Source organism: Streptomyces sp. SCPE 10, assembly GCF_051980735.1.
GTDB classification, from domain to species: Bacteria; Actinomycetota; Actinomycetes; order Streptomycetales; family Streptomycetaceae; genus Streptomyces; species Streptomyces misionensis.
Genome location: NZ_CP197069.1, coordinates 6993305 through 7108647, shown reverse-complemented (window position 1 = coordinate 7108647; position 115343 = coordinate 6993305). Strand labels below are relative to the sequence as shown.

Below are 115343 nucleotides of genomic sequence, written 5' to 3'. Positions count from 1 at the left end.
CTGGGCCAGGGCGGAACCGGTGCCGCCGGCGCGTCCGCCGTCCTCGACGGTGACGACCAGTCCGTGGTCGAGTCCCAGGGTGACGAGGGCGGTGGGCACGGGGGCGATCCAGTGCGGGTCGACCACGGTGACGCCGAATCCGTGCTCTTCGAGCCGGTCGGCCGCCTCCAGGCAGACCCCGGCCATGGTGCCGACGGACACCAGCAGGACATCGCGGGCCGCGGTCGCGGGGCGGCGCAGCACGTCCGTTCCGGCAATGGTGTCGACCGCCGCGACGGCGGCCGGGGCGGTGCCCTTGGGGAAGCGCAGCGCGGTGGGTCCGTCGGTGACGGCGACGGCCTCGCGCAGGGCGCGGCGCAGGGTGGCGGCGTCGCGCGGCGCCGCCACCCGCAGCCCGGGCACCAGCTGGACCAGGGAGAGGTCCCACATGCCGTTGTGGGAGGCGCCGTCGTCGCCGGTCACCCCGGCCCGGTCCAGGACGAAGGTGACCGGGGCGCGGTGCAGGGCGACGTCGAGCAGCAGCTGGTCGAAGGCGCGGTTGAGGAAGGTGGCGTAGAGGGCCACCACGGGGTGCAGGCCGCCCAGGGCGAGGCCGGCCGCCGAGGTGACGGCGTGCTGTTCGGCGATGCCGACGTCGAAGGTGCGCTCGGGGAAGCGGTCGGCGAAGCGGGACAGGCCGGTGGGCGCGAGCATCGCGGCCGTGACGGCGACGAGGTCGGGACGCCGGGCGCCGAGTTGCTCGAGTTCGGCGGCGAACACATCGGTCCAGGCGGGGCCCTCGGCAGGGGCAGCCGGGGTGGCGGGCCGGGGACGTACGGCGTGGAAGCGGTCGGTCTCGTCCTGTTCGGCGGGGGCGTGGCCGCGGCCCTTCTCGGTCAGGCAGTGCACGACGACCGGGCGGCCGAGGTCCGCCGCCCGGCGCAGGGAGCGCTCCAGGGCGGCGATGTCGTGCCCGTCGACCGGGCCCAGGTAGGCCAGCCCCATGTTCTCGAACACGCTGGGCGCGGTGTGCTTGCCGGTGCGCAGCCCGGCCAGGTGCTCGGCGAGGCCGCCGACGGTGGGGGCATAGGAGCGGGTGTTGTCGTTGAGCACCACGATCACCGGGCGGTGCGGGGCCGCCCCGAGGTTGTTCAGGCCCTCCCAGGCCATGCCGCCGGTCAGGGCGCCGTCCCCGATGACGGCCACCACCGCGCGGTCGGTGACACCCTGGAGTTCGTGCGCCTTGGCCAGTCCGTCGGCGTAGGACAGGACGGTCGAGGCGTGCGAGTTCTCGATGACGTCGTGCTCGGACTCGGTCCGGGAGGGGTAGCCGGACAGTCCGCCGGGCTGCCGGAGCGTCCCGAAGGCCCCGGCGCGGCCGGTGAGGATCTTGTGGACGTAGGTCTGGTGCCCGGTGTCCCACAGGAGCCGGTCGCGCGGGGAGTCGAAGACCCGGTGCAGGGCGATGGTCAGCTCGACCACGCCGAGGCCCGGTCCGAGGTGCCCCCCGGTGCGGGTCACCTCCTCGATGAGCAACCGCCTGATACGGGCGGCGAGTTGGTCCGTCTGCTCAGGGGTGAGGGCGCGCAGGTCGTCCGCTGCGGGGACCGGATCGATCGACGTCATGACGGTTCCTGTTCTGGTCACAGCGCTTCATCGGCCAGTGGGGTGCTCGGGGTGCGACCGGTGCCCGGGTCGGCGAGCCGGCCGGGCAGGGCGAAGACGACGTCCTCGGGGGCTCCCCGGTCGACCTCGACGTGGGTGTAGCCGAGGCCGGCCAGCCGGTCGAGGAGCCCGCGGACGAGGGACTCGGGGGCGCTGGCGCCGGAGCTGACGCCGATGCGGGTGGCGGAGGCGAGCCAGGAGACGTCCAGGTGACCGGCGTCGGGCACCAGGTGGGCGGCGCTGCCCTGTTCCCGGGCGACCTCCACCATGCGGGCGGAGTTGCTGGAGTTGCGCGAGCCGACGACGAGGACGAGGTCGTTGCGGTGGGCCAGTGCCTTGACCGCGTTCTGCCGGTTCTGGCTGGCGTAGCAGATGTCGCTGCCGGCCGGTCCGACGATGTCGGTGAACCTGCGGTGCAGGGCCGCCACGACCCGCGCGGTGTCGTCGAAGGAGAGGGTGGTCTGGGTGAGGTAGGCCACCGGCGCGTCGTCGGGGAGGGCGAGCGCTTCGACGTCGGCTTCGCTCTCCACGACGAGGGTGCGTTCGGGGGCCTCGCCGCGGACGCCCTCGACCTCCTCGTGGTCGGCGTGGCCGACCAGCAGGATGGCCCGTCCGTCGCGGGCGTAGCGCAGGGCCTCCTGGTGCACCTTGGCGACCAGCGGGCAGGTCGCGTCGATCACGTCGAGCCGGCGCCGCGCGGCCCCGGTCCGTACCGCCGGGGACACCCCGTGGGCGGAGAAGACGCACACCGCGCCCTCGGGCACCTCCTCCTCGCTGTCCACGAACCGGGCGCCGCGCTTTTCCAGTTCGGCGACCACGTGGTGGTTGTGCACGATCTCCTTGCGGACGTACACGGGCGCGCCGTGCAGGTCGAGGGCGCGTTCCACGATGCCGATGGCGCGGCGCACGCCCGCGCAGAAGCCACGCGGTTCGGCCAGCGCGACGCTCTTGACGGGCTGTCGGGGCGCGGCGGTGCCGGCTGCTCCGGGGGTCGGCAGGCTGGTGGTGCTCATGGCGCGCTCCGTTCGGGGAGGTGGGAGAGGGGTCGGGCCGCGAGGGGCCGGCGTGTCCGCCGACGGGGGGACGGGCGTGCTCATCGCCGTCCCCCCGTGCGGGCCGCGGTCAGGCGGCCATCTGGCGGACGAGGCTCTTGGGCCGCATGTCGGTCCAGTTGGCCTCGATGTAGTCGAGGCAGGACTGGCGGTCGTTCACCGTGTACACGACCTCCCAGCCGGCCGGGACCTCGGCGAAGTCGGGCCACAGGGAGTGCTGGCCCTCGTCGTTGACCAGGACGACGTAGCGGCCATCGGCGTTCTCGAACGGGTTCGTCATTTCTTTTCCCTTTCTTTTTGGAAGAGGTTCCGGCGACGTCAGGGAATATCCCTGAGCCCCGGTTCCGGAGAATTCACGAGGACCGCCACATTGCCCGGTGGCTGCTTTCCCTCGTAGACGATCTGATGGGCCCGGCCGATATCCGTGAACGGCAGGGTCAGACTCAGGCAGGGGTCGACGTGGCCCGCCGCGACGAGGTCGATGATCGCCGCCGTCTGCCGGACGTTCGCGGCGTGCGAGCCTTGCAGGCGCTTCTGGAACATCCAGAGGAAGCGCAGGTCGATGGTGCCGTCGTAGCCGCTGGTGCCGGCGCAGGTGACGACCATCCCGGCCCGGTCGCAGACATAGACCGAGGTCGGCAGGGTGGCGCGGCCCGGGTGTTCCAGGACGATGCTCGGGGAACGGCGCTCCCCCAGCGCGTCCCAGCAGGCACGGCCGAATTCGCGGACTCCGGACAGCCATTCCCGGTAGGCGACGGAATCGTCCGGGTCGGGCAGCCGGCCCCAGTGGTCGAAATCGTTCCGGTTGATGACTCCCTGGGCTCCCAGACGCTTACAGTAGTCGAATTTGTCGTCGTCCGAAACCACGGCGACGGGAATTCCGCCGAAATATCTGGTGAGCTGGATCGCCATGGAGCCCAGACCGCCGGCGCCGCCCCAGACGAGCACCGGGTCGCCCGGCCGCACGGTGTTCGGGTACCAGCCCGTCAGCATGCGGTAGGAGGTGGAGCCGCCGCCGAGGAAGCAGCCGGCCTCCTCCCAGGTCAGGTGCGGGGGCTTGCGGTGGCACTGGTACTCGTCGGCCACGGTGAACTGCGCGAACGAGCCGAAGTTCAGCTCGTAGCCCCAGGCCCGCTGGGAGCGGGAGGCGGTGGGGTCGACGCCGAGCCGGATGTCCGGGGCCGACTCGTCCCAGGCGACCCCGCCGACGATGACGTGGTCGCCCACCCGCAGCTGTTTGACGCCCTCACCGACGGCCCAGACGACGCCCGCGCCCTCGGAGCCGGCGATGTGGAAGTCGTGCGGATCACCGGCCCGCTGCCGGTCCGCGATGACGTCGGCGGGGGTGCCGAGCCCGGCCCAGACGCCGTTGTAGTTGATGCCTGCCGCCATCACCATGACGAGCACCTGGCCGCGCCCGACCTCGGGCACCTCGACGGTCTCGACCCGCATCGACCGCTCGGGCGGGCCGTAGCGCTCGCGCCGGATCACCCCGGCGTACATGCGCCGCGGCACCTCGCCCAGCGGGGGCATCTCCCCCAGTTCGTACAACTCCCGGGCCATCAGTCGTCCTTCCGTGTGTCATCAGCCGTCAGACGCGCCGCGATCGCGGTGCCGATCTGCTGGAGCGGGGCGGGCCGCAGCATGTCCTCGTGGCGGCAGTCGACCGCGCGCGCCTCGATCTCGCCGTCCACGTACGGGTCCCAGCGCCGCGCCTTGCCGTCGGCGGCGTCGCCCGCCACGAACAGCAGCAGGTCGCTCCTCAGGCGGCGGGGCCGGTACCGGGAGCGCAGTTCGATCCCCGACCGGTAGGAGTCCACGATCGTGTCCACCCGGTCGGCCAGCAGCGCGGCGAGCGGTCCGCCACGGCCGCGCAACAGTGCCGCGCCCTCCTGCGGGGTCAGTTCGGTGCCGTCCGGGCCGGGGGCGACGCCGGCCGCGTCCAGCAGGCCGGCCAGCACCTGCGCGGCCGGGGGCACCACGATCTCCTCGTCCGCTGCGGCGGGGTAGGAGTCGAGGACCGCCACCAGGGCGACCTCCTCACCGGCCGCCTCCAGCAGCACGGCGGCCGCGTGCGCGATCAGTCCGCCGAAGGACCAGCCGACCAGGTGGTAGGGGCCGGACGGCTGCACGCCGCGGATCCGCTCGACGTAGTCGGCGGCCATCTCCTCGACGCTCGCCGGGCGGTGGCCCGGTTCGGAGAAGGCGCGGGCCTGTAGTCCGTAGACCGGGTGGCCGGGCGGCAGATGCCGCAGCAGGCCCGCGTACCGCCAGCTCAGACCGCCCGCGGCGTGGACGCAGAACACCGGGGGCAGTGTGCCGTTGCGGCGCAGCGGCACCAGCACGTCCAGTCCGTTGTCGGCGTCCGGGCCGCCGTCCTCCCCGGCCGCGGCGACGAGTCCGGCGACCGTCGGGGCCAGGAACAGGGCCTGGATGCCGAGTTCGATGCCGAGGACCTTGCGCAGCCGGCTGACCAGCCCGGCGGCGAGCAGTGAATTGCCGCCCAGCGTGAAGAAGTCGTCGTCGATGCCGACCTCGGGGACGCCGAGGGTCTCCGCGAACAGCGCGCAGACCAGTTCCTCCTGCGGGGTGCGCGGGCCCCGGGAGGAGGCGGCCGCGGCGGCCGGGGCGGGCAGGGCCGAGCGGTCCACCTTGCCGTTCGCGGTGAGCGGCAGGGCGTCCAGGAGCACCAGCGCGGAGGGCACGAGGTAGTCCGGGAGCGTGGCGGCGAGCAGACCGCGCATCTCCTGGACGTCGGGCAGCGGGTGCCCGGGGGCCGGTACCGCGTAGCCCACGAGCCGCTTGTCGCCGGGCCGGTCCTCCCGGATCAGGGAGAGGGCGTGGGCCACGCCGGGCAGCCGCAGCAGCGCGGCGTCGACCTCGCTGAGCTCGATCCGGAAGCCGCGCAGCTTCACCTGGTCGTCCACCCGTCCGGCGAACTCCAGGGAGCCGTCGGGGAGTCGGCGGGCGAGGTCGCCGGTGCGGTACATCCGCGAGCCGGCCGGTCCGAAGGGGTCGGCGACGAAGGCGGCGGCGGTGGTGCCGGGCGCGTTCTCGTAGCCGCGGGCCAGCCCCGAGCCCGCCAGGTACAGCTCGCCGACGACGCCGGGGGCCACGGGCTCCAGCCAGGGCGACAGGACGTAGGCGGTGCTGCCCGCGAGGGGGACGCCGATCGGCACGTTGTCCGGCACGGTGTCGCCCGCCCGCAGCATGTTGTGCACGGCGAACACGGTGGCCTCGGTGGGGCCGTACCCGTTGGTGACCCGGGTGCCGGGGCAGGCCGCCAACACCTTGCGCACGGCCTCGGCCGGGACCACGTCACCGCCGGTGCGCACCTCGCGCAGCCCCGCGAAGCAGCCGGGCTCCTCCTCGGCCAGCCAGCGGAACAGGCCCGCCGACAGCCACAGCCCGGTGATGCGCTCGGCCACCAGCAGCCGGGCCATGGCCTTGAGGTCCACCTCGCCGGGCGGTGCGACGACCACCGTGCCGTGGTTGAGCAGCGGCACCCACAGCTCCAGCGTCGAGGCGTCCCAGGCGTGCGGCGAGTGGAACAGCACCCGCTCCTGGCTGCCGTCGGCCCAGCAGGGCTCGGCCGCCAGCTCGACCACGTCGCGGTGGGTCACCGCGACGCCCTTGGGCAGTCCGGTGGAGCCCGAGGTGAACATGACGTACGCCAGCCGGTCCGGCTGTACGGCCACGGCGGGCGCCGTGGGCTGCTGCCGGGCCAGGCGCGAGTCGGTGTCCACGGTCACGGTCCGCCACGCCTGTCCCGGCCGGGCCGGCCAGCCGGCGGCCCGCGCCGCGTCGGTGAGCAGCACGGTGGCGCCCGCGAGCCCGAGGACGGTCCGCTGCCGCTGCTCGGGGTGGGCGGGGTCCAGTGGCACGTACACCGCGCCGGCCTTCAGTACGGCCAGGAAGGCCACGGCAAGTTCGAAGGACCGGTCGAAGTACAGGCCCACCCGATCCTCGGGGCGCACCCCGAGTTCGAGCAGCAGCCGGGCCAGCCGGTTCGCCCGTTCGTCCAGTTCCCGCCAGGTCAGCCGCTCGTCCGCGAGGCGCAGCGCCACCGCGTCCGGGGTGCGGGCGGCCAGGTCCGCGACGCGGCCGTGCACCGTGCCCCGGACCGGCGCGCCGTCCGGGAAGACGGCGGGCAGCGCCGTCCGCGGCCCGGCTTCGGCCGGTCGCCGTGCCGGGGCGACGCGGGCCAGCGGCCGGTCCGGGTCGGCGACGACCGACTCCAGGATGCTGATCAGGCGTTCCAGCAGTTCGGGACCGAGCGGGCCGCCGAGCCGGTCGGGCTGGTGGTCGAGGCGCAGGCGCAGTCCCCGGTCGCGCAGCGAGGCGACGAGGACCAGCGGGTAGTGCGCCGCGTCCCGGCCGTGCACCGCCGTGGCCCGCAGCCGGGAGCCGGAGTCCCCGGTGTGCTCGGGCAGCGGGTAGTTCTCGTACACGAAGGCGGTGTCGAACAGCGTCCGGTGGCCGGCGATCCGCTGGAGGTCCGCCAGGCCCAGGTGCTGGTGGCCCTGGAGGGCGGCTTGTTCGTCCTGGACGCGGGCAAGGGCGGCGCGCCAGCCCTGCGCGGGATCGAGCCGCACCCGCACCGGCAGGGTGTTGATGAACAGGCCGATCATGTGCTCCGCGCCCGGCAGCTCCGGGGGCCGCCCGGAGACGGTGGTCCCGAACAGGACGTCGTCGCGGCCGAGGTGACGGCCCAGCACCAGTGCCCAGGCGGTCTGGAGCACGGTGTTCAGGGTGACTCCGGCGCGTCCCGCGTGCCGCCGCAGGGCCGTGGTGAGGTCGGGCGACAGCTCTCGCACGGTCTGTTCCGGCAGGGCCGGTGCGGCCGGCGCCCGGCCCGGGGCCAGCAGGGTGGGCTCCGTCACCCCGGCGAGCGCCGCCCGCCAGACCGTCTCGCTCGCCTCGCGGTCCTGCTCGGCCAGCCAGGAGACGTAGGAGCGGAACGGGGCAGGGGCGGGCAGCGCCGAGGCGTCGCCGCCGTTCTCGTACAGGGTCACCAGTTCGCGCAGGAAGAGCGGCATGGACCAGCCGTCGAGCAGGAGGTGGTGCTGGGTGACGACGAGCCGGTGGCGCTGTCCGCCCTGGCGCAGCAGCAGGAACCGGACCAGCGGGGGCCGGTCCAGGTCGAAGCGCCGCAGCCGGGCCTCCTCGGTGAGCGCGGTCAGACGCTCCTGCCGGGCGCCGTCGGGCAGTCCGGACAGGTCGATCTCCTCCCAGGGGAGCCGCACGGCGCGCGGGACGATCTGGACCGGCTGCCCGGCGCCCCGGTGATGGAAGCCCGCCCGCAGGTTGGGGTGGCGCTCCAGCAGGGCCTGGCCGGCGCCGCGCAGGGCCTCGGCGTCCAGGGGGCCCTCCAGGTCGAGGACGGTCTGGACGGTGTACACGTCGGTCCCGGCGTCGGCCTGGAGCGCGTGGAAGAACAGCCCTTCCTGGAGCGGGGTCAGCGCGTAGGCGTCCTCCAGGCCCTGCTCGGTCGCCGCCAGTTCGTCGATCTCGGGCTGGGTCAGCCCCGAGGACGGCAGGTCGCCCGGTGTGAGCGCGGTGCCCGGGCCGCCGCCGTCGCCGGGGTCGGCCAGGGCGCGCAGCGCCTCGAACCACAGGTCCGCGAGTTCCCGCACGGCGTCGCGGTCGAGGACGCCGCCGGGCCAGGAGTACGTCACGTGCAGCCGCGGTCCGTCGGCCTGTTCCCGGGTGACGGCGTTCATCTCCAGGCTGTGCCCGAAGGGCATGCCGGGGTCGGTGGGCAGCAGCGGGACGCGCAGCCCCGCGGCGCTCGACCAGCCCGGGTCGGTGTCGCCGGCGCCGAGTTCACCGGCGCCCGCGCCCACCCGGCCCAGGTAGTTGAAGCAGATCTGCGGGGTGGCCCCGCCGGCCAGCGCCACGGCGGTGTCGGCGTTGAGGTGGCGCAGCAGGCCGTAGCCGAGGCCGTTGTCGGGCAGGGCGCGCAGCTGCTCCTTGATCCGGCCGAGGACGACGGCGGTCGCGGCGCCCCCGCCGAACGCGTCGTCCAGGTCGACCGGTCCGGGGTCGAGCCGTACCGGGAAGCGGGTGGTGAACCAGCCGACGGTCCGGGACAGGTCGACGGTCGGGTCGAACTCCTCCCGGCCGTGGCCCTCCAGTTCGACCAGGAGGGCCCCCGGGCCGTCGTGGGCCCTGCGCTCGCGCCACCGGGCGGCGGCCAGGGCCAGGCCGGTGAGCAGCACGTCGTTGATCCCCGCGCGGTGGCGGGCGGGGACGGCGGTGAGCAGGGCGGTGGTCAGGTCCGCCGGGAGCGTCGCGGTCAGGTGCTCCGCGGTCGCCCAGGTGTCGACCTCCGCATCGAGCGGGCGGGCGCCGAGCGGCGGGTCGGCCTGCCGGGTCTGGGCGCGCCAGAGCGGGAGTTCGGCGATACGGGCGGGGTTCTGCGCCTCCATGACGAGGGTCTGGGCCCAGCGGCGGAAGGAGGTGCCGACCGGTGCGAGGGCCGGCTCGCGGCCCGCGCGCAGCGCCTGCCAGGCGCCGACCAGGTCGGGCAGCAGGATCCGCCAGGACACGCCGTCCACCACGAGGTGGTGGCAGACGAGCAGCAGGAGTCCCCGCTCGTCCGGTCCGGCGTCGAACCAGACGACCTGGAGCATCACGCCGTTTCGCGGGTCGAGGCGGCGCCTGGCCGCCTCGCCGTGCTCGGCGACGAACTCCCGGACCGCGTCCCGCGGTCCCTGCGGGAGCCGGACGCGGGTGACCCGGTCGGCCGCGGCCACGCTGCCGCGCGGGCCGGTCTCCAGGTTCCAGGGCAGTCCGAGGTCGACGCCGGTCAGCCGGGAGCGCAGCACGTCGTGGTGGTCCAGTACGGACTGGACGGCGCGGGTCAGTGTCTCCAGGCCGAGGCCGCCGGGCACGCGCAGCAGGACCGACTGGTTGAACCCCTCGTAGGGGCCGCCCAGTTGGTGCAGCCGGCGCAGCACCGGGGTGCCGGGGACGGCTCCCACGCCGTCCTCCGCCACGGCCGCGGGCGCGGGCTCCTGCGGCCGGATCGCCGAGGCCAGCTCCGCGACCGTCTGGTGGCGGAAGATGTCGCGGGGGGTGAGCGGCAGACCGGCCTGGCGGGCGCGGCTGGACACCTGGATGGCGTTGATGCTGTCGCCGCCCAGGTCGAAGAAGTTGGCGTCGGCGGCGACCCCGGCCGCGCCGAGCCCGAGCACCTCGGCGACGATCCGGCACAGCGTCGCCTCGGCCGCCCGGTCCCGTTCCTCGGCCGGCCGTGGCGCGGACTCGCTCCGCTCGCCGGGCACGGGCAGCTCGCCGGTCACGGGCCGCGACCGCGCGCGGTCGCCGGTGTCCGGGACGTCCAGCTCCCCGATCCGCCGGTCCGGGTCGGCGATCATGGCCCGCAGCACCGCGATGAACCCCTCGGTCATCGACTCGACGGTCCCCCGGTCGAACAGCTCGGTGGCGTAGGCCGCCGTCGCGGTGATCCCGGCCGGGCTGCCGTCCTCGGCGAACCGTTCGGCAAGCAGCAGCGAGAGGTCGTACTTGGCGTGGCCGGAGCCCTCCGCGGCGGGCTCGGTCACCTCGGCGCCGGACAGGCCGGGCAGCCGTACGTCGGCCCGGGTGACGTTGTCGAGGGACAGCATCACCTGGAACAGCGGGTGGTGGTCGGCCGAGCGGTGCCGGCCGACCGCGTCCACGACCCGCTCGAAGGGGACGTCCTGGTGGGCGTAGGCGTCGAGGTCGGTCTCCCGGACGCGCTCCAGCAGCTCGCGGACGGTCGGGTCGCCGGAGGTGTCGGTGCGCAGCACGAGCATGTTGACGAAGAAGCCCACCAGGTCGTCCAGGGCCTCGTCGCGGCGCCCGGCGACCGGGGTGCCGACGGGGATGTCGGTGCCGGCCCCCAGCCGGGTCAGCAAGGCGGCCAGGGCCGCGTGCAGCACCATGAAGACGGTGGTGCCACGGGCGCGGGCCAGGGCGAGCAGACCGCGGTGCGTCTCGGTGTCCAGCGTGAACGGCACCCGGCCGCCCCGCTGTCCGGCCTCCGGCGCCCGCGGGCGGTCCGTGGGCAGGTCGAGCCGGTCGGGCAGGCCGGCCAGGGTGGTGCGCCAGTGGTCGAGCTGCCGGGAGAGGGTGCTGTCCGGGTCGGACTCGTCGCCGAGCGCCTCGCGCTGCCAGAGGGTGTAGTCGGCGTACTGGACGGGCAGCGGGCTCCACTGCGGGGCCGTACCCGCGCGGCGGGCGGTGTAGGCCGTCGACAGGTCCCGCACGAGGGGCCGCATCGACCAGGCGTCGCCCGCGATGTGGTGCAGCACCAGGACCAGGACGTGGTCGTCCGGGGCGACCGTCAGCAGCCGCGCGTGCAGCGGCGGTTCGGTGTCCAGCGCGAAGCCGGTGCGGGTGGCCTCGGCCACGGCCCGTCCGATCCCGTCCTCGGCGCACGGGACGATGTGCAGGCGGATCCGCGCGTCGGTCGGGTCGAGGACCGACTGGCGGGGGCGGCCGTCCGTGGCGGGGAAGACGGTGCGCAGGCTCTCGTGGCGGGCCACGAGGTCCTGGAGCGCGGCCTCGAGCGCCGGCACGTCGAGGGCGCCGCGGAGCCTGCCCACCAGGGGGATGTTGTACGTCCCCGCCGCCACTCCCAGCTGGTCCAGGGCCCACAGCCGGCGTTGCGCGAAGGACAGCGGGATCTCGGCCGGCCGTTCCCTGGCGGTCAGCGCCACCGGGGCGGGCGTGTGCCCGTCGTCGAGGCGCGCGGCCAGCCGGGCGACGGTCGGGGTCTCGAACAGCGCCCGGAGCGGAAGTTCCGCGCCCAGGGCGGCGCGTACCCGGGAGACCAGTCGGGTGGCGAGCAGCGAGTGCCCGCCGAGTTCGAAGAAGCTGTCGTCGGGCCCCGCCTGGTCCACTCCGAGGACCTCGGCGAACAACTGGCACAGCACGGCTTCCCGTGTCGTGCGCGGCTCGCGGCGCACGCGCGGGGCGAGGCCGGGGGCGGGCAGTGCCTTGCGGTCGGTCTTGCCGCTGGGGGTCAGTGGCAGGGCCTCCAGGACGACCACCGAGGAGGGCACCATGTAGTCGGGCAGTGCCTCGGCCAGCCGGTGGCGCACCGCCCGGGGGTCCACGGACTCGCCGGGGACCGGGACGACGTAGCCGACCAGCCGGTGGTGGCCGGGGGTGTCCTCGCGTACGGTCGCCACCGCGCGGGCGACGCCGGGCGCCTGGGCCAGCGCTGCCTCGACCTCGCCCAGTTCGATGCGGAAGCCGCGCAGCTTCACCTGGTCGTCGGCCCGGCCCAGGAACTCCAGCTCGCCCGCGCCGGTCCAGCGCGCCAGGTCGCCGGTGCGGTACATGCGGCTGCCCGCGGGGCCGTACGGGTCGGCGACGAAGCGGGCGGCGGTGAGGGGCGCGCGTCCCAGGTAGCCGGTGGCCAGCTGGACGCCGGAGAGGTACAGCTCGCCGGCGACACCGGCCGGGCAGGGTCGCAGCCCGGCGTCCAGGACGTGGGCGCGGGTGTTCCACACGGGCCTGCCGATGGGGACGGGACCGGTGGCGTCCGGCACACAGGCGTGGTGGGTGACGTCGACGGCGGCCTCGGTCGGCCCGTACAGGTTGTGCAGCGCGGTGCCGGGCAGGGCGCGGTGGAACCGGCCGGCGGTCTCCCGGGACAGCGCCTCCCCGCTGCAGAAGACGTACTTCAGGGTGGTCGCCCGGTCCGTCGCGGGCGACTCGGCGAGGAAGATGTCCAGCATCGACGGCACGAAGTGGCAGACGGTGACGCGTGCCTCGCGGATCAGCCGGGCCAGGTAGACCGGGTCCCGGTGTCCGCCGGGCTCGGCCAGCACCAGCGTGGCGCCCTCCCGCAGCGTCCAGAAGAACTCCCAGACGGACACGTCGAAGCTGAACGGGGTCTTCTGGAGCACCCGGTCGCCGGGGCCGATCGGATAGGTGTGCTGCATCCAGCGCAGCCGGTTGTCGATCGCCTCGTGGGGGACGACGACGCCCTTGGGCAGGCCGGTCGAGCCGGAGGTGTAGATGATGTAGGCGGCGTCGCGTACGGTCGCCGAACGGGGCGGGTCCTGCGGGGACCAGGGGGTCAGGTCCAGGGTGCCGAGTTCGACGGTGGGCGCGTCGGTGCCCGCCGGCCGGCCGTGGTCGGTGAGCACGCAGCCGGGTGCCGCGTCCCGCAGCATGTGGGCGAGCCGGTTCGCCGGGTAGTCCGAGTCGAGCGGCAGGTAGGCCCCGCCGGCCTTGAGTACGGCGAGCAGGGCGACCACCAGGTCCGGCGAGCGGGGCAGCGCGACCGCGACTGCGGTGCCCGGGCCCACTCCCCGGTCGATGAGGTGGTGGGCGAGCCGGTTGGCGCGGGCGTTCAGCTGGGCGTACGTCATCTCCTGGTCGCCGAGGACGACCGCGGTGGCCTCCGGGGTGCGTGCGGCCTGCTCCTCGAAGGGCTGGACCAGGGTGGTCACCGGGACCGGGACGGCCGTGGCGTTCCAGTCGCGCAGGACGGTGTCCCGCTCGGCGGCGGCCAGGATCTCGAAGGCGCCGATCCGCCGGTCGGGTTCGGCGACCGCCTGCCGCAGCAGCCGCTCCAGGCGGGCGACGATCGCCGCCACCGTCCGGTGGTCGAAGAGGTCCGCGGCGTACTCGGCGATGCCTTCGAGGCCCTCGCCGTCCTGCCGCTCCCCCAGTGCCAGGGAGAGGTCGAACTTCGCCCAGCCGGCCTCGCTCTCCTCGGCCCGCACCGCGAGGCCGGGCAGCTCGAACGGCGCGGCGGCGGTGTTCTGCACGGTCAGGGCCACCTGGAAGAGCGGATGGCGGGTCAGCGACCGTTCCGGGTTGAGCGCCTCGACCAGCCGCTCGAAAGGCAGTTCCTGGTTGGCGTAGGCCGCCAGGTCGGTCTCGCGTGCCCGCGCCAGCAGTTCCCGGAAGGTGGGATCGCCCGAGGTGTCGGTGCGCAGCACCAGGGTGTTGAGGAAGAAGCCGACCATGTCGTCCAGGGCGTCGTCGGTGCGGCCCGCGATGGGGGCGCCGATCGGGACGTCGGTGCCGGCACCGAGCCGGGTGAGGACGGCGGCGAGACCGGCCTGGACCACCATGAACAGGCTGCTGCCGGTGGCGGTGGCCAGGTCCAGCAGTCGGCGGTGCAGGTCCGCGTCGAAGGAGAAGCGGTACTTGGCCCCGCGCTGGGCGCCGGTCAGCGGCCTCGGCCGGTCCGCGGGCAGCGCCAGCTCCTCGGGCAGTCCGGCCAACGCATCCGTCCAGTAGGCGAGTTGGCGGGACATCTCGCTCTCCGGGTCGTTCTCGTCGCCCAGCAGCTCGCGCTGCCACAGCGTGTAGTCGGCGTACTGCACCGGCAGCGGCGCCCACTGCGGCGCCCCGCCCTCACGGCGTGCGGTGTAGGCCGCCGCGAGGTCCGCGGCCAGCGGGCGCAGGGACCAGGCGTCACCCGCGATGTGGTGCAGCACCAGGACCAGCACGTGCTCGCCGTCTTCCGTCGCCAGGAGCGCGGCCCGCAGCGGGATCTCCTCGGTCAGGTCGAAGCCGCGGCCGGTGAACTCCTCGATCCAGGCGAGGGTTTGGGTTTCGTCCGTCATGGTGGCCCGGGGCAGGGTGACCGCCCGGGGTGCGCGCACGGCCTGGCGGGGTTCGCCGTCGGTGGCGGGGAAGACGGTACGCAGGCTTTCGTGGCGGGACACCACGTCGCCGAGCGCCGCCTCCAGCGCGGCCACGTCCAGCTCGCCGCCCAGCCGCAGCACCATGGGGATGTTGTAGAGCGGGCTGGCCGCGTCCAACTGGTTGACGAACCACAGGCGGCGCTGCGCGAAGGACAGCGGGACCGCCTCGGGCCGGACGGCGGGGGCGGGTGCCCGGCGGGCGGTCCCGGCCCGGCCGAGGCGCTCGGCGAGTCCGGCGACGGTGGGGTTCTCGAACAGGGCGCGGATGCCGAGTTCGGCGGAGAGTGCCGAGCGGACCCGGCTGAGCAGCCGGGTGGCGAGCAGGGAGTGGCCGCCCAGCTCGAAGAAGTTGTCGTCGGTCCCGACCCGGGGGACACCCAGCACCTGCGCGAACAGGGCGCAGAGGACGGCCTCCTGGGGGGTGCGGGGCTCGCGGCCGCGCGGAGGCTCGGTGTAGACCGGTGCGGGCAGGGCGGCCCGGTCGGTCTTCCCGTTCGGCGTCAGCGGCACCGACTCCAGCACCACGACCACCGACGGCACCATGTACTCCGGCAGCACCTCCGCCACCCGCGCCCGGACCACCCCCACATCCAGCACCACACCCGCGTCCGGCACCACATAACCGACCAGCCGACGATCCCCCGCACCCTCCTCACGCACCGCCGCCACCGCACGCACCACACCCGGCACCCCCACCAGCGCCGACTCCACCTCACCCAGCTCGATCCGATACCCCCGCACCTTCACCTGATCATCGACACGCCCCACAAACTCCAGCACACCCGCATCCGACCAACGCACCAGATCACCCGTGCGATACACCCGCGCACCCGCCACACCGAACGGATCCGCCACAAACCGCTCCGCCGTCAGACCCGACCGACCCAGATAACCCCGCGCCAGCCCCTCACCACCGATATACAACTCACCCACCACACCCGGCGGCACCAACCGCAACCGGCCATCCAGCACATACACCCGCGTGTTGCGCAGCGGCCGGCCGATGGGGACGGCTCCGTGCGGCAGGTCCTCGCCGGGTCCGACACGGTGCTGGACGGCGCTCACCGTGGTCTCGGTGGGGCCGTAGACGTTGAACAGCGTGGTGTCCGGGTGGCGCCAGGGCTCGACGGCGGACGAGACGAGGGCTTCGCCGGCGACGAGCAGTTCCCCGGCCGCGGTGCCGTCCGCCGGCATGCCGAGGTGGCTGGGGGTCACTTTGAGCAGGTCGAAGCGCCGGCCGACGCCGCTGGGCGGGAAGTCGGTCAGCCACAGGTGGCCGCCCACGGTGAGCGGCACGTGCAGCGAGGTCACGGTGGTGTCGAAGGAGACCGAGGAGTGCAGCGGGACCTCGCCGCGCACGCCCTGGTAGTCCTCGGCGGCGCCCGCGACGTAGTCGGCCAGGCCCGCGTGCCGTACGACGACGCCCTTCGGCGTGCCGGTGGATCCCGAGGTGTGGATCACATAGGCGGGGTGCTCGGGCAGCAGCGCGGCGGTGCGGTCGGAATCGGCCGGGTCGGTGTGCTCCTGCCGGGCGAGTTCCGCCACCGTGGCGGCGTCGTCCAGGGCGAGCAACCGGTGTCCGAGGCCCTGCGGCAGGGCGCTCAGGGCGGTGACGAGCACCAGGGCCGGCGCGGCGTCGGCCAGCATGTGGGCGATGCGGTCGGCGGGGTAGGCGGTGTCGACGGGCAGGTAGGCGGCGCCGGACTTCAGCGCCGCGAGGACCGCGACGACCAGCTCCGGGGAGCGCGGCACGGCGACGGCCACGATCGTCTCGGGGCCGATGCCCCGGGCGGCCAGCAGCCGGGCCAGCCGGTTGGCGCGCTCGTTCAGCTCCCGGTACGACAGGGTCGCATCGCCGTCGGACACGGCGGGCGCGTCCGGGGTGCGCGTCACCTGCGCCTCGATCATGGCCGGCACCAGCAGCGCCGGGCGCTCCCGTGCCGTGTCGTTCCACCGGGACAGCATCCGCTCGCGCTCGGCCGGGGTGAGGATCTCCAGGTCGGCCACCCGGCGGTCGGCGTCCGCGGTCACGGTCCGCAGCACCGTGACGAACCGGTCCACCATGGACTGGACGGTCGTCCTCTCGAAGAGGTCCGTGGCGAACTCGGCCAGAGCGTCCAGGCCGTCCGGTGAACCGTCCGCGGCGAGGCGTTCGTTGAGGCCGAGGGAGAGGTCGAAGCGGGACACTCCGGCGCCGCCGGGTTCGGCGCCGACCGTCAGTCCGGGCAGGTCCAGAACGGGCCGCGGGGTGTTCTGGAGCGACAGCATGACCTGGAAGAGCGGGTGGCGGCCGAGCGAGCGGGGCGGGTTGACGGCCTCCACGATGCGCTCGAACGGCACGTCCTGGTGGGCGTAGGCGGCCAGGTCGATCTCCCTGACCCGGCCCAGGAGTTCACGGAAGGTGGGGTTGCCCGAGGTGTCGGTGCGCAGCACCAGATCGTTGACGAAGAAGCCGACCAGTTCCTCCGTGGCGGCGTCGGTGCGGCCCGCGACGGGGGTGCCGATCGGGATGTCGGTGCCCGCGCCCAGCCGGGTCAGCAGGGTGGCCAGCGCCGCCTGGAGGACCATGAACAGGCTGGTGCCGGACTCCCGGGCGACGGCGAGCAGCCGCCGGTGCAGCCCGGCGTCGATCTCGAAGCGGATGCGCTCGCCCCGGTGCGAGGCGGCGTCCGGGCGCGGCCGGTCCGCGGGCAGCGCCAGCTCCTCGGGCAGCCCGGCCAACGCGTCGGTCCAGTAGGCCAGTTGGTGAGATATCGCGCTGTCCGGGTCGCTTTCGTCGCCCAGCAGCTCGCGCTGCCACAGCGTGTAGTCGGCGTACTGCACCGGCAGCGGCGCCCACTGCGGCGCCGTACCCGCGAGGCGTGCGGTGTAGGCCGCCGCGAGGTCCGCGGCCAGCGGGCGCAGGGACCAGGCGTCACCCGCGATGTGGTGCAGCACCAGGACCAGCACGTGTTCCCGCTCCCCGACGGCGAGCAGGGCCGCGCGCAGCGGGATCTCCTCGGTGAGGTCGAAGCCCCGGCGCACGGTGCCGGCGATCCAGTCGGCGACGTCGGTCCCGTCCGCCGCGGTGGCCCGGGTCAGGGTGACCGCCCGGGGTGCGCGCACGGCCTGGCGGGGTTCGCCGTCGGTGGCGGGGAAGACGGTACGCAGGCTTTCGTGGCGGGACACCACGTCGCCGAGCGCCGCCTCCAGCGCGGCCACGTCCAGCTCGCCGGCCAGCCGCAGGGCCAGGGATATGTTGTAGAGCGGGCTCGTCGTGTCGAGCTGGTTGACGAACCACTGGCGGCGCTGCGCGAAGGACAGCGGCACGGTCCGCGGGCGCGGGCGCGGCACCAGCGCGGTGCGCGCCGCGGCGCCGCCGTCCAGGCGGCGGGCCAGGCCGGCCACGGTCGGCGTCTCGAACAGCGCGCGGATCGGCAGCTCCACGCCGAGCACGGAGCGCACCCGCGAGACCAGCCGCGTCGCCAGCAGGGAGTGGCCGCCCAGCTCGAAGAAGTTGTCGTCGACGCCGGCCCGGGCGATGCCCAGCACCTCGGCGAACAGCCCGCACAGGAGGTCCTCCTGCGCCGTCCTCGGCGCGCGCCGCTCGCCCTGCACGGCGACCGGTGCGGGCAGGGCGGCCCGGTCGGTCTTCCCGTTCGGCGTCAGCGGCACCGACTCCAGCACCACGACCACCGACGGCACCATGTACTCCGGCAGCACCTCCGCCACCCGCGCCCGGACCACCCCCACATCCAGCACCACACCCGCGTCCGGCACCACATAACCGACCAGCCGACGATCCCCCGCACCCTCCTCACGCACCGCCGCCACCGCACGCACCACACCCGGCACCCCCACCAGCGCCGACTCCACCTCACCCAGCTCGATCCGATACCCCCGCACCTTCACCTGATCATCGACACGCCCCACAAACTCCAGCACACCCGCATCCGACCAACGCACCAGATCACCCGTGCGATACACCCGCGCACCCGCCACACCGAACGGATCCGCCACAAACCGCTCCGCCGTCAGACCCGACCGACCCAGATAACCCCGCGCCAGCCCCTCACCACCGATATACAACTCACCCACCACACCCGGCGGCACCAACCGCAACCGGCCATCCAGCACATACACCCGCGTGTTGGCGATCGGGGCGCCGATCGGCGCGCGTCCGTCGCCCGCCAGCAGGGCGCTGGTGGACCAGATGGTGGTCTCCGTCGGGCCGTACATGTTCCACACCGCCGCGCCCGCGCCGGCCAGCGCGGATGCGAGGGCGCCGTCCAGCGCCTCGCCGCCGACCAGGATCCGCAGGCCCTCGGCCGCGGCCGGGTCGGCCTCCACGAGCGCGCGCCATAGTCCGGGCGTGGCCTGGAGGACCGAGACGCCCTCGGCGCGGATCAGCCGGCCCAGCCGGGCCGGGTCGCGCACCGCGTCGCGGTCGGCGACGACCACCGTGGCCCCCGAGACCAGCGGCAGGAACACCTCCAGCAGGGAGATGTCGAACCCGAACGTCGTCACGGCCAGCCACCGGTCGTCCCGGGCCAGGGCGACCTGTGAGCCCATCGACCACAGGAAGTTGCGCAGCGCGCCGTGCGGCACCATCACGCCCTTGGGGCGGCCCGTGGAGCCGGAGGTGTACAGGACGTAGGCGAGGTCGTCGGGCGTCACCTCGCGCACGGCGGACAGTTCGGCGGCCGGGCCCAGCTCGTCGAGGAGGGCCACCGGCGCGGCGAGGCCCGGAGGGAGCGCGTCCGCGCCCGCACCCGTCGACAGCACGACCGCCGGGGCCGCGTCGGACAGGATGTGGCCGATCCGGTCGGCCGGGAAGTCGAGGTCCACCGGCAGGAAGGCGCCGCCGGCGAGCGTCACGCCGAGCATGGCCACCACGGCGTCCGCCGAGCGCGGCACCGCCAGCGCGACCACCGAGCCGCGGCCCACGCCGCGCCCGGTCAGCTCGTTCGCCACCCCGGCCGCGCGCGCCCAGAGCCGCGCGTAGGACAGCGACTCGCCCCCGCAGACCACGGCCGTGGCGTCGGGGGTCGCGGCCGCCCGCCGCGTGAACCAGGCCGGCAGCGGGGCCACCGGCACCTCGGCGTCCGTCGCGTTCCATCCGCCGAGCAGCCGCTCGCGCTCGGCGTCTTCCAATACGTCGATGGCGCCCACCGGCCGGTCCGGGTCGAGGACGGCGGTGCGCAGCACCCGCTCCCAGCGGCTCAGGACGCGTTCCGCCGCCGCGCGGTCGAACAGGTCCGGGCGGTAGTCGAGGCGCGCGTGCACACCGGCCGCCGTGCGGGAGACGACCAGGGTCAGCGGGTAGTGGGTGGCGTCCCGTCCCTTGGCGCCGGTCAGGCGCAGTCCGGAGGCGGAGCGGGCACCGGCGGCGGACGGGTCCACCGGGTAGTTCTCCACGAGCACGGTGGTGTCGAAGAGTTCGCCGAGGCCCGCGGCCGACTGGATCTCCGCGAGGCCGAGGTGCTGGTGCGGGCCCAGGTCGGCCTGCTCGTTCTGCACCCGGGCGAGCGCCTTGGACCAGGGCTCCTCGGCGTCGAGGACGACGCGCACGGGCACCGTGTTGATGAACAGGCCGACCATGGTCTCGACTCCGGGCACATCGGCCGGGCGGCCGGAGACGGTCGTCCCGAAGACCACGTCGTCGCGTCCGGTCAGCCGGCCGAGGACGACCGCCCAGGCGAGCTGGGTGACCGTGTTGAGGGTGACCGATCCGGCCGCGGCCAGCTCGGCGAGGCCGTCGCCCAGCTCGGCCGGGAGCAGCCGCTCGACCCGCTCCGGCAGCAGCGCGGCGGGCCGCGCGTCGGCCGGGGCGAGGCGAGTGGCCTCCGCCACGCCGGACAGCGCGCGGCGCCAGGCGTCCCGGGAGGCGTCGCGGTCCTGGGCGGCCAGCCACCGGAGGTAGTCGCGGTACGGCGTGACCGGTGCGAGCGCGCCCTCGCCGTGCTCGTACACGGTGAACAGTTCCCGCAGCAGGACCGGCATGGACCAGCCGTCGAGCAGGATGTGGTGGTTGGTGACGACCAGCCGGTGCAGGTCCGGCTCGCGGCGGATCAGCAGGCCCCGGATCAGTGGCGGCTGGGCCGGGTCGAAGCGTTCGGCGCGCTCGCGGTCGGCCAGCCGGGCCAGTTCGGTCTCGCGGTCGGCGGGGGCGAGGGCCGTCAGGTCGGCCTCGCGCCAGGGCAGCGCGGTGTGCCGGGGGACGAACTGCACGGGCTTGCCGGAGCGCACGGAACGGAAGCCGGCCCGGAGGTTGGCGTGCCGCCGCAGCAGACCGGCCATGGCCTGCCTGAGGCGCTCGGCGTCGAGCGGTCCTTCGAGGTCGACGGCGAGCTGCACCGCGTAGACGTCGGGGCCTTCCCCGTCGTCGAGGAGGGAGTGGAAGAACAGGCCTTCCTGCAAGGGGGACAGGGGCAGGACGCCCTCGAGTCCGGACGGCTTCGGCGCCGGTCGCCCGTTTCGTGTCACGTCAGGTCCTCCAGGTCGGCTTCGAGCTCGTCGATCTCGTCCTGGCCGAGGTCCACCAGGAAGAGGTCGGATGTCGTCGGGTCCTCGGCGCCGCCCGGGGCGGCGTGGTGCGCGGCGGCGTACCGCGCGAGGGCGTCCAGGGCCTCGAACCACAGGCCGGTCAGCGCCCCGATGTCCGGCTCCTCGAAGAGGCCTCCGGGCCAGGTCCAGGTCACGCTCAGCTCCGGTCCGCCGGGCCGGTCGTGGGTGACCGCGTTGACCTCCAGGCAGTGCGCGAACGGCAGCCGGGGGTCGGTCGGGGCGATCCGGACGTCCTCGGGTGCGGCACCCCAGTCGGCGGGGTCGCCGGTTCCGGCGCGGACGCGGCCCAGGTAGTTGAAGCCGATCTGCGGCTGCGCCCCGGCGGCGAGGATGCCCGAGGTGGCGGGGTTGAGGTGGCGCAGCAGGCCGTAGCCGAGGCCCTTGCCGGGGATCGCGCGCAGCTGGTCCTGGACGCGGCGCAGCGCGGTGCCGGCGGCCGGTGCGCCGTCGCGGATCTCGTGCCACTTGACGCCCGGGTCCAGGCGCAGCGGGTGCATGGCGGTGAACCAGCCGACCGTGCGGGAGAGTTCGGCGTCGCCGCCGTCGCCGCGGCCGTGGCCCTCCAGGTTCAGCAGGACCGGTCCGCCGCCGCCCGCGCCGTGCCCGCGGGTGCGCCGCCACTCGGTGACGGCGAGCGCGAACGCGGTGAGCAGGATCTCGTCGGGTCCGGCGCCGGTGGCGGCGGGCACGGTGGTCAGCAGTTCGTCCGTGCGCCCGGCCGGCAGGGTGGCCGTGTGCCGCCGGACGGTGGCCCGGGTGTCCACGGCGGGGTCGAGCGGGCGGGTGCCGAGCGGCGCGTCGGCCTCGGCGGTCATCCGTTCCCACAGCGGGAGTTCGGCCTCGGCGGCGGTGACCGCCTGGACGGCCAGTCGGTCGGCCCAGGTGCGGAAGGAGGTGCGGACCGGTTCGAGGGTGACCGGGCGGCCCGCCTCGGCGGCGGCCCAGCCGTTCATCAGGTCGGGCACCAGGATCCGCCAGGACACACCGTCGACCACGAGGTGGTGCGCGAGGATCAGCAGCCGGCCCGGGCGGTCGGCGCCCGCGTCGCACCACACCACGCGGAGCATCGCCCCGTCGTCCGGGGCCAGTTCGCGCCGGGCCGTCTCGGCCTGCGCGGTCAGCAACCGCGCGAGGGCGCCGTCCGGTACGTCGGCGATGTCGACCCGGCGCACGGCGTCGGCGGCGACGGCCTTGCCGGCCGGCGGGACGTGCAGCCGCCACGCGCCGGGGCCGGTCCGGTCGAGGCGCGCCCGGAGCATGTCGTGGCCGTCGAGGACCGCCTGCACGGCGGTGAGCAGCGCCGCCTCGCCCAGGCCCGGCGGGGTGCGCAGGGCGACGGACTGGTTGAAGCCCTCGACGGGGCCGCCGAGCCCGCGCAGCCACTCCATGATCGGGGTGGCCGTGACGGTGCCGGTGCCGTCGTCCGGGGCGGTGTCGCCGTCCGTGTCGGCGGCGCTCGCCACGACGGCGAGGGCCTCGACGGTCTGGCACTGGAAGACGTCGCGCGGGGTCAGTTTCAGACCCGCCTGGCGGGCCCGGCTGACCAGCTGGATGGAGACGATGCTGTCGCCGCCCATGGCGAAGAAGTTGTCGTCGATGGCCACGTCGGCCATCCCGAGCAGCTCGGCGAAGAGCGCGCAGAGCAGCTGTTCCCGCTCGTTGCGCGGGGCGCGGCCGCCGCCGCCCGCGTAGTCGGGCGCGGGCAGCGCCCGGCGGTCCAGCTTCCCGGTCCCGGTCAGCGGCAGCGCGTCGAGCGGGACGAAGGCGGCGGGGACCATGTAGTCCGGCAGGCGCTGCGCGACGTGGGCGCGCAGCGCCTCGGGGTCGGCCTCGGCGCCGGGCACGGGCACGACGTAGGCGACCAGGCGGCGGTCCCCCGGCCGGTCCTCGCGTACCACGACCACGGTCTGGGCGGTGTCCGGGTGGGCCGCGACCGCGGACTCCACCTCGCCCAGCTCGATCCGGAAGCCGCGCACCTTCACCTGGGTGTCGGCGCGCCCGGCGAACTCCAGTGTGCCGTCCGCGCGCCACCGGGCCCGGTCGCCGGTGCGGTACATCCGGGAGGCCGCGGGTCCGAAGGGGTCGGCGACGAAGCGTTCCGCGGTCGTCGCGGGCCGACCGTGGTAGCCGCGGGCCAGGCCCTCGCCCGCGATGTACAGCTCGCCGGTGACCCCGTCCGGGACCGGTCGCAGGCGCTCGTCCAGGACGTAGACGCGGGTGTTGTCCATCGGGCGGCCGATCGGGAAGGAGTTGCGGGCGACGTCGCCCGCGCCGATGGCGTGGTGGACCGCGCACAGCGTCGTCTCGGTGGGGCCGTAGCTGTTGGTCAGCCGCAGGCCGGGGGCCTGCTCCAGGACCTTGCGGACCGCGGCCGCCGAGGTGGTGTCGCCGCCGACGTAGACGTCCCGCAGCTCGCGGAACGCCTCCGGGTGGTTCTCGGCGAGCAGCCGGAAGACGCCCTCGCTGAACAGGCCGACGGTGACCCGGTGCCGGGTCATGGTGGCGGCCAGGGCGGCGATGTCGGTGGCGTCGGCGGTCGAGGCGACGATCCGCGCGCCGCCGAGCAGCGGGCCCCACAGCTCGTACGTCGAGGCGTCGAAGGAGGGCGGTGAGTGCATCAGCACCCGGTCGTCCGGGCCGTGTCCCCAGTAGCCGTCGCGGACCAGGCCGGCGACGCCGCGGTGGGTGACCGCGACCCCCTTGGGCTCGCCCGTGGACCCGGAGGTGTACATGATGTACGCCAGCTGGTCGGGGTGCGGGAGCGTCCAGGTGCGGTCCGGCCGCTCGGCGGGCGCGGTCCGCTCCCCGTCCACGAGGACGACGGCGGCCGGTCCCTGCGGCACCCGCTCGGCGGTGGTGCGGTCGGCGAGGACGACGACCGTGCCGGTGTCCTCCAGGACGCGCCGCGTCCGGGCCTCGGGGCTGCGGGCGTCCAGCGGCACGTAGACGGCCCCGGCCTTGGCGACGGCGAGGGTCGCCGTCACGTGGTGGGCGCGGTCGGCGAGCAGCAGGGCCACCCGGTCCTCGGGGCGTACGCCCCGGTCGAGCAGGGCCAGCGCGAGCCGGTCGGAGCGCTCGTCCAGCTCGGCGTAGGTCAGCTCCACCGCGCCGCTCACCAGGGCGACTGCGTCGGGGGTGCGGGCCGCCCGGCGCCGGAACAGCTCGGGCAGCGAGGCCTCCGGGCGCGCCACGGCGGTGTCGTTGCGGGTCACCAGGAGTTCGTCCAGTTCCGCGCCGGACAGCACGGGGAGCAGGCTGATCGGGAGGTCCGCGTCGGTCGCGGCGGCCGTCAGCAGGCGTTCCAGGCGGGCCGCGACGGCCTCGGCGGTGGACCGGTCGAACAGGTCGACGGCGTACTCCAGTTGCCCGAGGATCCCGTCGGCCGCGCCGGCCTCGGTGTGCCGCTCCCACAGGCTGACGGAGAGGTCGAACTTGGCGACGGGGGCGTCCGCGCCCTCGGCGCTCGCCCGCAGTCCGGGCAGCTCGATGGCGGGGCGGTCGGTGTTGTGCAGGATGAGCATGACCTGGAAGAGCGGGTGCCGGGCGAGCGAGCGCACCGGGTTCAGCTCCTCCACCAGCCTTTCGAAGGGCAGCTCCTGGTGGGTGTAGGCGGCCAGGTCCGTTTCCCGTACCCGGGCGAGCAGTTCGCGGAAGGTGGGGTCGCCCGAGGTGTCGGTGCGCAGCACCAGGGTGTTGACGAAGAACCCGACGAGGTCGTCCAGGGCGGCGTCGGTGCGGCCCGCGACGGGGGTGCCGATCGGAACGTCGGTGCCGGCGCCGAGCCGGGTCAGCAGTGCGGCGAGTCCGGCCTGCAGCACCATGAAGACGCTGACGCCGTTGGCCCTGGCCAGCGCGGCGAGACCGGCGTGCGCCCGCGCGCTCAGCTCCAGCGGCACATGGTCGCCGCGGTAGGTGGCCACCTCGGGCCGCGGCCGGTCGACGGGCAGGTCCAGTTCCTCGGGCAGCCCGTCCAGGGCCGTCTTCCAGTGGTCGAGCTGCTCGGTCAGCAGGCTGTCCGGGTCGTTCTCGTCGCCCATGACCGTGCGCTGCCACAGCGTGTAGTCGGCGTACTGGACGGGCAGCGGCCGCCGGTTCGGCGCGGTGCCGCCGCGGCGGGCCGCGTACGCCTCGGACAGGTCGCGCAGCAGGGGGCCGAGCGACCAGCCGTCGGCGGCGATGTGGTGCATCACCAGGACCAGGACGGCCTCGCCGGTGGTGCCGGCCGGGGTGAGCAGCCGGGCCCGCAGCGGGGGCTGGCAGGTCAGGTCGAAGCCGCGGAGCACGGTCTCGCTGACGGCGGCCTCCAGCGCGTCGGCGGCGACCTCGCTCTCCTCCAGGGACGGAGCGCCCTCGACCGGGCCGAGGACGTGCTGGCCGGCCACGCCGCCGGTCTCGGGGAAGACCGTGCGCAGGCTCTCGTGGCGGTCCGCGACGTCGCGCAGCGCGGCGCGCAGCGCGGCCCGGTCGAGATCGCCGGTCAGGCGCAGCACGAGCGGGATGTTGTAGGTGGCGTTGGGGCCTTCGAGCCGGTTGAGGAACCACAGCCGGGTCTGGGCGTAGGACAGCGGGACGCGTTCGCCGCGCTCGGCCGGGACCAGGGCGGGGCGGTCGTCGCCGGCGGTGGTGAGCCGGGCGGCGACACCGGCGACCGTCGGGGCGTCGAAGAGCGCCTTGACGCCCACCCGGGCGCCGAGGGTGCCGGCGATCCGGCTGAGCAGGCGCATGGCGAGCAGCGAGTGGCCGCCCAGTGCGAAGAAGTCGTCGTCCACGCCCACGCGTTCGACGCCGAGCACATCGGCGAACAGTCCGCAGAGGATCTCCTCCTCCGGGGTGCGGGCGGCGCGGGCCGGCGCGGCGTTCGCGGGGGTGTGCGGGGCGGGCAGGGCGGCGCGGTCGACCTTGCCGTTGGCCGTGAGCGGAAGTTCGTCCAGGACGACCACGGCGGCGGGGGTCAGGTACTCCGGCAGCGTCCGCGCCACATGGGCGCGCACCTCGTCGGCCGTGACGCTCTCGCCGGGGGCGGGGACGACGTAGGCCGTGAGCCGTTTGTCGTCGCGCCGGTCCTCGCGGACCAGGGCCAGCGCCCGGCGCACGCCCGGCGCGGTCAGCAGGGCGGCCTCCACCTCGCCGAGTTCGATCCGGAAGCCGCGCACCTTGACCTGGTGGTCGACGCGGCCCACGTACTCCAGGACCCCGGCGGGGTTCCAGCGAACGCGGTCACCGGTGCGGTACATCCGGGTGCCGGGCGGCCCGTAGGGGTCGGCCACGAACCGCTCGGCGGTTTTGGCGGGCCGGCCGAGGTAGCCGCGGGCGAGGCCGGTGCCGGCGAGGTACAGCTCGCCCACGACGCCGTCGGGCACCGGCTGGAGGGCCGCGTCCAGGACGTACACCCGGGTGTTCCACATGGGGCGGCCGAGCGGGACGGGTCCGGCCGCCGGTGCGGTGCCGGCCTCGATCCGGTGGTCGAGGACGCCGACGGTGGCCTCGGTGGGGCCGTAGTGGTTCACCACGGTGGCCCGCGGGTGCCGGGCGCGCCAGGCGGTGAGCTGTTCGGCGTGCAGGGCCTCGCCGCCGGTCATCAGCTCGGCGTCCGGCGCGCAGGCGTCGGGCAGGGTGTCCAGGAGGGGCAGGTGGCTGGGGGTGACCTTGAGGAAGGTCAGTCCGCCGGGCACGTCGAGGTGTTCGTCCAGGTCGGCGACGTACAGGCAGCCGCCGGCCAGCAGGGTGCCGTAGAGGGTGGTCAGGCCCAGGTCGAAGGAGAGCGGCGAGTGCAGCAGGGTGCGTCCGGCGAGGCCGGGGTACTCGGCGGCGCAGCGCACCACGTAGTCCACGAGGGCGCGTTGGTCCACGACGACGCCCTTGGGGGTGCCGGTGGAGCCGGAGGTGTAGACGACATAGGCGGCGTCGCCCGGCCCGACGGGTGCGCCGCGGTCGGTGTCGCGGGGGTCGGTGTCCGGGAGGGCGGCCAGTTCGGCGGTCACCTCGGGGTCGTCGAGGACCAGCAGCGGGGCCGGCTGGTCGGCCAGGTGCGGGGCGTCGCGCAGGGTTTCGGCGGTGGTCAGCAGCAGTCCGGGGCGGGCGTCGGACAGGAGCTGGGCGACGCGTTCGCCGGGGTGCCCGGGGTCCAGCGGGAGGTAGGCCGCGCCGGACTTGCCGACGGCGAGCATCGCCTCGACGGCCGTCGCGGACCGGGGCAGGGCGAGCGCGATCAGGGTGGTGGGGTCGGCGCCGCGCGCCAGCAGCAGGTGGGCGAGCCGGTTGGCGCGGGCGTTGAGCTGCGCGTAGTCGAGCCGGACCGGGCCGTGGACGAGGGCCGGGGCGTGGGGGGTGCGGGCGGCCTGGGCCTCGAAGAGCTGGACGAGGGTGGCGTCGGGGGTGGCGTGCCCGGTGTCGTTGCGGGTGACCAGCAGGTCGTGGCGTTCGGTGCCGTCCAGCACGGCGAGGCGGCTGATCGGCCGGTCGGGGTGGGCGAGGGCGGATTCGAGGAGCCGGACGAACCGGGTGGCGAGGGCCTCCACGGTGGGGCGGTCGAACAGGTCGGCCGAGTAGCCGGCCGCCGCCTCGACACCCTGGGGCCGGCGCTGCTCGTCGTAGCGTTCGGCGACGCTGAACAGCAGGTCGAACTTGGCCATGTCCGGGTCGAGTCGGGCGACCTCGGCGCGCAGCCCGGGGAAGTCGAGCAGCGGGCGGTCCAGGTTCTGCAGGACCAGCTTGATCTGGAACAGCGGGTGGCGTCCCAGCGAGCGGCTCGGGTTGACCGCCTCCACCAGTCGTTCGAACGGCAGGTCCTGGTGGGCGAAGGCGGCGATGTCGGTGGCGCGGGTGCGCGCCAGGAGTTCGCCGAAGGTCGGGTCGCCGCCGGTGTCGGTGCGCAGCACGAGCGAGTTGACGAAGAACCCGACCAGGTCGTCCAGGGATTCGTCGGCGCGGCCCACCACGGAGCCGCCGATGGGGAGGTCGGTGCCGGCGCCGAGCCGGGTCAGCAGGGCCGCGAGGGCGGCGTGCAGCACCATGAAGGTGGTCGCGCCGTGGGCGCGGGCCAGGCGCAGCAGCGCGTCGTGGGTCTCGGGTCCGAGGGCGAAGGGGACGAGTCCGCCCCGGCCGCTGGGCAGCGCGGGCCGCGGCCGGTCCACGGGCAGCGCCAGCTCCTCGGGGAGGTCGGCCAAGGTCCGTTTCCAGTAGGCGATCTGACGTGCTATCAGGCTTTCGGGATCGGTCTCCTCGCCGAGCCGCTCGCGCTGCCACAGGGCGTGGTCGGCGTACTGCACCGGCAGCGGTGTCCAGTCGGGTGCCCGGCCGTCGAGGGCCGCGGCGTACGCCCGGCCGAGGTCGCGGGCCAGCGGCGCGGTGGACCAGCCGTCGCTCGCGATGTGGTGGACGACGACGACCAGGACGTGGGTCCGCGGGTCGAGCACCAGCAGCCGGGCGCGCAGCGGTGTCTGGCGGGTGAGGTCGAAGCCGCGCCCGGCCGCCTCGGCGATCAGCGCGTCCGGGTCCCGGTCGGCGGCGTCCACCACGTCCAGTGCGGGCCGGGCCGCGCCGGGCTCGCGGACGACCTGCCGGGGCACGCCGTCGGCCTCGGGGAACACGGTGCGCAGGATCTCGTGCCGCTCCGCCACCCGGGCGAGCGCCGTCTCGAGGGCGGGGATGTCGAGGGGGCCGGAGAGTCGCAGCACCAGCGGGATGTTGTAGGTGCCGTCGGCCGGGTCCATCCGGTTGAGGAACCACAGGCCGCGCTGGGCGTAGGACAGCGGCAGCACCTCGGGCCGCTTGCGGTGTGCCGTCAGGCCCCGGGCGGGCCCGGCGGCGGTGAGCCGGGCGGCCAGGCCCGCGACGGTGGGCGTCTCGAACAGGGCGGCCACGTCCAGGTCCACGACGAGGACGGCACGGACGCGGGCCACGACCCGGGTGGCCAGCAGGGAGTGGCCGCCCAGCATGAAGAAGTCGTCGTCGGCGCCGACCCGGTCGAGGCCCAGCAGCTCCGCGAAGATGCCGCAGAGCAGTTCCTCCTCGGGGGTGCGGGGCGGGCGGCTGTCCGTCGGCGCGAAGTCCGGCACGGGCAGGGCCTTGCGGTCGATCTTGCCGTTCGGGGTGAGCGGCAGCGCGGGCAGCGGCACCAGCACGGCGGGGACCAGGTGTTCGGGCAGTGCGGCGGCCAGCGCCTCGCGGACGCCGCGGACGTCGTCGGTGCCGACGAGGTAGCCGACGAGCTGGTGGTGTCCGCCGGGCCCGGGGACCACGGCGGCCACGGCGTCGCTCACTCCGTGCCGGGCGCGCAGGTGGGCCTCGACCTCGCCCAGCTCGATGCGCTGCCCGCGGATCTTCACCTGGGCGTCGCGGCGGCCGATGAACTCCAGCTGTCCGTCGGGGCGGTGGCGGACCCGGTCGCCGGTGCGGTACATGAGGCCGCCGTCGGCGGCGAACGGGTCGGGGACGAAGGCGGCCGCCGTGCGGCCGGGGTCGCCCAGGTAGCCGCGGCCGACGCCGGCGCCCGCCACGTACAGGTCGCCCGCGGTGCCGGGCGGGACCGGCGCGAGTTGGTCGCCGAGGACGTACAGCCGGGTGTTGCGGACGGCCCGGCCGATCGGGGCGGTGATCCGGTCCTCGTCCAGGTTGTCCGGGGTGATGACGGCGTGGGTGACGTCGTCGGAGCACTCGGTGGGGCCGTAGGCGTTCATCATGGCGATGCCGGGAAAGCGCGCGAACCAGCGCCGGCACAGTTCGGTGGGCAGTTCCTCGCCGGTGACGACCAGCCATCGCAGGGCGGGCGGCTCGGGCACCTCGGCGCCCTCGTCCCAGGTGTCCAGCGCCGCGCGCAGCAGGGACGGCACGACCTCCAGGACGCCGACCCGCTCGTCGGCGACCAGCCGGAACAGGCCCTGCGGGTCGGCGGCGAGGAGCTGTCCCACGGCGCGGACCCGGCCGCCGGTGAGCAGCGGGGCGACCATCTGCCACACCGAGACGTCGAAGGTCAGGGGGGCGTTCAGGACGACCGTGTCGGCGGCGGTCAGACCGAGGTCGGCGACCTTGGCGAGCAGGTGGTTGTTCATGCCGCGGTGGTGCACCATCGCGCCCTTGGGGCGGCCGGTGGAGCCGGAGGTGAAGATGACGTAGGCGAGCCGGGCCGCGTCCGGGGTGCGGGGCGCGGCGGGCGCGGTGGTGTCGTCGGGGTCGTGCACGGGCAGCGCCTCGGCGTGCGCGCCGCCCGCGGCGACGATCCGGTCCGCCGCCGCTTCCTGGCCGGGGCCGGCCAGCAGCCAGCCGGCCTGCGCGTCGGCGAGCAGGGCGGCCGAGCGCTCGACGGGGGCCCGAGTGTCCAGCGGGAGGTAGGCGGCGCCGGCCGCCTGGATGCCGAGGAAGCCGGTGACGGCGGCGGCGCCGCGCTCGGCGAGTACGGCGACCACCGCGTCCGGTCCGGCGCCGCGGGCGCGCAGCCGGGCCGCCAGCCGGTCGACGCGGGCCACGAGGTCCCGGTAGGTGAGGTCCCCGTGGTCGTCGGTGACGGCCACGGCGTCGGGGCGTTCGGCGGCGACCTCGCGGACGCGGGCCACGACGTCCGTCAGGGACTCGGGGGCGGCGGTGTCGTTCCACTCGACCAGCAGCCGGTGCGTCTCGTCGGCGGTGAGCAGCGGGGCGCTGCCGATCCGGGTGCCGGGGGCGTTCGCGGCGGTCTCGGCGAGCCGGGCGAAGCGGGCCAGGAACGTCTGCGCGGTGCCGCGCTCGAACAGGTCGGTGCGGTACTCCAGGGCGACGAGGATGCCGTTCTCGTCGCCGGCCGGGGTGCGGTGCTCGCGGATGTTGAAGGACAGGTCGAACTTGGCGGTCCCGGTGGGCACGTCGAGCAGGCCGAGGGTGAGACCGTCGGCGGCGGGCAGGGTGCGCTGCGAGCTGTCCATCGCGATCATGACCTGGAACAGCGGGTGCCGGGACGTCGAGCGGGCCGGGTTGAGCACCTCGACCAGCCGCTCGAAGGGCAGCTCCTGGTGGGCGTAGGCGCCGAGGTTGCCCGCACGGACGCGGGCGAGCAGTTCGCGGAAGGTGGGGTCGCCCGAGGTGTCGGTGCGCAGCACCAGGGTGTTGGTGAAGAAGCCGACGAGGTCGTCCAGGGCGTCGTCGGGGCGGCCGGTGACGGGGGTGCCGAGGGGGATGTCGGTGCCGGCGCCGAGCCGGGTCAGCAGGGCCGCCACGACGGCCTGGACGACCATGAAGGTGCTGGTGCCGCCGGCGCGGGCCAGCTCGCCGAGCCGGCGGTGCGTGGCCGCGTCGAGGTCCAGGGTGACCAGGTCCGCGGCGGCTGCCGAGTGTGCCGTGCGGGTGCGGTCGGCGGGCAGTTCCAGGTGGTCGGGCAGGCCGGCCAGCCGCTCGGTCCAGAAGGCGAGGTGGCGGGCGGCCGGGCTGTCCGGGTCGTTCTCGTCGCCCAGTGCAAGGCGCTGCCAGACGGCGTAGTCGGCGTACTGCACGGCGAGCGGAGGCAGTTGGGGCGCGCCCCCGGCGCGGCGGGCGTCGTAGGCGGCCGTGAGGTCGCGCAGCAGCGGGGCGAGCGATCCGGCGTCGGCGGCGATGTGGTGCAGCAGGAGCAGCAGGACGTGGCGCTCGGGAGCGAGGGCGAACAGGGTGGCGCGCAGCGGGGCTTGGGCGGCGAGGTCGAAGGGGCGGGCGATGGCGGCGGACAGCTCGCCGGGGAGGGCGGCGTCGGTCACCGCCCGCACGGGGGCCGGGACGGTACCGGCGGCGGGCAGCACGTGCTGGGTGGCCACGCCGTCGCGCTGGCGGTAGACGGTGCGCAGGATCTCGTGCCGTCCGGTGAGGTCGCCGAGGGCGGACTCCAGGGCGTGGTGGTCGAGTTCGCCGTCGAGGGTGAGGACGAGCGGGATGTGGTAGGCGGCGCTGGGCCCTTCGAGCTGGTCCAGGAACCACAGGCGCTGCTGGGCGTGGGAGAGTTCGAGGTCGCCGGTGCGCGGGACGGGGGCCGGCGCGGGCCGGCCGGTCGCGGGTGCGCCCAGGCGATCGGCGAGCCGGCGGACCGAGGGAGCGGCGAAGACGGTCTCCACGCCGCAGTCGACGCCGAGTTCGGCACTGATCCGCCGGGCCAGCCGGGCGGCCATCAGGGAGTGGCCGCCGAGCATGAAGAAGTCGTCGTCGGTGCCCACGTCCGCGAGGCCGAGCGCGTCCGCGAACAGTGCGCACAGCGCCTGCTCGCGCGGGGTGGCCGGGGCCCTGCGGGTGCGCGCCTGGGGGGCGCCGGGGTCGGGCAGCGCCCGGTGGTCGACCTTGCCGTTGGGCGTGAGCGGGATCGCGGCGAGGACGGTCAGGGTGGCGGGCACCAGGTAGCCGGGCAGCGCCTCGGTCAGGGCGTCGCGTACGGCGTCGAGGTCGAGGTCGTCGCCGGGCTCGGCGGGGACGACGTAGCCGGCCAGGGCGTACGCCCCGGTGGTGTCGCGGCGCACCGTCACCGCGGCCTGGCCGACGGCCGGCAGCCGCAGCAGGGCGGCCTCCGTCTCACCGGGCTCGACGCGGTAGCCGCGGATCTTGACCTGGTCGTCGGCGCGGCCGACGAACTCCAGGGTGCGGTCGGGCAGCCGGCGGACCAGGTCGCCGGTGCGGTACATGCGCTCGCCGGGCCGCCCGAAGGGGTTGGCGACGAACCGCTCGCCGGTCAGCGCGGCGCGGCCCAGATAGCCGCGGGCGAGGCTCGGCCCGGCGACGTACAGCTCGCCGGTGATGCCGGGCGGCACCGGCAGCAGGGCGCTGTCGAGCACGTAGACCCGGGTCTCGGCGAAGGGGTCGCCGATGGGGGGTGTGCGGGTGCCGTCGAGCGCCTCGCTCATCGTGGCGCACACCGTGGTCTCGGTGGGCCCGTAGCCGTTGACCAGGACCCGGCCGGGCGCCCAGCGGGCCACCAGTTCCTCGGAGCTGGCCTCGCCGGCCACCAGGACGGTCATGCCGGGCGGCAGGTCGCCCTCGGGGTTCAGCACGGCGAGCGAGGACGGCGGCAGGATGGCGTGGGTGATGCCGGCCTCGCGGGTGAACGCGGCCAGCGGGTCGCCGGGCAGCAGCCGCTCCCTCGGTGCCAGGACGAAGGTGGCGCCGGCGAGCAGGCCCATGCACAGTTCGGGCACCATCGCGTCGAAGCCCATCGACGCGAACTGCAGCACCCTGCTGCCCGGTCGCACGCCCAGGCGTGCGATGAACGTCTCGGCCAGGGCGGGGATGCCGGTGTGGGTGACGAGGACGCCCTTGGGGCGGCCCGTGGACCCGGAGGTGTAGATGACGTAGGCGGGGTGCCCGGCGGTCAGCGCGGTGGTGCGGTCCTCGTCGGCCGGGTCGGTGTCCGCGGCGGCGGCCAGTTCGTCCAGGGTGGCCGGGTCGTCCAGCGCGAGGGCGGTCGCGCCCGCCTCGCGGGCCGCGTCGGCGGTGGTGGCGTCGGTGAGCACGCACACGGGGTGCGCGTCGCCGAGGATGTACGCGATCCGGGCCGCGGGGTAGTCGGGGTCGACGGGCACGTAGGCGGCGCCCGCCTTGACCACGGCCAGCAGCGCGACGACGAACTCGGCCGAGCGGGGCAGCAGCAGGGCGACCCGGTCCTCGGGGCCGACGCCGCGGGCGATGAGGAGCCGGGCGAGCCGGTTGGCGCGCCGGTTCAGCTCGGCGTAGTCGAGGACCGTGTCCTCGTAGCGGACCGCGGGGGCGTCGGGCGTCCGGCGGACCTGCCGTTCGAAGAGGCCGGCCAGGGTGGGTGCGGGTCCGGCCGCCGCGGGGGCGGGCGGGGCGAGGACGTTCGCGAGTTCGTCCGCGCCGAGCAGGCCGAGCCTGCCGAGGGGGGTGCCGGGTTCGGCGAGCGCATCGGCCAGCCGGCCGATGAAGGCCACGTAGCGGTCCTGGTGGGCGGCGAGTTCGGCGGCGCCGTACAGCTCGGGGTGGATGTCGAAGTCGACCCGGACGGGGGTGCCGTTGCCGCGGTCGTAGACCGAGATGGCCAGGTCCTCGATGAGCCGCAGCGACATGTTGTGGGCGTCCGCCCGACTGCCCGCGAAGCGCAGGTCGTAGTCGAAGGGCACGACGTTGATCAGCGGCCCGAAGAACCGGCGGTGGTCGTTGGGCAGACCCAGGTCGCGGCGCAGGTCCTCGCCGCGGTAGCGCTGGTGGGCCGAGACGCCGCGCAGGGCGACGCGGGTGCGCTCCAGCAGCTCGGCGACGGTGGTGGCGTCGTCCACGGCCACGCGCAGCGGCACCACGTTGGCGGCCATGCCCGGGGCGCGGCGCGAGCGCGGGCCCGGCCGCGCGGTCACCGGCAGTCCGAGCACCACGTCGGTGCAGCCGGTCATGCGGTGCAGATAGGCGACGGTGGCGGCGATGACGATCCGTGAGCGCGCGGTGCCGGCCCGCTCCGCCGCCCGCACCAGCGCGTCCTGGACGTCCGCGGGAAGGTGCGCGCTGCGGCGCACGAAGTCCGCGGAGGGCACCAGGGGACGGGCCGACAGGGCGATCGGTTCCGGCTGGTCGGCGAACCGCCCCCGCCAGAAGGCGCGGTCGGCGGTGAACTCCTCGGAGGCGCGGTAGGCGGCGTCCTCGGCGAGCAGGGTGCGCACGGAGGCGAACGGGCCGGGCTCGGGCTCGGTACCGGCGACGAGCGCGGTGTAGAGGTCCGCGACCCGGCGCACCAGCAGGGCGGCGCCCACCCCGTCCAGCAGGATGTGGTGGTAGGCGTGGTACCAGAACCAGCGGTCCGGGGCGACGCGGAAGAGCGCGTAGGTGAACAGCTCGGTGCCGGTCAGGTCGATGCGCCGGCGCAGGTCCGCCCGCATCCACTCCTCGGCCGCGCGCCGCGGGTCGGACTCACCGGACACGTCCACGATCCGCAGCCGCCAGTCCGGTTCGGCGCCGATGCGCTGGCGCGGGCCGTCCTCGGTGTCCACGAAGGTGATGTGCAGGGCGTCTGCCTCGGCGGTCATCCGGCGCAGTGCCCGCTCGAACAGCGCGGGATCCACGGGGCCGTGGATCTCCAGGTACTCGGCCGCCCGGAAGATCGGGCTGTCGGGCTCGACGGCCTGTGCGAACCACACCCCTGCCTGTGCGCCCGTCAGCGGAAGCAGCTGCTCGCCCTCGGTAAAGGACAGAGACAGATCCATAATTCCTCGCCATTCACCTACGGTTGCGCGGGAGGGGAATTCCTGCTCGCACAAGACACGGAAAAGAATGCGGTTCCCGGCGGACGGGGTCCGCGCGCTTCGAGGAGATTAGCCCGCCCCCGTCATACCGGCCTGGACAGCGGCTATACGTCAAGCTGCCCCTTTCCAGAGCGGCTTGGGTGTGCGAGAAAGGGCAGGTTGAGGTCGGCCCGGCAACAGGAGATCAACCATGTCCACAGCCCTTCCTACGAGCCGTCGAATCACCGGTGACACCGCCCGCGACACCCTCGATTTCCTCGTGGCCCGAGTGGAGCGGCGCATTCAGGAATTCCTCGCCGAGGAGCGCCGCGTCTGGGCGGAGCGCAACCCGGATTCCACGGAACTGATCGACTGCGTGGCCCGCATGGTGGGCAGTGGCGGCAAGCGATTGCGCCCGGCCTTCTGCGTCGCCGGATATCTGGCGGGCGGCGGCGATCCCGACGACGATGCCGTCGTGGACGTGGCCGCGGCCCTGGAGCTGCTGCACACCTTCGCGCTGTTGCACGACGACGTCATGGACGACTCGGAGCTGCGCCGGGGCGAGCCGACCGCGCACCGGGCGCACTCCGCGCTGCACCGGGAGCGCGGCTGGCGGGGCGAGCCCCGCCGGTACGGCGAGGGCGTCGCCGTCCTCGCCGGCGACCTCGCCCTGGTCTACGCGGAACGGCTGCTCGCCGACTGCCCGCCCCGGGCCCGCCGGGTCTGGGGCGAGCTGTGCACGGAACTGATGATCGGTCAGTTCCTGGATGTGCGGGCCGCCGCCCGGTTCGTGCCCGATCCCGAACTCGCCCGCTGGATCGCGCTGTTCAAGTCGGGCCGGTACACCGTCTACCGTCCGCTGGCGATGGGCGCCGAACTCGCCGGGGCCGGCGAGCTGCTGGGCCCGTTCGAGGAGTACGGGCTGGCCGTCGGCGAGGCGTTCCAGCTGCGCGACGACCTGCTGGACGCCTTCGGCAGCCCCGAGCTGACCGGCAAGCCGGTCCGACTCGACTTCCGGCAGCACAAGATGACGCTGCTGATGTCGTACGCGCTGCGCGACGACGCGGAGATCGCGGCCCTGGTCGGCGACGACCTGGCGGGCGCCGACCAGGAGCGCCTGCACGACCTGCTGCTGGCGAACGGCTTTCGCGACACCGTCGAGTCGGCCATCGCCGAGCGGCTGCGCAGTGCCGAGGAGGTCGCCCGGCGGGCCCTCGACCCCGACTGGTCGGCGCAGCTGTGCGCCCTGGCCCGGCAGGCCGTCCACCGGACCGGCTGACCGGCCGGCGCCCGCTCCCCCACCTTCCACCTGCCCCCACAACCACGTCCCCACCCCCGCATCGGAGGAAGAACCGTCATGCGCATCCTGTGCACCGTCACCGGTAAGCCCTCGCACGCGCGCGCCATGCTCCCACTGGCCCGGGCCTGCGCCGAGGCCGGTCACGAGGTGCTCGTCGTCGTCCCGCCGGAGCTGACCCATGTGTTCGCGCACGAGCCGGTCTCGGTCCTCGGCGCCCTGCCCGCCCCGGGCTCCTCGTCCCGGGTCGGCCCCAAGCTCGCCGACACCTTCCGGGCGCTGCTCCCGATCGCCCGTGACTTCGGGCCCGCGCTGATCCTGCGTGACGGCACGGAGTTCGCGGCGTCGTTCGTCGGCGAGGAGCTGGGCGTGCCGCATCTGCCGGTGCCCTCCGGCAGCGGCAACGTGTTCGACCCGGCCCTCGTCCTGGCGCCACTGAACGAACGCCGCGCGGAGGTGGGGCTGCCCACCACCGACGACCCGCACGCGATCTTCCGCTACGGGCGGCTGGACTGCATGCCCCCCGACCACAGCTTCATCGCCAATCCGACCCCGCACACCTTCGCCTACCGGCAGCCCGCCACGGTCGACCGGGACGAGCGCCTGCCCGAGTGGGTGGCCCAGCTGCCCACGGACAAGCCGCTGGTGGTGGCCGCGATCGGCACCGCGCTCCCGCAGTTCAAGGACCTGCGCCCGGAGGAGCACAACATCCCGCTGGACCGGTGGGCGAAGTACAACCCGACCACGCTCCTGAACACCATGGTCGCCGGCCTGTCGCGGGTCGACTGCGTCGCCGTGGTCGCGACCGGCGGCGTCCCGGTGGAGCGGGAGCGTGTCGCCGGCAACGTCCACCTGGTCGAGTCGTTCGCCCAGCCGCTGCTGTTGCAGTGCGCGCAGCTGATGCTCACGCACGGCGGGTACAACAGCATCCGTGAGTGTGTCGGGGCCGGGGTGCCGATGGCGGTGCTGCCCGTCTTCGGCGACCAGCCGCAGAACGCGGACCGGGTGGAGGAGCTGGGCCTGGGCGCCCGCATCCGGGACGTCGACGCCGCCGAGATCGCCAAGGGCTGCGAGCAGGTGCTCCAGGACCCGGGGTTCACCCGGCGGGCGCGGGGTGCGCAGCGCCGGATGCTGGCCCTGCCGAGCGTCGCGGGCGCGGTGGCGGAGCTGGAGCGGGTCGCGGCGGAGCGCTCACCGCTGCGCGGCGCGTAGCGCGCCCCGGTCCGCTGTGACGAAGCCCGCCGGTCGCACCGACCGGCGGGCTTCGTCGGGTGGTGCGCCGCGGCTACGACATGGCCACCAGGATCCGGCGCGCCCCCGTGAACGCCCGGCGGCCGTGCGCCACCGCGACGTTGTCCACGAGCAGCAGATCGCCCTCCTCCCAGGGCACGTCCACCGCCGAGCGCATGCCGACCTCCTGGATGTGCGTGATGTACGCGGCCGGGATGGGACTCCCGTCCGCGAAGGAGGCGTTCTGCGGCAGCTCCTCCTCGGGCAGGATCGCGGCGAGCGCGGCCGCGTCCTCGCCGAGGCCCGCGATGTGCCACTGGTCGGCCTGGTTGAACCACACCTCGGTGCCGGTGACCGGGTGTTCCAGGGTCGCCCGGCGCAGCTGCGTCACCCGCAGCGTGCCGTCCGGCCGCCAGCTCCACTCGGCCCCGGCTCGCGCCAGGAAGGCCTCGACCTCCGCGCGGTCCTCGGTCTCGAAGGTGGCCTGCCAGCTCTTGCCGAAGCCCACGCCGTCGTGCAGGTTCTGGGTGTAGCGGACACCGCCGGCGAAGGCCTCGCGCACCTCGGGGTCGAGGGAGTCGAGCCAGAGCCGGCCGTCGACCAGCGGGGTGGACCCGCCGGTCTCGGGCGCCACCTCGCAGTGGAAGAGGATCCGGGCGGGCCACGCGTGGGCGTACGACATCTCGTTGTGCATGGAGATGTCGTACTCGGCCGGGTACTCGGTCGACGTGTAGAGATTGCGGCCGACCTTGGTGCGCGGCGAGTTGCCGTGGACGTACGCCAGCCGCTCGGGCAGCAGGAGGTCGGCCACCGCGTCGTAGCCGTCGGTGCCGATGCCGAACCCGCGGAAGAAGACGGCGCGTTCGGCCACCAGGAGCCCGGCGACGTCGGCGTCGGCCAGGAACTCCCGCAGTCCTTCGGGGCTCGCGGCCACGCCGAGGTCGGCCGGGCGGATGATCCGGGGCCGCCAGGTGCCGGTGGCGGCGGTGGCGGGTGAGGTGTCGAGACGGGTCATGGTGCGTCCTTCCGTTGCAGCGGTACCCGGTTGCCCGCTTCGTTGGCGTGGCCCTCAGCCGCGAGAGCGCCGTCGAAGCGGGGCGGCCGACGGGAGCGGAACGCCGCCACGGCCTCGCGGACGTCCGGCGAGCGGGCGGCGACGACCTGTGCGGGCGCCTCCCGTTCCAGGGCGACCGCCAGCGAGGGGGCGTCGGTGTTGCTCTGCAGCACCTGCTTGGTGAGGCAGAGCGAGACGGGGCTGTTGGCCGCGATCTCCGCGGCCAGGTCCAGGGCGGCCCGCCGTGCCCCGCCGGGCTCGGTGACCCGGTTGGCCAGCCCTCGTTCGACGGCCTCGGGCGCCTCCACCCAGCGGCCGGTGAGCATCATCTCGGAGGCGAAGCCCAGGCCGGTGATCCTCGGCAGCAGCCAGGAGGCGCCCATGTCGCCACCGGACAGGCCCATCTTCACGAAGGCGGCACGGAACCGGGCCGCCGGGTCCGCCAGCCGGATGTCGGCGGCGAGCGCGAGCGAGAGCCCGGCGCCGATCGCGGTGCCGTCGACCGCGGCGATCACCGTCTGCGGCAGCTCCCGCAGCCCGGTGACCGCCGCCGCCTGGCGGTGCAGCAGGGCGAGCAGTTCCAGGGGCGGCAGGCCGGCGATCCGGTCCACCTCGCCGATGTCGTACCCGGCGCAGAACGTGCCGCCCGCTCCGGCCAGCACGAGGACGCGCGCCGACCGGTCCGCGCGCAGCTCGGCGCAGAGCGTGGTCAGCCGCGCGAACAGCTCCTCGTCGAGGGCGTTGCGGCGGGCCGGCCGGTTCAGCGTGGCGACCACGATCCCGGGGGCCGGCCGGTCCACCAGCAAGGTGGCCGGGGATTCAGCCGCGGCCATGCCCGACGGCGCCCCTTTCCTTATTGCGCACCGGAAAGACTCCTCTGACACAATTCACCAGACTCCTCGGGCGATGGTCCGGACGCCGTCCGTCCGGAAGAAATCACTCAACGCACGGCGGCGAGCCGTCCGGCGATATCCGCGACGACCTCCGCCTCCCGGTCCACGAGATAGAAGTGCCCGCCGGGAAAGACCCGGACGTCGAATTCGGTCGCGGCCAGGTCGGCCCACGCGGCGGCGTCCGCGACGGGTACGTCGGGGTCCGCGTCGCCGACACAGGCCGTCACCGGGGCCCGTACCGGCGCCGTGAGGCGCGGCCGGTAGGTCTCGATCAGCCGCAGGTCGGCGCGGAAGGAGGGCAGCAGCAGGGGCAGCAGCTCCGGGTCGGCGAGCACCGCCTCGTCCATGCCGCCCAGTTCCAGGAGGCCGGCCAGCAGCGCGTCGTCATCCCGAAGGTGGAGGTCCCTCTCGCGCCGCGGGCGGGTCGGCGAGGACTGGCCCGAGACGAACAGCCGGCTCGGCACGGCCCGGTGGAGGGTCTCCAGACGCAGGGTGACCTCGTAGGCGAGGGCCGCGCCCATGCTGTGCCCGAACAGCGCGACCGGCGCGTCGAACAGCGGCAGCAGGGCGCCCGCGAGGGTGTCGGCCAGCTCGCCCACGTCCTGCGGGCAGGGTTCGGCGAACCGGTCCTGCCGGCCCGGGTACTGCACCGCGACCAGCTCCACGTCGTCCGGCAGCGCGGCCGCCCAGCCGTGGAAGGCGCCGGCGGTGCCGCCCGCGTGCGGCAGGCAGACCAGCCGCAGCCGGGGGCCGGACACCGGACGGAACCGGCGCAGCCAGCGGTCGGCGGGGTGCACGGCGCGTACGGAGGGTGCGGGCGTCACGGGTGGCCATCTCCCGGGTCTTTTCGGCGTCATGACATTTCGAGGACCGCACTTTAATCACTTTTCCGCGGCCCGTCACCACCCTTTATGGGCGGCAGTTCTCCCGTACAGAATTCATCAAGCCGGCCCGGCGGAACCGTCCCTAGAGTGGACCGCAATCACTTCCGGAATTCCCCCCCATGGTCATGCCGCCGAAAGGGACTTTCACACCATGAGTTCACTGCCCCTGCGGTCGGTCTATCTCGGTGGCCGGTGGACCGCGCCGCGCGCCGCCGGGACCATCACCGTCGAGAACCCGGCGACCGGCGAGACGGTCGGCGAGGTGCCCGACTGCGGGAACGAGGACGTCCGGCGCGCGGTCGACGCGGCCCGCTCCGCCCTGCCCGACTGGTCCACGACCGGTCCGGCGGAACGGATCGCGGCGCTGTCCTCGCTGCGCGACGCCCTGACCAAGCACCACGAGGAGCTGGCCCGCACGGTCACCCGCGAGATGGGCTCACCGATCACCTTCTCCCGGCGCGTCCAGGCCGGGCTGCCCCTCAAGGTGCTCGACGGGTTCATCGACGCGCTGGGCGCCGCGCACGCGGAGGAGCGCATCGGGCACTCCCTCGTGGTGCGCGAAGCGGTCGGGGTGGTCGCCGCCATCACGCCCTGGAACTACCCGCTGCACCAGGCCGTCGCCAAGATCGGCGCGGCGCTCGCGGCCGGCTGCACCCTGGTGTTCAAGCCGAGCGAACTCGCCCCGCTCTCCGCGTATCTGCTGACCGAACTGATCGACGGCATCGGCCTGCCGCCCGGCGTCTTCAACCTGGTGCCCGGCCGGGGCGCGTCGGCGGGAGCCGCGCTGGCCGCCGACGACGGCGTCGACCTGGTGTCCTTCACCGGCTCGCTCGCGGCCGGCCGGGCGATCGGCGCGGCCGCGGCCGGCACCGTCAAGCGGACCTGCCTGGAGCTGGGCGGCAAGTCCGCCACCCTCGTCCTGTCCGACGCCGACCTCGCGGTCGCGGTCGAGGACGGCGTGCACAGCGCCCTGCACAACGCCGGCCAGACCTGCTCCGCCCGCACCCGGCTGCTCGTGCCGCGCCACCGGCTGGACGAGGCCCTCGACGTGGCCCGCTCGGTCGTCGCCGGCTATGTGCCGGGTGATCCGCAGGACCCGGCCTGCCGGCTGGGGCCGCTGGTGTCCGCCGGGCAGCGCGAGCGCGTCCTCGGCCATCTGGCCCGGGCCGCCGCCGACGGCGCGCGCCGGGTGACCGAGCCCGACCCGGCGATCCGCCCGTCAGGCGCCGGGCACTTCGTGGCCCCGAGCGTGTGGACCGAGGTGTCCCCCTCCTCCGCCCTGGCCCGGGAGGAGATCTTCGGCCCGGTCCTCGCCGTCCTGCCGTACGACGACGACGCGGACGGCGTCGAGCTGGCCAACCGGTCCGCGTACGGCCTCGCGGCGACCGTCTGGTCCGCCGACGTCGAGCGGGCCGTCTCGGTGGCCCGCCGCCTCCAGGCCGGCCAGGTCGACGTCAACGGGGCGAAATTCAACGCCGCCGCGCCCTTCGGCGGCTACAAGCAGTCCGGTCACGGCCGGGAGCTGGGCCACCACGGCATCCAGGAGTTCCAGGAGGTCAAGTCCCTCCAACTGCCCGCGTGACGCCCCTTCCAGCCTGCCCCCGCCAACCTTCCGCCACCGACGACGGGTGACAACGTGCCCCTGCGCATGCCCCACATCCATGTGGAATTCCCTGCCGAACTCAGCCCGTACGCCGACGACGCCGAAGCGGGCACCCGCGCCTTCGTGGCCCGCTACGGCCTGGTGCCCGACGAGGCGGCGCGCCGCCACCACGAACGCTCCCTGCTCGGCACGCTGATGGGCCGCGCCTATCCGCACGCCGGTGCCTTCGAGCTGCAGCTGGTCACCGACTGGATCAGCACCATGCTGGTGCTGGACGACCAGTTCGACGAAACGTCGCTCGGCACCGACCCGGCGCGGTTGCGCGAGGTGTGCGCGGAGGTGCTGGGCTGGTTCACCGCCGACGGCTCCGTTGACGAGTCCGTCACCCCCCACCACTCGATCACCAAGGTGTTCCGGCCGGCCTACGCGGACCTGTGGCGCCGTACCGTCCCCCTCACCTCCCCGGCCTGGCGCACCCGGCTCGCGGGTCATGTCGCGGACTTCTTCGAGACCTGCGCCTGGGAGTCGGAGAACCGGCTCACCGGGCGGGTGCCGGAGCTGGACGAGTACATCGCCAGGCGCGGCCGGGCCCTGATGCCCTATCTGGACCTCATCGAGGTCACCACGCACTCCGAGGTGCCCGAGGAGATCTACCGCCTCCCGGAGTTCGCCGAGATGAACGCGGCCCTGTCCGACGCCGACCTGTGGACCAACGACCTCTTCTCCTGCGAGAAGGAGGCGCTGCTGGGCGACCCGCACAATCTCGTCCTGGTCCACCAGCACGCGCACGGCACCGATCTGCAGACCTCCGCCGACGCGGTGGGCGCGATGATCCAGGGCCGCTTCGACCGGTTCACCGAGCTGAGCGCGCACTTCGCGGACGGGCTCACCGCCGGGCAGCGTGCCCTGTTCCCGGCGGACCGGCTGGCGCGGCACGTCGCCGGGCTGCGCAGCTGGCTCACCGGCCAGCTCAAGTGGCGTTTCGAGACGCTCCGCTTCGACCCCACCCGGCCCGAGGTGGCCGGCGCCACCGGGTCCACACCGCTGTAGCCGCCCTCCCACCGTGAACGGGGTACGGATGCGAGACCGCTTCGCGACACTCAGACACCTGGAAAGCCTCGATCCGAAGGCGGACCACGAGGAGATCCACCGCATATCCTCCGACCGCGAGTTCCCCTGGGACTACGGCCGGGGGCTCGAAGTCGCCATCTGGCGCACCTGCTGCGTGCCCGCCATCTCCGAAGTCCTCGACGGCTCCGGAGAGTTCGCGCTGCGGGCACAGAAACGCTACGACGACACCCGCATCCTCCTCGGCGAGATGGTCCGCGGCGGGTACGACTCCGCGCGCGGCCGCCAGGCGCTGCGGCAGATCAACAACGCGCACCGCAGGTTCGACATCGCGAACGAGGACATGCTCTACGTCCTGTCCACGTTCGTGTTCGAGCCGGTGCGCTGGATCGACCGCTGGGCCTGGCGCCCGACCAGCGAGACGGAGCGGCTGGCCGCGTTCTACTTCTTCGCCAACGTCGGCAAGCGGATGAACATCCGGGACATCCCCACCGACTATCCGACGTTCGAGGCGTTCAACCGGGAGTACGAGCGGGCGCGCTTCGACCGGGCGCCGAGCAACCACCGCGTGGGCACGGCCATCATCGGCCTGTACGCCTCCTGGTACCGGCGCCCGGTCCGGGACCTGGTCTGCGCCACCCTGCCGTGCCGGCTGGACGACCCCGCGCGCGACGCCCTCGGCCTGGACCGCCCGGCGCGCTGGGCCCGCGCCCTGCACCACGCCGGGCTGCGTGGCCACGCCCGTGCCGAGCGGCTCGCCCCACAGTTGATGACCCGGCTGATGACCCGGCCCACCGCCCGCACGTACCCCGGCTATCCGGCGGGCTACGACCTCGCCGATATCGGCCCGCACCGCACCGCCCCACCCGTACGGCAGCGGCCGGCGGCCGGTACCCAGACCACCGAGGACTGAGCATCCATGACGGAACCCACCGCGCTCGCGGTGCCCGCCGGCTCGGTCGGCATCGGCAACACCCCGCTGCGTCCCGTGCGGATCGCGCTCGGCGACCGCACCGTCCGCGTCTGGCTCAAACTGGAGTCGGAGAATCGCTTCGGCTCCATCAAGGCCCGCACCGCCGAGGCCCTGCTGGCCGCTTTGGAGGCGTCCGGAGCGCTGCGTCCGGGCATGCGTGTGGTCGAGTCGACCTCCGGCAATCTCGGGGTGGCGCTCGCCGGACTGTGCGCGGAACGCGGCTACCGCTGCACGCTGGTGGTGGAGCCCACCACGCCCCGCAGCAGTGTCGAGCGGATGACCGCGTTCGGGGCGGACCTGGTGATCGTGCGCGAGGTCCCGGGCGGCCGGACGCTGGGCGCGCGGCTGGCCGCCGTGCGCGAGATCCTGGCGGCGGACCCGGTCGCCGTGTGGAGCAACCAGTACGCCTCGCCCGCCAACCCCGGCGTGCACGAGTGGCAGACCGGCCCCGAGCTGGTCAAGGGGGCACCGGACGGGCACTTCGACGCCGTCGCCGTGGCCGTCTCGACCGGCGGCACGCTGGCCGGCCTCGCCCGGCACTTCCGGGGCAACGCGCCCCGGACCCGGATCATCGCGGTGGACGCCGTGGGCTCCTCCGCGCTCGGCGGTGCCCCCGCCGACCGGCCCCACAAGCTGATGGGTTTCGGGTCCGGGCAGGTCTCCGGGTTCATCGAGCCGGGCCATGTCGACCACGTCGTCCGGATCGGGGACACGGCGGCCGCGGCGGCCTGCTCCCTGGTACGGCGGCACACCGGGATCTCGCTCGGCGGCAGCGGTGGCGCCGCGGTGCTCGGCGCGGTCGTCCGGGCCCGGCTGGACCCGGCGCTGCGGGAGATCGCGTGCGTCTGCCCGGACAGCGGGGAGAAGTACCCCCAGCTGCACGGCGCGGAGGGCGCCGGCGCTCCCGAGTCCGACGAGGAGATCCGCGCGGCCCTGGCCGTGCTGAACCACATCCACCCCGAAGAGAAGACGGACCGATGACCGGACTCCCGGACGACACCCTCACCTATCTCGACAGCGCCGACGTGCGACGGCTCACCGCGGACCTGCCGGTCGTCGACCTCGCCCACGAGACCCTGCTGGCCTACGCCCGCAAGGAGGCGGGCCTCGCCCCCGAGGCCGCGCTGCGCTGGACCACCGGCTCGGGCGCCGCCGCGCGCAGCCTCATCCTGCCGGGCTGGTCCGGGGACAGCTACGGCTGCAAGATCATCAACGCCTCGCTCGGCAACCATCTGCTCGGACTGCCGCGCGCGGCGGGCCTGATCGTGCTGTACGACCCCGAGACCGCGCGCCCGGTCTGCATCATGGAGGGCGGCCGGATCAGTGCGCTGCGCACCGCCGGGGTCTCGATCGCCGCCGTCCGGGCCGTGCGGGACACGGCCGGGATCAGGCGGGTGGCCTTCCTCGGCTGCGGCCGGCAGGCCGAGGTGCACCGTGAACTGCTCGCCACCGCCTGCCCCGGCGTCGAGGAACTGTATCTGTACGACCAGGACCCGGCGCGGGCCGGCGAGCTGGCGGCCGTCTGGCGCGCGGCCGACCCGGCGGTCACCGTGACCGCGGTGCCCGAGCCCCGCGACGCGGTCGAGCGGGCCGAGCTGACCATCGCGGTGACCACCACCACCGAGCCGTACGTGGAGCTCGACTGGGTGCCGGCCGGCGGGACGTTCGTCAACGTGTCGCTGGACGACGCGGCCGAGAGCCTGCTGCTGGGCTGCGACCACCTCTTCGTCGACGACTGGGACCTCGTCGTGGACGACGACCACCGCCTGCTCGGCGTCCTCGCGCGCGCGGGCCGGGTCACCGGCCCCGGGGCGTGCGCGCCGGGCGACGGCCGCGCGGTGGACGCCGCCCTGCCCACCCTGCTCTCGGGCGGTTACCACCGCCGCGTCGGGGACCGGGAGCGGGTGGTGATCAACCCCTTCGGCATGGGCGTGCAGGACATCGCGGTGGCCGCCGCGGTGTTCGAGCGGGCGCGGGCCCTGGGCGTCGGGGTGCCGCTCGCCCGCTGACCCCGCACTCGCACGACGAGGCCCCGCGGATCGCGGGGCCTCGTCGTGCCGGAACCGGTGGATCAGTAGGACTTGGGCAGCCCGAGCGTGTGGTGGGAGACGAAGTTGAGGATCATCTCCCGGCTGACCGGGGCGATCCGCGCCACCCGGGAGAGGCCCAGCAGGGAGGCGAGCCCGTACTCGGCGGTGAGCCCGTTGCCGCCCAGGGTGTGGATCGCCCGGTCGACGGCGCGGGCGCCCGCCTCGGCGGCGGCGTACTTCGCCATGTTCGCGGCTTCGCCCGCGGCCAGATCATCGCCGACGTCATAGAGTTCGGCCGCCTTGCGGGTCATCAGCCGGGCGAGTTCCAGTTCGATGTGGACCTCGGCCAGCGGGTGCGCCACCGCCTGGTGCGCGCCGATCGGCGCCGACCACACCTGGCGGGTACGGGCGTAGTCGACCGCCTTGGCCAGGGCGTACCTGCCCATGCCCACCGCGAACGCGGCCATCATGATCCGCTCGGGGTTCAGGCCCGCGAACAGCTGCCGGAGGCCCGCTTCCTCGTCGCCGACAAGCGCGTCGGCCGGCAGCCGCACCTCGTCCAGGAACAGCTGGAACTGCCGTTCCGGTGCGCTGAGTTCCATCTCGATCTGCCGGAACTCGAAACCCGGGGCCGTGCGCGGGACGACGAACAGGCACGGCTTGAGCCGGCCGGTGCGCTCGTCCGCGCGGCGGGCGACGACCAGGGTCGCGTCGGCCTCGTCCACTCCGGAGACGAACACCTTGCGGCCGGTCAGCAGCCAGTCCGTGCCGTCCCGGCGGGCCGTGGTGGTCAGCCGGTGGGAGTTCGAGCCCGCGTCCGGCTCGGTGATGCCGAACGCCATCCGGGAGGTCCCGGCGGCGAGCCCGGGCAGCAGCCGGCGCTTCTGCTCCGCGGTGCCGAAACGGCCGATGACCGTTCCGCAGATCGCGGGCGAGACCACCAGCATGAGCAACGGGCTGCCCGCGGCGCCCAGTTCCTCCAGCACGATGGACAGCTCGGTGATGCCCTGTCCCCCGCCGCCGTACTCCTCGGGCAGATTGACCCCGAGGTAGCCCAACTTCCCTGCCTCGGCCCACAGTTCCTCGGGGTCGCGCGGGGCCGTGGCACCGGCGCCCCGGCCCCGGGCGAAGGCGGCGACGGCCTCGCGCAGCGCCCGCCGCTCCGTGGTCTCGGCGAAGCCGCTCGCGGCCCGGTCGCGGACGTCGCTCATCGCTTCGGCTCCTGTTCCCGTGCCGGTTCCCGTTCTTCCCGTGCGGGTTCCGGTTCGCGTTCCCGTGCGCGTTCCCGTTCGCGTTCTCGTTCCAGTTCGCCGAGGATCTCGGCGGTGTGCTCGCCGTGCGCCGGGGCGGCGCGGCGCAGCGAGTCGAGGCCGGCGCCGAAGCGCACCGGGAACCGCACCTGCCGGCGGGGCTCCGCGTGCGGCGAGCCCGGCAGGACGCCCACCAGGTCGCGGGCCGCGACATGCTCGTCCGCGAGGAACTCCCCGGGCGTCTCGTACACCGGCGCCCACGGAAGGTCCAGCGGGGCCAGCCGGGCGCACCACCAGGCGAGGTCCCGGCGGGCGAACACGTCCCGCAGGAGCTGTGCGACCCGGGTGCGGGCCCGGGTGCGGTCGGCGCGGCGGTCGTACCGGTCGTCGTCGAGCTCGGGGAACTCGCCGGCGAACGCCTCGCGGAACACCAGCCAGAACTTGTCCTCGAAGGTCGCCAGGGCGATCCGCCCGCCGTCGGCCACGGTGAACAGGTCGTTGTCGCCGGTGACCAACGGGCTGTCGGCGGGATCTGCCAGCCCCAGCAGGGGCAGGGCCAGCGGTCCCGCCCAGCCGGCCGCCGCCTCGTGCAGCGACACGTCCAGGTGCTGGCCCTCCCCCGACTCCCGGGCCGCGGCGACCGCCGCCGTGAGCGACAGCGCCGCGTACATCGCGCCCGCGAGGTCGGCCACCCGCACCCCGACCCGGTCGACGGACTGCCCCGGGCGGTGGGGCACGGCGAAGAACCCGGACAGGGCGAGGAAGTTGAGATCGTGGCCGGGCCGGCCGGCGTAGGGGCCGGTCTGCCCGAAACCGGTGATCGAACAGAGCACCACCCGCGGGTTCGCCGCCCGCAGCCGCTCGTAGCCGAGCCCCATGCCCGACAGCACACCAGGCCGGTGACTCTCCACGACCGCGTCGCAGCGCTCCACCAGCCGCAGCAGCGTCTCGCGCCCGGCCGCGTCCCGCAGATCGAGGACGACCGACCGCTTGTTGCGGTTCAGGGCCGCGAACGTGACGGGGTCCACCAGCCGCCCGTAGTCGCCGCCGCCGGGACTCTCCACCTTGATCACATCGGCGCCGAGGTCGGCCATCAGCACCGTGGCGAACCCGCCCGGCAGCAGCCTCGAAAGATCGAGGATCCGCAGCCCGGCCATCCCGGGCCCCCGGTCCGCCGTCGCGTCCCCGCCCATCGCACCTCCCGTTCGCCGCGCACCCACCGAGGGCGCACACGCGGGTGCACGCTACCGACGCGCCGCGGCCGGGCCCTGGACGGGAACTGGACGCAAGCTGCCTCCACCCACCGGCTCCCTCCCGGGAGGGAGCCGCTTCCAGCCGCCGGGGGATCCGTCGGGGGCGCGCTGCCGCTTGGCTCGGTACGGCACCGAGAAGCGCCGTCCGCACCCGTCGAGGAGAGCCCGCCCATGCGCACGATCACCGCACCACCGGCCGACCCCGCGCTTTTCGAGTCGCTCCGGCCGGCGGACACCACCGTCCCGCTCTCCTCCCACACCGTCGGCTCCCTGCTGCGCGAGGTCGCCGCCGAGCGGCCGGACCGCATCGCCCTGGAATCGGTCCCGCAGGGCGGTGGGACGCCTCGCCGCCGGACCTACGCCCAGTTGCTCGCCGAGGCCGAGGGCGTCGCCGCCGGACTGCGCGAACGCGTCGGCCTCGGCGCCCGGGTGGCGCTGTGGGCGCCGAACGTGCCGGAGTGGCCGGTGATCGAGTACGCGGCCGCGCTGGCCGGAGTGACCCTGGTGACCCTCAACCCCGCGTTGCGCGCCGAGGAGTTGGACCACGCCCTGCGCACCTCCGGGGCACAGGTGCTGCTGCACGCGGACCGCAGCCGCGACTACGACATGGCCGAGGTGGCCCGCACCGTCGCGGCCGGTCTGCCCGGGCTGCGGCACGTCCTGTCGCTGAGTGAGCCCGGAGCGCTGCGCGGGAGCGCGCCGCTGCCCTCCCGGGAGGAGATCGTCGCGGCCGGTGTGCCCGCGCAGATCCAGTTCACCTCGGGTACCACCGGCGCTCCGAAGGCCGTCCTGCTGTCCCACCGGTCGGTGGTGAACGTCGCCCGGCTGACCTTCGAGGGCCTCGGCGTCCGGGACGGTGCGACGGTGGTCTCGCCGCTGCCGATGTTCCACACCGCGGGAGCCGTCATCTCCTGCCTGGGCCCGCTGTGGTGCGGGGGCACCTTCACCCTGCTGGAGCGGTTCGAGCCCGCGGTCCTCCTGGAGGTGCTGCGCCGCTCCCCCGGCGCGGTGCTGACCAGCGTGCCGACCATCCTCACCGCGCTGGGCAACGCCGCGCGGGCCGCCACCGGCGCACCCGTCCGGCTGTCCGCGGTCCTCACCGGCGCCGCCCCGGTGCGCGCCCAGCTCATCACGGAGACCGAGGAGCTGTTCTCCACCACCGTCTTCAACCTCTACGGGCAGACGGAACTCGCCTCCGTGCTCACCCTGACCCGGCCCGGCGACAGCGCCGAGGAGAAGACGAGCACCGTCGGCCGGCCGCTGCCGCACGCCTCCTGCAAGATCGTCGACCCGGACACCGGACGCGTCCAGCCGCTGGGCGTCGTGGGCGAGATCTGCGCCCGCGGCTACCAGCAACTCCTGGCCTACCACGGCGATCCCGCCGCCACCGCGCGCAAGGTGGACGCGGACGGCTGGGTGCGCACCGGCGACCTCGGCTCGATGGACGCCACCGGTGCCCTGCGCATCGAGGGCCGGCTCGGCGACCTCGTGATCCGCGGCGGGGAGAACATCGCCCCCGGTCCGATCGAGACCTTCCTCAGCACGCTGCCCGGGGTGCGCGACGCCGTCGTCGTGGGGGTCCCGGACGATCTCTGGGGCGAGGTCGTCGCCGCCGTGCTGCTGCCCTCGTCGGGCGAACAGGCGCTGCCCGACCCGGAGTTGCTGGCAGAACGCTGCCGGGAACGGCTGTCGCCGCACACGGTCCCCACGCTGTGGTTCACCGCGGACGCGCTGCCGCTGACCGCCTCCGGGAAGGTCCAGAAGTTCCGGGTGCGCGAGCTGATCGCCCAGGGCGCCCTGACCCGCCTGGGCACCCCCGCCGCCCGCACCCGCTGACCCGCGCCCCTCCTTCCGATCGGAGTCGTTGCCATGAAGATCTCCATGCAGCTCAAGTACGACGGCGACATCGTGGGCGCCGCGGCGCAGGTCACCGAACTGGAACGGGCGGGGCTCGATCTCATCTGGGTGCCCGAGGCGTACGGCTACGACGCGCCCAGCTTCATGGGCTTCCTCGCCGCCCGCACGGAGCGGGTGGAGATCGGCTCCGGCATCCTGTCGGTGTACAGCCGCACCCCCGCGCTGCTGGCGATGACCGCCGCCGGTGTCGACGCCCTTTCGGGCGGACGCTGCCACCTCGGGCTCGGCTCCTCCGGTCCGCAGGTCGTCGAGGGCCTGCACGGGGTGCCGTTCACCGCCCCGGTCACCCGCACCCGCGAGACGATCGAGGTGATGCGGGCGTTCTGGAAGCGGGACAAGCCCGTGAGCTACGAGGGCGCGTCCGTGCGGCTGCCGCTGCCCGAGGGGCAGGGCAGCGGCCTCGGCATCCCCATGCGGCTGCTCACCCCTGCGGTGCGCCCGTCGGTCCCGGTGTGGGTCGCCGCGCTCGGCCCGAAGAACGTCCGGATGGTGGCCGAGACCGCGGACGGCTGGCTGCCGATGTTCTTCGTGCCCGAGTGGTGCGACCAGGTCTGGGGGCCGGCGCTCCGGGCCGGCGCGGCCGCCCGCGACCCGCGGCTCGGCCCGCTGCGGATCTCGGCCGGCGGACTGCTCGCCATCGGCCCGGACGCCGCCCGCGCGCGGGAGCTGGCCCGGGGCCAACTCGCCCTGTTCATCGGGGGCATGGGCGCCCCCGGTCACAACTACTACCACGACCTGGTCGCCCGCTACGGCTACGCGAAGGAGGCGGAGACCATCCAGCGGCTGTTCCGGGCGGGCGACCGGGCGGGGGCCGCGGCCGCCGTCCCCGACGCGCTCCTGGAGGCCACCACGATCTGCGGCCCGGAAGGCTATGTGCGGGACCGGCTGGCCGCGTACCGCGAGGCGGGCGTGACCCACCTCCAGGTCGTGCCGGTGCCGCGGGACGGCGAGAGCGAGGCGTCCGTCGTCGCCCGGCTGAAGGAGATCACCGGCTGACCCGCCGCTCACCGTGGTTCGATGAACCCGGACTCGTAGGCGATCACCACCGCCTGTGTGCGGTCGCGCGCGCCCAGCTTGGCCAGGGTGCTGCTGACATGGGTCTTCACGGTCTGCACTCCAAGGAAAAGCTCCTCGGCGATCTCCGTGTTGGACATGCCCCGCGCCATCAGCCGCAGCACCTGCGCCTCCCGCGCGGTGAGCTGGGCACGGGCCAGGGCGTCGCCGGAGCCTGGCCTCCGGCGCCCGGAGACCAGGGTGCGCAGGGCGGCGGGGAAGAGCACCGAGTCCCCGGTGGCCACGGTGCGCACGGCCTGGACGATCTCGGCCGGCCGGGAGCGTTTGAGCAGGAAGCCCGACGCTCCCTCCTTGAGGGCCTCGTAGACGTAGTCGTCGTGCTCGAACGTGGTGATCACCAGGACCCGGGGCGGTTCCGGGACGGCGGCCAGCAGATCGCGGGTCGCCGTGATGCCGTCGACCCGGGGCATCCGGACGTCCATCACGACCACATCCGGGCGCAGCCGGCGCACCAGAGCGATCACCTCGGAGCCGTCGGACGCCTCGCCGGCCACGGTGATGTCGGGGCTGTTGCCGAGGATCGCGGCCATGCCGGCCCGGACCAGTTCCTCGTCGTCGACCAGCAGGACGGAGATGGGCATCGTGGTCATGACTCCAGCCGCAGGGGAAGGCGCGCGCTGACGATCCAGCGCCCGGACTCGGACCGTGCCGTGGCCCGGCCGCCGAGCAGCGCGGCGCGCTCCCGCAGGCTGCGCAGCCCCTTGCCGGTGCCGTGCGCCCGCCGGGTGCCGGGCACGAGCGTGTTGGTCACGCAGAGGTCGACGTGCTCGTCGGTGAGGTCGAGGACGACGTCCACGGGGGCGCCGGGCGCGTGCTTCATCGCGTTGGTGAGCGCCTCCTGGAGGATGCGGTACGCCTCCCGGGACACGACCCCGGGCACGACGGCGACGTCCTCGGCGGTGCGGGACCGCACGGTGGCTCCGGCCGCCCGGCTGGCCTCCAGCAGCTGGCCGATGTCCGCGAGGGTGGGCCGGGCCGTGCGGGCCGCGGGCCGTTCCGCCTCCTTCAGATGGCCGAGGGTGCGTTCGAGGTCGTCCATGGCGCGGCGCCCGGTCTCCTCGATGGAGGTCAGCGCACGGATCGCGAAGTCCCGGTTCACATCGATGAGTTCGCGGGCGGCACCGGCCTGGAGGACGGTCGCCGTCAGGGCGTGCCCGATGGAGTCGTGCAGTTCCGCGGCAAGCCAGTTGCGCGCCAGCAGCTCGTCGGCCAGGCGCTCGGCCTCGGCCAGCCGCTCGGCCGTGGAGGGACCCAGCAGTCTTCTGGCGACGGCGAGCTGGAGCTGTCCGGCGCCGATGACCACCCCGGCGATCAGCAGCAGGGCCGGCGGGACGAGGGCCAGCACCCAGGTGCGCCCCGGACCGCCCCGGATCTGCACGCCGAGTACGGTGCTGGTGCGTTCGAGGGCGGGCACGGTGGCCAACGTACCGGTGACGGACAGCAGTTGGGCGAGGACGCTGGCGACCAGCAGTCCCCACCAGGCGCGTACGACCAGCCAGACACCGGTGCGCCAGCCCGCCGCCAGGCCCCTGGCCGGGGCGAGCCCGATCTGCCCCTCGCTGGAGGGGACCAGCATCATCCGGGCCTGCAGCCCCTCGGCGTGCCGCACCGCGGGCACCAGGCCGAGGAGCAGCAGCAGGGGCACCGGCACCACGGCGGCAGCGGCCAGGGTCGTCGGCAGCGAGGGCGAGAAGCCCGGGTAGACGAGGACGCACACCGGTCCCACGGCCGCGCCGATGAGCACGTGCAGGGCGCGGGAGTAGGTGGCGCCCCTGGTCAGGGCGGCGTAGAGCTTCAGATGCACGACGCGGTCCCCCGCCGTCTCCCTCTCAGGGGGGACGCCGTTCCCGCCGCCGGGGGATCCGGTGGCGGCGGCGTGATGGTTCGCTCGGTGGCATGAGCAGCGACAGCACTTCCCCGGCCGGTGCCCAGGACCCACCCGCGATCGACGTCCAAGGCCTGGTCAAGGCCTATGGTGAGCGGACCGTGGTGCGCGGGCTGACCTTCCAGGTGCGCTCCGGCCTGGTGACCGGTTTCCTCGGTCCGAACGGGGCCGGCAAGTCGACCACCATGCGGATGATCCTCGGTCTCGACCGCCCGCAGGAGGGCCGGGTCCGCGTCCTCGGGCGTGCCTATCCGGAACTGGAGGAGCCGCTGCGCCACGTCGGCGCCCTCCTGGACGCCGGTGCCGTGCACCCCGCCCGCACCGCCCGCGACCATCTGCTGTGCGTCGCCCGCGCCAACCGCATCGCGGACCACCGCGCGGGCGAGGTGCTGGAGCAGGTCGGTCTCGCCCCGGCGGCCAAGCGGCGTGTCGGAGGCTTCTCGCTCGGCATGCGGCAGCGGCTCGGCATCGCCGCCGCCCTCCTCGGCGATCCCCGGGTGCTGATCCTCGACGAGCCGGTCAACGGCCTGGACCCGGAGGGCATCCGCTGGCTGCGGACCTTTCTGAAGGACCTCGCCGCCCAAGGCCGGGCCGTGTTCGTCTCCAGCCATCTGATGGCGGAGATGGCGCTGCTCGCCGACCGCCTCGTCGTCATCGGCAGGGGCCGGCTGCTGGCCGATGTGTCCATGCCGGAGTTCGCCGAGGAGCACGGCCGCGGCCGGGTGCGGGTCCGCACCGCCGACCCCGAACGGCTGCGTCAGGCCCTCGGCCGCAAGGGGCTCCGGGTGGAGGGCACCGCGGGCGACGGCTTCGAGGTGTACGGCGCGAGCACCGACGAGATCGGGCTGATCGCCGCTCACGAGGGCGCCCCCGTGCTGGAGTTGACCCGGATCGAGGACTCTCTGGAAGACGCTTTCATGCGCATGACCTCCGACGCGATGGAATACGTGGCGCGACCCCTGGGAGAGGTGGCCTGAGGATGTCGGTCAACGCCGTTCTCCACTCGGAGTGGACGAAGATCCGCTCGGTCCGCTCGACCGTCTGGACACTGCCGCTCGCCGCCCTGCTGCTGATCGGCATCGGCGCGGGCGTGTGCGGCTCGGTCAGCGCCGCCGACGCCGGGGCGAGGACCTTCGACCCGGTTCAACTCGGTTACTACGGCATCTTCTTCGCCCATGTCATGGTAATCGCCTTCGCGGTGCTCGTGGTCGGCAACGAGTACAGCACCGCGACCATCCGCACCTCCCTGGCCGTCGTGCCCCGGCGAGGGCTGTTCTATGGCGCCAAGCTGGCCACGGGGGCGGCCCTGTCGCTGGTGGCCGGGGTCGTGGCCTCCGCCGGTACGTTCCTCGTCTCGCAGCGGCTGCTCGCCGGCCACGGCGCGCATCTCGGGGACACGGGCACCGTGCGCGCCGTCGTGGCGGGCGCGCTGTACTTCCCGGTGCTGGCCGTGATGTGCATGGGCATCACCGCGATGCTGCGCAGCCTGACGCTCGCCATGGGCCTGCTGGTTCCGTTCCTGTTCCTGGTCTCCCCCGTCCTCGCCGAGATCCCGGGGCTGCGCGACCTGGCCTGGTACCTGCCGGACCGGGCGGGCCAGTACCCGCTGCGGCTGCACCTGGACGCGGCGGCGCCCTACGGTCCGGTGACCGGCTTCCTGGTGATGGTCGTCTGGGCCGTGGTGGCCGCTGCCGGCGGCTGGCTCGTGCTGCGGCGCCGGGACGCGTGAGCGGGCGCCGGGAGCCGGCCGCGTGCCCGTCCGTCAGCGTCCGGCTTCCTCGCGGAGCACGGCCATCTGGGCGCCGCGCAGTTCGTCGCCGGGACCGATGCCGCTGCACTCGCGCAGTCGCCGGTCGACGCGGACGTACAGCTCCAGCGCCTCCGCCCGGCGGCCCGATCCGGCCAGCGCGGTGAGCAGGCGGGCGTGCAGCCCCTCGTGCAGCGGCTCCTCGCGGGCGATGGGTTCGAGCCGGACCAGCGCCTCCTCGTACTGCCCCCGTGCGAGGGCGAGGTCGGTGAGCCGCAGCGCGGAGGTGACCCGCCGCCGGGACCGCTCGACGGCGACCGGGTGCCGCTGGAGCGCCGGCGGCATCCCCTCCAGCAGCCGTCCGCGCCACAGCCGCAGCGAGTCGCCGAGCAGGGCGAGTTCGGCGGCCGGGTCGGCGGCGGCCCGCGCGGACTCGGCCGCGTGTGTGAGGCGGTCGAACTCCAGGACGTCGAGGGTGGCGGGGTCGTCGGCCCGCAGTTCGTAGCCGGTCCCGCGCCGCACGACCGACATGCGGTCTGCGCCCGGCTCATGGTGCGTCTCCAGCAGTCTGCGGATGCGTGAGACGTAGGTGTGGATCAGCTGGCCGAAGGAGTCCGGCAGCCGGTCGCCCCACAGGACGTCGATGATCTCGTCGCGGCCGACGGCCCGGTTGGGCTGGAGGGCCATCAGGCCGAGCAGCAGTTGCTGCTTGGGCGTCCCGGTGGCCAGCTCCCCGCCGCCGCGGGAGGCCGAGAGCCGGCCCAGTATCCGCAGGACCAGCGGCTCGTTCGCACCGGTGCGGGCGCGGGTGCCGTCCTGCGCCTCGCCCACCCGGGCGAGCAGTTCCGGTTCCTGGAGGGCGCGCGCGATGCCGCGCAGCGACCCGGTGCGCGGGTCCCGGACCCGGCCGCGCTCGATCTCTCTCAGGGTGCGCAGACCGATCCCCGATCTCCTCGCGAGGTCCTGCTGGCTCACCCCGCGGCTGGTCCGTGCGCTGCGTACGATCTCGGCCACCGCCGGCTGGGCCAGCGTCGTGGAACTGCTGCTCTTCATGATCTCCCCGTTGTGTCCGTCACCGTCGCTCCGGGCCGTCGGAATCCCCCTCCGGCGGTCCATCCGGGCCCCGTTCAGCCCCTGCTGTTCCACTCGTCGGGGACCGACGCCTCGGGCTGGCCGGTGCCGTCGGCCCGCACGCTCAGGGAGAACCCGGCGGCCGGCCCGGTGTGCTGGACACCGGCCGTAAGGAGAAGCGCCGACATGGCGGCCGCGGCGGCGAAGGTGGTGCGCACGGCGAAGGAATGGCTGGAAGACATCGTCACGTCTGCTTTCGCTCGGCGTACTTGCTCGTGACCGGAACTCTGCCAACCGGTGATCTACACCGGATATTCGCCGGATATAGCCTCGATCCCCACCGCGGCAGCGGCATCTACGCGACGTCTATGCGGACGTCTATACGAATCTCATACCGGTCTCTGTACGGATCTCATACCGATCTCGTATGGGCTTCTTGCGGAGCTCTGTGCGCAGGCAGAGCTCCGCGGGCACGTCCTGGAGGCCCCGGAGCCGTCGCTCACTCCGGGGTGGAGAGGGACGCCACGAGGTCCGCCGCGTGTTCGGCGTCGGGCAGTCCCAGCCGGGCGAGCACGGACGCCGCCTGCCGGGCGCGGGCCAGTGCCTCCTCCCGCTCACCGAGATCGGCCAGCGTGCAGCCGAGGACGAGCAGGGCGAGCCCCCGGTCCCGGTCGGCGCCGCGCTGCTCGCTCAGGGTCAGCGCCCGACCGGCCTCCCACAGCGCCTCGTCGCCCCGGCCCATGACCCGCAGCGTCTCGGCGAGCCGGAAGCGGGCCTGCGACTCCTGCCCTCGGATCTGCCAGGTGTCGCAGATGTCCAGGCACTCCGTGTGGCTCGCGACCGCGTCGGCGTACCGTCCCAGCTCGTGCAGGGCCATGCCCCGGACGTACAGTGCGTAGGCGATGCCGTAGTGGTCCGCCACCTCGCGCAGCGCCGTCAGCGTCTCGTCGCAGACGCGCAACGCCTCCTCTGCCCGGCCGCTGCGCAGTGCCGCCTGCGCTGCGTTCAGCGTGGTCACCAACTCGCCCGAGCGGTGGCCGAGTTCCCGTGCCAGCTCGATCGCCTGCTCGTAGCACCGCTCCGCTTCCGCGTAGCGGTGCTGGAACTGCGCGATGAGCCCCCGGTCGTTCAGCGTCTGGCGCAGGATGACCACGTCGTCGGCGCGCTGGCAGGACTCGGTGGCGAGCCGGGTCATCAGTTCCGCCTGTTCCAGCCGGGCGTTCTGGAGCGCCGCGTTGCCACAGACGAACCGGGCGCGCCCGGCCGCGTAGTCGTCGCCGCGCCGGGCCGCGGTCTCGGCCAAGTGCTCGGCGGCCGAGGCGAGTTCGCCGTAGGCGATGTCCTTGCCGAACGGGCTGAGGGCGACCAGGAGGTCCGCGGCGAGGCGCAGCGTCCGGTGCTCTGCGGCCGCCGGGCCGTGCGCGGCCAGGGTCACCGCGTTGGTCACGCACTCGAACTCGGTGCTCACCCAGTCCAGCGCGTCGGCCATGCCGGCGAAGGGCGGACCCGGTTCGGACGCCGCCGTGCGGAAGATGTCGGCGGGATCGCCCGGGACCATGCACTGGAAGGCCGCGCACGCCCGGGCCACCAGGTGCTCCAGGAGCGGGGCGAGGACCGGGACGCCCGCCTCCGGGCAGTCGTCGGCCGGGGGCGGTCCGAGCTGGAGCGCGTAGGCCCGCACCAGGTCGTGGTAGCGGTAGCGGCCGGGCTGGGGGGCCTCCAGCATGGCGGCGTCCACCAGCGACTCCAGGCTCTCCTCCGCGTCCTCCTCGTCCAGCCCGAGGGCCGCGGCCGCCGCCTCCAGGCCGATGCTCGCGCGGGCCACGGGGGCGAGCAGCCGGAAGGCGCACGCCTGGTCCTCGGGCAGCTGGCGGTAGCCGAGTTCGAAGGCCACGGCCACCGCGAGGTCGCCTGCTCGTAATTCGCCGAGCCTGCGCTGCTCGTCGGCCAGCCGGCGGGTCATGGTCGCCAGCTGCCAGCGGGGCCGGCCCGCGAGCCGGGAGGCGACGATGCGCACCGCGAGCGGCAGATTGCCGCAGGCCCTCACCAGCTCACCCGCCGCGTCGGGCTCGGCGGCGACGCGCTCGGGGCCGGCGATCGCGGCGAGCAGCCCGACCGCCTCCTCGGTGTCGAACACGTCGAGGGCCACGGCGGCGACCGTGGAGATCCCGACGAGCCGGGTGCGGCTGGTGACGAGGACACCGCAGTCGGCGGAGCCCGGCAGCAGCGGCGCGACCTGCGCGGCGTCCCGGGCGTTGTCCAGCAGGAGCAGCACCCGCCGCCCGTCGAGCAGGGTGCGGAACAGCCGCGCGCGGTCCTCCGTCATGGCCGGCAGGGTGTGGGCGGGCACGCCCAGCGTGGCGAGCAGGCTGCCGAGCACGGCGCCCGGGTCGGCGGGTTCCAGTCCGCTGCCGCGCAGGTCCGCGTAGAGCTGTCCGTCGGGGTACCTCTCCTTGACCCGATGGGCCACCCGCAGCGCCAGCGTGGTCTTGCCCAGCCCGCCCATACCACTGACCACCACGACCGCGAGCGAGGACCGCCCGGCCACGTTGAGGACCCGGCACAGGTGCTCCACGTGCCCGGCCCGGCCGGTGAAGTCCGAGGTGTCGGCGGGCAGTTGGGCGGGGCGCGGGGGAACCGGCGCCGGTACGGCCGCCACCGCCTGGTTCGCCTCCTCGGTGCCGGCCGCCCGGATCGCCTCGGGTTCGTGTGCCGGGGTGTGCAGCGAGGGATCGCCGAGCAGCACCTGTTCGTGCAGCGCGGTGAGTTCGGGGCCGGGGTCGACGCCCAGTTGTTCGGCCAGCACGTCACGGGCCCGGGTGTACACGGCGAGCGCGTCGGCCTGCCGTCCGGAGGCGTACAGCGCCCGCATCAGGAACGCGTACGGCCGTTCCTTCAGCGGGTGTTCCCGGATGAAGGCCGTCAGGTCGGGGATGAGCGAGCTGTGCCGGCCCGCGCGCAGCTCGCACTCGAAGAGTTCCTCCTGCAACCCCAGCCGCAGCTCGGTCAGCCGCGAGCGCTGCTGCTCGGCGAACGGCCCGGGCACCCCGGTCAGCGGGGAGCCCTGCCAGAGGTCCAGGGCCTCGGTGAGCAACCGGCCGCATACCTCGTCGTCCCCGGCCGCCCGCGCCCGCTGCGCGTGACCCGCGAGGTGTTCGGCGCGGTCGGCGTCCAGGGCCAGCGGCGGGACGGCAAGACGGTAGCCGTCGTGCTGGGAGACGAGGAGTTCGGGCGTGGCCGCGTCCTTCTCCAGGGCCCGTCTCAGCCGCCAGGCGTAGGTGCGCACGCTCGCGAGCGCGGAACTCGGCGCCTCCTCGCCCCAGACGGACGCGAGGAGTTCCTCGGAGGGCGTCACTCTGCCCGAGCGCAGCAACAGGGCGACGAGCAGTGCCTGTTGCTGTGGTGATCCGATGTCCAGTGCCTGCCCGTCCCGGTGCACACGCACCGTTCCGAGCACGGCGAACTCAATGGCTTCCGCCACGAACCGGCCTTCCTATTCACCGGACGCGCCCCCGTAACGCACCGCCACCAGACGACGTCCGAGTATCCGGTGAACAGGCTTACGAATATGCCATGAAGTGACGGGAAGAAGCCAGGCCCTCACTCGTCCGTCAAGATCACCTGCACCACGTACGGGAGCACGACCACGGCCTCCGGATCGTGGTCCAGCAGCACCGCCACCGGCGTTCTGCCCTGGGCGCGCAAGGCCTCGGCGAAGCGCGGCCGCCCGGCCGTCCCCCTGGGGCCGGGGAAGAATTCCGCGGGCCGTTCCTGTTCCGGTGTGATCGCCGGTACGGCCCCGGCGGGCAGCCGTTGTGCGAGCAGGGCGCGCTCGGCCGCGGTCCGCACGGCCTCGGCCGGGGTGGCGCCGACCGCGAGGGCCGTGCGGGAGCCGAGCCGGATCCCGCAGGCCGGCACGGACAGCAGAGCGGAGAGGTCGTGGGCGACCGGTTCGCCCAGCGCGCGCAGCAGGGACAGCGGGTGGGCGGCGCCGGGTGCCTCGTCCGCCGGCAGGGGCAGCCGGGGCACGCGCGTCGTCCGGTCGGCGAGTCGTCGCGTCAGCAACTCCTCGCAGTGCTGGACGAGTCCGGCCTCCACGGCGTGCGCCCAGGTCAGCCCGGCCGCCGCGCCAACGGGCGGCCGGTAGGGCACCCCGCCGGCCGGGGCGGGATGGGCATGACGGGCGGGGATCCTGCGCAGCGCTCCGGTCACCAGGTCCAGGCCCCAGGCGTCGGCGCCGTCGTCCCGTGCACGGGCGACGCGGCAGCCGTGGGCGGCGAGCGCCCCGTAGGCGGCGAGCGCGGTGAGCAACGTTTGCACTCGCGCCGCCTCGCGGTCCTCGCCATGGCCGGTCACCACAACGTCGGGCGTCCCGGCGGGCCGCGCCCCGAGAGGGTCGGCGACGGCCGTCCGGCACTCCCAGCGGGAGCCCGCCCCCAGCGTGATCTCCTCGCACCGTGTCGTGCCCAGCAGTCCGGTGCGCGGGTCCGTCACCGCATCGGCGCGCGCGCACAGCTCGCCGCCGTCGACGGCCTCGCCGCCCTGCCTGCCGAGGAACGCCGCCCGGGCCCGGGCCTCGGTGACCCCCGGCGCCGCGGGTCCGGCGCGCAGCGGCAGGATCCGGTGCGGGACGGCCGTCCCGTGCGGCAGCTCCGTGCGCAGCAGGTACGGGGGGCCCGCCGGCCGTGCGGTGCCGGTCGCGCACGCGAACCAGGCACGCAGCAGCTGTCCCGCGGCGATCTCGGCGGGCCGGCCCGAGTCCGCCGCCGAGGCTGGACGGGGGACGCCCCGCAGCCGCCGCCACGCCGACGCGACGGCGGTACGCGCGGCGGGGCCCACCGGCCCGGTCCACAGCTCGTCGTCGCCGATCAGCGCCTGCCCGAGAAACACCCCGGCGGCGGCGCACCGTTCGGCCGTCGCCGCAAGTTCGCGCACCGAGCCGGACAGGTGCAGGACGACGTCCACGGCGCCCAGCGCCTCGAGGTCGAGGTCCGGTCCGGGCCGGACGCGCTGGGCGCCGTCGCGCCGGGCCCGCTCGACCAGCGTGGCGAGGCCGGGGTCGAAGGGGTCGGCACCCAGAACCCCGATGTCACGGCATCCGGCCCGCAGCGCGCCCGACAGCAGCGCGGCGGACAACGGGCCCCCCGGGCCCCCCGCTCCGACGAGCAGCAGCCGTCCGTCGCGGTAGCGGCGAAAGCGCAGCTCGGGTGAGTCGACGAGCCCGAGGGACCCGATCTCGGCCGCGTACTCCCGCAGCTCCTGTGCGGTGAGCGGCGCCCCGCCCCACGACGACGCGCTCCCTCCGCCCGGCCACGCCTCATCGCCCACCCACGGATCCATACCCCCAGGTAACAGGGATACGGTAAATGTCGGATCTACATCCGTTATGAGGTTCGCTCTATGTCGCCCCTCGGAGCGGGAGTGCCCCGGGCCCCATGGCTCAGATGAAGATGAAGAAGAGGACCAGGATCACCACCACCGCCACGACGAACCAGAGCACCACGTGCCGGTGCCCGGTGCCCGGCCGGTCCTCGGGGCCGCCGCCGCGGGGCCGGTCCTCCTCCATCCGAGGGTGTTCGGGCCGGTCCTTGGAGTAGAAATCGTCGCCGCCTGCCATGGGCTCATCACCCTCCTTGCGTCGCCGGCGCCCGAGTACCCGCGCGCCTCCGCCCCCATGCGACACACCCGCAGGTCGGACGGCCGTCGGCCCCGGGGACAGCGCCGGCTGCCGTCGGGTCTCGGGCCGGGGGGCGGCGCGTGCACACGGCGGGGCGGCCACGACCGTGCGTGGCCGCCCCGCCGGAAGATCCTTCCCGTGCCGACCGGCGCGCTCGCGTCAGTCCTTGCTCAGCGCGTCCTTCGTCCGGTCGACCATGGCGGCGAAGGGGCCGGTCAGCCACTGGGCCGCGGTGGACCCGGCCACCTTGGGATGGGGGTGGGTGGGCGCCATGCGCTCCACCGACTCCAACCGGCTGCCCATCTTCCGCAACTGGTCCTCCGGACACCCGGCGCGCACGGCGGGGAACTCCTGCTGTTCCTCGTTCTCGGCGTGCTCCAGGACCGACCTCTCGAACTCCGCCAGCTTGCTGATGAACTCGGCGCTGTCCACGTCCATCTTCTCCAGCTGGGACAGGACCTTGTTCGCCTCGGCCTCCTCCGCGTTGCGGGCGTCGGCCTCGGCCTTCCCGGCCGTGTCGGCGGAGACCGGCCGCAGGATCATCTGCTCGGCGGTCTCGTGGACGGCGAGCAGGGCGCGCAGCTCGTCGAAGGTCTTCTGCTTCTGCTCACCGCTGGACCGCTTCACCTGGGCGAACAGTTCCCTGATGCGGGCGTGCTGCTCCAGCAGGATCGCCACGACATCGCCCTCCGGCAGCCGCGCGGCCTGGTCGCGGTCCTTCTGTGCGTCACCCATGATCGTTTGCTCCTTGTCGGTCTCGTGTCGGCGTACGTCGTGGATCTGCGGCCGGTCGGCGGTCCGGGCGTCTCCCCAGGTCGTACGAGAGCGCTCACGGCCACCCCCGGGCACGGGGGCGGCCGTCCCCCTGAGTACCCGCTTCCGCCGTTTCGATCGCGGTGATTCACCCCGGCGGCGGATCCCGGCCGCGAGGGCGGGGCATGATGACGGGCAGGGCGTCGCCCGAGGGGAGAGGGACCGTGACCACCGTGCCGCACGACGAGACCGGCCCGCGGGAGGAGCCGGTGCTCCGGCTCGACCGCTGGGACGCCACCTGGCCGGACGACGATCCGCACGCCAACTTCAAGTCGGACGTCGTCCTGTACGGCCGGCTCGATCCGCTGGCCACCCTGCGCGGCATGTCGGAGAACCTGGGCATCCCCGTGGGCGCCCTCGCCCGCTATGTGCTGGCGCGGTGGGCCACCGGGGGCAGCGGCGGGCTGCTGGAGATCGGGCCGGTGATGGTCCACCGACTGTGGGAGCCGATCGCCGAGGCGGAACGGCAGGACAGCGACGGCGAGCGGCTGCGGGCCTACCACCGGCTGCGGGAGATGATCTCCTGGCTCAAGCTGCCGCTGGACGATCCGTCCGTGTATCCCGCCCAGTACGAGGACGACACAGCCGAGTGATCGGTGGACCGGCGCGGCCGACGCCCGGCCGGGCGTCCCGTCGGGGCACGGCATCCGTCATAGTGGCCCGCGGGTACCAGCCCGTCGTCGTCCCCCCGTCGTGCCCCTCTCCCCCAGGAGTTCCCCGTGTCCGTACCCGGCGTCACCCCCGTCTCCAGCCGCAACCGCTCCCCCAGGCCGCCCGTCCCGCACGCCGCCGTCGGCGTGGGGGTGATCGTCCTCCGTGAGGAGGGGCTGCTGCTCGGCCGGCACCGGCGCGGCACGCTCGAACTGCCGGGCGGCACCGTGGAGGCCGGGGAGTCGCTGGAGCGGACCGCGGTCCGTGAACTCGCCGAGGAGACCGGGCTCGTCGCCCGGACCGAGGACGTCCGGCTGCTGGGCACGCTGGTCGACCACGTCGAGGACGTCGTACGGGTGACGGTCGGCGCCGTGGTCACCGCCTGGCACGGCCGACCGGCGACGCAGCCGGACGAGCGGGTCGGCGACTGGGCCTGGTACCCCCTGGACCGGCTGCCCGACGGCCTGTTCGTGTGCAGCGCCCAGATCCTCACCGCCTGGCGCCCCGACCTTGCCATCGACCACGCGCCGGCGCACTTCACGCCGTACGCCTAGAAAACTCGTGCCTCCGGGCGGCGCGCCGTCGGACCGGTGCGCCGCCCGGGCTCGCGGTGTTACAGCGCCCGTTCCAGCCGGTCCGCCATCAGCTTGACGAAGCGGGCCGGTTCCTTCGGCTGGCCGCCCTCGGCGAGGACCGCCAGGCCGTGCAGCAGCTCGGCGGTCTCGGCCAGTTCGGGGGCCTCGCCGCGCTCGGTGTACGCCTGGTTGAGGCCCTTCACCAGCGCGTGGCCCGGGTTCAGTTCCAGGATGCGCTTGGCGGTGGGCACTTCCTGACCCATGGCCCGGTACATGTTCTCCAGGGCCGGGGTGAGGTCATTGGCGTCGGAGACGACACAGGCCGGGGAGACGGTGAGCCGGGAGGACAGGCGCACCTCCTTGATGTCGTCGGCCAGGTGCTTGCCCATCCAGTCGAGCAGCCCGGCGTACTCCTCGCTCTGCTTCTCCCGCTCGCTCTCGGCGGTCTTTGCGTCCTCGCCGTCGAGGTCGATCTCGCCCTTGGCGACGGACCGCAGCTTCTTGCCCTCGAACTCGCCGACGGCGTCGACCCACACCTCGTCCACCGGGTCGGTGAGCAGCAGCACCTCGATGCCCCGCGCGCGGAACGCCTCCATGTGCGGGGAGTTCTCGATGCTCTGCCGGGACTCGCCGGTCAGGTAGTAGATGTCGTCCTGGCCGTCCTTCATCCGCTCCACGTACTGCTTGAGCGTGGTCGGCTCGGTGTCGTGGTGCGTGCTGGCGAACGAGGAGACGGCGAGGAGGGCGTCGCGGTTCTCCGCGTCGGTCACCAGGCCCTCCTTGAGGACGGTGCCGAACTCCCGCCAGAACGTGGCGTAACGGTCCGACTCCTCGGCCATCAGGTCCTTGACGGTGGACAGGACCTTCTTGGTCAGCCGGCGCCGCATCATCTCGATGTGGCGGTCCTGCTGGAGGATCTCGCGGGACACGTTCAGCGAGAGGTCCGCCGCGTCGACGACGCCCTTGACGAAGCGCAGGTACGGCGGCAGCAGCGCCTCGCAGTCGTCCATGATGAACACGCGCTTGACGTACAGCTGCACCCCGCGCCGGAAGTCCCGGGTGAACAGGTCGTGCGGGGCGTGCGCGGGCAGGAAGAGCAGCGCCTGGTACTCGAAGGTGCCTTCCGCCTGAAGGCGGATGGTCTCCAGCGGGTCGCGCCAGTCGTGCCCGATGTGCTTGTACAGCTCGTGGTACTCGTCGTCGGACACCTGGTCGCGCGGCCGGGCCCACAGCGCCTTCATGGAGTTGAGGGTCTCGGGCTCGGGCGCGCCCTCGTCGGTCGCGGTGCCCTCGGGGGTCATCCGGATCGGCCAGGCGATGAAGTCGGAGTACCGCTTGACGATCTCCCTGACCTTCCAGGGGGAGGTGTAGTCGTGGAGCTGGTTCTCCGGGTCGGCCGGCTTGAGGTGGAGGGTGACCGAGGTGCCCTGCGGCGCGTCCTCGACCGTCGTCAGGGTGTACGTGCCCTCGCCGCGCGAGGTCCAGCGGGTGCCCTGCTTCTCGCCCGCGCGGCGGGTCACCAGGGTGACCTCGTCGGCCACCATGAAGCCGGAGTAGAACCCGACGCCGAACTGGCCGATCAGCCCCTCCTCGCCGGCCGCGTCCTTGGACTCGCGCAGTTCCTCGAGGAACCGGGCGGTGCCGGAGTTGGCGATGGTGCCGATGAGCTGACCGACCTCGTCGTACGACATACCGATGCCGTTGTCCCGCACGGTGAGGGTGCGGGCGTCCTTGTCGATGTCCAGCTCGATGTGCAGGTCGGACACGTCGGCGTCGAGCGAGTCGTCCTTCAGCTTCTCCAGGCGCAGCTTGTCGAGCGCATCGGACGCGTTCGAGACGAGCTCGCGCAGAAAGACGTCCTTGTTCGAGTACACCGAGTGGATCATCAGCTGGAGCAGCTGACGCGCCTCCACCTGAAACTCAAACGTCTCGGTCGGCATGGTCGCGGTTACCTCACAGGTCCTGTCGTCGGAACTGGCGGCAGCCACTGTAAAACACCTCGTCAGAGCGGGGGGCCGGATCAGGTCCAGAGGGCCTGGGCGAGGGCGGCGCCGGTGAGGGCCGCGCCGAGTCCGGCGACGACGCTCGCCACCACGTTGGCGGCGGCGAGGAGGCGGGCGCCGTCCTCGGCGAGCCGCAGCGTCTCGTAGGAGAAGGTGGAGTAGGTGGTCAGCGCGCCGCACAGCCCGGTGCCGATCAGCAGCTGGGCGCCGGAGGACATCCCGCCGGCCACGACCGCCCCGGTGACCAGGCCGAGGACGAGACTGCCGACGACGTTGACGGTGAAGGTGCCCCAGGGGAAGACGGTGTCGTGCCTCGACTGCACGGCGCGGTCGGTGAGGTAGCGCAGCGGTGCGCCCACGGCGGCTCCGGCGACGACGAGCAGCCAGTTCACGAACTCTCCTTGTCTCCATGGCCGTTGCGGCACACGATCTCGCGGTGGTCGACGGTCGCCGGGCCGTCGCCGGGCCCTCGCCGACCAGTCCGTCGGGTCGGGGCGGAAGTGCACGGCGAGCCGTACGGCGGGGGCGGGTCCGGGGTCGTCATGACGCCCTCAGCCGGAGGACGCGGCGGGTGAGGTGCGCCGTCGTCCATACGGCGGCGAGGGCACCGAGCATGGTGGCGGCGAGGTCCAGCAGTCCGGTGGTGGCCCGGCCGGCGCCGGTCAGGCGCTCGATGTCCACGACGTAGGTGGAGAAGGTGGTGAACCCGCCGAGCACTCCGGTGCCGAGGAAGGGCCTGACCAGGCGGTGTCCCACCCGGAGATCGGTGATGACCGCCATGAGGACGCCGATGGCGGCGCAGCCGGTCACATTGACCCAGAAGGTGGTCCAGGGGAACGCCGCGGCCCCGGTCGGCCACAGCAGGGCGGCACCGTAGCGGGCGCACGCTCCGAGGGCACCGCCCGCGGCCACGGCCGCGAGGACCGGCGGCTGTCCGCGCCACGGCGCGGGCGGCCGGGCGGGCACGGGTGCCCCGATGCCGGTTTCGGTGGTCTTCTCGATCCGGACCTCTCCCACCTGGGCCTCCTCGGTACCGGCGCCAGGGCATGCCACGGCGCGCTTCGTCGTAAGGAGGGACCATTGGCGGCGACACTGCCGCGGTTGGGTACGGCGGGACCCACCGCCGTGCGGGGACCGAGGTCGCACCGCGCCTCAAGGATAGCGTGGGCGCGGAGGGCCCCGTGACGAGCGTGCGGGTTCCCGGGCGGCCGGTGGCGAAGTCGATTGCCGGGGGCCCGGCCGTCCGTCATGTCGGGATGCGCTTCTGCGTGAACGTGCTCGGCTTCGGTGACTTCGCCGTCCCCCGTGCCGTGGCCGGCCTGGCCGGCGCCGTCGCGGGCGGGTCGCCGCGGTGCTCGGCGCCGCGCGGCCACACCACCTCGACGTCGACGCCGTGGCTGCGGGCGTAGGCCACCAAGTGGGCGGTCGCGTCCCGGCCGTTGGAGGGTGAGCCGTCCCAGACCGCCAGCAGCCGGCCGCACGAGCGCACCAGGGCCTCGTCGGCGGTGATGCAGGAGGCCCGGTCGGCGGGGTCGTACTCGACCAGGCGCACCATCTGCGACAGCAGCAGCAGTTCGCCGGCCGCCTTGCGGTCCGGCTCGGCGACGTGAGCGGGCAGGCCCCGGCGGGCCGGCAGCACCGTCACGAGGGCCAGTCCGGCGGCCCGCGCCGCCCGTCCGAACGCCACGGGCAGGCCCTGACCGGCCCGGACCAGTCCGGCGCGGCCCGCGCGGGCGCGGCCGGCCAGCCGGGAGCGCAGTTCCTCCTCCAGGAGGGCCAGCGTCGGCGCGGTGAGATCGTGATGTCCGACGACGGCGATCACTCCTGGCATTCCCTTCTCCGCATGCGCCGATCATCGTCGTCCTCGGCAGGCGGACACAGGGGCCTGCCGGTCGGGATCTCAGGGCCGACAGGCCCCTGGACCGGGCGAGCGCGGTGTGCTTCGGGGGTGCGGCGAGGTCACGGCATCCGTGTGCGGGCGGCCGCGGCGCAGGTGCTCGACCACGGGCCCGGTCCTCATGCCCCCGTGGTCGACCCCGGGCGGACGATCATCAGGATCGTGACCGTGGCCCACAGCAGGTTGAACAGGCCGGTGAGCATGGCCAGCCGGGCGGGCGCCCGCAGCGCGGGGCCCGGGGCCGCGTCCTCCAGGGCGTCGAGCACGCCGCTCTGCGCGGGCAGCACCAGGAGGGCCAGGACGGCGGCGGCCGCGGCGGTCAGGACGATGGAGGCGATCAGCCAGGCGCTGCCCAGGACGCCCATCGCGTCGGCCGTGGCGAACCCGAGGACCGGGACGGCCGCGCCGACGGCGGCGTACACGCGGCAGATGCGGTGCAGCAGCCGCAGGGTGCCGACCGCTTCCCGGTCGCCGGGCGTGCGGTGGGCGCGGCGCAGGGCCGGCGGGAACATGCTGGCGGCGACGGTGACCGGGCCGACGGCCACGACGGCGGCCAGGACGTGCAGGCAGAGGAAGAGCTTGGTCATGGTCAGTGCTCCGTGCCCGTCCGTTCGACACGGCGTACGCCGGTGACCTCGGAGGCCGGGAGGCGGCCCGCCCTGGAGGTGCCGGTGAGGGTGTCGCCGGTGAGGGTCACGGCGAAGGTCAGGTTCAGGCGCAGGGGCTTGGTGACGGACTGCCGCCAGGTGAGCCGGTCGCCGTCCGCGACCAGGTCGGTGAGCGGTACGTCCTGACCCGCGCCGTGGACGGTTCCGGTGAGGACACCGTCGTCGTAGCGGAACCGTGCGACGGCCTCGATCCTTCCGACGGGGGTGGCGATGGTCAGGTCCCAGGTGCCTTCGGGGGACATGCGGGTGTTCCTTCCGTCGTGGGGCGGGGGTGGGTCAGAAGTGGGCGGGCCGCGGGCCCCGGGCGCGCCAGACCGTGCCCCGGCGTTCGTGGGCGAACAGCTCCTCGACGGCGTGTGCGATGCGCGGGCCCACCTCGCGTTCCAGCAGGTACAGGCCCAGGTCGAGCCCGGAGGTGACGCCCGCGCCGGTGACCAGGTCGCCGTCGTCGACGACGCGGGCGGTCACCGCGTGGGCGCCGGTCGCGTCGAGCAGGTCGAGGCCGAGGTGGTGGGTCGTGGCGTGGCGGCCCTCCAGCAGGCCGGCCATGGCCAGGACGAGGGAGCCGCCGCACACGGCGCTCACCGTGATCTCGGGGTTCTCCATCGCGGCCGTCAGCAGCGCGGGCAGTTCGGTCTCCAGGGTGCGGCCGAGCAGGACGGGGATGAACTCGTCCTGCCGCCATCGCCCGTCCCCCGTGTCGTCGCCGGGGATCTCGCCGGGTTCGCCCACGCGGCCCGAGGCGCCGGGGACCAGGACCAGGCCGGGGCGCGCGGGGTCGAGGGCGGCGGTGGCCCGCAGGGTCAGACCGCCGGTGCCGCCGACCACCTCGCGCGGCCCCTCGGCGCTGACCAGTTCCACGCTGACCGCGCCGGGCGCGGCGGTGCCTCCGGCGTACAGCACCTCGAAGGGGGCGACGACATCGAGCGGATCGAAGCCGTCGAACAGGACGATCTGGGCATGCATGAACGGTCCTTCACCAGGCGGATGCAGGGGAGCGCCCGGCGAGTGCCGGGCCGGCCTCGAACGTAACCGGCCTCCGCCGGGGCTCCCAGTGGCATAAATGACAGTCTTCAACGGGAAAGTGACAGGACTCCGAGACGGCTGTTGAACTGCTGCTTCAGAGACCCGTGACGGGGTTTTTCATCCGGCGGGCGGGTATGGTCGCGCCATGCTGACCGTCGCCGTTCTCGCGCTGGACCGGGTGATCCCGTTCGACCTGTCCACCCCGATCGAGGTCTTCAACCGGACCCGGCTGCCGGACGGCCGCGCCGGCTACCAGGTCCGGGTGTGCGCGCCGCAGCCGGAGGTCGACGCCGGGTCCTTCGTGCTGCGCGCGCCCTGGGGCCTGGACGGGCTCGCCGGCGCGGACACGGTCGTCGTGCCCGGTATCGCCACCCCGGAGGTCCCGCCCGGCCGGGAGGTGTGCGACGCGCTGCGCGCCGCCGCGGCGGACGGCACGCGCATCGCGTCCATCTGCACGGGCACCTTCCCGCTGGCCGCCACCGGTCTGCTGGACGGGCTGCGGGCCACCACCCACTGGGCCGCCGCCGGTCTGCTGGCCGCCGCCCACCCCGGGATCGAGGTCGACCCGGACGTCCTGTACGTCGACAACGGGCAGTTCCTCACCTCGGCCGGCGCGGCCGCGGGCCTGGACCTGTGTCTGCACATGGTCCGCCGCGACTACGGCTCGGCCGTCGCCGCCGACGCCGCCCGGCTGTCCGTCATGCCGCTGGAACGCGAGGGCGGTCAGGCCCAGTTCATCGCGCACGACCACGCGCCCGCCCCGGGCGGCTCCGCCCTCGAACCGCTGCTCACCTGGCTCCAGGACAACCTCGGGCGCGACCTCGCCCTCGCGGACATCGCCGCGCACGCCGGGACCAGCACCCGGACCCTGATCCGCCGCTTCCGCGAGCAGACCGGCAGCACCCCGCTCCAGTGGCTGCACCGGGCCCGCGTCCGCCAGGCCCAGCACCTGCTGGAGACCACCGAGCACTCCGTGGAGCGCATCGCCGCCCAGGTCGGCTTCGGGTCGCCGACCGCCTTCCGTGACCGTTTCAAACGCACCACCGGCGTCAGCCCCCACACCTACCGCCGCACGTTCAGCTGACCCCGGGACGGCCGGGCGCGCGGCGCGGGGTCCGGCAGCGTCCCGGGCGGGGTGCCGATCGCTCGCTTAAGCTGCCGTTGACCGGGGTGCCGTACGGCCTGCACCGGCGTGCGGCCGGGTATCCGGTGGGGTGTGGCGGTGGTGCGCGCTGCCGAAGGAGGCACAGGATGCGGGACATCGCGCAGGGCCTCTCGTCCTGGAGTGCGTCGGGCAGACGGTTCGCGGTGGCGACGGTCGTGCGGACCTGGAAGTCGGCGCCACGCCAGGCCGGGTCGTCGCTGGCGGTCGCCGAGGACGGAGAGGTGATCGGGAGCGTCTCCGGCGGCTGTGTCGAGGGGGCGGTGTACGAGCTGGCGAGCGAGGTGCTGCGGACCGGCGAGCCCGCGCTCGTCACCTACGGGGTGAGCGACGACGACGCGCTGGCGGTCGGCCTGACCTGCGGCGGGATCATCGAGATCCTGGTCCGGCCGGCGGGTGCGGGACGCTTTCCTGCACTGCCCGGCGTGCTGGAGGCGATCGGTGCGGGCTGGCCCGTCGCGGTGGTGTCCCCGCTGCCCGCGGAGGGGGGCGGCGCGGAGCCCGATCCCACGGCCGCCCCGGCCGGGCAGCTGATCGTCACGCCCTCCGGCAAGGAGGGCACGCTCGGGGACGCCCGGCTGGACGCGGCGGTGACCGAACGGGCGCAGGGGCTGCTGGCGCAGGGCGGCACCGGTGTGGTGCGGCTCGGGCGATCGGGCGAGGAGCGGCGCGACGACCTGGCGGTGTTCGTGGAGTCCTTCGCGCCGCCGCCGCGGATGCTGGTGTTCGGCGCCATCGACTTCGCCTCCGCGGTGGCCCGGATCGGCAAGTTCCTCGGCTACCACGTCACCGTGTGCGACGCCCGCCCGGTCTTCGCCACCCGCCGGCGCTTCCCGGACGCGGACGAGCTGGTGGTCGACTGGCCGCACCGGTACCTGGAGTCGGCGGAGGTGGACGAGAACACGGTGATCTGCGTCCTCACCCACGATCCGAAGTTCGACGTGCCCCTGCTCCGGCGGGCGCTGCGCACCCCGGCCCGCTACATCGGCGCGATGGGCAGCCGCCGGACGCACGAGGACCGGCTGCGGCGGCTGCGCGAGGAGGGCATGAGCGAGGCGGAACTCTCCCGGCTGTCCTCGCCCATCGGCCTCGACCTGGGCGCCCGCACCCCGGAGGAGACGGCGGTCGCCATCATGGCGGAGATCATCGCGTTGCGGTGGGGCGGGACGGGGCGCCGGCTGACCGAGACGACGCCGCTGCCCATCCACCGCTGACGCCCGCGCCGGCGGCGGTTCCCCGGAGCCGCCGCCGGTGGGACGCGGCTCAGCCGGGGAAGACCATCTCGTCGCGGCCGAGGCCCGCGAAGACGCCCGAGACCCGGCGGGCGACATCCGCCGCCGTCAGGCCGACGCGGGCCAGCACCCGGTCGCGCTCGGCGTGGTCGAGGAACTCGACGGGTACGCCGAAGTCCCGTACGGGGACGTCCACTTCGGCGTCCCGCAGGGCCTGTGCGACGGCGGCGCCCACGCCCCCGGCGCGCACCCCGTCCTCGACGGTCACCACGAGCCGGTGCCGGGCGGCGATGCCGGGCAGCGCCGCGTTCACCGGCTTGATCCAGCGCGGGTCGAGCACGGTGGCGCCGATGCCCTGCTCGGCGAGCCGGTCGGCGACCTCCAGGCACATCGGGGCGAGCGCGCCGACGGAGACCACCAGCACGTCGGAGCCGTCCTCGGCAAAGCCGCGCAGCACGTCCATGCCGGCCACGGTGGCGACGGCGGCCACCTCGGGACCGACCGTGCCCTTGGAGTAGCGGACCACCGTGGGCCCGTCCGCGACCTCGACGGCCTCGCGCATCTGGGCGCGCAGCTGGCCGGCGTCGCGCGGCGCGGCGATGCGCAGGCCGGGGACCACCTGGAGTACGGCCATGTCCCACATGCCGTTGTGCGAGGCGCCGTCGTCCCCGGTGATGCCGGCCCGGTCGAGCATGAAGGTCACCGGGCAGCGATGCAGGGCCACGTCCATCAGCAGCTGGTCGAAGCACCGGTTGAGGAAGGTCGCGTACACCGCGACCACGGGGTGCAGCCCGGCCGTGGCGAGGCCGGCCGCGGAGGTCGCCGCGTGCTGCTCGGCGATGCCGACGTCGAAGAACCGGTCGGGGAACCGTTCGGCGAAGGGACCGAGGCCGGTGGAGCGCTGCATGGCCGCCGTGATCGCCACGATGTCGTCGCGTTCGGCGCCGAGCCGGACCATCTCCTCGCCGAAGACGGTGGTCCAGTCCTTGCCGGCGACGGAAACCGGCTTGCCGGTGTCGGGGTCGATCACCTTGACCTGGTGGAAGCGTTCCTCGGACTCCTCGGCGAAGCTGTAGCCGCGGCCCTTCTCGGTGATGCAGTGCACGATCACCGGCCCGCCGAACCGCTTCGCCCGGGCCAGCGCCGACTCCAGGGCGTCGGTGTCGTGGCCGTCGATCGGGCCGACGTACTTCAGGCCCAGGTCCTCGAACATGCCCTGTGGCGCGATGAAGTCCTTCAGGCCCTTCTTCGCGCCGTGCAGCGCGTCGTAGACCGAGCGGCCGACGATCGGGGTGCGGTCGAGGACGGCCTTGGTGCGCTCCAGGAACTGCTCGTAGCCGTCGGTCGTGCGCAGGGCCGCCAGATGGGTGGCGAGTCCGCCGATGGTGGGGTTGTACGAGTGGCCGTTGTCGTTGACCACGATGACCAGGGGGAGCGTCTTGTCGGCGGCGATGTTGTTCAGCGCCTCCCAGGTCATCCCGCCGGTGAGGGCCCCGTCGCCGACCACCGCGACGACCGAGCGGTCCCGGCGGCCGGCCAGCCGGTCGGCCTTGGCGATGCCGTCGGCCCAGCTCAGGGCGGCGGAGGCGTGCTGGTTCTCCACGATGTCGTGGGGCGACTCGGCGCGGCTCGGGTAGCCGGAGAGACCGCCCTCCTTGCGGAGCCGAGAGAAGTCCTGGCGGCCGGTCAGCAGCTTGTGCACATACGTCTGGTGGCCGACGTCGAAGACGATGCGGTCCCTGGGCGAGTCGAAGACCCGGTGCAGCGCGATGGTCAGCTCGACCACGCCCAGGTTCGGCCCCAGGTGGCCGCCGGTGCGGGAGACGGAGTCGACGAGGAACGCGCGGATCTCCTCGGCCAGGGTCCCCAGCTCGCCGGCGTCGAGCTTCTTCAGGTCCTGCGGGCCGTGGATGGTCTCCAGAATGCCCATGCGTCGTTCTCCTTCGGCGCTGCTGTAAGGGGATCGCCCCACCCTGTCACGACCGAAGCCGACAGGCTGTCAATTCGGCCGAATTCGGGCGGTGGGCGGCCACCGGCAAGGTAGTGGAATATTGAACTACCTGTCTCGGTTGTGAGCGGCGAAGGAGGTCACCAGTGGACACCACGTACTACGACCACGGCACGCCGGCCGAGCGCTGGGAGCGAGCGCGGGCGTTCTTCGACGCGAAGGACTACGCGGGGGCTGCGCGGGTGCTGGCCGGGCTGGTCGAGGAGGTGCCGGAGCAGACCGCGCCCCGGCTGCTGCTGGCGCGCGCCTACTACCACTCGGCCCAGCTGCGCCGCGCGGAGGCCGAGCTGCGGACCATCGTGGACCGCGACCCGGTGGAGCACTACGCCCGGCTGATGCTGGGCCGCACGCTCGAAAGGCAGTCCCGGCACGAGGAGGCGCGGCAGCATCTGCGGATCGCCTCGGCGCTCGCCGGCGACTTCGCGGAGCGGTGAGCCGGGCGCCTCGTGCGCCCCGGGCCGCCGTGGCATCCTGGCGCGATGGCACCCGACCGTGATCACGCGCCGCTCGCCGAACGGGTCGAGGCACTCCTCGCCGCCGGCGGCCCCCTGCCCATCGTCGCCGCCGGCCGGCCGGTGCTGCGCCGCGCCACCGAGCCGTACGACGGCCAGCTGGGCCCCGCCCTGCTGGCCCGCTTCGTCGAGGCCCTGCGCCTGACCATGCACGCCGCGCCGGGCGTGGGCCTCGCCGCGCCGCAGGTCGGCGTGGAGCTGCGGATCGCGGTCCTGGAGGACCCGGCGCCGGTGCCGGAGGAGATCGCCGCGGCCCGGGGCCGCCGTCCGCAGCCCTTCCGGGTACTGGTCAACCCCTCCTACGAGCCGGTCGGCACCGCGCGGGCCGCGTTCTTCGAGGGCTGCCTCAGCGTGCCGGGCTGGCAGGCGGTGGTCGCACGGCACGCCGAGGTGCGGCTGCGCGCCGAGGACGAGCACGGCAACCCGCTGGACGAGGTCTTCACCGGCTGGCCCGCCCGGATCGTCCAGCACGAGACGGACCACCTCGACGGGGTCCTCTACGTCGACCGCGCCGATCTGCGCTCGCTGTCCACCAACGAGGCGGTCGCGGCCCTGTGGTCCCAGCCGTCCCCGGAAGCGGCCGCCGAGGCCCTCGGTTTCCGGCTGCCGTGACCGCCTGCCGGCCACGGCAGGAGGTCAGCGGCTGCCGAGCATGTGCTCGACCGCCAGCTGGTTGAGGCGGGAGTAGTGGTAGCCGCGGTCGCGGGCGGCCTCGGCGTCGAACTCCTCGGCCCGCAGGGACTCGTGACTCTCGCCCGCCGCGATGGTGGGCACGGTCAGCTCGTCGATCCGGCAGGCCCGCATGGCCTCCTGGACCTCGGGGTCGGCGCGGAACGCCTTGGCGCGCTCCTTGAGGATCAGATAGGTGCGCATGTTGGCCTCGGCCGAGACCCACACGTCCTCGGCGTCCTCGGTACGGCCGGGCTTGTAGTCGAAGTGCCGCGGGCCTTCCCAGCCGCTGCTCTCCAGCAGGTCGACGAGGAAGAACGCGCTCTTGGTGTCACCGTGGCCGAACACCAGGTCCTGGTCGTAGCGCGGGCCGTGCTGGCCGTTGAGGTCGATGTGGAAGAGCTTGTCCTGCCACAGGGCCTGGGCGATGCCGTGGACGACGTTCAGCCCGGCCATCTGCTCGTGCCCCACCTCCGGGTTGAGGCCGACCATGTCGTGGTGCTCCAGGGTGGAGATGAAGCCGAGGGCGTGGCCGATGGTCGGCAGCAGGATGTCGCCGCGGGGCTCGTTCGGCTTGGGCTCCAGGGCGAAGCGCATGCCGTAGTTCCGCTCCTCGACGTATCCGGCGAGGTGGTCGATCGCCTCGCGGAAGCGTTCGAGCGCCACGCGCACGTCCTTGGCCGCGTCGCTCTCCGCGCCCTCCCGGCCGCCCCAGAACACGTAGGTCCTGGCACCGAGTTCGGCCGCCAGGTCCAGGTTGCGCATCACCTTGCGGATCGCGTGACGACGCACGTCGCGGTCGTTGGAGGTGAAGGCGCCGTCCTTGAACACCGGGTGCTTGAACAGGTCCGTGGTGGCGGCGGGCACCACCAGGCCGGTCTCGTCGAGGGCCTTGCGGAACGCGGCGATCGCGGCGTCCCGGTTCGACTCGACGGCCAGCAGGTCGTCGTCGTGGAAGGTCACGCCCCAGGCGCCGAGCTCGGCCAGCTTGTGCACCGTGCGCACCGGGTCGAGCGGCGCGCGGGTGGCCTCGCCGAACTGGTCGCGCTCCTGCCAGCCGACGGTCCACAGCCCGAAGCAGAACCGGTCTTCGGGGGTGGGCTGGAAGCTCGCCATGCTCGCTCCTGGTGAAATCGTCAATGATGTGGACTAAAGCTAAGCACTACCGGGCCCGGCCGCCAAGACCCTCGCAACCGACGGCACTCGAAGAGGGCTGCCACCAGCGCGGGCAAGGCGACGGAGACGCCGTTCGCACCCTCGCGAAGGCCGATACCAGCAGGCATAACGGGACAAACCCGCCCACGCTGAAACCCGGCCCCTATTCCTCCGCGCACCTCCACTACACATTTCGGCAACCACATGGATTAATAATCCGCCGCAAGGACTGCGCGAACGGCTGCTGCGGGAGGGCGAGTGCCGAGCCCGGCCGCCGGGAGCCGCGCCGCCGTGGCGCGAGCGGCTTCGCAGCAGGCCGGCGCGGTCGGCGGGCGCCCACCGACTAGCCTTGCCCCATGCCATCCGAAACCCGCGAGCCCATCCGCCATGCCTCGATGCGGGAGCGGAACCTGGCCGTGCTGCTCGGGGTGATCGCCGAACACCAGCCGGTCACCCGGGCCCGGCTCGCCGTGCTCACCGGCTTCACCAAGACGACCGTCTCGAACCTCATCGCGGTGCTCGCGGAGGCCGGGCTCGTGCACGACGGGGACATGCTGCACGAAGGGGACCGGGGCCGCCCGGGCATAGGTGTGTCGGTCAACGGCGCGGGCGCGGCGGGCCTCGGGCTCGAAGTGAACGTCGACTACCTGGCCGCGGCCGTGCTCGATCTGGGCCGGCGGGTGCGCTACCGGCTCCTGGTGGCGGCGGACAACCGCAACCGCAAGCCCGGCGAGATCGCCGCCGCGCTGGCCCGGCTGGCCCAGCAGGCGGTGGACTCCGCGACCGAGCAGGGCCTGCCGGTGATCGGGGCGAACGTCGCGCTGCCCGGCCTGGTGGACCGCGCCGGAATGCTCCGCGCCCCCAACTTCGCCTGGCGCGACGTGCCGGCGGCGGACTTCACCGACCTGGGCCTGTCCGGGCTGAAGCTGCCGACCGGGGCGGAGAACGAGGCGAACCTGGCGGCGCTCGGTGAGCTGTGGTTCGGCGCGGGGCCGGCCGTCCTGGGCGACTTCGTGCACGTGTCCGGGGAGATCGGCATCGGCGCGGGCGTGGTGCTCGGCGGCCGGGTGTTCCAGGGTGCGCACGGCTACGCGGGGGAACTGGGCCACCTCCAGGTGGATCCGGCCGGTGAGCCGTGTGCCTGCGGTGCGCGCGGCTGCCTGGAGCGCGTCGCCGGGCGGGACGCGATCCTGCGGGCCGCCGGACTCGGGGACTCGGCCGCCGCCGTGGGCGCGTTGGAGCCGCTGTCGGCGCTGACCACGCTGCTCGACGCCGGCGACCGGGACGCGACCGAGGCGGTGCGGCGGGCCGGCGACGCGCTGGGACGGGCGCTGACCGCCGTGGTCAAGGTCCTCGACCCGGACTCGATCGTGCTCGGCGGCATCTTCTCCGCGCTCGCCGCGTGGACCACCCCTTCCGTGGAGGCGGCGCTGCGCGCCGGCGGACTCTACGGGCAGGTGCCGACCGTCGCGGTCTCCTCACTCGGCAAGAACGCGGCGGTACTCGGCGCGGCGGGCCAGGTCGTCGAGCACGTCCACGCCGACCCGGCACTGCTGCTGCGCTGACCGCGCGCGCCCGGACCGTGCACGTACCGTTCCGGCGGGCTCGTCGCCCGCGTCCCCGGGAACCGCGCGACGGCGGCCCGCGCGCCTTCGGGGTCGCGCCTCGCCACCTGTACGGGGCACACGTTCGGCAGCGCGGCCGGCTTCTCCGGGTATGCGCCGCTGATGTCGCCGGCGCCCACCACGCCGGTCCGCAGCGGGTCGGCCATGCCGGGAACCGGCGTCAGCCGAGCAGCGGTGGGGCCAGTCGTTTCCCGGGAGCGTCGGCCAGGACGGCGAGGGGGTCGGCCAGCAACGCGGAGAATCCCAGTTCGGCGGCGCCCACCAGAACGGTGTCCTCGCCGAGCCGGCTGACGCGCAGACAGAGTTTCTCGCGGGAGGCGGCGAGGGTGCTGACGTTGATACGGCTGCGGATCTGCGCGGCCGCGCCGAGGAACAGGTCGCGGAGCATGCCGCCGAAGATGACGACGCTGGGGTTGAAGAGGTTGACCAGGTTGGCGACACCGACGCCGAGCCAGTCGCCGACCTGGTGCAGCGCGGCCCGCGCGACCACGTCTCCCCGGTCGGCGGCGGAGACGACCGCCCGCACCACCTCCTGGCCGGTCTCCTGCGGATCGCGGCCGGCGGCGGCGAGCAGGGCCCGTTCACCGGCCTCGGCTTCGAGGCAGCCGCGGGCGCCGCAGCCGCAGGGGCTGCCGTCGCGCGGGTTGACGATCATGTGGCCGACCTCGCCGCCGTACCCGTCCGTGCCGCGCAGCAGCCGGCCGCCGGTGACCAGACCGCCGCCGATACCGATGTCCCCGTGCAGATAGACGACGTTGTCACTGCCGACCCCGGCGCCCCGCAGGTGTTCGGCGAGGGCGCCGAGGTTCGCCTCGTTGTCCACCTCGACGGGGACGCCGAGGTCGAGCCGGCCGGCGAGTTCGGCGCGGAAGTCCTGATCGGTCCAGCCCATGTTGGGGGCGCGCCGCACCAGCCCGTCGGGGTGCCGGACGATGCCCCGCACCGCCACCCCGACGCCGACGCAGCGGCTGCCGGGCTCCGCGATCGCCAGCATCTGCCGGGCGAACCCGGCGAGCGCGTCGGCGACCTTCGCCGGATCGTTCGGCTCGTCCATCGGCCAGGAGCGTTCGCGCCGGTCGAGGAAGACACCGCCGAGCCCGATGCGGGCGGCCGCGAGACGATCCACCCCGACGTCGTACGCGAGCACGTACACCCGGGCCGACTCCGGCCGTACGACCAGCGAGGGCCGGCCCGCCCGGCCGGTGTCGCGCGGGAGTTCCTCCAGGACGAGCCCGGCCGTGGTCAGATCGGTGACCAGCCCCAGGATGGTGCTGCGGTTGAGCCCCATGCGGTCGGCGAGGGCGGCCCGGGAGACGGGCCCGCCGATGTGGACGTGGTGCAGCAGGGTGCTGAGGTTGTGCCGTCGGATCTCCTCCTGGGAATGGCCGACCTTCATGGCACGGGGACCTCGTTGTCACGGGAGCGTGGGGCGTTCATCGCTGTACGGCTCGGTGTCGGGACAGCGCGTCCACACCCGCGGCCACCAGCAGCACCGAACCCGTGACAGCGTACTTGACCCCCGAGCTGTACCCCATGAGACCCATGCCGTTCTGGATGACGGCCACCAGCATCCCGCCCAGCACTGCGTCGACGACCCGGCCCCGCCCGCCGAAGAGACTGGTGCCGCCGATGACGGCGGCCCCGACGGCGAGCAGCAGCACGTTGCTGCCGCCGGTGTTGGGGTCCACGGAGTTGCCCCGGGAGGCCGCGATGATGCCGCCGACCGCCGCCATGGCGGAGCAGATGACGAAGGCGGCGATGCGGATGAACGCCACGTTGATGCCGGCCCGCCGGGCCGCCTCGGCGTTGCCGCCGACGGAGTAGATGTGCAGTCCGAACGGCGTGCGCTGGAGGACGAACGTGCCCAGCACGAGCAGGACGCCGATGAGCGGCACCACGATGGGCACGCCCTTCAGCGAGACCACCACCGCGTTGCGGCTGCGCTCCTGGTTGAGCACGTACACGGCCAGGGCGCCGAGCAGCGTCGGCAGGCCGAGGCGGACGGCGACCAGCACCGGCGGGGTGGTCGCCAGTCCCCGGCGGCGTCGGTTGTGGTCACGGCGCAGCAGGATCGCCGCGTACACCGCGACACCGCACACCAGCAGCAGCCATCCGGCCGTCGGCGAGAGGTTGTCGTTGGCGATGGCGAGCAGGGTCTTGTCCTCGATGGAGATGTTCGTGCCCTCCTTCAGCAGGATCAGCACGATGCCCTGGAAGCCCAGGAACGCGGCCAGCGTGACCACGAACGACGGGATGCCCACCTTCGCCACCAGTGTGCCCAGGAGCAGGCCGATGACGACGCCGGTCAGCATGGCGGCGGCGACGGCGCCGTACCACGGCCATCCGTGGTCGGTGAGGAGGATGGCCAGCACCGCGGCGCAGACACCGCTGGCGTATCCGGCGGACAGGTCGATCTCCCCGAGGAGGAGGACGAAGACCAGCCCCATGGCGATCGCGATGCTGCCCGCCCCCTGGGTGAGCAGGTTGGCGAAGTTGAGGTCGGAGAAGAAGACCGGGCTGAGGATCCCGAAGAAGACGCAGAGCGCCACCAGGCCGAGGACCGCGGGCATGGCCCCGAGTTCGCCGCCGCGCAGCCGGTCGCGGTAGCCGGTGACCAGCGCGCGCAGACCGGCGTCGGCGGCGTCGGGCCGCGCGCCGGACGCGCCGGGGTTCTCGGGCCGTTCCGGCTTCTCGGGGGCGACGGCGGCGGTCATGCGGCTGCTCCATTGGTGTCGGTGAGGCCCAGGTTTCCGCTGCGGCCCGAGGTGATCAGTTCGACGAGCTGGGCGTGTGTCACGTCGGAGGTCCTGACCTGGGCGGCCGTCCGGCCCAGGTAGAGGGCGGCGATCTGGTCGGACACCGCGAAGACGTCGTTCATGTTGTGCGAGATCAGCACCACGGCCAGGCCGTTGTCGGCCAGCCGCCGCACCAGTTCCAGGACTTGGGCGGTCTGGGCGACGCCCAGTGCGGCGGTCGGCTCGTCGAGGATGACGAGCTTGCTGTTCCACAGCACGGCCTTGGCGATGGCGACGGTCTGGCGCTGGCCGCCGGAGAGGCTGGAGACCCGCTGCCGCAGGGACTTGACGGTCTTGACCGAGAGTCCGGCGAGGGTCTTGGCGGCCAGTTCCTCCATGGTCGCGTCGTCGAGGAGCAGACCCCTGCGCTTCTCCCGGCCGAGGAACATGTTCTGGACGATGTCCAGGTTGTCGCACAGGGCGAGGTCCTGGTACACGATCTCCACGCCGAGCGCGGCGGCGTCCCGGGGGCTGTGCATCTGCACCCGCTCGCCGTCGAACCAGTACTCGCCGGCGTCGATGGAGTGGATCCCCCCGATGCATTTGACCAGGGTGGACTTGCCGGCGCCGTTGTCGCCCACGAGGGCGGTCACTTCGCCGGGGCAGGCGCTGAAGGACACGTCGTGCAGCACCTGCACCGGGCCGAAACTCTTGTTGACGCCGCGCAGTTGAAGGATGGGGGTCGCTGTCATGGAGGACGGCTCCTGAAGTCGTGGGGCCGCGGGTTCCCAAGGCGGTCAGGGCACCTTGGAACCCGCGGCCGGCCGGTGGGCCCGGCAGGCGGGGGTTACTGGATGCCGGCCTTGGCGCACAGGGCGGCGTACCGGCCGGTGCACAGCTGGGCCTTGGTCACGTATCCGTCGTTCACGACGTCCTTGACGTTGTCCTTGTAGACGGCGACCGGGGTGAGCAGCACGGAGGGCACCGCACGCCCGCCCTCGGGGTCCTTGACGCTCCCGTTGGTCTGCCCCTTCTTGCCCTTGGCCAGGGCGACGGCGAGCCGGGCGGTCGCGTCGGCCTCCTTCTTGACCGCCTTGTAGACGGTCATGCACTGGTCGCCGGTCAGGATGTTCTGCAGGCCCTGCACGGTGGCGTCCTGCCCGGTCACCGGCACCTGGCCGTTGCGGTGGTTCTTGCGCAGCACCGCGATGGCCGCGTTGCCGAGGCCGTCGTTGGCGGCCAGCACGCCGCCGATCCTGGGCTCGCTGGTGAGCATCTGCTCGAAGATGGTCCCGGCCTGGGCGTTGTCCCAGTCGGGCACGGACTGGTTGGGGCCCTTGACGTACTCGCCGGAGCTGTACTTGGGGTCGAGGACGCTGTTGTAACCCTGGGCGAAGAGCGTGGCGTTGTTGTCGGTGGGCGAGCCGTTCAGTTCGGCGACGACCGGCTTCTTCGCCTTCATGTCCGACAGGCACTTGCTCAGGCCCTCGCCCTGGAGCTTGCCGACCACCGTGTTGTCGAAGCTCACGTAGTACTGGGCGGAGCCGCCGAGCGTCAGCCGGTCGTAGTCGATGGTGGCCACGCCCTGGGCCTTGGCCTTGTCCAGGACGGCCTTGCCGGTGCCGCTGTCGAGGTTGACGATCACCAGGACGTTCACGCCGCTGCTGATCATCTGGTCCGCGATGGTCTGGAACGCCTGCTTGTCGCCCTGGGCGTTCTGGATGTCGTAGTCGACGCCCGCCGCCTTGAACGCCTTGGCGAGGTAGGGGCGGTCGGCCGTCTCCCAGCGGGCGGAGGACTTGCTGTCCGGGAGGATCACACCGATCTTCGGCTTCTTGCCGCCGGAGCCCGACGAGTCGTCGCCCGACGAGGAGTTCCCGCAGGCGGTGAGCGTCGTCAGCAGCGCCACGGAGGCTGTGGTGAGGAGGAGCCCCTTGCGCATGGGCAGGGTCCTTTCTGGGGCGTGGCCGGGTGTGCACCCGCCCACGGTTGGTGCACGAAGGAGTGTGGGACACGGAAGCGCACGCGTGACCGGCTTCGGTGGGTATCGACGTCCACCGGGGCTGAATGTTGTCGGCCAGAACATAGGGCCCCGGCCGCCGTCTCGGCCACCCCCGCGCAACCCTGAAATCGACCGGAGCCGGTAACGAATCGGCCACGTCGCCCGAACCCCGGCGTCCGGCCCGGATGCGCGACCGGATCGGCAGGCTCAAAAGCCTTGGCGCCAGGGGGCGTTGGCATATCGTCAAAGCCCGCACCGAAGAGCGCCGGCCCGGCTCACCGGCCGACCGCCCGGCAGGCTCGGGACACCGCTCGCCCCCGTCCGGAAGGAACCACGCCATGGCCGCCCCGCAGGCCTTCCCGCTGGAACCCGCCCCGCTCCATGTGCCCGACGAGGTCCTCGACGACCTGCGCGCCCGGCTCGCGTCCACCCGTCCGCCGGTGGACGAGGGCAACGAGGACTGGTCCTACGGCGTCCCCGCCGGCTATCTCGGCGAACTGGTCGCCTACTGGCGGGACGGCTACGACTGGCGCGCGGCCGAGGCCGCCATCAACCTCCACGAGCACTACCAGGTGAGCGTCGCCGGTGTCCCGGTGCACTTCCTGCGCGAACCCGGGCGCGGCCCCCGGCCGATCCCGCTGATCCTCACCCACGGCTGGCCCTGGACGTTCTGGCACTGGTCGAAGGTGATCGGCCCGCTCGCCGACCCGGCCGCGTTCGGCGGCGATCCCGAGGACGCCTTCGACGTCATCGTGCCGTCCCTGCCCGGCTTCGGCTTCCCCGGTCCACTCACCGGCTTCCCGGACGTCAACTTCTGGAAGGTGTCCGACCTCTGGCACACCCTGATGACCGAGACACTGGGGTACGAGAAGTACGCCGCCGGGGGCTGTGACATCGGCGGCATCGTCACGAGCCAGCTCGGCCACAAGTACGCCGACGAGTTGTACGGCATCCACATCGGCTCCGGGCTGCCGCTCGACTTCTTCAACGGCCCCCGCGCCTGGGACTTCGCCCGGAACCGGCCGCTCACCGAGGACCAGCCCGCCGACGTGCGCGCCCGCCTCGTCGAGATGGACCGCCGCTCGGCCTCCCACCTCGCCGTGCACATGCTCGACGGCGCCACCCTGGCCCACGCGCTGAGCGACTCGCCCGCCGGGCTGCTCGCCTGGCTGCTGGAGCGCTGGAACGCCTGGAGCGACAACGGCGGCGACGTCGAGTCCGTGTTCAGCAGGGACGACATGCTCACCCACGCCACGATCTACTGGGTGAACAACTCGATCGCCACGTCGATGCGTTACTACGCCAACGCCAACCGCCACCCCTGGTCGCCCGCCCACGACCGCACCCCGGTCGTGCAGGCCCCGGTCGGCCTCACCTTCGTCCGTTACGAGAACCCGCCCGGCGTCCACACCGCCAAGGAGCGCGTCCGGGCGTTCGAGACCGGCCCGCAGGCCGCCTGGTTCAACCACGTCAACGTCAACGCCCACGACCACGGCGGCCACTTCATCCCGTGGGAGAACCCCGACGCCTGGGTGGACGACCTGCGCCGCACCTTCCGCGGCCGCAGGCCCTGAACGGCATCCGGTCCGGCCGGCGGGTGGGCCGGCCGGACCGGATGCCTCCGCGTTCGCGGCTCAGTTGTCCCGGTACGCCTCCAGCAGCCGCAGCCACACCTCGCTGAGGGTCGGGTACGACGGCACCACGTGCCACAGCCGGCTGACCGGGACGTGTCCGGCGACGGCGACGGTGGCGGAGTGGATGAGTTCGCCGACGCCCGGGCCGACGAAGGTGACGCCGCGCAGGATCTCGTCCTCCAGGTCGACGACCATGCGGGCGCGGCCCTTGTAGCCGTCGCCGTACAGGGCGGCGCCGGCGACGGAGGAGAACTCCACGTCCACGGCGCGGACCCGGTGGCCGGCCTGCTCCGCCTCGGCGAGCGAGAGGCCGACGGCGGCGGCCTCGGGGTCGGTGAAGACGACCTGGGGTACCGCCTCGTGGTCGGCGGTCGCCGCGTGCGCGCCCCAGGGGCCGTCGAGCAGCGGGGTGCCGGCCGCGCGGGCGCCGATGGCCGCACCGGCGACCCGGGCCTGGTACTTGCCCTGGTGGGTGAGGAGCGCGCGGTGGTTGACGTCGCCGACGGCGTAGAGCCAGTCGGTGCCGGTGACGCGCAGGGTGTCGTCCACGTCGAGCCATGAGCCGGGTTCCAGGCCGACGGTGTCGAGCCCGATGTCGTCGGTCTGCGGGACGCGGCCGGTGGCGAAGAGGATCTCGTCGGCCTCGAACCGCTCACCCGAACGGGTGCGGGCCACCACGGTGCCGTTCTCCCGGGTGACGGACTCCACGGACGCGCCGACGCGCACGTCGACGCCCGCCCCGGTGAGCGACTCGGCGACCAGCTCCCCGGCGAACGGCTCCATCCGGTTGAGCAGCCCCTTGCCGCGCACCAGCAGGGTGACCCGGGAGCCGAGCGCCTGCCAGGCGGTGGCCATCTCGGTGGCGACGACACCGCCGCCGACGACGATCAGCCGGCCCGGCACCGACTCCGCGCTGGTGGCCTCGCGGCTGGTCCACGGCCGTACGTCGGCGAGGCCGGGCAGATCGGGCAGCTGGGCGCGGGTGCCGGTGCAGACCGCGACCGCGTGCCGGGCGGTGAGGGTGGTGACCGTGCCGTCCGACACGGTGACGGTCACCGTGCGGGGCCCGGCGAGGCGGCCGTGGCCCCGGTAGAGGTCTGCGCCGATGCCCTCGATCCAGCCGACCTGGCCGTCGTCCTGCCAGTGGGAGGTGAAGTCGTCGCGCCGGGCGAGCACGGCGGGGGCGTCGAGGGGGCCTTGGACCGCTTGGGCGAGACCGGGCAGCCTGCGGGCGTCGGACTGGGCGATGACCGGCCTGAGCAGCGCCTTGCTGGGCATACAGGCCCAGTACGAGCACTCGCCGCCGACCAGTTCGCTCTCCACGACCGCGGTGGTGAGACCGGCCGCGCGGGTGCGGTCGGCGACGTTCTCCCCCACGGGCCCGGCCCCGAGCACCACGACGTCGTACGCGATGGTTTCCGTTTCCGTCATGGGATCAGTCTGCTGGGTGGTGTGCGCGTCGGCCACATGGGTACGAGCGCGGGACGCGGGCGTCCGGTGCGCAGGGCATCCGGGTGCGCGCGGACAGGGTGCGGAATAGGCTGCCCGGCGGCCGTGTTTCCGCCGTCGGCACACCCCACACCAGGAAGAGGGAACCAGGCCATGAGCAGCACCGTGGAACTGACCAAGGAGAACTTCGACGACACGGTCACCGAGAACGATTTCGTTCTCATCGACTTCTGGGCGTCCTGGTGCGGGCCGTGCCGGCAGTTCGCGCCGGTGTACGAGAAGGCCGCCGAGGAGAACCCGGACCTGGTGTTCGGCAAGGTGGACACCGAGGCCCAGCCGGAGCTGGCCCAGGCGTTCGGCATCCAGTCCATTCCGACGCTGATGATCGTGCGCGACCGGGTGGCCGTGTTCGCGCAGCCGGGCGCGCTGCCCGAGGCGGCCCTCACGGACGTCATCGGCCAGGCGCGCGAGCTGGACATGGACGAGGTCCGCAAGAGCATCGCCGCGCAGGAGAACCAGGGCCAGTAGTCCCTCGGACCGCTCGCGGGCGGCGGGCCGGGCTCAGGTGGAGTCGCGGGGTACGACCGAGACGTCCAGCACCCTGTGCACCTCCGGCTCGCCGCCCGTCTCGCGCACCACGCGGTCGACCAGCGCGGCGAGGTAGCGGCCCGAGGGCAGTTCGATGCGGACGGTGCTGAGCCGGGGCCGCAGCAGCCTGCCGAGCATCAGGTCGTCGGCGCCGATCACGGCCACGTCCTCGGGGATGCGCAGGCCCTCGTCCTGGAGGGCGCGCATCAGCAGCATGGCGTACTCGTCGTTGTAGGCGAAGACGGCGTCCAGGCCGGGCCAGTGGGCGGCGAGCCGGGCGGCGGATTGCTCGGTGTAGGCGAGCGGCACCTCGGTGACGGTCGCGCCGGTGCCGCGCAGGGCCTGGCGGGCGCCCGCGACCCGGGGCCGCGAGCAGGGCTCGAGGCCGGGTTCGGCGGGGACGACGACGCCGATCCGGCGCCTGCCCCGCTCGTACAGATGGGCGGCCGCGCACCGGCCCACGGCCTCGTGGTCCATCAGCAGGGCGTGCGCGCCGTCGACGCGTTCGGGGCCGAGGGTGACCACCGCGCGGGTGCCCGAGCGCTTGAGGATCGCGACGCCCCGCGGCCCGCACCCGGAGCCGGGCACCAGCACCGCCACGGGCCGCAACTCGGCCCAGGCACGGGCGGCTTCGTCGCCCTCCAGGCCGATGGAGCCGTACTGGACGACGGTGTAGTCGAGCCGCCCCAGCGCCCCTTGCACCTCGCTCAGGAACGCGCTGTAGAGGGGGCCCGCCGGGATCGCCGGGGCGGGCATGAGGACCGTACGGCTGTGTCCGGCGCGCAGGCTGCGGGCGGCGGCGTGCGGCACGTACCCCAGCTCCCGCGCGGCCTCGTGGACGCGGCGGCGCGTGGGCTCGCTGATCCGTACGGAGCGGGTGTTGTTCAGGACGTAGGACACGGTCGCGCGCGAGACGCCGGCCAGGCGGGCCACATCGGCACTCGTGGGCGTGTTCGGTTTCTGCACCATGACAGACCGCATCCTGGCAGAGCGGTCCGGCACCGCGGCGGGCGGGGGATCGTGGTTCGCGATTGGACCAATTGCCGTATGGTGTACGGCCGTTGGCTCCGGGGAGGTCAGGTGGGCGGGTCCGTGCGGGTCACCCGGGCGACCAGGTCGACCCAGGCCGCCTCCAGCCGCTCCATGGGCATCCCGAGCTGCCGGGTCAGATGATGGATCAGCGCGGGGTCGAGCGAGGCGAGCAGGGTCTGGGCCAGCAGTTCGCAGTCGGCGTCCGGCACGATCTGCCGCAGCAGCATGGTGACGTGGGTGCGCAGCGCCTGGACCGCGGGGTGGGAGAAGCGGCGGCAGGCCTCGGGCTGGGCGGCCAGTTGGAGTTCCAGCTGTTCGGCCGAGCGGTAGAGCACCGCGATGCCGAACGCGCGCAGCCGCTCCAGGGGCGGTGCGCCGGGCCCCAGCGGCGGTGGTCCGCCCAGGAAGTCGGCCTGGAGCCGCCGGCCGGAGTGGTCCAGCAGGGCCATCAGCAGTCCCGTGCGGTCCCCGAAGCGTCTGAAGACGGTGCCCTTGCCCACCTTGGCCGCCGCCGCGACGGCCTCCATGGTGACCCCGGCCACGCCGTGCTCGGCGATCAGCCGGGCGGCGGCCTCCAGGAGCCGGGCGCGGTTGCGGGCCGCGTCGGCGCGCAGGCCGGTCTCTTCGGGAGCCGTACCGAGCTCCAGCAAGGTCGGCTCCTGCGGCGTCGGAAGGGGGTGCGGCAGGCGGGACATGAACACAGCGTAAAGCACCGGAGCAGAACTGGACCAGGGTCCGGTTAAGGTGGTAGAAAGTTAAACGGACCTTGGTCCGGATCGTAACGGCGATGTTTCAGCCCCTGGAGATTTCCCATGTCTGTTCGTATCCTCGCGCTCGTCGGCAGCCTCCGCGCCGGTTCGCACAACCGTCAGCTGGCCGAGGCGGCCGCCAAGCTCGCCCCTGAAGGTGCCGAGGTCGTGATCTTCGAGGGCCTGGCCGACGTGCCCTTCTACAACGAGGACATCGACGTCGAGGGCAGCGTCCCGGCCGCCGCCGCGAAGCTGCGTGAGGCCGCCCAGGCCGCCGACGCCTTCCTGCTGTTCTCGCCCGAGTACAACGGCACCATGCCGGCCGTGCTCAAGAACGCCATCGACTGGCTGTCCCGTCCGTTCGGCGCCGGCGCCTTCGGCGGCAAGCCCGTCGCCGTCATCGGCACCGCCTTCGGCCAGTACGGCGGCGTGTGGGCGCAGGACGACACCCGCAAGTCCGTGGGCATCGCCGGCGGCAAGGTGATCGAGGACATCAAGCTGTCCATCCCCGGCTCCATGACCCGCTTCGCCGAGACCCACCCGGCCGACGACACCGAGGTCGCCGGCCAGCTGACCGAGGTCGTGACGCGCCTGCACGGCGTCGCCGCGGAGATCACCGCCGCCTGAGCCTCGGCACCGCACGCGCCCGAAGGGGCCGGAACCCGCTGGTTCCGGCCCCTTCGGGCGTTCGGGGACGCTACGGCACCCGGGTCACACCAGGCGCCGCGACCGACTCCCGGCGCCTCCGGGGGGTATGCGGACGATGGCCGTACCGCCGTGCCGCGAACCGTCCGAGGAGGAAGCCGTGCCCCTGGTCCCGCCCCCGTTCGACCCGGAACTCGCCGCGTGTCTGGAGTCGCTGGGGGACGCGGCGGTGCCCGGGTTCAGCCTGGCGGACCTCGACGCGGCCCGGCGTGGCGCGGGTGTCGGCGCGGAGCTGACGGACCTCACCCTGGGCGGCGCCTTCGAGGTGACGGAGTGCGCGGTGCCGGGGCCGCCGGACGCCCCCGGGATCTCCCTGGTGGTCTGCCGCCCGGTGTCGGCCACGGCTGCGCTGCCGGTCCTCTACCACGTGCACGGCGGCGGCATGATGGCCGGCACCGGCCGCGCCGGGATGGACGTACCGCTGGACTGGGCGCGGGAGTTGGGCGCGGTGGTGGTGTCGGTCGAGTACCGGCTCGCGCCCGAGCACCCGCATCCGGCGCCGGTCGAGGACGTGTACGCGGGCCTGCGGTGGACGGCCGGGCACGCGCGGGAGATCGGCGGCGACCCGGAGCGGATCGTGGTGGCGGGCGCCAGCGCGGGCGGCGGGCTGACGGCCGCCGTCACCCTGCTCGCCCGGGACCGGCGGGGGCCGCGTCCGCTGGGCCAGCTGTTGCTGAGCCCGATGCTGGACGACCGCAACGACACCGTCTCCAGCCACCAGATGACCGGCGTCGGCCTCTGGGACCGCACCGCCAACGAGACCGCCTGGACGGCGCTGCTCGGTGCCCGCCGGGGTGGGCCGGACGTCTCCCCGTACGCGGCCCCGGCCCGCGCCACGGATCTGTCCGGACTGCCCCCGGCCTATCTCGACACCGGCTCGGCGGAGACTTTCCGGGACGAGACGGTCGACTACGCGTCCCGCCTGTGGCAGGCCGGCGGCGCGGCCGAACTCCACGTCTGGCCGGGCGGGTTCCACGGCTTCGACACCCTGGCCCCGCAGGCGGCCCTGTCCCGGGCGGCGCGGGCGGCGAGGATCGGCTGGCTGCGACGGCTGCTGGGCGACTGAGACGCGGGCCGCCGGACACGGGGACCCCTTTCACCACGCCCTTGCCGACGTCACCGTTCGGTGGACCCGCGGCACCGCCTGGAATGATCCCGTCCGCTCGTGAGTTGACCGGTGGCATGAAGGCCATCGCACTCGACACGTACGGATCCCCCGACGACCTGCGGCTCGTGGAGCTGCCCGAACCCAAGGTGGCACCCGGCGAGGTGCTGGTCCGGGTGAAGGCGGCCGGGGTCAACCCGGTCGACTGGAAACTCGGCGCCGGCATGCTGGACGCCGTCATGGAGACCCGCTTCCCGCTGATCTCCGGCTGGGACGTCGCGGGCGTGGTGGAGCGGGTCGGCTTCGACGCCACGGAGTTCGCCGTGGGCGACGAGGTCTACGGCTACATCCGCAAGGACTGGGCGCAGAACGGCGCGTACGCCGAGCTCGTCTCGGCGCCCGTGCGCACCCTCGCGAAGAAGCCCGCGTCGCTGAGCTGGGAGGAGGCGGCGGGTGTCCCGCTCGCCGGGCTCACCGCGTACCAGTCGATCGAGCGTCTGGGCGTCGACCGGGGCGACGTGGTGCTCGTGCACGCCGCGGCCGGCGGGGTCGGCTCGCTCGGGGTGCAGATCGCCGTCGCCCGCGGCGCGCGCGTCATCGGCACGGCGAGCGAGCGCAACCACGAGTTCCTGCGCTCGCTCGGCGCGGAGCCGGTCACCTACGGCGAGGGGCTCGCCGACCGCGTCCGGGAGCTCGCTCCCGAGGGCGTCGACGCGGTGCTCGACTTCGTCGGTGACGGCGCGGTCGGGCAGTCGCTGCCGCTGCTGCGGCGGCCGGGCCGCGTCGCATCGATCGCCGACGGCCAGGCGGCGCTCGACGCGGGCGGCCAGTACGTGTGGGTACGTCCGTCGTCCGCCGATCTGACGACCCTGGCCGCTCTCGCGGACGCGGGCAGGCTCACGGTCCACGTGGAGCAGGCGCTGCCGCTGGCGCAGGCGGCCGAGGCCTGGCGGCTGAGCCAGTCCGGACGCACCCGCGGCAAGATCGTCCTCACGGTCTGAGCCCGGAGGACCCCGCGACCGGGAGTCGCGCCCTGGGTGGCGCCGCCCCCACCCAGGGCTCCGTGCTCAGGAGATCGTCCGGCAGACCGTTCCGTTGAGGGTGAACGCCGTCGGGGCGGGGTTGGCGCCGTCGTTGGCGCCCACGAAGCCGAACTCGGCGGAGTTGCCGCCGTTCGGCGCGAGCCGGGCGTTGTTCGCGGTGCTGGTCACGTGGACGTGCTGCCCGTCGCTGGTGACGTCGGCGTTCCACCACGAGGAGACGGACTGCCCGGCCGATGGCCAGTCGAAGGTCAGCGTCCAGCCGTCGATGTCCGCCGGGCCGACGTTGCTCACCACGACGTCGGAGACGAAGCCGTTGCCCCAGCCGGAGGTCACCTGGTACGAGACGGTGCAGGTGCTGTCGTCCGGCGTTCCGGTGGTGAAGGTCAGCGGGACGGAGGGCCGGGAGAGGTGTCCCGCCTTGTCCCGGGCCAGCACGTTGACCGTGTGCCGGGAGCCGGCCGGCAGATTGCGGATCGTGGCGGACGTGCCGGTGGCCGAACCGAGCAGCTGGATGCCGGTGCCGAGCTGCTCGTAGACCTCGTAGCGGTCCACCGCTCCGTCGGCGGCCGGCCAGCCCAGGGTGACGCTGCTCGCGCCGACCGACGTGGTCTGCGGTGTGCCGGGGGCGCCGACGGTGGCGGCGGAGGAGCCGGTGCCGCTCTTCGGATGCATCGTCAGCACCGTGATGGAGGAGGGCGCCAGGGTGACCGAGTCGGCGGTGGCGGTGCCGGTCGCGTCGACCAGATCGTCGTCACCGGGTGCCCACCGCCGCACCTGCGGGGCGGCGGAGTCGGCGGTGAAGCCCAGGTAGCGCAGGTCCACGGTGTGCGCGGCGGTGGTGCTCTGGTTCAGCAGCAGCACGCTGAGGTCGCCGTCGGCCCGGAGCACCGCGTGCGAGGAGACCTCGGGACCGGAGGTGCCGGAGGCCACCATGGTGTCGCCGGGGTCGCTGAGGGCGCCGAGCGTCTTGATGCCGTAGTACGGCGCGAACGGGGTGTTGACCGCCGGCTCGCAGACGCTGCCGGTGCAACTGCCGCTGGACAGCATGCCCATGTCGCCGTAGTCGGTCTCGCCGCCCACGGTGGTGATGGCGCCCGCGCCGTTGTGGGTGTCCCACCAGTCCACGGTGAAGACGCCGTTCTCCATCGCCGTGATCATGGCCTCCGCGGCGAAGAGGCCGTTGGGCCTGCTGGTGAACGCGCCGCCGCCGGAGTTGGAGTTCACCTCGGTCATCGCGATGCCGATCCGCGCGGAGTCGGCGCCCGCGTACCGGTTCACCAGGTTGCGCACCTCGCGCAGCTCGCCGGGCAACTGCCGCACGGCGGCCAGCGACTGCGCGCCGGTGCTGGTGTTGGGGTACCAGTGCACGCTGACGAAGTCGATGTCGTGGGCGACGGCGGCGAGCACGGTGTGGTTCCAGTCGCCGGTGTCGCCGGTGGCCACGGAACCGTCGGGCCAGTTGCCGGGCATGGTGAGCACCGCGCCGATCTTGACGGTCGGGTCGACCGCCTTCATGGCTTTGGCGTAGGCCTCGACCTCCCGGGCGTACTGGTCCGGGGTCTTGTCGGCGTGGGTGTCGTTCTCCCAGCCGCTGCCGTAGACGCCGTTGCCGTAGATCTCGTTGCCGATCTCCCAGTACTTGGCGCCGTAGCCCTTGGTGACGTTGGCGTACCGGACCCAGTCCGCGGCCTCCTTGGCCGTCCCGGAACCGTAGTTGGCGATCAGGATCGGCTGGGCGCCGGAGGCCTTGACGGTGCCCATGAAGGCGTCGAAGTCGGTGCCCGGGGCGACGTAGCCGCCGGGCGCGGTGTTGTCGACCCAGTGGTAGATGTCGGCGTAGGAGCCGCCCGGGTAGCGCAATGCGCCGATCCCCGCGGCCCGGTACAGGGAGGACACCTCCGGGTCGTTCATGTTCGCGTCCCAGATGGCGGTGTTGGCGCCGAGCGCGGTCGGGCTGACGGTGCCCAGGCCCGCGCTCGCGTTGACCGTGACCGTGGTGTCGGCCGGGTCGGCCGCGGCGGCGGGCGTGGCGAGCGGCAGCACCGCGGCCGCCACGGCCAGGGCCGCCGAGGCCGCGACGGCGAGCGGGCGACGCGGCCCGTCTGGTCGTCTCCTGCGGAACATCATGGGGGTGTTCCTCCCGGGTGATGCGCCGGCCCGGGGCCACGCCGCGGAGCCGGACGATGAACGGGGAACGTGCGGCGTGCAGCGACCGCGCCGACCGTCGACGGGGCGACGGCGGCGGGGCTTGGGAGCGCTCCCATGATGGGAGCGCGTCCCAGCCGTGTCAATCGTCCCGACCGTCCCGACCGAGGAAGCCGGCCAACGAGGCGCCGGGGCATGGAATTTGCCGGCGGGCTAGGGTGCCCCCGTGAGCACGTACACCGACATCGATGAGAACGTCCCCGGCCGTCACGGCCCGCACGCCACCGCCGAGGCCGACCCGCGCGAGGTGGGCCGGGTGCGGACGGAGTACTCCCCCGCCTGCGACGGCGATCCGGACCCCGGCGAGATCGTCTGGACCTGGGTGCCGTTCGAGGAGAACGACGGGCGGGGCAAGGACCGGCCGGTGCTGGTCGTCGCCCGGGAGGCGGCGGGCACCCTGCTGGCCGTCCAGCTCTCCAGCAAGCGGCACGACGGCGACCGGGAGTGGGTGGCGATCGGCAGCGGGCCGTGGGACCGCTCGGGGCGCGACTCCTGGGTGGACGTGGACCGGGTGCTGCGGCTGCACGAGGACGGGATGCGCCGGGAGGCGTGCGCCTTGGACCGGATGCGGTTCAACCTCGTCCGGCAGCGGCTGCACCAGCGGTACGGCTGGACCTGAACACGCCGCCGGACCTCGGCCGCCGACGCAGGGCGTACGACGGCCGAGGCCCGGCACTCAGCCGCCGACACGCGGGAACAGCCGCACGACGGCCCGGGCCGGCACCCCGGCGCTCAGCCGCCCGCGCGAGGAACTTCCGTACGACGGCCGAGGCCCGGCGCCCCGGCGCTCGCCGCCGCCGCGTGGAAACCGCCGTACGACGACGGGCCCGGCGCCCCGCCCCTCAGCCGCCCGTGCGCGGGAAGGCCCGTGCGAAGGCCTCCCGTACCGTGGCCCCCGGGGTCCGGTCGAGCACGCCGAAGACCACGTGCTCGAAGGTCCCCGCGAACCGGCCCCCGGCGCCGAGCAGCGCACGGAAGGCCCCCGCGACCTGGGCCGGGTCGTTCCGGAAGACGCCGCAGCCCCAGGCGCCGAGGACCAGGCGCCGGTAGCCGTGGGCGGCGGCGGTCTCCAGGACCCGCTCGGCCCGCGTGGCGAGGGCGGCCGGGATCTCGGCGGCCCGCTCGGGGCTGCGGCGCCGCAGCACGCCCGCGTTGGGGGCGGCGGCGGTCAGGAAGCCCACGAGGTGCGGCTCGGCCAGCAGTCGTCCCCGGTCGTCGCGGAAGACGGGCACCGCCGGGCTGTGGATCACCCGGTCGGAGTAGAGCGGGTCACGGTCGGCGCGGTGGTGTTCGTAGAACTCCCGGGCCTCCCGCAGGCAGGTGTACAGCGCGGAGGCGCGGCACAGGGCCTCCTCCTGGGCCTGGGCGCCGTTGAGATAACCACCGCCGGGGTTCCTGGCGGAGGCGAAGTTCAGCACGGCCACCGGGGCGCCGGCCAGTCTGCGGGCCGCCTCCGTGCTGCTCTCGCCGGTGACCTCGACGAACTGGCCGGTGCCGGATGCCGGCGGCACCGGGACCGGCCCGGGGCCGTACATCCGGGTGCCGGCCCTGGCGGCCTCGACGGCCGCCGCGAGCGGCACCTCCCGGCCGTCCGGGGCCCGGTAGCGCCCCGCCGCCACGATCTCCTCCGTCTGTGCGGCGATCCCGCGCAGGCGCGCGCTCACGGCGCCACCCCCGTGGGCGCCGCGACCGCGGCCCGCGCGGTCTCCCCCGTCGTGCTCATACGGTCATCGTGGGTGATGCTGGTATGCGGTGCAACGGAGTTTCCCGCTCACGGAACCCGCCGGAACCACGGACGGTCACGGAGACGAACGGTCCGAGAACGCCCGGAACGGCGGTCTTGTGCGAACCGGCACAAGGGTCTTGGGTGGGACGAGTGCCGGCCCGGCTCATCGAACACCGGTCCGGCGGCATGGTGGAATCTCAGGAGGATCCCGACATGTCCGATGCGATCACCGACGGTGGTGACTGTACGGAGAACCGTACCGCCGTCACCGAGGCCGAGGTGGACGCCCTGGTCCAGGGCATCTGCTTCAAGACCGGGCCGCCCCGCACCCTCGGTGTGGAGCTGGAATGGCTCGTGCACGAGCGGGGTGCGCCACAGCGCCCCGTGACCACCGAACGGCTTGCCGCGGCCTACGCCGCGATGCGGGCCGTACCCCTCGGCTCGGCGCTCACCGTCGAGCCCGGCGGTCAGCTGGAGCTGAGCTCGCCGCCCGCCGCCTCCCTGATGGAGTGCGTCCGCACCGTCCGCGCCGACCTGGCCGCCGTGCGCACCGTCCTCGCACGGGACGGGCTCGACCTCGTCGGCATCGGCCACGACCCCTTCCGTCTGCCGCGCCGGTTCCTGCGCGAGCCGCGCTACGACGCGATGGAGGCGTGTCTGGACCGCATCGGGCCGGCCGGCCGCCACATGATGCGCGCCTCCGCCTCCGTCCAGGTCTGCCTGGACGCGGGCCACGAGGAGCCGGGCCCGCTGGGGCACGGGCGGCGCTGGTGGCTGGCGCACCAGCTGGGCGCGGTCCTGGTGGCCGCGTTCGCCAACTCCCCGCTGATCGGCGGGCTGCCGACGGGCTGGCTGTCCACCCGGCAGCTGATGTGGATGGAGATCGGCGCGGGCCGGGCGGGCGCGCCCCCGCTGCACGAGGAGCCGCGGGCCGCGTGGGCCCGGCACGTGCTGGACTCCCCGGTGATGTGTGTGCGCCGGGACAGCGGGCCGTGGGAGGTGCCCGAGCGGCTGACCTTCCGGGAGTGGACGCGCTCGCGACAGCCCCGGCCGCCCACCCGGGCGGATCTGGACTACCACCTCACCACCCTCTTCCCGCCGGTCAGGCCGCGCGGCCACCTGGAGCTGCGGATGATCGACGCGCAGCCCGGCGAGGACGGCTGGATCGTGCCGCTCGCGGTGACGGCGGCGCTCTTCGACGATCCGATGGCCGCCGAGACCGCCTACCGGAGCGTGAAGACGCTGGCGGAGCGGGCTCGTCACCTGCCCGCCCCGCACAACCCGCTGTGGACCGACGCGGCCCGGCGGGGGCTCGCCGACCCGGAGCTGCGCGAGGTGACCGCCGTGTGTTTCGCGGCGGCGCTGGACGCCCTGCCCCGGCTCGGCGCCACCGCCGAGGTGACGGACGCCGTCGCCGGGTACCTGGAGCGCTATGTGGCCCGGGGCCGCTGCCCGGCCGACGACCTGCTGGACGCGCTGCCCGGCACACGCATCTCCCCGGCCGGGGGCGGCCGAACCGCCCACGGCAGGAAGGACATCCCGACATGACCGCCCCCGAGACCGACACCACGACCGCGGAGTGGGACGCCGAGGCCCTGCGCGAGCGCGCGCTGGCCTCGCTGACCACGGCCCGGGACCGCACCACCTTGCTGACCACGTGCGTGGACGAACCCGATCTGACCGCGCAGCACTCGCCGTTGATGTCCCCGCTGGTGTGGGACCTCGCGCACATCGGCAACCAGGAGGAGCTGTGGCTGCTGCGGAACGTCGGCGGCCGGGAGGCGATGCGCCCGGAGATCGACAGCCTCTACGACGCCTTCGAGCATCCGCGTGCGGAGCGCCCCTCGCTGCCGCTGCTGCCGCCCGCGGAGGCCCGGCGCTACGCGGCCGAGGTCCGCGGCCGGGCGCTGGACCTGCTGGCGGGCGCCGACTTCCACGGCACCCGGCTGACCGAGGCCGGGTTCGCCTTCGGAATGATCGCGCAGCACGAACAGCAGCACGACGAGACGATGCTGATCACCCATCAGCTGCGCACCGGTCCGGCGGTGCTCACGGCGCCGGACCCGGAGCCGGGCCCGCCGTTCACCGGCCCGGCCGAGGTGCCGGTACCCGGCGGCCCGTTCACCATGGGCACCTCCGGTGAGCCGTGGGCGCTGGACAACGAACGCCCGGCACACGTCCGGGAGGTGGCGCCGTTCCGGATCGACACCACACCGGTGACGAACGGCGCGTACCAGGCGTTCATCGAGGACGGCGGCTACGACACCGAGCGCTGGTGGGCCCCGGAGGGCTGGGCGCACATCCGGCGGCACGGCATCACCGCCCCGCTGTTCTGGCGGCGCGACGGCGATCGCTGGCTGCGCCGCCGCTTCGGCGTCACCGAGGTGGTGCCGCCGGACGAGCCGGTGCTGCACGTGTGCTGGTACGAGGCGGACGCCTACGCCCGCTGGGCCGGGCGTCGGCTGCCCACCGAGGCGGAGTGGGAGAAGGCGGCCCGGTACGACCCGGTCACCGGCCGCTCCCGGCGTTACCCCTGGGGCGACGCCGACCCGGCGCCGCGCCACGCCAACCTGGGTCAGCGGCACCTGGGTCCCGCCCCGGCCGGCAGCTACCCGGCGGGCGAGACACCGCACGGCGTACGGCAGTTGATCGGCGACGTGTGGGAGTGGACGGCGAGCGACTTCCTGCCGTACCCGGGGTTCCGGGCGTTCCCGTACAAGGAGTACTCGGAGGTGTTCTTCGGCCCCGAGTACAAGGTGCTGCGCGGAGGTTCGTTCGCCGTGGACCCGGTGGCCTGCCGGGGGACGTTCCGCAACTGGGACTACCCGATCAGGCGGCAGATCTTCGCCGGCTTCCGCACCGCCCGCTCGGAGGACGCCTGATGTGCCGTCACCTGGCCTACGTGGGCCCCGAGTCGGCTTTGGCAGACCTGTTGGTGGCGCCCGCGCACAGTCTGCTGCGGCAGTCGTGGGCGCCGCGCCGACAGCGGTACGGCACCGTCAACGCCGACGGGTTCGGGGTCGGCTGGTACGCCCCCGGCGACCCCGCGCCCGCCCGGTACCGGCGGGCCGGGCCGATCTGGGCCGACCTGTCCTTCGCCGACCTGGCCCGGGTGGTGCGCTCGACCGCGGTGCTCGCCGCCGTCCGGGACGCCACCCTGGCGGGCGCGGACGCGGAGGCCGCGGCGGCGCCGTTCGCCTCCGGGCGCTGGCTGTTCAGCCACAACGGGGCGGTCCCGGGCTGGCCCGACGCGGCGGCGCCGCTGGTGCCCACGCTGCCGCCGGTCGACCTGCTGTCGCTGCCGGCGCGCACCGACTCGGCGTTCGTGTGGGCCCTGGTGCGGCACCGGCTGCGCGCCGGTGACGACCCGGAACGGGCCCTGTGCGAGACGGTCCGCGAGGTGGCGCGGGCCGCCCCGGCCTCCCGGCTGAACCTGCTGCTGACGGACGGCACCACCATTGCCGCCACCGCCTGGGGCGACAGCCTCTGGTACCGCACGGAGCCCGGCCGGGGCACGGTCGTCGCCTCCGAGCCCTACGACGACGACCCGCTGTGGCGGGAGGTCCCCGACCGCACCGTGCTCACCGCGGACAGCACCGGCGTGCTGCTCGCCCCGGCGGTCGATCCGGCCGCCGTACCATCGAAGGAGCCCTGCACGTGAGCCCCCTCCATGTCACCCGCACCCTCCCCGAGGACGCCACGGACGCGGCGCTGCGCGCCGATGTACGCCGTGGTCTGACGGCCGAGCCCAAGTGGCTGCCGCCGAAGTGGTTCTACGACGCCCGGGGCAGCGAACTCTTCGACGAGATCACCGGGTTGCCCGAGTACTACCCCACCCGTGCCGAGCGGGAGATCCTGGCCGCCCGGTCCGGGGAGATCGCCGCCGCGAGCGGGGCCCGGACCCTGGTCGAGCTGGGGTCGGGCTCCTCGGAGAAGACGCGCCATCTGCTCGACGCGCTCCCCTCGCTCGCGGCGTACGTCCCGGTCGACGTCAGCGAGAGTGCCCTCGTCCAGGCCGGGGAGGCGATCATCGCCGAGCACCCGGGCCTCGAAGTGCACGCGCTGATCGCCGACTTCACCGCTCCGCTCGACCTGCCTCCCACGCCCGGGCCCCGGCTGGTGGCGTTTCTCGGCGGCACGATCGGCAATCTGCTGCCCGCCGAACGCGCCGCGTTCCTCGCCGCGGTGCGGGCCCTGCTCGCCCCCGGCGACGGGCTGCTGCTCGGCACCGACCTGGTCAAGGACGAGCGGGTCCTCGTCCGGGCGTACGACGACGCGGCCGGGGTGACGGCCGCGTTCGACAAGAACGTGCTGAACGTCGTCAACCGCGAGCTGGGCGCCGACTTCGACCCGGACGCCTTCGACCACGTGGCGCTGTGGGACGCCCGCAACGAGTGGATCGAGATGCGGCTGCGTTCGCGTGCCGCGCAGACCGTGAAGGTGCCCGCGCTGGACCTCGCCGTGGAGTTCGCGGCGGGCGAGGAGCTGCGCACCGAGGTGTCGGCCAAGTTCCGCAAGGAGGGCGTGGTCCGGGAACTCGCCGACGCCGGGCTGGAGTTGACGCACTGGTGGACCGACGGGCAGGAGCGGTTCGCGCTGTCGCTGAGCGTGGTCCGGTGAGGGCTCACAGATCCGGCGTGAGCTCCTCGGTGATCTTCCGTGAGGCCCGGCGGGCCTCCGTCGCCGGATCGGCCCCGTTCAGCACCCGGCTCATGTACTGCTTGATCGGGTTGTCGGCCTCGACGTCCGCCCACTGAGGGGTGTTGGGGGTCGCCCGGCCGTGTGCCGCGCCGACGGCCATGGCGGCGACCCCCTCCTCGCCCGAGACGGCCCCGGCCAGTGTGGTCTTGTTGGGCACGTAGTTCATGGTGCGGGCGAGTTCGGTGTCCCACTTGGCGCCGGTCAGCGCCCCGACCACGGCGGTCGCGGCGAACTGGTCCTTGGTGTGCTGCGGGACGACGAGGTCGGAGCCGCCTGTGAACACGGCGCCGGGCCGGGCGGCGGTCGGGCCGGGCACCGGGAAGAAGCCCAGCTTGCCCTTCAGTCCGGGGTTCTGCTCCAGGATCGCCTGGGCGAGCCCGGGTACGGCGACGATCTGCGCGACCTTGCCGCCGGCGAACACCCCGGCCTGGGGCGGGTGTTCCTCGTCGGCGTCCTCGGGTCCGTCGCCGAGCGACTGGAGCCGGCGGTAGAAGTCCATGCCGCGCAGCGCCTCGGGGGTGTCCAGGGCGCCCTTCCACTGGTAGTCGTCGACCTTCCGGGCGAGGTCGCCGCCCTCGTCCCAGATGAAGCCGGAGAGGGTGTACCAGTCCTGACCGGCCAGGTAGATGCCCTGCGTGTCGCCGGAGTTCAGCTTCTCGGTGTCGGCGAGCCATTCCTCCCGGGTGCGCGGCGGGCGGGCGATGCCCGCCTGCTCGAACAGGTCCTTGCGGTAGATGACCACCCGGTTGGCCGCGTACCAGGGGATGCCGTACTGCTGGTTGCCCTCCTTGCCGGGCTCGGCCAGGCCCGGCAGCCACTTGTCCTTGCCCCAGTCGCGCATCGACTCCAGGGTCAGGTCGGCGAGCCGGCCGCCGTCGGCGTACAGCGGCACCTGGGTGTTGCCGACCTCGATGACGTCGGGGGCGTCGCCGGAGGTGTCCGCGAGCGCCTTGCGGACCTTGGCCACGATGCCGGTCCAGTCCTGGGTGCGGATGTCCAGCCGCAGGTCCTTGTGGGTGCTTTCGAAGTCCGCGGTGAAGCGCTTGATGAAGTCCGCCGAGGCGCTGCCCTTCATCAGCCACACGGTCACGGTCTCGCGCGGTTGCGTGCCGGGGAGCGTCCCGCAGGCGCTCACGAGCGTACCGGTGACACAGACGAGGGGGAGCAGACGACGTCTCACGAGGGGTCCTGTTCTGTCTGGCATGGCGCGCATGCGCACAGGGGTGGGGGCCCGACGTGGGGGGACGAGCGGGGACGCTCATGCGGGTGTGGCTGGATTTTGGTATGGACCAATGCGGAGGGTCAAGGGCTACCGATGGTTACGAAGGCGACGCCGTGCGGAGCGGGCCGGGATGCGGCACGGTGGAGTACGGCGTTTCCACGGCGTGTCCCCCGGCCCAAGGAGCCCCCATGACGAACCACACCTACCGGGTCACCGAGATCGTCGGCACCTCGCACGAAGGCGTCGACCAGGCCATTCGCAACGGCATCGCACGCGCCGGCGAGACCCTGCGCAACCTCGACTGGTTCGAGGTGACACAGGTCCGCGGCCAGCTGGAGAACGGGCGGATCGAGCACTACCAGGTGGGCCTGAAGGTGGGCTTCCGCATCGAGGACGGCGGCTGAACCCGCCCGTCAGGTACGCCCCTCCTGCTCCTGGGCCTCCCGCAGCGCCTGGGACTGCTCGGCCCAACGGGCCCGCACCACGGGGAATCCGGCGCGCTCGGCGTCGTCGCACACCAGCTCGTCGTCGTCCACGAGGAAGCGCACCGCACGGCCCCGGCCGAGCCGGCGCAGCGTGGCCAGCTTGGTGAACCGGGCGGGCCTGCGGTCGGTGTCGCCCCGCATGTGCAGGTCCCCCTCGGGCAGTCCGTGCGCGGCGAGCCAGTCCAGGGTGTCCTGGCGGTACCGCTCCGGGCGGCCGGTGAGGTAGACGATCTCGCAGTCCCGGGCGCTGCGCACGGCCAGGGCGACGCCCTCGGCGAGCGGCGGGTCCGCGGGCGCGGCGGCGAAGAACCCGTCCCAGTCCTTGGGCCGGGTCCGCAGGAAGTGCTGCCGGTGGGCGGTGTCCGCCAGGGTGTTGTCGAGGTCGAACACGGCGATCGGCCGCTCGCTGCTTTCGGTCACGCCACGACCCTAACCAGCGACGGCGACGCGCGGACCGGGAACCGGCCGACCGGGAATCCGCGGGCCGTCAGGACGTTGAACCGTTCGTGAGCAGTTCAGTGATCGCCCGTACCCGGTTCTCCGTCCTCGACCGTTCCCGCACCCGCCAGGGGCGGCCGCCCGCCGAGGCGCTGCGGGACACCGTGGCGCTGGCACGGGAGGCGGAGGCGCTCGGCTACCACCGGTTCTGGGTCTCCGAGCACCACGGGGTGCCCGGTGTCGCCGGTTCCGCGCCGACCGTGCTGGCCGCCGCCGTGGCCGCCGCCACCACGGCCATCCGGGTCGGCACCGGCGGGGTGATGCTGCCCAACCACCGGCCGCTGGTGGTCGCCGAGCAGTTCGGGGTGCTGGAATCCCTGTTCCCGGGCCGGATCGACATGGGCCTGGGACGCTCGGTGGGTTTCACGGACGGGGTGCGCCGGGCGCTCGGCCGGGACAAGGGGGACGCGACGGACTTCGCGGCCCAGCTCGCCGAGTTGCTCGACTGGTTCACCGGGTCCTCGCCGACCGGGGTGCACGCGCGTCCAGCGGAGGGCCTGACGGTGCCGCCGTTCGTGCTGGCCGTCGGCGAGGGCGCGGCGATCGCGGCCGCCGCGGGGCTGCCCCTGGTCATCGGGGACCTGCGCGACCGGGCGAAGCTGCTGCGCGGCGTCGAGCGGTACCGCGCCGCGTTCCGCCCCTCGCGCTGGGCCGCCGAGCCGTACGTCGTGATCTCCGGGACGGTCGCCCTCGCCGGCACCCGGGAGGCGGCACGGCGGCTGCTGCTCCCGGAGGCCTGGTCGATGGCGTACGCGCGCACCCACGGCACCTTCCCGCCGCTCGCCCCGGCAGAGGAGATCGAGTCCCGGGTGATGACCGCGCGGGAGCGTGAGGTGTACGAGGCCCAGCTCGCCGGACAGCTCGCGGGCACCGAGGACGAGGTGGCGCACGAACTGGAGACGGTGGTGAAGGAGACCGGCGCCGCAGAGGTCCTGGTCACCACCAGTGGCCACGACCGGGAGGCGCTGCTGGACTCCTACCGCCGGCTGGCCGCGCTCTTCGCCCCGAGATGCGAGGCGGGCCCGGTCCGGTGACCCTGGGAGGGCAAGTCCCAAGCGACGAGGAGGACTGCCATGTCCTTCATGGACAAGATCAAGGGCATGCTCAAGGGTCATGAGGGCATGGCCGACAAGGGCATCGACAAGGGCGGCGACTACGTCGACCAGCGCACCGGGAACAAGTACCAGAAGCAGGTCGACACCGCCCAGGACAGGGCGCGGGACGAGTTCGGCACCCGGCCGCAGGATCCGGGCAGCCCTCCGCAGTCCTAGCGCGCGGGGGCGGATAGGGTGTGCTTTCCATGCACCACAGCCCCCATGATCCCTTCGTCCGCGTCCGCGGCGCCCGCGAGCACAACCTCAAGGGCGTCGACGTGGACGTCCCGCGCGACGTACTGGCCGTGTTCACCGGTGTGTCCGGCTCGGGGAAGTCGTCCCTGGCGTTCGGCACGATCTACGCCGAGGCCCAGCGACGGTACTTCGAGTCGGTCGCGCCGTACGCGCGCCGGCTGATCCACCAGGTCGGAGCGCCCAAGGTCGGTGAGGTCACCGGGCTGCCGCCCGCGGTCTCGCTCCAGCAGCGGCGTGCGGTGCCCACCTCCCGCTCCTCGGTGGGCACGGTCACCAATCTCTCCAACTCCCTGCGCATGCTGTTCTCGCGCGCCGGGGAGTACCCGCCGGGCGCCGAGCGGCTGGACTCCGACGCGTTCTCGCCGAACACGGCGGCCGGCGCCTGTCCGCGCTGCCATGGTCTGGGGCAGGTGCACGACACCAGCGAGGAGCTGCTGGTGCCCGATCCGTCGCTGTCCGTGCGCGAGGGCGCTATCGCGGCCTGGCCGGGCGCCTGGCAGGGCAAGAACCTGCGGGACATCCTGGACGCGCTCGGCTACGACGTGGACCGGCCCTGGCGGGAGCTGCCCGCCGAGCAGCGGGAGTGGATCCTGTTCACCGACGAGCAACCGGTCGTCACGGTGCATCCGGTGCGGGACGCGGACCGCATCCAACGTCCTTACCAGGGCACGTACATGAGCGCCCGCCGGTATGTGCTCAAGACGTTCTCCGACACCAAGTCGCCGACGCTGCGCAAGAAGGCGGAGCGCTTCCTGGTGAGCGCGCCCTGCCCGGTCTGCGGGGGCAGCCGGCTGCGGCCGGAGGCGCTGGCGGTGACCTTCGGCGGGCGCACCATCGCCGAACTGGCGTCGCTGCCGCTGACCGACCTGGCCGAACTGCTCGACGGCGGTTCGCCGACGGCCCGGGTGCTCACCGGCGATCTGAAGTCCCGGATCGCCCCGGTGGTGGAACTCGGCCTCGGCTATCTCAGCCTGGACCGTCCCACCCCGACCCTCTCGGCGGGCGAGCTGCAACGGCTGCGGCTGGCCACGCAGTTGCGGTCCGGGCTGTTCGGCGTGGTCTATGTGCTGGACGAGCCGTCCGCGGGACTGCACCCGGCGGACACCGAGGCGCTGCTGACCGTGCTGGAGCGGCTGAAGGCGGCGGGCAACTCGGTGTTCGTGGTGGAGCACCATCTGGAGGTGGTGCGCGGCGCCGACTGGCTGGTGGACGTCGGCCCGGGTGCCGGCGAGCACGGCGGGCGTGTGCTGTACAGCGGACCGCCGGCCGAGCTGGCGTCGGTGGAGGAGTCGGCCACGGCCGCGTTCCTCTTCGACGAGGCGCCCGGCCCGGCGCGTGAAGTCCGCGCGCCGCGCGGCTGGTTGAAGGTGGGCCCGGTCACCCGGCACAACCTGCGCGAGGTGACGGCCGAGTTCCCGCTGGGCGCGTTCACCGCCGTCACCGGGGTCTCCGGGTCCGGGAAGTCCACGCTGATCGGGGAGCTGACGGAGGAACTGGAGGGCGTGGACCGGCTGGTGCGGGTCGACCAGAAGCCGATCGGCCGCACTCCGCGGTCCAATCTCGCCACGTACACCGGTCTGTTCGACGTGGTGCGGAAGGTGTTCGCGGCGACGGACGCGGCGCGCGAACACGGTTACGGCGTCGGGCGGTTCTCCTTCAATGTCGCCGGGGGACGGTGCGAGACCTGTCAGGGCGAGGGGTTCGTCAGTGTGGAGCTGCTGTTCCTGCCGAGCACGTACGCGCCCTGCCCGGACTGCGGCGGCGCCCGCTACAACCCCGAGACGCTGCGGGTGACGTACCGGGGGCGGAACATCGCCGAGGTGCTGGACCTCACGGTGGAGGCGGCGGCGGAGTTCTTCGCGGACGTCCCGGCCGCCGCGCGCAGCCTGGACACGCTGCTCGACGTGGGCCTCGGCTACCTCCGGCTCGGTCAGCCGGCGACCGAGCTGTCCGGCGGCGAGGCCCAACGGATCAAGCTGGCCGGCGAGTTGCAGCGCGGGCGGCGCGGCCACACCCTCTATCTGCTGGACGAGCCGACCACCGGACTGCACCCGGCCGACGTCGAGGTGCTGATGGACCGGCTGCACGGACTGGTGGACGCCGGGCACACGGTCGTCGTGGTCGAGCACGACATGACGGTGGTCGCGGGTGCCGACTGGGTGATCGACCTGGGTCCGGGCGGCGGCGACCAGGGCGGCCGGATCGTCGCCGCGGGCCCGCCGCAGCGGGTGGCCGGTGCGCGGGACAGCGCGACGGCGCCCTATCTGGCCCGGGTCCTGCCGTAGTCCGCGACCCGGGCCGGCCGCGCCGCCGCGACGACGGCCCGGCGGCCGGATCGTCGCGTCCCGCGCAGGTGACCCGACGGCACCGCGTCCGGCCCGGTCATCCCGCCCGGGTCATCCCCCGCCGGTCGCCCGTCCGGGTCGCCGTGAGCGGGTGCGGGAGGGTGCGGTGGCCGGCGACCAGGGCGGCGTGGGTCCACAGCGGGGCCGGGGCGATCGGCTGGGCCGCCGCGGCCAGGCCGCGGCGGTCGGCGTGGGTGCCGGGCGCGATCGCCGGGTGCACCTCGACCTCGGCCACCAGTCCCCTGGTCCGCGCCACCCGCCACAGGGAGGCGAGCAGGGTGTCCTCGCCGACGAAGGCGGCCGGGGTGCCGGTGCCGCCGTCCGCGAGCCGGTAGCGCAGACGGACCGGCTGCACGGGCACGCCCGCGTCCAGCGCGGCCTGGAAGACGGCCCGGTGGAAGCGGCCGTGGGCGCGCCCGCACCAGGTGCTGCCCTCCGGGAAGGCGGCCACGGCCGAGCCCGTGCGCAGGGCGTCCGCGATCACGGAGACCGTGCCGGGCAGGGCGCGCAGCCGGTCCCGTTCGATGAACAGGGTGCCGGCCCGCGCGGCCAGCGGGCCCGCCACCGGCCACCGGCGGATCTCGGTCTTGCCGAGCATCCTGGCCGGTCGTACGGCGGTGAGCAGCGGGATGTCCAGCCAGGAGACGTGGTTGGCGACGAGCAGCAGCCCGCCGGCCGGCGCGGTGGCGCCGGTGATCCGCGGCCGCACCCCGATGGCTCGTACGACGGCCCGGCACCACCGTCTGACCCACGCGTCGGGGATCCGCGCCCGCGAGGGGGACGACGCCCGGCCGAGCGGGGACAGGACGATCGCGGTGAGCACCAGGGCCGCGACGGCGGCGAGCCGCAGCACGGCACGGGGCACGGCCACGGCGGCGGGCGCCGGTTCCACGCAGGCGGCGGGGGTGCAGGGCGCGCTCGGCAGCCAGCCGCTCATCAGGACGGCACGAGGGAGAGGAAGTGCCGCAGATAGCGCGGGTTGACCCGGCGCATCGACAGCAGCACGTACAGGTCGGCGACCCCGAAGTCCGGGTCGTGGGCGGGTTCGCCGCACACCCAGGCGCCGAGGCGCAGATAGCCGCGCAGCAGGGCGGGGAGTTCGCCGCGCGCGGCGGGTGCGGCGGCCCGCGGCGTCCAGGGCAGCAGCGGCCGTACCCGGTACTCCGCGGGCGCGAGGTGTCCCGTGCGCACCCGGTCCCAGGCGGCGCCGGCGAGGGTGCCGCCGTCGGCGAGCGGGATCGAGCAGCAGCCGGCCAGCCACTCGTGGCCCCGGTCGGTCATGTAGCGGGCGATGCCGGCCCAGATCAGGCCGATGACCGCGCCGTCGCGGTGGTCGGGGTGCACGCAGGAGCGGCCGACCTCGACCAGTCCGGGCCGTATCGCGTCGAGCGCGCCGAGCTCGAACTCGCCCTCGGAGTAGAGGCGTCCGGCGATCGCGGCGCGTTCGGGCGGCAGCAGCCGGTAGGTGCCGACGACCTGTCCGGTGGCGGTGTCGCGGACCAGCAGGTGGTCGCAGTGGGCGTCGAAGGGGTCGATGTCGAGGCCGGGCTCGGGGCTGGTGAGGAGGGCGCCCAGCTCCCCGGCGAAGACGTCGTGCCGCAGCCGTTGCGCGGCCCGCACGTCGTCCTCGTCGCGGGCGAGGGCGACGGTGTAGCGGGCGGGCGCCGCGGGCCGCGGCGGACGGTCGAGGGTGGAAACGCCGGTCATGGCACTCTCCTGGTCACGGGGCCGGTTCGGCGGCAGCGGCGGGCCGTGCCGTACGGCCCGCCGCTCCTGTTCTTCCGACGCCGGTTGGCCGGCGCGTGACATGTGCCCGGAGAGCGGATGTGCGGTTGCTGAACGGTGGGGGTGTCACAACCGCCGGTGACCGCGGGTCAGTTGTTCCGGCGCGACTTCCTGCGCTGAACCACCGCCGGGCACGCCGTACCGAACCGCCGCGGACATGCGAGACGGGGCCGGGGAGCACCGTCCCGGCCCCGCCCGTCCGCACGAAGCGCGAACGTCTGTGGTGATGTACCGACCGCTTCCGCGGTGCGGCGAGCCGCGCACCTAGGGTCTTTCGTTTGGATCAGGCCGGATCAGGGAGCGGGGTCTGGTGCCGTGCATCGCAAGGCGGAGGAGGGCGACATGGCGGAGCCATGGCAACCGACGACAACGCCGCGAGGCGCGGTGCCAGGGCCCGCGAGCCCGGCAAGATCCAAACGAGAGGCCCTAGCGCTTCCCGGCCTTGCGGGTCGCGCGCAGCCACTCCTTGTTCATGCTCGTGATGGACATCAGCGGGATGCCCTTGGGGCAGGCGGTGGCGCACTCCCCCGTCAGCGTGCAGCCGCCGAAGCCTTCCGCGTCCATCTGCGCCACCATGTCGAGCACCCGTGTCTCCCGCTCGGGCGCGCCCTGCGGCAGCACGTTGAGGTGGTTGATCTTCGCGGAGGTGAACAGCATCGCCGCGCCGTTGGGGCAGGCGGCCACGCACGCCCCGCAGCCGATGCACTCGGCGTGCTCGAAGGCGAAGTCGGCGTCCGCCTTGGGCACCGGCGTGGCGTGCGCCTCCGGCGCGGAACCGGTGGGCGCGGTGATGTAGCCGCCGGCCTGGATGATCCGGTCGAAGGCGGAGCGGTCCACCACGAGGTCCTTGATCACCGGGAACGCGGCGGCCCGCCACGGCTCGATGTCGATGGTGTCGCCGTCCTTGAAGGACCGCATGTGCAGCTGGCAGGTGGTGGTCCGCTCGGGCCCGTGGGCGTCGCCGTTGATCACGAGGGAGCAGGCGCCGCAGATGCCCTCGCGGCAGTCGTGGTCGAAGGCGACCGGGTCCTCACCGGAGAGAATGAGCTGTTCGTTGAGGACGTCCAGCATCTCCAGGAAGGACATGTCGGACGAGATGCCGTCCACCTCGTAGGTGGACATCGTGCCGTCGGCGTCGGCGTTCTTCTGCCGCCAGACGCGCAGGGTGAGCTTCATGCGTAGCTCCGCTGAGTGGGGTGGACGTACTCGAAGACCAGGTCTTCCTTGTGCAGGACGGGAGCGGAGCCCGTACCGGCGAACTCCCAGGCGGCCGCGTACGCGAACTCGTCGTCCTTGCGGGCGGCTTCGCCGTCCGAGGTCTGGGACTCCTCGCGGAAGTGGCCGCCGCAGGACTCGGCGCGGTGCAGCGCGTCGAGGCACATCAGCTCGGCGAGTTCGAGGTAGTCGACGATGCGGTTGGCCTTCTCCAGCGACTGGTTGAACTCCTCGCCGGTGCCGGGGACCTTGATCCGCCGCCAGAACTCCTCGCGGATCTGCGGGATCCGCGCCAGGGCCTTGCGCAGCCCCTCCTCGGTGCGGGCCATGCCGCAGAACTCCCACATCAATTCGCCGAGTTCGCGGTGGAAGGAGTCGGGGGTGCGGTCGCCGTCGACGGCGAGCAGCAGGTTCAGCCGGTCCTCGGTCTCCGCCAGCACCTCCTGCACCGCCGGGTGTTCGGTGCTGACCGGGTCCTGGTGCGGGTTGCGCGCCAGGTAGTCGTTGATGGTGGCGGGCAGCACGAAGTAGCCGTCGGCCAGACCCTGCATCAGCGCGGAGGCGCCGAGCCGGTTGGCGCCGTGGTCGGAGAAGTTGGCCTCGCCGACCGCGAACAGGCCCGGCACGGTGGTCTGGAGGTCGTAGTCGACCCACAGTCCGCCCATCGTGTAGTGCACGGCCGGGTAGATCCGCATCGGCACCTCGTACGGATCCTCGTCGGTGATCCGCTGGTACATGTCGAAGAGGTTGCCGTACTTGGCCGCCACGGCCGCCCGGCCCATGCGCTTGATCGCGTCGGCGAAGTCCAGGTAGACGCCCTGGCCGCCGGGACCCACGCCCCGGCCCTCGTCGCAGACGTTCTTCGCGGCGCGGGAGGCGATGTCACGCGGCACCAGGTTGCCGAAGGAGGGGTAGATGCGCTCCAGGTAGTAGTCGCGCTCGTCCTCGGGGATCTGGTTCGGCGGACGGTTGTCGCCCTTGGCCTTGGGCACCCAGATCCGGCCGTCGTTGCGCAGCGACTCGCTCATCAGGGTGAGCTTGGACTGGTGGTCGCCGGTGCGCGGGATGCACGTCGGGTGGATCTGCGTGAAGCAGGGGTTGGCGAAGTAGGCGCCGCGCCGGTGCGCCCGCCAGATCGCGGTCGCGTTGGAGTTCATGGCGTTGGTCGACAGGTAGAAGACGTTGCCGTAGCCGCCGGAGGCGAGGACGACCGCGTCCGCGAAGTAGGTGTCGATCCGGCCCGTGACCAGGTCCCGGGCCACGATGCCGCGGGCCCGTCCGTCCACGACGATCAGGTCCAGCATCTCGGTGCGCGGGTGCAGCTCCACGTTGCCCGCGGCGATCTGCCGGGACAGCGCCTGGTAGGCGCCGAGCAGCAGCTGCTGGCCCGTCTGGCCGCGGGCGTAGAAGGTGCGGGAGACCTGGACGCCGCCGAAGGATCGGGTGTCGAGCAGGCCGCCGTACTCGCGGGCGAAGGGCACGCCCTGTGCCACGCACTGGTCGATGATCTCGACGGAGATCTGCGCCAGGCGGTGCACGTTGGACTCACGGGCGCGGAAGTCGCCGCCCTTGACGGTGTCGTAGAACAGCCGGTGGATCGAGTCGCCGTCGTTGCGGTAGTTCTTCGCCGCGTTGATGCCGCCCTGCGCTGCGATGGAGTGGGCGCGGCGCGGGGAGTCCTGGTAGCAGAACTGGACGACGTGGTAGCCCTGTTCGGCCAGGGTGGCACCCGCGGAGCCGCCGGCGAGGCCGGTGCCGACCACGATGACGGTGTGCTTGCGCCGGTTGGCCGGGTTGACCAGCTTGGCCTGGAAGCGGCGGGTGTCCCAGCGCTCGTGGATCGGGCCGGCCGGGGCCTTGGTGTCGGCGATCGGTTCGCCGGTCCGGTAGTTCACGTAGTCGGTCATGTCAGCTCACCACTCCGGTCATCACGCCCACGGGCACGGCGATGAAGCCGGCCGTGAGCAGCAGCGCGAGAACGTTGGCGACGGTCTTCAGGGCGCGGTCGCGGGCGCGGCTGCCGACGCCGAGGGTCTGCGCGGCGCTCCAGAAGCCGTGCCGGACGTGCAGGCCGAGCGCGAGCATCGCGACGATGTAGATCACGTTGCCGTACCAGGTGGAGAAGGTGTCCACGACGTTCTGGTACGGGTGGCCCGGCTGGAAGCCGCCGGAGTGCACGGTGCCGGTGGTCAGGTCGAGGATGTGCCACACGATGAACAGGCCGAGGATGATCCCGCCCCAGCGCATGGTGCGGGTGGCGTAGCTCGCTCGGGGCTTGGAGTGCACGTACTTGCTGGGCCGCGCCTTGATGTCGCGGCGGCTGAGCTGGTACGCGGAGGTGGCGTGGGCGACCACGGCGACGACGAGGACGACCCGGATGATCCAGAGCGTCCACTCGTAGTGCATGAAGGGCTCGCCGATGGTGCGCAGCCAGTGCGCGTAGTGGTTGAACTCGCCCGCCCCGAAGTAGATCTTCAGGTTTCCGATCATGTGCACCACCAGGTAGAGCAGCATGATCAGACCGCTGACGGCCATCACCGTCTTCTTACCGACGGAGGAGTCCCACATCGTGCGTGCCATGGACGGCCGTCGGTCCGTCCGCGTTGCCAGAGCCATGGAACAGCACGCTAGGGCCGAAGGTCCCGATCGGTCCAAGACATGGCGCAGCTTGTTTCCATAGGAAAGGGCTATCGTTGCTGCATGCAGCTCCAGCAGCTCCAGTATTTCGTGGCCGTCGCCGAGACCCGGCACTTCACCCGGGCCGCCGAGCTGGTGCACGTGGCCCAGCCGTCGCTCTCGCAGCAGATCAAGGCCCTGGAGCGGGAGCTGGGGGCGGATCTGTTCCTGCGCGCGCGGGGCAACATCACGCTCACCGACGCGGGCGAGGCGCTGCTGCCGCTGGCCCGGCGGATCCTCGCGGACGCGGACACCGCCCGGCAGGAGGTGCAGGAGCTGGTGCAGCTGCGGCGCGGGCGGGTGCGGCTCGGGGCCACGCCGAGCCTGTGCACGGGTCTGCTCCCGGATGTGCTGCGCGCCTTCCACGACCGCTACCCGGGCATCCGGCTGCTGATCGAGGAGGGCGGCTCGCACGACCTGGTGCGCGAGCTGGCCCGGGGCGCGCTCGACCTGGCGCTGATCGTGCTGCCGCTGCCGCCGTCCTCGCCCGCGCTGACCACCCTGGAGGTGCTGCGCGAGGACCTGGTGGTGGTCTCCTCGCCGGAGGCGCCGGCCCCCGGGCACGGCGGGCGGGTGGTACGCATCGCCGATCTGGCGAGCGAGCGCCTGGTGATGTTCCGGCACGGCTACGACCTGCGGGAGCTGACCGTGGCGGCCTGCCGCGCCGAGGGCTTCGAGCCGGACTTCGCGGTGGAGGGCGGCGAGATGGACGCGGTGCTGGGGTTCGTCCGGGCGGGGCTCGGGGTGGCGGTCGTACCGCGGATGGTCGCGACCCGGGCGGGCCTGAGCCTGCGGGTCACCCCGCTGGCCCGCCCCGGCCTGCACCGGACCATCGCCCTGGCCCACCGCACGGACGTCGCCCCACCGAGGGCGGCGAGGGAGCTTCAGCGGATGCTCAGGCAACGGTGAGGGCGCTCGGACCCCGCGACCGCGAAACCGGCCCGGCGCGACCGCCACCACCGCGCCGGCCGGCCCTGAGGGTTCCTTGCCCGGCGCCCGCGCCCCTCATCCCGTGGCGTCCGCCAGGGCCAGGTCGTGCAGCCGTTCCGGCGGGCCGGGGCGGGCGTAGTACCAGCCCTGGGCGGTGTCACAGCCCAGCACCCGCAGCTGTTCGGCCTGGGCCCCCGTCTCCACTCCCTCCACGGTGACCGCGAGGTCCAGGCTGTGGGCGAGGCTGACGATCCCCTCGACGATCTTCAGGTCCACGGGGTCGGCGGGGAACTGCTGCATGCCCTGGGTGAAGGAGCGGTCCAGCTTGAGGACGCTCACCGGGAGGCGGCGCAGGTTGGCCAGGTTCGAGTAGCCGGTGCCGAAGTCGTCCAGGGCGATGTCCACGCCCATCTCGGCGAGCCTGCGCAGCGGTTTGAGCAGGTCGTCGTCGGCGCCGATGAGCGCGGACTCGGTGACCTCCAGACACAGGGCGTCGGGGGTGACGCCCGCGCGTTCGAGGATGTCCACCGTGTCCTGGACCAGCCCCGGGTGGCTGAGCTGGCACGGGGAGAGGTTGACGTTGATCCGCAGCGGCCCGGCGTCCTGGCCGCCGTGCCGCTCGCGCCAGGCGCGGGCCTGCCGGATCGACTCCTCCAGGACCCAGCGGCCGAGCGGCACGATCAGTCCGGTGTGCTCGGCGAGCGGGATGAAGCGGTCCGGGCCGAGCACCCCGTGCTGCGGGTGCAGCCAGCGCACCAGCGCCTCGGCGCCGCGCACGCTGCCGTCGCCGAGGTGCACCAGCGGCTGGTACTCGATGAAGAACTCGCCGCGCTCCAGGGCGGTGGGCAGCGCCGTGGTCAGACCGTGCCGGGTGATGGCGCGGGCATCGGCCTCCGGGTCGGCCAGCTCCGAGCGGTTGCCGCCCGCCGACTTGGCCCGGTACATGGTGATGTCCGCGCTGCGCAGCACCTCGGCGGCCGTGCGCTCGCCCGCCGGGCCCTCCACAATGCCCAGGCTGCCGCGCACCAGCAGGTCCCGGCCGTCGATGCTGATCGGGGTGACCAGCGCGTTCATGATGCGCTCGGCCAGTTCGTCCACCGTGCGCTCGGTGCCGGGGCCGGTGGTCAGCGCCACGAACTCGTCGCCGCCGAGCCGCGCGACCATCTCCCCGGGGGCGGTCGCGCAGGACTGCAAGCGGTCGGCGACCTCCACCAGCAGCCGGTCGCCGGCCGCGTGCCCGAGGCTGTCGTTGATGGTCTTGAAGCCGTCCAGGTCGAGGTAGCACAGGCCGAAACGCTGGTCCTTGCCGGCCGCGAGCGCCTTCTCCAGCCGCTCGAAGAAGAGCGTGCGGTTGGGCAGGCCGGTGAGCGCGTCGTGCGTGGCCTCGTAGCGCAGCCGCAGGTGGAGCAGCCGGCGCTCGGTGGTGTCCTCCATGAGCGCGAGCTGGTACTGCGGGCTGCCGTCCGCGTCGCGCAGCAGGGAGACCGTCAGATTGGTCCACAGCACCGTGCCGTCGGGCCGGTTGAAGGCCTTCTCCACATGGTAGTGCTCGCGTTCGCCGCGGACCAGTTCGTCGTAGAGCCGCCAGGTCTGCGGGGCGTCGTCGGGGTGCGTCCAGTCCTGCACCCGGCGGCTGCGCAGCGCCTGCTGGGTGAGCCCGAACATGCGCAGCAGCGCCTCGTTGACCTGGAGGATGTGGCCGTCGAGGTCGGCGATGCCGATCCCTATGGCGGCACCCTCGAAGACGGCGCGGAAGCGGGCCTCGCTGGCGTGCAGCGCCTGGGCCACCACGCCCTGGGCGCGCAACGCGGCCTGGGCGATGGACTCTTGCTCGGCGAGGGTGCGGCGGCGCAGCGCGTGCGCGTAACCGGCGGCCATCGCGTGCTGCAACCGCGAGGAACGCATGCGCAGTTCGTCCTGGGGGCCGTCGCCGCCGCAGTAGAGCACCAGATAGGCGTCCACGCAGTCGAGGGTGCGCGAGAGTGCCTCGGGGTCGGTGCAGTGCGCCTCGACCAGGGCGGCGCCGACCGCCCTGGCGGCCTCCGCGTCGAAGTTGCGGGCGCGCAGCAGCTCGCTCAACCGGTATGCGAGCGGCAGGAGTTGCCCCTCGAACTCGGCGCGGGTGAGCGACGTGGAGGTGACGGGGTACAGTGCCCGGCTCCAGATCGTCGTCAGTCGGCGCAGTCTGTCCTCCGGCCCGTCCGGCTCCGCGCTCACGCCGTACGCCCCACGCCGGCGTATCCGGAGAAGGCGAACGGGTCCTCGTCCTCCGGCGCCGATTCCGGGCGCCACAGCGGCAGCGTCACCAGTCCGGGTTCCACCATGTCGTACCCCTCGAAGAACCGCGCGATCTCGTCGCGCGAGCGCATGATCAGCGGGTTGCGAATGTCCTTGTATACGTCCATCGCACCCTCGGCCCGCTCCGCGGACACGGGGATTCCCTCGTACGAGGCATGGGTGAGGATCAGCATGCTGCCGGGCGCGAGCGCATCGCGCAGCTCGGCCACCGCACCGTAGGGGTCGTCCGCGTCTTCCACGAAGTGCAGTATGGCAACGAGGAGGAGGGCCACCGGGCGGTTCAGGTCGATCAGCCTCCGCACCTCGGGGCTGTCGAGGATCTCCTGCGGCTTGCGCAGGTCGGCGGCGGCCACGCCCGCGTCGTCGTTGCCCGCGAGCACGGCCTCGCTGTGCGCGACGGCCACCGGGTCGTGGTCGACGTAGACGACCCGGGCGCCGGGCACGGCGGACTGGGCGACCTCGTGGACGTTGCCGTACGTCGGGATGCCGGAGCCGATGTCGAGGAACTGGGTGATGCCCTCCTGGGCGGCGAACCGCACGGCCCGGCGCAGGAAAGCCCGGTTGGCCTGCATGGTCTTCGGCAGGCCGGGCATGAATTCCATCGCCCTGCGGGCGGCCTCCCGGTCGACCTCGAAGTTGTGCGAACCGCCCAGGTAGTAGTCGTAGATGCGCGAGACGCTCGGCACCGAGATGTCGATGCTGCGTGGGGCCCAGGCGGGACGCTCCATTATCTCTCCAAGGCGGGACGAAGGCGTAGGCGATCCGGTGTTCGAGCTGAGGCTACTGATCGCCCGCCAAAGGAGCGACCTGAACCGGAAATTGACCATCCGTTCCCGGTCACTGCCTGCGGCAAGTGCCCGGGCGACCCCGCTGAGTGATGTTCCAGCCAAGGCTCCGGTCACCCCTCGTCCA

The 115343-nt window shown here is 73.7% G+C and carries 78 protein-coding genes and 1 pseudogene (1 of these 79 cut by a window edge); 33 read left to right on the top strand and 46 right to left on the bottom strand.

Annotation, left to right across the window (positions count from 1 at the left end):
- The 6 genes from ACSP97_RS32405 to ACSP97_RS32380 all read right to left on the bottom strand — a co-directional run.
- On the bottom strand, nucleotides 1-1605 hold the 5' portion of the coding sequence (locus ACSP97_RS32405; protein ID WP_440555557.1) for a 1-deoxy-D-xylulose-5-phosphate synthase. 210 nt of this gene lie to the left of the window's left edge; only the first 1605 of its 1815 coding nucleotides appear in the window; its start codon is at nucleotides 1603-1605; its stop codon lies beyond the left edge, outside the window.
- A gap of 17 nt (nucleotides 1606-1622) precedes the next feature.
- Nucleotides 1623-2657 (bottom strand): 4-hydroxy-3-methylbut-2-enyl diphosphate reductase, encoded by a 1035-nt coding sequence (gene ispH, locus ACSP97_RS32400; RefSeq protein WP_440555555.1) that lies wholly within the window; start codon nucleotides 2655-2657, stop codon nucleotides 1623-1625.
- A 109-nt stretch (nucleotides 2658-2766) separates the two neighbouring features.
- On the bottom strand, nucleotides 2767-2976 hold the full coding sequence (locus ACSP97_RS32395; protein ID WP_355150576.1) for an MbtH family protein: 210 nt from the start codon (nucleotides 2974-2976) through the stop codon (nucleotides 2767-2769).
- Between the two features lie 38 nt (nucleotides 2977-3014).
- Nucleotides 3015-4259: a crotonyl-CoA carboxylase/reductase gene (gene ccrA / locus ACSP97_RS32390; protein ID WP_440555552.1), complete on the bottom strand. Its 1245-nt coding sequence runs from the start codon at nucleotides 4257-4259 to the stop codon at nucleotides 3015-3017.
- A complete protein-coding gene (locus tag ACSP97_RS32385; RefSeq protein WP_440555550.1) occupies nucleotides 4259-20824 on the bottom strand; it encodes an amino acid adenylation domain-containing protein in 16566 nt (5521 codons plus the stop codon). Before ACSP97_RS32385 ends, ccrA begins: the two co-directional genes overlap by 1 nt.
- Nucleotides 20821-35034 carry an amino acid adenylation domain-containing protein gene (locus ACSP97_RS32380; RefSeq protein WP_440555549.1) on the bottom strand — a complete coding sequence of 4738 codons (14214 nt, stop codon included), beginning with the start codon at nucleotides 35032-35034 and terminating at the stop codon, nucleotides 20821-20823. The genes ACSP97_RS32385 and ACSP97_RS32380 overlap by 4 nt, the downstream gene beginning before the upstream one ends.
- 229 nt (nucleotides 35035-35263) lie before the next feature.
- Here ACSP97_RS32380 and ACSP97_RS32375 point away from each other — a divergent pair, with 229 nt between their 5' ends.
- Both ACSP97_RS32375 and ACSP97_RS32370 read left to right on the top strand, forming a co-directional pair.
- On the top strand, nucleotides 35264-36331 hold the full coding sequence (locus tag ACSP97_RS32375; RefSeq protein ID WP_440555547.1) for a polyprenyl synthetase family protein: 1068 nt from the start codon (nucleotides 35264-35266) through the stop codon (nucleotides 36329-36331).
- 78 nt (nucleotides 36332-36409) lie between these two features.
- Nucleotides 36410-37561: a glycosyltransferase gene (locus ACSP97_RS32370; protein WP_355329100.1), complete on the top strand. Its 1152-nt coding sequence runs from the start codon at nucleotides 36410-36412 to the stop codon at nucleotides 37559-37561.
- Between the two features lie 73 nt (nucleotides 37562-37634).
- On the opposite strand, the gene ACSP97_RS32365 is transcribed toward ACSP97_RS32370, so the two are convergent.
- The 3 genes from ACSP97_RS32365 to ACSP97_RS32355 all read right to left on the bottom strand — a co-directional run bounded on the left by ACSP97_RS32365 (nucleotide 37635) and on the right by ACSP97_RS32355 (nucleotide 40350).
- Nucleotides 37635-38594, bottom strand: coding sequence for a TauD/TfdA family dioxygenase (locus ACSP97_RS32365; protein WP_358269867.1), 960 nt, complete (start codon nucleotides 38592-38594; stop codon nucleotides 37635-37637).
- Nucleotides 38591-39466 carry an enoyl-CoA hydratase/isomerase family protein gene (locus ACSP97_RS32360; RefSeq protein ID WP_440555544.1) on the bottom strand — a complete coding sequence of 292 codons (876 nt, stop codon included), beginning with the start codon at nucleotides 39464-39466 and terminating at the stop codon, nucleotides 38591-38593. The genes ACSP97_RS32365 and ACSP97_RS32360 overlap by 4 nt, the downstream gene beginning before the upstream one ends.
- A gap of 107 nt (nucleotides 39467-39573) precedes the next feature.
- On the bottom strand, nucleotides 39574-40350 hold the full coding sequence (locus ACSP97_RS32355) for a thioesterase II family protein (protein ID WP_355150592.1): 777 nt from the start codon (nucleotides 40348-40350) through the stop codon (nucleotides 39574-39576).
- A 211-nt stretch (nucleotides 40351-40561) separates the two neighbouring features.
- Here ACSP97_RS32355 and ACSP97_RS32350 point away from each other — a divergent pair, with 211 nt between their 5' ends.
- From ACSP97_RS32350 to ACSP97_RS32330, 5 genes are all read left to right on the top strand, one after another.
- On the top strand, nucleotides 40562-41992 hold the full coding sequence (locus ACSP97_RS32350) for an aldehyde dehydrogenase family protein (protein WP_440555542.1): 1431 nt from the start codon (nucleotides 40562-40564) through the stop codon (nucleotides 41990-41992).
- A 66-nt stretch (nucleotides 41993-42058) separates the two neighbouring features.
- Entirely contained in the window at nucleotides 42059-43063 is a 1005-nt protein-coding gene (locus ACSP97_RS32345; RefSeq protein ID WP_358269864.1) for a terpene synthase family protein, read from the top strand.
- Nucleotides 43064-43091: 28 nt separating this feature from the next.
- Entirely contained in the window at nucleotides 43092-43994 is a 903-nt protein-coding gene (locus ACSP97_RS32340) for an oxygenase MpaB family protein (protein ID WP_355150598.1), read from the top strand.
- Nucleotides 43995-44000: 6 nt separating this feature from the next.
- Nucleotides 44001-45035: a cysteine synthase family protein gene (locus ACSP97_RS32335; RefSeq protein WP_355329110.1), complete on the top strand. Its 1035-nt coding sequence runs from the start codon at nucleotides 44001-44003 to the stop codon at nucleotides 45033-45035.
- The gene (locus tag ACSP97_RS32330; RefSeq protein WP_355150602.1) at nucleotides 45032-46063 is read left to right on the top strand and encodes an ornithine cyclodeaminase; all 1032 of its coding nucleotides are present in this window, start codon (nucleotides 45032-45034) and stop codon (nucleotides 46061-46063) included. The genes ACSP97_RS32335 and ACSP97_RS32330 overlap by 4 nt, the downstream gene beginning before the upstream one ends.
- 62 nt (nucleotides 46064-46125) lie before the next feature.
- Here the strand turns inward: ACSP97_RS32330 and ACSP97_RS32325 are convergent, their stop codons facing one another.
- Both ACSP97_RS32325 and ACSP97_RS32320 read right to left on the bottom strand, forming a co-directional pair.
- On the bottom strand, nucleotides 46126-47295 hold the full coding sequence (locus ACSP97_RS32325; RefSeq protein WP_358269862.1) for an acyl-CoA dehydrogenase family protein: 1170 nt from the start codon (nucleotides 47293-47295) through the stop codon (nucleotides 46126-46128).
- Nucleotides 47292-48527 (bottom strand): CaiB/BaiF CoA transferase family protein, encoded by a 1236-nt coding sequence (locus ACSP97_RS32320; protein WP_440555539.1) that lies wholly within the window; start codon nucleotides 48525-48527, stop codon nucleotides 47292-47294. Before ACSP97_RS32320 ends, ACSP97_RS32325 begins: the two co-directional genes overlap by 4 nt.
- A 231-nt stretch (nucleotides 48528-48758) precedes the next feature.
- On the opposite strand from ACSP97_RS32320, the gene ACSP97_RS32315 reads away from it, so the two are divergent.
- Both ACSP97_RS32315 and ACSP97_RS32310 read left to right on the top strand, forming a co-directional pair.
- The gene (locus ACSP97_RS32315; RefSeq protein ID WP_440555537.1) at nucleotides 48759-50423 is read left to right on the top strand and encodes a class I adenylate-forming enzyme family protein; all 1665 of its coding nucleotides are present in this window, start codon (nucleotides 48759-48761) and stop codon (nucleotides 50421-50423) included.
- 33 nt (nucleotides 50424-50456) lie between these two features.
- The gene (locus ACSP97_RS32310) at nucleotides 50457-51500 is read left to right on the top strand and encodes an LLM class F420-dependent oxidoreductase (RefSeq protein ID WP_355150610.1); all 1044 of its coding nucleotides are present in this window, start codon (nucleotides 50457-50459) and stop codon (nucleotides 51498-51500) included.
- Between the two features lie 8 nt (nucleotides 51501-51508).
- Here ACSP97_RS32310 and ACSP97_RS32305 read toward each other — a convergent pair whose 3' ends face one another.
- Both ACSP97_RS32305 and ACSP97_RS32300 read right to left on the bottom strand, forming a co-directional pair.
- Nucleotides 51509-52159, bottom strand: coding sequence for a response regulator transcription factor (locus ACSP97_RS32305; RefSeq protein ID WP_355150825.1), 651 nt, complete (start codon nucleotides 52157-52159; stop codon nucleotides 51509-51511).
- Between the two features lie 5 nt (nucleotides 52160-52164).
- Nucleotides 52165-53382 (bottom strand): sensor histidine kinase, encoded by a 1218-nt coding sequence (locus ACSP97_RS32300; RefSeq protein ID WP_435642529.1) that lies wholly within the window; start codon nucleotides 53380-53382, stop codon nucleotides 52165-52167.
- Nucleotides 53383-53474: 92 nt separating this feature from the next.
- Here ACSP97_RS32300 and ACSP97_RS32295 point away from each other — a divergent pair, with 92 nt between their 5' ends.
- Together ACSP97_RS32295 and ACSP97_RS32290 are read left to right on the top strand one after the other, a co-directional pair.
- Nucleotides 53475-54440 carry an ABC transporter ATP-binding protein gene (locus ACSP97_RS32295; protein WP_355150614.1) on the top strand — a complete coding sequence of 322 codons (966 nt, stop codon included), beginning with the start codon at nucleotides 53475-53477 and terminating at the stop codon, nucleotides 54438-54440.
- A gap of 2 nt (nucleotides 54441-54442) precedes the next feature.
- On the top strand, nucleotides 54443-55192 hold the full coding sequence (locus ACSP97_RS32290) for an ABC transporter permease (RefSeq protein ID WP_440555535.1): 750 nt from the start codon (nucleotides 54443-54445) through the stop codon (nucleotides 55190-55192).
- A gap of 33 nt (nucleotides 55193-55225) precedes the next feature.
- Here the strand turns inward: ACSP97_RS32290 and ACSP97_RS32285 are convergent, their stop codons facing one another.
- The 6 genes from ACSP97_RS32285 to ACSP97_RS32260 all read right to left on the bottom strand — a co-directional run bounded on the left by ACSP97_RS32285 (nucleotide 55226) and on the right by ACSP97_RS32260 (nucleotide 62693).
- Nucleotides 55226-56263 (bottom strand): BTAD domain-containing putative transcriptional regulator, encoded by a 1038-nt coding sequence (locus ACSP97_RS32285; RefSeq protein WP_355150618.1) that lies wholly within the window; start codon nucleotides 56261-56263, stop codon nucleotides 55226-55228.
- A gap of 74 nt (nucleotides 56264-56337) precedes the next feature.
- Complete coding sequence (locus ACSP97_RS32280; protein WP_355150620.1) at nucleotides 56338-56523, bottom strand: hypothetical protein; 186 nt, start codon at nucleotides 56521-56523, stop codon at nucleotides 56338-56340.
- Between the two features lie 257 nt (nucleotides 56524-56780).
- Entirely contained in the window at nucleotides 56781-59762 is a 2982-nt protein-coding gene (locus ACSP97_RS32275) for a BTAD domain-containing putative transcriptional regulator (RefSeq protein WP_440555532.1), read from the bottom strand.
- A gap of 119 nt (nucleotides 59763-59881) precedes the next feature.
- Nucleotides 59882-61609: a hypothetical protein gene (locus tag ACSP97_RS32270; protein ID WP_440555530.1), complete on the bottom strand. Its 1728-nt coding sequence runs from the start codon at nucleotides 61607-61609 to the stop codon at nucleotides 59882-59884.
- A gap of 112 nt (nucleotides 61610-61721) precedes the next feature.
- Nucleotides 61722-61898 carry a hypothetical protein gene (locus tag ACSP97_RS32265; RefSeq protein ID WP_355150626.1) on the bottom strand — a complete coding sequence of 59 codons (177 nt, stop codon included), beginning with the start codon at nucleotides 61896-61898 and terminating at the stop codon, nucleotides 61722-61724.
- 219 nt (nucleotides 61899-62117) lie between these two features.
- Complete coding sequence (locus ACSP97_RS32260) at nucleotides 62118-62693, bottom strand: hemerythrin domain-containing protein (RefSeq protein ID WP_355150628.1); 576 nt, start codon at nucleotides 62691-62693, stop codon at nucleotides 62118-62120.
- A 242-nt stretch (nucleotides 62694-62935) separates the two neighbouring features.
- On the opposite strand from ACSP97_RS32260, the gene ACSP97_RS32255 reads away from it, so the two are divergent.
- On the top strand, nucleotides 62936-63364 hold the full coding sequence (locus ACSP97_RS32255; protein ID WP_355526641.1) for a DUF6027 family protein: 429 nt from the start codon (nucleotides 62936-62938) through the stop codon (nucleotides 63362-63364).
- Nucleotides 63365-63514: 150 nt separating this feature from the next.
- A pseudogene (locus ACSP97_RS32250) lies at nucleotides 63515-63976 on the top strand (NUDIX domain-containing protein); the annotation flags it as partial.
- A gap of 59 nt (nucleotides 63977-64035) precedes the next feature.
- Here the strand turns inward: ACSP97_RS32250 and htpG are convergent.
- The 7 genes from htpG to ACSP97_RS32215 form a co-directional block, all read right to left on the bottom strand.
- Nucleotides 64036-65937, bottom strand: a complete 1902-nt coding sequence (gene htpG / locus ACSP97_RS32245; protein ID WP_440555527.1) for a molecular chaperone HtpG — start codon at nucleotides 65935-65937, stop codon at nucleotides 64036-64038.
- An 80-nt stretch (nucleotides 65938-66017) separates the two neighbouring features.
- Nucleotides 66018-66392 (bottom strand): fluoride efflux transporter CrcB, encoded by a 375-nt coding sequence (crcB, locus tag ACSP97_RS32240; RefSeq protein WP_355150634.1) that lies wholly within the window; start codon nucleotides 66390-66392, stop codon nucleotides 66018-66020.
- 148 nt (nucleotides 66393-66540) lie between these two features.
- A complete protein-coding gene (locus ACSP97_RS32235) occupies nucleotides 66541-67002 on the bottom strand; it encodes a FluC/FEX family fluoride channel (RefSeq protein ID WP_440558503.1) in 462 nt (153 codons plus the stop codon).
- Nucleotides 67003-67246: 244 nt separating this feature from the next.
- Nucleotides 67247-67822, bottom strand: coding sequence for a hypothetical protein (locus ACSP97_RS32230; protein ID WP_358269938.1), 576 nt, complete (start codon nucleotides 67820-67822; stop codon nucleotides 67247-67249).
- Nucleotides 67823-68016: 194 nt separating this feature from the next.
- On the bottom strand, nucleotides 68017-68484 hold the full coding sequence (locus tag ACSP97_RS32225) for a hypothetical protein (protein WP_355526647.1): 468 nt from the start codon (nucleotides 68482-68484) through the stop codon (nucleotides 68017-68019).
- Nucleotides 68485-68486: 2 nt separating this feature from the next.
- A complete protein-coding gene (locus ACSP97_RS32220; RefSeq protein ID WP_355150638.1) occupies nucleotides 68487-68807 on the bottom strand; it encodes a hypothetical protein in 321 nt (106 codons plus the stop codon).
- Nucleotides 68808-68841: 34 nt separating this feature from the next.
- Nucleotides 68842-69531: a DJ-1/PfpI family protein gene (locus ACSP97_RS32215; RefSeq protein ID WP_355329141.1), complete on the bottom strand. Its 690-nt coding sequence runs from the start codon at nucleotides 69529-69531 to the stop codon at nucleotides 68842-68844.
- Between the two features lie 205 nt (nucleotides 69532-69736).
- Between ACSP97_RS32215 and ACSP97_RS32210 the strand changes: the two genes are divergently transcribed.
- A complete protein-coding gene (locus tag ACSP97_RS32210) occupies nucleotides 69737-70675 on the top strand; it encodes a GlxA family transcriptional regulator (RefSeq protein WP_355150642.1) in 939 nt (312 codons plus the stop codon).
- A 167-nt stretch (nucleotides 70676-70842) separates the two neighbouring features.
- On the top strand, nucleotides 70843-71967 hold the full coding sequence (locus tag ACSP97_RS32205) for an XdhC family protein (RefSeq protein WP_440555523.1): 1125 nt from the start codon (nucleotides 70843-70845) through the stop codon (nucleotides 71965-71967).
- A gap of 49 nt (nucleotides 71968-72016) precedes the next feature.
- Here the strand turns inward: ACSP97_RS32205 and dxs are convergent, their stop codons facing one another.
- Complete coding sequence (dxs, locus tag ACSP97_RS32200; RefSeq protein WP_355150646.1) at nucleotides 72017-73915, bottom strand: 1-deoxy-D-xylulose-5-phosphate synthase; 1899 nt, start codon at nucleotides 73913-73915, stop codon at nucleotides 72017-72019.
- 164 nt (nucleotides 73916-74079) lie between these two features.
- Between dxs and ACSP97_RS32195 the strand changes: the two genes are divergently transcribed.
- Entirely contained in the window at nucleotides 74080-74427 is a 348-nt protein-coding gene (locus ACSP97_RS32195) for a tetratricopeptide repeat protein (protein WP_355150648.1), read from the top strand.
- Between the two features lie 45 nt (nucleotides 74428-74472).
- Nucleotides 74473-75117, top strand: coding sequence for a peptide deformylase (locus ACSP97_RS32190; protein WP_355150650.1), 645 nt, complete (start codon nucleotides 74473-74475; stop codon nucleotides 75115-75117).
- Nucleotides 75118-75141: 24 nt separating this feature from the next.
- Here ACSP97_RS32190 and xylA read toward each other — a convergent pair whose 3' ends face one another.
- The gene (gene xylA / locus ACSP97_RS32185; RefSeq protein WP_440555520.1) at nucleotides 75142-76290 is read right to left on the bottom strand and encodes a xylose isomerase; all 1149 of its coding nucleotides are present in this window, start codon (nucleotides 76288-76290) and stop codon (nucleotides 75142-75144) included.
- A gap of 395 nt (nucleotides 76291-76685) precedes the next feature.
- Here xylA and ACSP97_RS32180 point away from each other — a divergent pair, with 395 nt between their 5' ends.
- Nucleotides 76686-77894, top strand: coding sequence for an ROK family transcriptional regulator (locus ACSP97_RS32180; protein ID WP_440555518.1), 1209 nt, complete (start codon nucleotides 76686-76688; stop codon nucleotides 77892-77894).
- 220 nt (nucleotides 77895-78114) lie between these two features.
- Here ACSP97_RS32180 and ACSP97_RS32175 read toward each other — a convergent pair whose 3' ends face one another.
- The 4 genes from ACSP97_RS32175 to ACSP97_RS32160 all read right to left on the bottom strand — a co-directional run bounded on the left by ACSP97_RS32175 (nucleotide 78115) and on the right by ACSP97_RS32160 (nucleotide 82631).
- A complete protein-coding gene (locus ACSP97_RS32175) occupies nucleotides 78115-79350 on the bottom strand; it encodes an ROK family protein (protein ID WP_440555516.1) in 1236 nt (411 codons plus the stop codon).
- A 37-nt stretch (nucleotides 79351-79387) separates the two neighbouring features.
- The gene (locus ACSP97_RS32170; RefSeq protein ID WP_440555514.1) at nucleotides 79388-80668 is read right to left on the bottom strand and encodes a sugar ABC transporter permease; all 1281 of its coding nucleotides are present in this window, start codon (nucleotides 80666-80668) and stop codon (nucleotides 79388-79390) included.
- Nucleotides 80665-81441, bottom strand: a complete 777-nt coding sequence (locus ACSP97_RS32165) for an ATP-binding cassette domain-containing protein (RefSeq protein WP_440555512.1) — start codon at nucleotides 81439-81441, stop codon at nucleotides 80665-80667. Before ACSP97_RS32165 ends, ACSP97_RS32170 begins: the two co-directional genes overlap by 4 nt.
- Before the next feature lie 95 nt (nucleotides 81442-81536).
- Entirely contained in the window at nucleotides 81537-82631 is a 1095-nt protein-coding gene (locus tag ACSP97_RS32160; protein ID WP_440555510.1) for a sugar ABC transporter substrate-binding protein, read from the bottom strand.
- A 398-nt stretch (nucleotides 82632-83029) separates the two neighbouring features.
- Between ACSP97_RS32160 and ACSP97_RS32155 the strand changes: the two genes are divergently transcribed.
- Nucleotides 83030-84265: an epoxide hydrolase family protein gene (locus ACSP97_RS32155; protein ID WP_440555508.1), complete on the top strand. Its 1236-nt coding sequence runs from the start codon at nucleotides 83030-83032 to the stop codon at nucleotides 84263-84265.
- Between the two features lie 60 nt (nucleotides 84266-84325).
- Here the strand turns inward: ACSP97_RS32155 and ACSP97_RS32150 are convergent, their stop codons facing one another.
- Nucleotides 84326-85756: a dihydrolipoyl dehydrogenase family protein gene (locus ACSP97_RS32150; RefSeq protein ID WP_355526656.1), complete on the bottom strand. Its 1431-nt coding sequence runs from the start codon at nucleotides 85754-85756 to the stop codon at nucleotides 84326-84328.
- A 171-nt stretch (nucleotides 85757-85927) separates the two neighbouring features.
- Here ACSP97_RS32150 and trxA point away from each other — a divergent pair, with 171 nt between their 5' ends.
- The gene (trxA, locus tag ACSP97_RS32145; RefSeq protein ID WP_355150658.1) at nucleotides 85928-86302 is read left to right on the top strand and encodes a thioredoxin; all 375 of its coding nucleotides are present in this window, start codon (nucleotides 85928-85930) and stop codon (nucleotides 86300-86302) included.
- Nucleotides 86303-86335: 33 nt separating this feature from the next.
- On the opposite strand, the gene ACSP97_RS32140 is transcribed toward trxA, so the two are convergent.
- The gene (locus ACSP97_RS32140; RefSeq protein ID WP_358269853.1) at nucleotides 86336-87331 is read right to left on the bottom strand and encodes a LacI family DNA-binding transcriptional regulator; all 996 of its coding nucleotides are present in this window, start codon (nucleotides 87329-87331) and stop codon (nucleotides 86336-86338) included.
- Between the two features lie 107 nt (nucleotides 87332-87438).
- Nucleotides 87439-88107: a TetR family transcriptional regulator gene (locus tag ACSP97_RS32135; RefSeq protein ID WP_355150662.1), complete on the bottom strand. Its 669-nt coding sequence runs from the start codon at nucleotides 88105-88107 to the stop codon at nucleotides 87439-87441.
- A 99-nt stretch (nucleotides 88108-88206) separates the two neighbouring features.
- On the opposite strand from ACSP97_RS32135, the gene ACSP97_RS32130 reads away from it, so the two are divergent.
- From ACSP97_RS32130 to ACSP97_RS32120, 3 genes are all read left to right on the top strand, one after another.
- Nucleotides 88207-88770, top strand: a complete 564-nt coding sequence (locus ACSP97_RS32130; protein WP_355150664.1) for an NAD(P)H-dependent oxidoreductase — start codon at nucleotides 88207-88209, stop codon at nucleotides 88768-88770.
- A 178-nt stretch (nucleotides 88771-88948) separates the two neighbouring features.
- On the top strand, nucleotides 88949-89914 hold the full coding sequence (locus ACSP97_RS32125; RefSeq protein WP_358678763.1) for an alpha/beta hydrolase: 966 nt from the start codon (nucleotides 88949-88951) through the stop codon (nucleotides 89912-89914).
- Nucleotides 89915-90030: 116 nt separating this feature from the next.
- On the top strand, nucleotides 90031-90954 hold the full coding sequence (locus ACSP97_RS32120; protein ID WP_355526664.1) for an NADP-dependent oxidoreductase: 924 nt from the start codon (nucleotides 90031-90033) through the stop codon (nucleotides 90952-90954).
- Nucleotides 90955-91020: 66 nt separating this feature from the next.
- Here ACSP97_RS32120 and ACSP97_RS32115 read toward each other — a convergent pair whose 3' ends face one another.
- Nucleotides 91021-93123 (bottom strand): cellulose binding domain-containing protein, encoded by a 2103-nt coding sequence (locus ACSP97_RS32115; RefSeq protein WP_440555504.1) that lies wholly within the window; start codon nucleotides 93121-93123, stop codon nucleotides 91021-91023.
- 244 nt (nucleotides 93124-93367) lie between these two features.
- Between ACSP97_RS32115 and ACSP97_RS32110 the strand changes: the two genes are divergently transcribed.
- Nucleotides 93368-93820 (top strand): type II toxin-antitoxin system PemK/MazF family toxin, encoded by a 453-nt coding sequence (locus tag ACSP97_RS32110; protein ID WP_355150672.1) that lies wholly within the window; start codon nucleotides 93368-93370, stop codon nucleotides 93818-93820.
- Between the two features lie 223 nt (nucleotides 93821-94043).
- On the opposite strand, the gene ACSP97_RS32105 is transcribed toward ACSP97_RS32110, so the two are convergent.
- Nucleotides 94044-94865, bottom strand: a complete 822-nt coding sequence (locus tag ACSP97_RS32105) for a TIGR02452 family protein (protein WP_355526670.1) — start codon at nucleotides 94863-94865, stop codon at nucleotides 94044-94046.
- Nucleotides 94866-95140: 275 nt separating this feature from the next.
- Here ACSP97_RS32105 and egtA point away from each other — a divergent pair, with 275 nt between their 5' ends.
- Genes egtA through egtD form a run of 4 tightly spaced genes read left to right on the top strand, consistent with a single transcriptional unit; the run spans nucleotide 95141 to nucleotide 99547 of the window.
- On the top strand, nucleotides 95141-96475 hold the full coding sequence (egtA, locus tag ACSP97_RS32100) for an ergothioneine biosynthesis glutamate--cysteine ligase EgtA (RefSeq protein WP_440555502.1): 1335 nt from the start codon (nucleotides 95141-95143) through the stop codon (nucleotides 96473-96475).
- Nucleotides 96472-97809 (top strand): ergothioneine biosynthesis protein EgtB, encoded by a 1338-nt coding sequence (egtB, locus tag ACSP97_RS32095; protein WP_440555500.1) that lies wholly within the window; start codon nucleotides 96472-96474, stop codon nucleotides 97807-97809. The genes egtA and egtB overlap by 4 nt, the downstream gene beginning before the upstream one ends.
- Entirely contained in the window at nucleotides 97809-98588 is a 780-nt protein-coding gene (egtC, locus tag ACSP97_RS32090) for an ergothioneine biosynthesis protein EgtC (RefSeq protein ID WP_355526676.1), read from the top strand. Before egtB ends, egtC begins: the two co-directional genes overlap by 1 nt.
- Nucleotides 98585-99547: an L-histidine N(alpha)-methyltransferase gene (egtD, locus tag ACSP97_RS32085; protein ID WP_382072634.1), complete on the top strand. Its 963-nt coding sequence runs from the start codon at nucleotides 98585-98587 to the stop codon at nucleotides 99545-99547. The genes egtC and egtD overlap by 4 nt, the downstream gene beginning before the upstream one ends.
- Nucleotides 99548-99551: 4 nt before the next feature.
- Here the strand turns inward: egtD and ACSP97_RS32080 are convergent, their stop codons facing one another.
- Entirely contained in the window at nucleotides 99552-100808 is a 1257-nt protein-coding gene (locus ACSP97_RS32080) for an extracellular solute-binding protein (protein ID WP_358678778.1), read from the bottom strand.
- 230 nt (nucleotides 100809-101038) lie between these two features.
- Here ACSP97_RS32080 and ACSP97_RS32075 point away from each other — a divergent pair, with 230 nt between their 5' ends.
- Nucleotides 101039-101254: a dodecin gene (locus ACSP97_RS32075; RefSeq protein WP_355150686.1), complete on the top strand. Its 216-nt coding sequence runs from the start codon at nucleotides 101039-101041 to the stop codon at nucleotides 101252-101254.
- Nucleotides 101255-101263: 9 nt separating this feature from the next.
- On the opposite strand, the gene ACSP97_RS32070 is transcribed toward ACSP97_RS32075, so the two are convergent.
- Nucleotides 101264-101755 carry a phosphatase domain-containing protein gene (locus ACSP97_RS32070; RefSeq protein WP_355150688.1) on the bottom strand — a complete coding sequence of 164 codons (492 nt, stop codon included), beginning with the start codon at nucleotides 101753-101755 and terminating at the stop codon, nucleotides 101264-101266.
- An 86-nt stretch (nucleotides 101756-101841) separates the two neighbouring features.
- Between ACSP97_RS32070 and ACSP97_RS32065 the strand changes: the two genes are divergently transcribed.
- Genes ACSP97_RS32065 through ACSP97_RS32055 form a run of 3 tightly spaced genes read left to right on the top strand, consistent with a single transcriptional unit; the run spans nucleotide 101842 to nucleotide 105467 of the window.
- Nucleotides 101842-102867 (top strand): MsnO8 family LLM class oxidoreductase, encoded by a 1026-nt coding sequence (locus ACSP97_RS32065; protein WP_364730266.1) that lies wholly within the window; start codon nucleotides 101842-101844, stop codon nucleotides 102865-102867.
- A 39-nt stretch (nucleotides 102868-102906) separates the two neighbouring features.
- The gene (locus ACSP97_RS32060) at nucleotides 102907-103104 is read left to right on the top strand and encodes an antitoxin (protein WP_355150692.1); all 198 of its coding nucleotides are present in this window, start codon (nucleotides 102907-102909) and stop codon (nucleotides 103102-103104) included.
- A gap of 29 nt (nucleotides 103105-103133) precedes the next feature.
- Nucleotides 103134-105467 carry an excinuclease ABC subunit UvrA gene (locus ACSP97_RS32055; protein ID WP_355526679.1) on the top strand — a complete coding sequence of 778 codons (2334 nt, stop codon included), beginning with the start codon at nucleotides 103134-103136 and terminating at the stop codon, nucleotides 105465-105467.
- 97 nt (nucleotides 105468-105564) lie between these two features.
- Here ACSP97_RS32055 and ACSP97_RS32050 read toward each other — a convergent pair whose 3' ends face one another.
- The 5 genes from ACSP97_RS32050 to ACSP97_RS32030 all read right to left on the bottom strand — a co-directional run bounded on the left by ACSP97_RS32050 (nucleotide 105565) and on the right by ACSP97_RS32030 (nucleotide 111107).
- Nucleotides 105565-106464, bottom strand: coding sequence for a lysophospholipid acyltransferase family protein (locus ACSP97_RS32050; RefSeq protein WP_440555495.1), 900 nt, complete (start codon nucleotides 106462-106464; stop codon nucleotides 105565-105567).
- Nucleotides 106464-107234, bottom strand: coding sequence for a GNAT family N-acetyltransferase (locus tag ACSP97_RS32045; RefSeq protein ID WP_364730261.1), 771 nt, complete (start codon nucleotides 107232-107234; stop codon nucleotides 106464-106466). The genes ACSP97_RS32050 and ACSP97_RS32045 overlap by 1 nt, the downstream gene beginning before the upstream one ends.
- A gap of 504 nt (nucleotides 107235-107738) precedes the next feature.
- On the bottom strand, nucleotides 107739-108488 hold the full coding sequence (locus ACSP97_RS32040) for a succinate dehydrogenase/fumarate reductase iron-sulfur subunit (protein WP_355329192.1): 750 nt from the start codon (nucleotides 108486-108488) through the stop codon (nucleotides 107739-107741).
- Nucleotides 108485-110434, bottom strand: coding sequence for a fumarate reductase/succinate dehydrogenase flavoprotein subunit (locus tag ACSP97_RS32035; protein ID WP_440555492.1), 1950 nt, complete (start codon nucleotides 110432-110434; stop codon nucleotides 108485-108487). Before ACSP97_RS32035 ends, ACSP97_RS32040 begins: the two co-directional genes overlap by 4 nt.
- A gap of 1 nt (nucleotide 110435) precedes the next feature.
- Nucleotides 110436-111107, bottom strand: a complete 672-nt coding sequence (locus tag ACSP97_RS32030) for a succinate dehydrogenase (RefSeq protein WP_355150704.1) — start codon at nucleotides 111105-111107, stop codon at nucleotides 110436-110438.
- 120 nt (nucleotides 111108-111227) lie between these two features.
- Here ACSP97_RS32030 and ACSP97_RS32025 point away from each other — a divergent pair, with 120 nt between their 5' ends.
- Nucleotides 111228-112112 carry a LysR family transcriptional regulator gene (locus tag ACSP97_RS32025; protein WP_355150706.1) on the top strand — a complete coding sequence of 295 codons (885 nt, stop codon included), beginning with the start codon at nucleotides 111228-111230 and terminating at the stop codon, nucleotides 112110-112112.
- A gap of 96 nt (nucleotides 112113-112208) precedes the next feature.
- On the opposite strand, the gene ACSP97_RS32020 is transcribed toward ACSP97_RS32025, so the two are convergent.
- Both ACSP97_RS32020 and ACSP97_RS32015 read right to left on the bottom strand, forming a co-directional pair.
- The gene (locus tag ACSP97_RS32020) at nucleotides 112209-114350 is read right to left on the bottom strand and encodes a putative bifunctional diguanylate cyclase/phosphodiesterase (protein WP_358678782.1); all 2142 of its coding nucleotides are present in this window, start codon (nucleotides 114348-114350) and stop codon (nucleotides 112209-112211) included.
- Complete coding sequence (locus ACSP97_RS32015) at nucleotides 114347-115159, bottom strand: SAM-dependent methyltransferase (RefSeq protein ID WP_355150710.1); 813 nt, start codon at nucleotides 115157-115159, stop codon at nucleotides 114347-114349. Before ACSP97_RS32015 ends, ACSP97_RS32020 begins: the two co-directional genes overlap by 4 nt.
- Nucleotides 115160-115343: the final 184 nt, after the last annotated feature.

What these genes read in the sequence shown, in the direction of transcription:
- ispH (WP_440555555.1), bottom strand. Translation starts at nt 2,657, where the DNA reads ATGAGCACCACCAGCCTGCCGACCCCCGGAGCAGCCGGCACCGCCGCG.
- ACSP97_RS32395 (WP_355150576.1), bottom strand. Translation starts at nt 2,976, where the DNA reads ATGACGAACCCGTTCGAGAACGCCGATGGCCGCTACGTCGTCCTGGTC.
- ccrA (WP_440555552.1), bottom strand. Translation starts at nt 4,259, where the DNA reads ATGGCCCGGGAGTTGTACGAACTGGGGGAGATGCCCCCGCTGGGCGAG.
- ACSP97_RS32380 (WP_440555549.1), bottom strand. Translation starts at nt 35,034, where the DNA reads ATGGATCTGTCTCTGTCCTTTACCGAGGGCGAGCAGCTGCTTCCGCTG.
- ACSP97_RS32375 (WP_440555547.1), top strand. Translation starts at nt 35,264, where the DNA reads ATGTCCACAGCCCTTCCTACGAGCCGTCGAATCACCGGTGACACCGCC.
- ACSP97_RS32370 (WP_355329100.1), top strand. Translation starts at nt 36,410, where the DNA reads ATGCGCATCCTGTGCACCGTCACCGGTAAGCCCTCGCACGCGCGCGCC.
- ACSP97_RS32365 (WP_358269867.1), bottom strand. Translation starts at nt 38,594, where the DNA reads ATGACCCGTCTCGACACCTCACCCGCCACCGCCGCCACCGGCACCTGG.
- ACSP97_RS32360 (WP_440555544.1), bottom strand. Translation starts at nt 39,466, where the DNA reads ATGGCCGCGGCTGAATCCCCGGCCACCTTGCTGGTGGACCGGCCGGCC.
- ACSP97_RS32350 (WP_440555542.1), top strand. Translation starts at nt 40,562, where the DNA reads ATGAGTTCACTGCCCCTGCGGTCGGTCTATCTCGGTGGCCGGTGGACC.
- ACSP97_RS32345 (WP_358269864.1), top strand. Translation starts at nt 42,059, where the DNA reads ATGCCCCACATCCATGTGGAATTCCCTGCCGAACTCAGCCCGTACGCC.
- ACSP97_RS32340 (WP_355150598.1), top strand. Translation starts at nt 43,092, where the DNA reads ATGCGAGACCGCTTCGCGACACTCAGACACCTGGAAAGCCTCGATCCG.
- ACSP97_RS32335 (WP_355329110.1), top strand. Translation starts at nt 44,001, where the DNA reads ATGACGGAACCCACCGCGCTCGCGGTGCCCGCCGGCTCGGTCGGCATC.
- ACSP97_RS32330 (WP_355150602.1), top strand. Translation starts at nt 45,032, where the DNA reads ATGACCGGACTCCCGGACGACACCCTCACCTATCTCGACAGCGCCGAC.
- ACSP97_RS32325 (WP_358269862.1), bottom strand. Translation starts at nt 47,295, where the DNA reads ATGAGCGACGTCCGCGACCGGGCCGCGAGCGGCTTCGCCGAGACCACG.
- ACSP97_RS32320 (WP_440555539.1), bottom strand. Translation starts at nt 48,527, where the DNA reads ATGGGCGGGGACGCGACGGCGGACCGGGGGCCCGGGATGGCCGGGCTG.
- ACSP97_RS32315 (WP_440555537.1), top strand. Translation starts at nt 48,759, where the DNA reads ATGCGCACGATCACCGCACCACCGGCCGACCCCGCGCTTTTCGAGTCG.
- ACSP97_RS32310 (WP_355150610.1), top strand. Translation starts at nt 50,457, where the DNA reads ATGAAGATCTCCATGCAGCTCAAGTACGACGGCGACATCGTGGGCGCC.
- ACSP97_RS32305 (WP_355150825.1), bottom strand. Translation starts at nt 52,159, where the DNA reads ATGCCCATCTCCGTCCTGCTGGTCGACGACGAGGAACTGGTCCGGGCC.
- ACSP97_RS32295 (WP_355150614.1), top strand. Translation starts at nt 53,475, where the DNA reads ATGAGCAGCGACAGCACTTCCCCGGCCGGTGCCCAGGACCCACCCGCG.
- ACSP97_RS32290 (WP_440555535.1), top strand. Translation starts at nt 54,443, where the DNA reads ATGTCGGTCAACGCCGTTCTCCACTCGGAGTGGACGAAGATCCGCTCG.
- ACSP97_RS32285 (WP_355150618.1), bottom strand. Translation starts at nt 56,263, where the DNA reads ATGAAGAGCAGCAGTTCCACGACGCTGGCCCAGCCGGCGGTGGCCGAG.
- ACSP97_RS32280 (WP_355150620.1), bottom strand. Translation starts at nt 56,523, where the DNA reads ATGTCTTCCAGCCATTCCTTCGCCGTGCGCACCACCTTCGCCGCCGCG.
- ACSP97_RS32265 (WP_355150626.1), bottom strand. Translation starts at nt 61,898, where the DNA reads ATGGCAGGCGGCGACGATTTCTACTCCAAGGACCGGCCCGAACACCCT.
- ACSP97_RS32260 (WP_355150628.1), bottom strand. Translation starts at nt 62,693, where the DNA reads ATGGGTGACGCACAGAAGGACCGCGACCAGGCCGCGCGGCTGCCGGAG.
- htpG (WP_440555527.1), bottom strand. Translation starts at nt 65,937, where the DNA reads ATGCCGACCGAGACGTTTGAGTTTCAGGTGGAGGCGCGTCAGCTGCTC.
- ACSP97_RS32225 (WP_355526647.1), bottom strand. Translation starts at nt 68,484, where the DNA reads ATGACCAAGCTCTTCCTCTGCCTGCACGTCCTGGCCGCCGTCGTGGCC.
- ACSP97_RS32220 (WP_355150638.1), bottom strand. Translation starts at nt 68,807, where the DNA reads ATGTCCCCCGAAGGCACCTGGGACCTGACCATCGCCACCCCCGTCGGA.
- ACSP97_RS32215 (WP_355329141.1), bottom strand. Translation starts at nt 69,531, where the DNA reads ATGCATGCCCAGATCGTCCTGTTCGACGGCTTCGATCCGCTCGATGTC.
- ACSP97_RS32210 (WP_355150642.1), top strand. Translation starts at nt 69,737, where the DNA reads ATGCTGACCGTCGCCGTTCTCGCGCTGGACCGGGTGATCCCGTTCGAC.
- ACSP97_RS32205 (WP_440555523.1), top strand. Translation starts at nt 70,843, where the DNA reads ATGCGGGACATCGCGCAGGGCCTCTCGTCCTGGAGTGCGTCGGGCAGA.
- dxs (WP_355150646.1), bottom strand. Translation starts at nt 73,915, where the DNA reads ATGGGCATTCTGGAGACCATCCACGGCCCGCAGGACCTGAAGAAGCTC.
- ACSP97_RS32190 (WP_355150650.1), top strand. Translation starts at nt 74,473, where the DNA reads ATGGCACCCGACCGTGATCACGCGCCGCTCGCCGAACGGGTCGAGGCA.
- xylA (WP_440555520.1), bottom strand. Translation starts at nt 76,290, where the DNA reads ATGGCGAGCTTCCAGCCCACCCCCGAAGACCGGTTCTGCTTCGGGCTG.
- ACSP97_RS32180 (WP_440555518.1), top strand. Translation starts at nt 76,686, where the DNA reads ATGCCATCCGAAACCCGCGAGCCCATCCGCCATGCCTCGATGCGGGAG.
- ACSP97_RS32175 (WP_440555516.1), bottom strand. Translation starts at nt 79,350, where the DNA reads ATGAAGGTCGGCCATTCCCAGGAGGAGATCCGACGGCACAACCTCAGC.
- ACSP97_RS32170 (WP_440555514.1), bottom strand. Translation starts at nt 80,668, where the DNA reads ATGACCGCCGCCGTCGCCCCCGAGAAGCCGGAACGGCCCGAGAACCCC.
- ACSP97_RS32165 (WP_440555512.1), bottom strand. Translation starts at nt 81,441, where the DNA reads ATGACAGCGACCCCCATCCTTCAACTGCGCGGCGTCAACAAGAGTTTC.
- ACSP97_RS32160 (WP_440555510.1), bottom strand. Translation starts at nt 82,631, where the DNA reads ATGCGCAAGGGGCTCCTCCTCACCACAGCCTCCGTGGCGCTGCTGACG.
- ACSP97_RS32155 (WP_440555508.1), top strand. Translation starts at nt 83,030, where the DNA reads ATGGCCGCCCCGCAGGCCTTCCCGCTGGAACCCGCCCCGCTCCATGTG.
- ACSP97_RS32150 (WP_355526656.1), bottom strand. Translation starts at nt 85,756, where the DNA reads ATGACGGAAACGGAAACCATCGCGTACGACGTCGTGGTGCTCGGGGCC.
- trxA (WP_355150658.1), top strand. Translation starts at nt 85,928, where the DNA reads ATGAGCAGCACCGTGGAACTGACCAAGGAGAACTTCGACGACACGGTC.
- ACSP97_RS32140 (WP_358269853.1), bottom strand. Translation starts at nt 87,331, where the DNA reads ATGGTGCAGAAACCGAACACGCCCACGAGTGCCGATGTGGCCCGCCTG.
- ACSP97_RS32130 (WP_355150664.1), top strand. Translation starts at nt 88,207, where the DNA reads ATGTCTGTTCGTATCCTCGCGCTCGTCGGCAGCCTCCGCGCCGGTTCG.
- ACSP97_RS32120 (WP_355526664.1), top strand. Translation starts at nt 90,031, where the DNA reads ATGAAGGCCATCGCACTCGACACGTACGGATCCCCCGACGACCTGCGG.
- ACSP97_RS32115 (WP_440555504.1), bottom strand. Translation starts at nt 93,123, where the DNA reads ATGATGTTCCGCAGGAGACGACCAGACGGGCCGCGTCGCCCGCTCGCC.
- egtA (WP_440555502.1), top strand. Translation starts at nt 95,141, where the DNA reads ATGTCCGATGCGATCACCGACGGTGGTGACTGTACGGAGAACCGTACC.
- egtB (WP_440555500.1), top strand. Translation starts at nt 96,472, where the DNA reads ATGACCGCCCCCGAGACCGACACCACGACCGCGGAGTGGGACGCCGAG.
- egtC (WP_355526676.1), top strand. Translation starts at nt 97,809, where the DNA reads ATGTGCCGTCACCTGGCCTACGTGGGCCCCGAGTCGGCTTTGGCAGAC.
- ACSP97_RS32075 (WP_355150686.1), top strand. Translation starts at nt 101,039, where the DNA reads ATGACGAACCACACCTACCGGGTCACCGAGATCGTCGGCACCTCGCAC.
- ACSP97_RS32060 (WP_355150692.1), top strand. Translation starts at nt 102,907, where the DNA reads ATGTCCTTCATGGACAAGATCAAGGGCATGCTCAAGGGTCATGAGGGC.
- ACSP97_RS32055 (WP_355526679.1), top strand. Translation starts at nt 103,134, where the DNA reads ATGCACCACAGCCCCCATGATCCCTTCGTCCGCGTCCGCGGCGCCCGC.
- ACSP97_RS32050 (WP_440555495.1), bottom strand. Translation starts at nt 106,464, where the DNA reads ATGAGCGGCTGGCTGCCGAGCGCGCCCTGCACCCCCGCCGCCTGCGTG.
- ACSP97_RS32045 (WP_364730261.1), bottom strand. Translation starts at nt 107,234, where the DNA reads ATGACCGGCGTTTCCACCCTCGACCGTCCGCCGCGGCCCGCGGCGCCC.
- ACSP97_RS32040 (WP_355329192.1), bottom strand. Translation starts at nt 108,488, where the DNA reads ATGAAGCTCACCCTGCGCGTCTGGCGGCAGAAGAACGCCGACGCCGAC.
- ACSP97_RS32035 (WP_440555492.1), bottom strand. Translation starts at nt 110,434, where the DNA reads ATGACCGACTACGTGAACTACCGGACCGGCGAACCGATCGCCGACACC.
- ACSP97_RS32030 (WP_355150704.1), bottom strand. Translation starts at nt 111,107, where the DNA reads ATGGCACGCACGATGTGGGACTCCTCCGTCGGTAAGAAGACGGTGATG.
- ACSP97_RS32025 (WP_355150706.1), top strand. Translation starts at nt 111,228, where the DNA reads ATGCAGCTCCAGCAGCTCCAGTATTTCGTGGCCGTCGCCGAGACCCGG.
- ACSP97_RS32015 (WP_355150710.1), bottom strand. Translation starts at nt 115,159, where the DNA reads ATGGAGCGTCCCGCCTGGGCCCCACGCAGCATCGACATCTCGGTGCCG.